This is a genomic window from Shewanella aquimarina, assembly GCF_023349185.1.
GTDB classification, from domain to species: domain Bacteria; phylum Pseudomonadota; class Gammaproteobacteria; order Enterobacterales; family Shewanellaceae; genus Shewanella; species Shewanella aquimarina.
The window spans coordinates 1-115343 of sequence record NZ_JAKIKY010000005.1 but is presented as its reverse complement, the minus strand read 5'-3'; the positions used below and the strand labels follow the sequence as shown (position 1 = coordinate 115343).

Genomic DNA, 115343 nt, shown 5'->3' with positions numbered 1-115343 from the left:
TGGGCCTGCCCATGGTGGCACTAAGCAGATGACGATACAGGGCCTCCACCGGCTTGAGAACCGGGCTCTCTCTCAGGGTCACGCCACGCTTAAACAGATAGACAGCCAGGGCCGGCACGCCGATCAGGGCAACAAACAGCGCCGCCACCATGGCCAGAATGATGCTCACCGCCATCGGCTGAAACAGCTTGCCCTCTACCCCTTCCAGGGCAAACAGTGGCGCAAACACCACTATGATGATGGCGGTGGCGAAGAAGATGGGGCTGCACACCTCCTTGGCGGCCAGCATCACCCTCAGGGCGATGCCGCTGCGCTCTCCTTCCTCCCGACCATCTTCCTCGCCATGGTAGGGGTCACACTCACCCGAAGCGCGGGCCTTGGCCTGATCGAAATGGCGTCTGTCCGGCTGGGTCAGATGCTTAAAGATGTTCTCCACCATCACCACTGAGCCATCCACCAGCATGCCGATAGCCACCGCCAGCCCGCCGAGGGACATCAGGTTGGCCGACATGCCAAAGTAGGCCATCACCATCAAGGCCAGGCCGATGGAGACTGGGATAGAGAGCAGCACCAACAAAGTCGCGCGCAGATTCACCAGAAACAGCGCCAGGATAACCACGATAAACAGGAAGGCCATCAAGAGGGCATCGCGCACCGTCTCTACCGCCTTGTTCACCAGATCCGCCTGATCGTAGAACACCTCGAAGGAGACCCCCTTGGGCAGGGCCTGTTCTATCATGGCGGTGCGGGCCGAGATATCGTCAATGGTCGCCTTGGTGTTGGCCCCCATACGCTTAAGCACCACGCCGGCGACGACTTCGCCCAGCGCCTGCGGCGTTCCGGCATCGTCGCGGCGGGTCATGGTCACCGCACCCACACGGATCTCGGCGCCAAAGTCCACCTTGGCGATGTCGGCCACCCGCACAGGCGTGCCGCCTGTCTCTGTGAGTGGGATCTGGGCGATGGCCGCCAGGCCAGCCTCACCCGCAGGCAGCAAGCCGTAGCCGCGCACCACCAGCTGCTCCTGTCCCTGGTCCATAAACCAGCCACCGGCGTTGCGGTTGTTGCTCTCCAGCGCCTGGGTCACCTGGGCCATAGAGAGGCCATAGCTGCGCAGCTTGTTGGGCTCTATCTGCACCTGATATTGACGCACCTCGCCCCCGAAGGAGAGCACGTCGGTCACCCCTCCTACCGGCATCATGATGAGTTTCACCAGATAGTCGTTGAGGCTCCGCAGCTCGGCGGCGTCTATGCCGGACTCGGGTGTCGCCCGTAGGATGTACTGATAGATCTGTCCCAAACCCGAGGTGTTGGGGCCTATCTCGGGCACCCCCACCCCATCAGGGATCATCTCCCTGGCGGCCTGCAACTGCTCGAATACCTGCTGACGGGCAAAGTAGATATCTGTGCCCTCGGCAAACACCACAGTCACTATAGAGAGACCGGTGCGCGATAAGGAGCGCACCTCGGTCACCGATGGCAGGGCATACATGGCCGATTCCACCGGGTAGCTGATCAGCTTTTCCACCTCCTCGGCCGCCAGCCCCTCGGCGGCGGTGTTGACCGTCACCTGTACATTGGTGACATCGGGAAAGGCATCGAGATTGAGCTTAGGTAACATGGCGACGCTGGCTACCACACCACACAGCAGCGCCAGGGCCACCAGAAGCCGATTGCGTATCGCGCTATCGATAAGTTTCTGAAGCATAGGGGCTACCTCTTAGTGGTTGTGAATGTCGAAGCCTGACTTGGCCTGCTCTGACGCCAGGAAGAAGGCGCCCGAGACAACTACACGCATCTTGGGGCTCAGCCCCTGCACCAGGTTCATGCCGCGTTGGCGCTCACTCACCTCGACCTCGACGGCCTCGAAGCCATCCCCCTCTTCGACAAACACCTGCCAGTCGCCATCACCGCCGCGGGTCAGCGCCGCATCGGGCAAGATCACTCCATCCTGGTTGTTGTCGGCCAGATAGATCTCGGCAAACTGACCGGCGTGCAGCACGTGGCCCGGATTGGCGAAGGCCACCAAGATCTGCTCGGTGCGGGTGACGCTGTCGATCTCATGGGAGCGGCCGATCACCTCGGCCTCCAGGCTAAAGTCGCCCACCTTCACCAGCGCCTTACTGCCTACCTTGATCTGTTGAGACTGAGTCGGCGTCACCTGCGCCTCGACCCAGAGGTGAGACTCGTCGGTGAGCTGCATCAGGGCGGTGCCACCGGCAAATACCTGTCCGCGCATGGCCACATCCTGCTGCACCCTACCAGCAAGCGGTGCCAGCAGCCGATAGCTGCCTATGATTTCGGGATCCGATTCCAGCGCCTCGATCTGCGCCGGCGTCATCTTGAGGGCCTCGAGTATGGCGCGTTTGAGCTCTGCATCCACCTGGGCCTGCAGACGGCGGCTGGCACTCACCGCGCTCTGGCTCATGCGTTTAACCCGGCCCCACTCGGCCGCGGCATTGATGTAATCCGCCTGGGCTTGAGCCACGGCGGCCCCTCCCAAGGTCAACAGGGGCTGGCCCTTGGCGACCTCCTGTCCCGGCACCACATGACGCGCCAGCACCCGCACATCCAGCTGAGGTGCCAGGGTCACGGTACGCTCCCTGTCCACCACCAGGGTGGCCGTCGCGACCGCGGCCAGACTGAAGCCCTGACTGCTTACCTGCCCTACACGGATCCCCGCCAGCTGACGCTGCTCCTCGCTGAGCACTAGCTCGCCACCATGGGCCTCTTGGTCGCCATGATCCTCGCTCTGATTCCTAGCCTGCGCTAGTGTCGACTCTTGTGTCAGCGGCTTATTGTCCGGCTCGGCACTATGATCATGTCCCTCCGCGCCGAGGGCGACCCCGCCCATGGCCGTCATCGTCATCAGGGCGCCAAAGCCCATGGCCCGCATCAATGGGCTTAACTGTAGGAAACGTTTGTTATTTGATTGATTCTTCATACTTTTCACCTAAATTCTTTATCCGTTTTGCTAAAATCCGCTCGCTAGCTTTAGCGCCTTAGCGCGACTAAACGCCTTCGCGGCCGAGCTGACGCTGCAGGTATTCCTCCAGCTGACCGCTCTGCCCCATCCAGTCGAGCCAGCTGCGGTAGAGGGCGCTCTCGAGGGAGAGGCCCGCCAGATAGCTGTTTGCCAGCTGCCGCTGCCCCTGCAGATAGTCGCTGGTGCTGATGTCGCCCGCACGCCATTGCTGTGACAGGGCATCCTGCACACCGGCGCCAGAGGTAAGCACCAACTCACGCCACTCGCGGTAACGCTGCTGCAGCCTGGGCAGGCTTAGGTGAAAGAGTTTGGCGGCCTGAGTGAGGCTACGCTCACGGGCCAGATAATCTTGCTCGGCGATGGCGACCTGAGTTCCGGCCGCGGCCTTTGCCTGGCGATAATCGTTGCGGATCTGAATCGGGATCGACAGCCCCACTCCCAGCTTGTTCTCCTCGCCTTCACGCTCGGCGCTCAAAGTGATACTGGGATCGGCGCTGGTATCTGCCGCCACCTGCTGGCTGGCAAGTTTGGCCATCATCACCTGCTGGTAGGCGCCGGCCAATGCGGGCAGCTCGGGGCCAACCTCGCCACTCGCCGCTGTGCCGAGGGCGCCGATAAACTCGGCGAAGGGCAACTCCAGCTCACCAAAGCGGCTGAGCACGCTGGCATCGGCGGCCAGCGAGGCCTGCTCTGCACTCGCGTGATCCGCGGCCTTACTGGCCAGATCCAGCTGCATCAGCTGCAGCTCGGCCCGTGACAGGGCCCCCGCCTCCAACTGCTGCTTGGCGATGGCGACCTGCTGTTTGGCGCTCTCTAGCAAACCTCCCTGAAAGGCGAGTAATTTCGCCTGCTGCGCCTGCTCCACCAGCGCCATCAAGAGTTCTCCATAGAGCTGGCTGCGGGCCAGACGATTATCGGCCAGCAAGATCTCGGCCTCGAGCTGGGCAACACGTGTCGCCACCCCACGCTTGTCGCCCCAGTCTAGGGTCTGACTCACCTCCAGGGTATAGGTATCTTCGCTGGCATTTTGGTAGCTCACCCCCAGCTCGGGGTTATAGACGGGCCTGTCTGCGGCCTCAACCAAGAGCCTAGCCTGACGAACCTTGGCCTGCTGCGCCTGGATCTCAGGCAGTTGATTCACCTTGCTCATCAAGGGAGCGAGCCAGCCCTGAAAACCTGTTTTATCTATCTGCGCCAGCAAGGGGGCCGGCGCAATTTCTCCCGCTTCTGAGTAAAGGGTTTCGGCGAACAGTGGCGCGCCCCATATGGCGCCCAATAATGCGGTGGCGATTAAGCTCTTTCTCATCGCAATTCCTAATCTTAAGGATCAGGCTTCTCTGCTGCCTGCCAAGGCATGGCTAGCCTTAGCCAGGCAGGCAAACGCACAGCATCGACCCGCGGCAAGATAATTCACCACGGCCCAAGTCTGGCAGTTAACAGAGAACGCCCGATAAAAAACGGTAACCCAACAGTGCCCGCGCCATACACAGGGCCTGAAAAGGCATTATTTTCAGAAGATTAAGAAAGTAAGATGGGTGGGCGATAAGCCGCTTGTTGCTCTGGTGGCAGGTAGTGCAATCTGGCGCTCGCGGGCTCATCGCTCACGGGCACAGAAGGGGTCAGGGCCAGCTGAGACACTAAGGTCACGTGACCGCCATGACACTGGCAGTCGAGGCAGAGATCGAAGGTCTGAGTCTCTGTCTTGCTGATCTGGTGTTGATGTGGCGTCTCTAGCTCGGGCTCATCGAAGGCGCACTGGCAATCGACACACTGAGCCAGGCTCACCACTTCGGCAGTAAACTGCAGATGGGGATGGGTTTCGCTCTCCTCTTCATGGCTGCCAAGATGCAACTGATGCGCGCCAAGATTCGCCCCTGCAAACTGCAGTGCGACTACGGCGATCATCATCAAGGCAATCTTGTGAACCAGTTGTCGAAAGAAGCGACTCAAGCAAACTCCAAAGGGGAAAAAGCGTAAAAAGGTCGAGTAATCAGACTCAAGGGGTGGCAAATAGTTCCACGGCTATCGCTAAATTAACAGGAGATTCCTCCCGTCATGCCAGCCAGATCACACTTGCCACCCGCAAAGTCATTACTTGAATACGCAATGCTTGGTGTAGTCGGCGGCTTCGTTAGCCGTCCAGTCACCCTTAGGCTTATCTTCCATCTGCTTACACCACTTTTCGCTACCTACCTCGGGAGCACAACCAGAAAGTGACGCCATCAGAGCCAGGGCCAGTGCAGCAGATGTCAGAGAGAGTGAAGATTTTAACATGAAGATATTCCTTTAGGAGGTCAGATAATGTTGTTCCCAGTCACCGAGCCTAAGACTCGCGCACCAGTGGACAACTCAGCTTAGCGGTGATCCACTCGATAGCCTGGGGCTTATCCTCGAGAGCATACCACGCCACCTCCCCCTGCATAAAGGGGCCCATGAGGCGCACGGCGTTACCAAACCAATCGGGCCCGCCCACCAGCACCAAGGCATCGAACCTGGGCAGTTGCAGCTCACCCACGCCAGAGAGTGACTGGCTCTCCCAGCCTTCCAGCAGCACATCGGCCTCGATATAGAGACACACCTTGCCCGAGGCCTGCTGATATTCCTCAATGATGGGGACTATCTTGCTGCAATAGTCCTGGGTCGACAATCGCCCGCTGGCAAATAAACTGATCACCCCATTGGTGATATCGGCGATTTGACATAACATACTCACACTCCGATAAGGCGCCTAATTTGGCGACCATTTTGCATCATTTTGACTAGCCAATGATACAGGTCTAGATCAAATAAGCCGAACATGCCGACAAGCGAGCCCTCAGTTGATAAAGATCTCTCAGCGCGTCCAAATAGCCGATAACGAACTGGAATGGCAATTCATCCGCTCCAGCGGCGCCGGTGGCCAGCACCTCAACAAGGTCTCCACCGCGGCTCAGCTGATCTTCGACATTCGCCAATCCTCGCTGCCGGAGTTTTACCAGCAACGCCTGCTCGCCAAGGCCGACCACCGCATCACCAAGAGCGGCAAGATCATCATCAAGTGTCAGGCCAGCCGCAGCCAGGACGCCAACCGTCAGACGGCGCTGGAACAGTTTATCGCCCTGGTGGCCAGCGTCGGCCACACCGCCAAGAAACGTGTCGCCACCAAGCCTACCAAGGCCAGCCAGCGCAGGCGGGTCGATACCAAGAAACAGCGCGGCGCCACCAAGGCCCTCAGGCAGAAGCAGTTCTAATCCGTCCTCACTCTTTGCCTCATCTTGATTTTTACTAACGAGACGCCAAAATCGCCGATAAGTGTGCTAAGTTGCAGGTATCTGACTTAAAAGACTGAATCCATAAGGTGTTGTGCATGAGTAAAGCGGTGAAAATTCTCCTGGTGAACGGCCCCAACCTCAACCTGCTGGGTCGACGCGAGCCCGGCCACTATGGTCATCACACCCTGGCGCAGATCGTCGAGCAGCTTAAGCTGCTAGCTGGTGAGCAAGGCGCCAGCCTGGATCATATTCAGTCCAACGCCGAACATGAGCTGATCGACGCCATCCATCAGAGCGACGCCGACTTCATCATCATCAATCCGGCGGCCTTTACCCACACCAGCGTGGCCCTAAGAGACGCCCTGCTCGGCGTCGCCATCCCCTTCATCGAGGTGCACCTCTCTAACGTGCACGCCAGAGAGGCCTTCAGGCATCACTCCTACTTCTCCGACAAGGCGGTCGGCGTCATCTGCGGCCTGGGAGAACAAGGCTATCGCTATGCCCTGGACTCGGCCATCGCCCGCGTCAGAGCCGCTCAGGAGAAGTAGCCTGCCATGGATATTCGCAAGATAAAAAAACTGATCGAGCTGGTGCAGGCATCGGATATCACAGAGCTGGAGATCAAAGAAGGCGAGGAGTCGATTCGCCTCTGCCGCCAGGTGTCCTGCTCGCCGAAAACTCAAACCCCAGGCGTCACCCTCGCGAGCGAGACAGAGACTGAGACTGAGACGCAAGCCAGTCAAACCGAATTTGAGGAGGAAACCCTGCTGCGCTCCCCCATGGTAGGCACCTTCTATCTCTCCCCTGCGGTCGATGCCGCGCCGCTGGTCAAGTTGGGTCAGCGGGTCGAACAGGGCGAACCCGTCTGCATCATAGAGGCGATGAAGATGATGAACCAAATTCAGGCGCCTCACGCTGGAGTGGTAACCGCACTTCTCTGCCAGAGCGGCGATGGCGTCGAGTTCGATCAACCTCTTATGGTGATTGAATAGAGGCAGATTCCAGGAGGCCATGGTGACAGCTTTGATGCGTCGATTCGACAAGGTCCTGGTCGCCAATCGCGGCGAAATAGCCCTGCGCATCATACGCGCCTGTCGCCAGCTGGGCATCAAGACGGTCGCCGTCTACTCCACTGCCGACAAGGATAGCGGCCACCTGAGGCTCGCCGACCAGCAGATCTGCATCGGCCCCGCCCCCGCCAAAGAGAGCTATCTCAACATCGCCGCCATCCTCGGCGCCGCCGATCTCGCCAGGGTCGATGCTATCCATCCGGGTTACGGCTTCCTGGCCGAAAACGCCGACTTCGCCCAGCAAGTCACCGACAGCGGCTTTCACTTCATCGGCCCTAAGGCCGACACCATACGCCTAATGGGCGACAAGGTGAGCGCCATCGCCGCCATGAAGGCCGCGGACGTGCCGACCGTGCCTGGCTCAGACGGCCTACTGGGCGATGATGAGGCCCAGAGCCTAAAGATCGCGGCCCAAATCGGATACCCGCTGATCATCAAGGCCACAGCCGGGGGCGGCGGTAAGGGAATGCGGGTCGTCGAGGATGAGGCTCAGCTGCTTGGGGCCATCGCACTCACCCGCCAGGAGGCCGAGGCCGCCTTCGGCAACGGCGGCGTCTATCTGGAGAAATACCTCACCCGGCCACGTCATATCGAGGTGCAGGTGCTCTGCGACCATCAGGGCCATTGCATCTCACTCGGCGAGCGTGACTGCTCGCTGCAAAGAGCCCAGCAAAAGGTGATCGAATCCGCTCCGGCGCCTGGGTTAACGCCCGAGCAGCGCCAGCAGATAAGTGAGAGCTGCATCAAGGCCTGTCAGGCCATCGGCTATCGCGGCGCCGGTACCCTGGAGTTTCTCTATCAGGATGGCGAGTTCTACTTCATGGAGATGAATACCCGCATTCAGGTGGAACACACCATCACAGAGATGGTCACCGGGGTCGACCTGGTAGTGCAACAGCTGCGAGTTGCCCAAGGCGAGTTCCTCGCATTGAAGGAGTCATTAATTCAGCCTCAGGGCCACGCCATCGAGTGTCGCATCAACGCCGAAGACCCCGCCAGCTTCGCCCCCTCCCCCGGGAGAATAGACAGGCTCGTGGTGCCCGGCGGCCTGGGGGTGCGCTGGGAGTCTCACCTGTCCCCCGGCGCCAGTGTGCCGCCCCAATATGATGCCATGATCGCCAAGCTGATCACCTGGGGTGACGACAGAGCTCAGGCGATCGCCCGCATGTGCACCGCCCTGGATGAATTGACTATCACAGGCATTAAGACCAATGTGCCCCTGCTCAGGGCGCTGCTGGCCGATCCAAAGGTGCAGCTGGGAGAGACCTCGATTCATTATCTGGAAGAGACCTTCTTGCCTAGACGATAAATGCCTGGAAGCTAAGTGCTTGGAAGCTAAGTGCTTGGAAGATGAGTGCCCAGGCTTCAATGCCGACGCTAATGCCAACAACCTAAGCCGCCAGATACTTGTCGATATCCACCACGTCTATCTGCTCCGGCGCCAGGTAACGCTCGGCGTACTCAAGATAGATGCCGCTGGAGAGAAACAGCTTAAACACCTCACCATCCACATGCTGGTCCAGAACCATCTTATGCAGGATATCGATGGCGACGCTCAGCGGCTTGGCCTTCTTGTAGGGTCTGTCGGCGGCGGTGAGCGCCTCGAAGATATCGGCCAGCACCAGGATGCGCTCGGGGATCGACAGCTCATCGCCGGTAAGCTTTCTCGGGTAGCCGGTCCCCTTCAGCGTCTCGTGATGGGTAGAGGCATAACGGGGCACACGGGCCAACTCTGGCGGGAAGGGCAGGTTCTCCAGCATCTTGATGGTGCTGGTAATGTGCTGATTGATCTTGAACCTGTCCTCGTCGGTCAGGGTACCGCGGGAGATACTCAGGTTATAGATCTCCCCCTGATTATAGAGCGCCTCGGGCACAGTCATCTTGATGCCAAACTTAGGGTCGAACACCTCGGGGCGATGGCGAGGAACCACATGCTCTGGCTTGTCGGCCAGCAGCTGCTCTGTCACCGGCAGGCTGATCTCCTTGGTAGACTCGGGATAGTTGAGCTCCTCCACCGGCGAGAGGCCGAGACGATCGTCAAAGTGACGCTGCCAGGTGATTTGCGACAGCGCCTTTAGCCTATCGATATCGGCTTGATCCATGAACTCGCCGCCCACGTTGGCCCCAGCGATGAAGGCAAAGTCTTCCCTCAGTTGCTCGCGGCGTTGGTTCAGCTCCTCTTTATGCACGGCAGCTAACTCGGGGCGCTCCAAGCACTGCTTGAGGTAGTGAATCTCGGCGTCGCGCCACAACACCTCGAAGCGCATGCGCACCTCGTGAATGCGGTTATAGATCAGCTCCAGCTTGCTGCCTTTGTCCACGATATGCTCTGGCGTGGTGATCTTGCCGCAGTCATGGAGCCAGGCCGCGATACGAAACTCCCTGTGTTCGTCGGCGTTATGGAAGCGAAACGCCTCAAAGGCAGGCAGATCCGATTTGGCTGCGTACTCGGCCAGCATGAGCCCCAACTCGGGCACCCGGTTACAGTGCCCTGCGGTATAGGGGGACTTGTCATCGATCGCCTGGGCGATCAACTTGATGAAGGCGTCCATCAGCGCCTTGTGGTCTTGCTCGTGCTGGCGAATCGACTCGGCCATATCCACCAGGGAAACCGCCAGCTCGTCGATCTCCTTGATATAGGAGTCTACCTTAGTCACCTCGTCATAACGGCGAAACTTCACCTTGAGGTTCTCCAGCGCCAGCTGCTTGATCGGCGAGATGATGGGGGAGGCAAACACCCAGGAAAATGGCAGCGCCAGCAGCAGGCAGAGCCCAGTGATGGCTATCGACTGCTTCACCTTATCCAGGCTAGAAGCCAGCAACATCTCTTGGGGCACCAAGATGGCAAAAAACTCCTGTTCGGCGGCGCTACTACCAAGGGGAGAGACATAGACAAAGCAGGGCTCGCCGTTGAGCGAGATGGCGACTAGCTGTTTCTGCCGACCGGGATCGGCGGCGATATCGATCAACGCCTTGTAGGGCACTGTACCCTGCACGTTCGCAGGGGCCACCTGCTGGCCCTCGGCAAACCACTTGTTGCGTAGCGCCTGCACCTGTGCTGGGCTGATATGGGCAATGGCCTTGTCGATCAGCGCGACAAGGTCGGCGTTTTCCGGATGCATCACTATGCTCAACCCCGCCCGAATGTCGATGGGGGCGTAATCCAGATCCTCGTGAAACTGTAGGTCATTGATAAAATATTGCCGCGCCGTATAGTGCAGCACTATGCTGTTATCGATGGCCGCAAACACCCGCCCCTCTTTCACCGCCTGCAGTATTCCTCGGGTCGACGACACCTCGACCACCTCTATCTCGGGAAAATACTGGCGTATGATAGGGATGATCGACCAGCCCTTGGGAATGGCCACCCGCCTGCCCGCCAGCTGAGCCACATGCTTAATCGGCGCCTGGCCCGGCCCTGTCACGGCGGCGAAGGGCATGCTCAGAAACGGCTGACTAAAGACCCCAAGCGATTGATTGGCCTCGCTGCTCAGCACAGAGTGCAGCAGGTTGATCTCCCGCGCCTTGAACTTGTCGACAAATTCGGGCCAGGTGAAGCCATTGTTGTAGTTGATGGTTAGCCCCGTCATCTCGGCCACCAGATTAAGCACGTCTATGCTGTAGCCCATGGGGCGCCCGGCGACGGCAAAATCGATCGGCGGCCAGTCTGTCTCGTTGGAGGCGATGAGCGGTGGCATATTGGCGACCAAGGCCTGCTCCTCAGGGGTCAGGGCTAGCGGCACAGGCGCGGGAAGCTCCGCCTGATTGACCTGCTGGTGATTAGAGGCCACCAGGGCGCCACTCTCTCGGTAGACATAGACCTCACGCCCCGCTTTGGCATCCCCCCTACCCAATTGTGCCAGATAGTCATCCAGGCTCGACAGGGCAACATCTACCGCCAGCACGGCCTCGCTGCCTGGCAAACGGATCGAATAGGTGATGCCAGGGGCCTGTAGGTTCTGAAACAGATAGGGCTCTGTCTTAAACACCCTGTCCGGGCGGGCGTCGATAAACCAGGGGCGGATGCTGGCGTCGTAATCTGTCGGCTCCATCCGGCTCGCGCGCTGATTGAAGTCGGCATCTAAGTAATGAAAGGCGCGAATACGCCCCTCGCCCTTACCCTGAATACTGATGATCACCCAGCGATCTTCCAGTGAGGCCTTGAGCTGGCGTCTCACTATGGGGTGGGCATCGAGGTTTACCAACTCGAACAGGTCCCCGTCTGGACTGCCGAGATAGATGGCGTAGATAAACCTGGCTGAGCGCATCGCCTGGCTGAACACCTGCTTGGCCTCTTCGCTCAGTCCCATGGGGGTATAGAGCCCCTCGAAGTTAGCCACCAACTTAGTGGTGTTAATCGCCTGATTATCGAGTTGGTTCAGGTAGCTGCCCGTGCTGTCGGCGCTCTGATTGTAGAGCTGGAGACTGGCCTCCGTGGCCAAGCGCTGACCAAAATAGTATTGCAGGCCGATCGCCACCGAGGCCGTAAACAGAGTCGCAATAATGAAGATGCCCACCACGGTAAAACGTATGGTGAGGCGTTTGGGTTTCGCCAAGTGGAGGCCCAGCATGCGGTATCCTTATCCCATGAATGTCCTACTCACAGAGTATAGTAAGAGATCCGTATGCTCCACCTTATTGTTGGGTTAACATCCTAAAAATGCAGACATTAAGGACTTTTATTGCGCCAGGACTCGGGTAACTCCACCTGCTGCCACAGCTCCTGACACAGGCGTTCTCCCTCATGCCAGTTACCCTGCTTTAGCCAGGTGACCAGGGCATCCCCCACCTGAGGATAGGCGATAGGTTCGGGCTTAGGCGCCCGCAACCAGCGCTTAACCGCGGCGGGGTCGAGCCACTTCATGCTCTCGGCGGCGCCGAGCAGCTCAAGCGCCGCCACGTTGGAGAGCTGTTCGAACTGGCCATGAAGCGGCTTCACCAGCAGCTTCTTACCCAGGGTCAACGCCTCACTGGCCAGCTCGAAGCCGGCGCTGGCGATCACCCCACCACACTGGGCCAGCTTGGCCTTGAAGCCGTCACGATTAAAGCCAGACCAGATAACATGCTCGGCGCAGCCCTGGGGCGCTGCCGATCCATGAAACACATGAAAGCGATACTCGTCAAAGTCCCTGAGCAATGCGTTGATATCCTCGGGCGACTCGAACGGCAGATAGACCAAAATGTCGTGGGAGTTATAGCTCACCAGCTCGCTCACCTCCACGAAAGGCGGCAGCAGCGGGAAGCCAAAATGATGCCAGTGGCAGCCCAGCGCCCGATCGACCGGCGCAAAGTAGTTGAGCAACATCTGGTTAAACCAACCGTTGCCCACCTTAGGCACATCGTATTGCAGCGCCGCCTGATGGCTCACCCCGATAGAGGGCACCCCCTGAAGCCGTGCCGCCCAGGCAGAGACGGGTTCGAAGTCGTTAAGCACCAGGTCATAGCCGCTGAGATCTAAGCTGCGCACATCTTTGACCAGGGCGCTCAGGGAGTTCTGCAGCGCCGTCTTGGCGATGCTGACACAGCCATTCTGAGTCGCAAAGGTTAACCCGGCCTGGGTGCGATACTCGCCGAAACACTGCATGTCGAAGTAGCGCTGACTGTCGCGTCCCGAGAAGAAGAAATCGACATCGACCTGCTGATTTTTAAGGGCCGTCGCCATGACTCTGGCACGACTGAGATGGCCATTCCCTGTGCCTTGCACGCCGTAAAGAATACGCATGTTTGTGCTGACTCCTGCTAGTGATTTATTGCCCGACGAGTGGTAAAGCCAGGTAGCAACTCGCCACGCCCAGAAGGGCCCCCGCCAGAATGTCCAGCGGGTAATGCACGCCCAAGATGATACGCGAAACACCTATGATCGTCGCCCAGCCGAAGACCAGCCAGGCAAAAGCCGGATAACACCAAGCGATGGCACTGGCCATCACAAAGGCTGCCGCCGTGTGGCCCGAAGGCAGGCTGAATTTATCCGATGGCTCGAAGGTGAGCATCAGGCTATCGCCGCCGGGCAGAGGCTGATGACAGGGACGCGTACGCCGAATACTGTTCTTGAGCGCCAGATAGAGGGGCAGCTCTATGATGAAGGCGGCGAGCGCCAGGTTGAACAGTGTCTCCCCCCGCTCATCGAGCAGCAGTAGGAGCACACACAGATAGAGATAGTAAGGCCCATCGCCCGTGGCCGAGATAAGCCTGGCCTTAGGGTTTAGACGATAAGCCACGCCATAGGCGTTGATCGCGGCAAAGGCCTGACGATCTAGCTTAGCTAAGGTCTGAAACATAAAAGGCTCCGGATCATTAAGGTATGATCAGGAGCCTAAAAACTCGCTATGACGCCTAGGTGACATCTAGCCTAAATATTTATGACAGGGATAACCCTTATGCCTCGGCGGTATTGCCCACCTGAGACTTAGCGCGGAATAACTTCACTAAGTGATAGATATTGATACAGGCGACAAAGGCGTTCATGCCGGCCACAGGCCAGGCCGAGATATAGATCCCGTAGATCACAAACAGTGTACAGCCGGTAAAGTTAAGACATCTTAGCCAAACTATATCTTTCATCATCAAAGAGATAGCCACCATCACCGAGGCGGAATAGCCGATTAGTTCAATTGTGTTTGAAGCTTCCATAAGGCACCTTCTTAAGGCCCTCTGCCGTCCATAAGCTAACTGGGGGATCCGTGCCCCTAAAGCAAGTTAAAGTTAAGTTAATCGTTGACTACCTACATGCTAACAAATTTAGCCCCAGCTTGTAATTAAAATACGTTATTTAATGACCTTGGTCATGTTTTTTGCACAATAAGAAAGCAATGAAAGAAAGATTACAACAACTTAGCCAAACGGCGCTATTATCACCAATAGCGTGAGTTATAACGCTTTTCTTTTTAAGAATCCCTTATATACTGGCTGGTAACAATATATTGCTGATTTATCCCAGTAAAATGCCTCTCTACAGGAGTATGACTTATGGAATACAACACCTCAGAACTTTGTGACACTTACATTGATGTGGTCGATGTTGTTGAACCCATGTTCAGTAATTACGGTGGTTGTAGCTCTTTCGGCGGTTCAATTAGCACCATTAAATGCTTCGAAGACAATGGATTAATCGCTGAAGTACTGCAACAAGATGGCGAAGGCAAGGTGTTGCTGGTCGACGGCGGCGGATCCCTGCGTCGTGCATTGATCGACGCCAACATCGCCGAGATCGCCGTGGCAAATAACTGGGAAGGCATTATCGTTTATGGTTCGGTGCGCGACGTCGACGCACTGGAAGATCTGGACATAGGTATCCAGGCGCTAGCCTCCATTCCCGTCGGCGCAGACGGCCACGGCGTGGGCGAACTGGAGATCCCAGTTAACTTCGGCGGCGTCACCTTCCTACCAGCCGACCATATCTACGCCGACAACACAGGAATCATCCTGTCACCCGAGCCTCTAGATATCGATTAAGCTGAAGCCCGAAATGGCATGATGATTTTGGCTAGGCTGTTTAGGCTAGGCATTTAGCCATAGTCAGGAAGCAAAAAGGACGACCATAAGTCGTCCTTTTTTGTGGCCTATCGATGGCCCCTTGTCTCTACAGTCACTTCTGCTAGTTATTGTTTCAACCGGGCTAGCTGCTTAAGGGCATGTTGATTGTTCGGCAAAAACTCGAGTACTTTTTCGTAATGAGCTATCGCTTCAGGTTTATTGCCAAGCGCTGCATAGGTTTCAGCTAGGCTATCATAGGCATTGGCATTGTCGGGAAACAGATGAACATTGAGCTTAAATATCTCTAATGCCTTTGCTAGTTCATTTTTAGCCACATAGCGATAGCCCAAAAGGTTAACTTCTTGCACATCAAACTGTGCACTTGCTTTCATTTTATCCGCTAAAGCAATGGCTTGGTTAAAGCCCTGTGTTTTCATTTCTTGGAAAAGTGTGAATAAGTCTTTTGACAATCCCCAACCATTTTCAGCTTTCATCTCAGGGTAATAAAAACCAGCAATTTCATCGATGAAGAATATCGGTAAGCTACCTAACTTATTGGTTAATACAATGATGGTTAAGTTATCTTCTGGATAAATCACCATTGAAGTGGCATCGCCACCACTGGCACTCACTGCCGGATGCTGTTCTCGTCCAATCGTTTGCCAGCCAAGGGCATAGCCATTTTCTAAATTACTAAAGCCTGCGGTTTTACCATCATTTAAACGAGTAGGTGTCCACAGCTCTTTAAGGTGTTCCTTATCGAGCAGTTTTTGCTGTTGCAGCGCTATCGCGTAATTAGCAAGCTCGGTCGCAGTTGCGCTCATACCCGCCGCGGTTCTAAAGAAGGGATCATAAGTAATTTGTACCGTCTGAAACTTTCCCTGATTGCCGGCAAAATAGGGACGAGCCTGATTGGGAACTATGGATTCAGTATGGGCAAAACCTGCCGCCAAGGTGATAGGCATATCTAGTTTAGCCAGCTGATTTTGCTGAATATAGTTGGCAAACGGCTGGCCCGATAACTTATCAATAATTTTACCGAGCAAGATGTAACCTGTTTGGTTGTATTCGAAACGGGTATTGGTTTCAGAACGCATGGGTAAGGTAAGTACTTCCTGCCACGCAGGTTCGGGTTGACCATTGGCAATTAAATCAACCCAATGACCATTTAATATTTTGGGTAGACCAGAGGTATGGCTTAGCACCTGGCGGATAGTTAGTGGTTGCCACGCTTTAGGCAAATCATCTAAATGCTTTGAAAGCGGATCGTTGACCGATAACTTGTTCTCTGCGGCAAGTTGCATAATAGCAACGCCGGTAAAGGCTTTCGTCATCGAATAAATGGGAAAAGGGGTATGGTTTTTTACCGTGACTTGATCTTGCAAGTTTGACAGACCATAGCTGGCTTTTTTTATCAGCTTATTGTCTTTGACGACTGCCAGCTGTAATCCGGGAATATTGGCTGTGCGCATTTTCTCCAGCAGAAAATCGTCTATTTCATCGGCTTTTACCTGTGAAAGTCCACCGATCAGTAATAGTGTGCTTAATGAGACAACATGTAAACGTAGACGAATGTTTTTCCTAAACATCAGAACAGGATTTCCTTAATTGTAATCGTTGAGATAAAACACCCTTTATAGCGCTTGATAAGTAGCAAAAGTATAAGGTGCAGGGTATGACACCCGAAGTGTGTTATCTAAATTAGCTTCGAGTGATAGTGCGCATAGTCTACCGATATTTACCCTAATGACAATTACTTAGGTATTGCACTGTCACCCTTGCCGTTAGACATAGATCAAGCTGACGCCGAAATCGGCTGAGAGATTTAAGCTTGGAAATTTCGCTCGACATACTGCTTCGCCGCGAAACTCTTGGGTATAGGCCTTGGTTCTTTTCTTTGTCGTCATGAGACACCTCTTTCTGACTATAGAAGGTGTCTACTTTTTTTGGGTAAGTCCTTACAGATAACGCCCGCAAAGTTTTCGAACAATTTAAGGCAATTCTTATCCGCCAGGTTTTACAGGCTGTTAACCATTCCTACCGCCCAATCTCCCCAAGCCTGTGTTTTAAAAACAGTATTCATTGCTACGGCGAGAACCAAAAATAACCCAAATGATAGTAGTGTACTAATGTAAATACGACTTTTAATCTTCCAGTCATATGCCATAAGGGTCACGTAGATTAAAAACATCAACACAAACATTGAATAACCCGGTAATGCCAATAAATGGGTAAATCGATTAAGACCCTCTGGCATCAGTTGGATAGCTGCGGCAACCATAAATCGTTTATGGTGGGCCGGATTACTAATATTTAGAATACCCAAAATATAGAGAGCTAAGAAAATTAGCCATTGGAGCAAAGTTCCACCTAAAAAGCCTCCCGCTCGAATTCTAGCTTGAGCATCTTCAGGATTAAATATGCCAAAATCTGTTAGGCGTTGATAGAATTCAAGCGCCATCATTGGGCCAGTAATCAATATTGCAATTACTAGAAGAAGACTGAGTTTTCCTAAGTTTTTGTGAGCGGAATAACGACCTGCACCAGATAATTGTATCTGATTTAATAGTAATAAATACCATGCCACACTGAATGCACCATGTAACCCGGTCACTAGAGAAATTCGACCTAGGACGTCAGGGTTGGAAATCCAATTAGACGCGAAGCCACCGAATAGTAAGAAAGTGATGAAAAGTGAGAAAAACCAAAAAAATCTCGTCTCACGACGATAAGCGTTAGGTATAACAACGTTCACTATGTTTAATGCCTTGTCCATGGTATTCCAATTTTTCCTAATCTAGAACATTCTCAATCGGCGTAATAAGTCCTTAGCCCCAATTAACTAAGCAGGAGCGCAAGCCAAGCTTTTTTCGTCCTATTGAGTAAATTGTTATGTGCTTACCACTCGAACACCTTCGGATTCTAGACGCACGGTTAATAGCCTTTTTGCTAAAGGGTGCAACTTAGCTTGATCTATAGATTTTAATCTGCGTTTTCCCAAGCGTTTATCAAGCATTGCAAGGGACTGAATTAAAGGGTCTTCAGAAGATATTGACTCATCAATAGTAAGATCGTGCACGAAACTCCAGCAGGCCTCATAAGCATCTTGCCTTGATAGTTCACCGTATTCCATTTCTCCGTAAGACTTTTTCTGGTTCGCAGAGACATGCTCTGGAATTGGTGAGTCCGTAACCCACCGTCCATCCTTAAGATAGTAATTACCAGCGGCACGATTCCAGAATGCTCTTGTACAGAAATTAGCGATAATTTCCTTATCAAGGGTTAGCCAAGCGTGACCACAAGTACAATTACCATATCTTGTGCTGAAAATAGCAACTCTCCCGCTAAGGGATTGAGAAAACTTGTCTTCTACCAGCGATTTCAACTTACTCCATTTCACTGATAACCCCCTTTAAGCACATAACTCTGCGAACACACACGTGTCGCATGCTCTGCCTTGTTAAGTATTGGCATTCCAGATGTCCAGCATGGCTGCATAATGTGATGCCTTTGGTGTTGTTTCGCCTAATAAGGAGATACTTGAGGCCTCCAAGTCACCGAAAGTGTCAACAATTAGTTCTTTTTCAAACTGCTCCAGTTTCACCCGAAAGAAATCAGTTTCGGGGCCACCGCAATGTTTCTCAGGTTTATCAATAGGGCCGTAATTGATTATTCCCTGGAGCTTATCAGCGATCTTTGGGTGAGTAGATCGCATGACACAGATAGTCTCTTCTAGAACGCCCCTTCGGAAGACGATTTCCTGTTTAGTTATTTTCTTGTACTCGCACTCATTCATATCGCTACTTAACATTTTATTAGTGCACCTGCCCGTTTACCCCATCTGACCAGTAAAAACACTCTTAACTAACCAGCTGTATTCCAAAGAACTTATCAGCTTTCCATTCAATACACCATACTGAAAAACGCCGATGAATACGGACTTTAAATCACCCAAAACTCACATAATTTAAATACGACTGAATGCTTGTCTACTATGCCGCCTAATCGAAGAGATGAAATGCCCCGGTGTAGATGCATCTGCGGACGTCGATGTCAGGGCCAAAAAATATTCCCTACACTTTTTTGGCATTCCCTACATCCATGTAGGTCAGATGCCATCGTCGAACCTACAGGTAGCGTACTTGCAGCGTCTCACAAGGGTATCTGCACTTAAGGTCGCTCTTTCACATCCATGTGATCACGACATTGGTACTTCCATGTACTGCACCCGCCGGGCAGGCGCTAAGTAACAATGAAGGTGCGACCTTCAAACCCCCTCCCAACAAACATTCGGCTAAACGCTACAGTTGACAAAAAAAGCTGGCACATCCAATAAAGCCCAACCGATGAAGGATAAACCTAGGAGTAAGCAGAGGCGGTGAGTATCAAGCCCAAATCAAATATAGATTGCCTATTTACTGATACGCCCAATTGCCACTACAGCCCTGTTACTCGCAGGTTGCAAACAAGGCGTCTTCATCGAAACCTTGTTCGCGGGCCCGGGTGAGCCAGGCCGACAGGGTTTCATCCACCACCAGGGGCTGCGGTGCCTGCGGCAACAGGCGATTGATGAGTCCAAAGGCCGGATGCTCAAACTCAGGATTGGCCAAACCACGGTTCTGCCGCAGCTTAAGCAGCAGCAAGGCACAATAGGGGATGAACTGCCAATTCATGTTTCCCATCTCAACGAAAAACTTGCTGGGAGGCGACACCACCTGCAGCATCTGGTCGTCGCACAGTTGCTGCAGGAAAGCGTGCACTTGGTCCAAATCCTGGGTATCCCAGTGGGCCACAATCTCGGCATAGGCGAACTTGTCCACTGTGGGCACCACGGGAGCGCTCACATAGGCTGAGTGCAGCAGCACCACAAAATCGCTCAGGTGGCTCTTGGAGCGCAGCAACCAGTTCCTCGGATAGCCGATGCGATAGAAGCGGCCCAGGTTTTGCGCATGAGCTGTCAAGCCGAGGAGCTCGGCGATACAGAGATTGAAGACGGACTCAGGCCTTACCCCATTTTCAAACTCCCGGCCAAAACGGCTCGGGTACAGGGACTGGCGCTTGAAGGCGATGGCGCTCTGGCAGCAGCCGTAGCCTAATGCCTGCGCCAGCAGGGCGGTATTTAGCCTGTCCTCCAGGATCAGTTCCCGCTCCGCCCGCATCTCCCAGTATTTTTGATTTATCACCAGTTCGCTATCGAACCATTCCCAAGGCAGGAAGTTTAGCGCCGGATCCGGCGTCACTGGGCTCTGAGTATTACCATGGTCGATATAAAACTCTAATGCAGTTTGGTTGTCATCGAACACCGCTTGGTACTTGTCGGGATTGTTCCTGGCAAGCTTGCGCTTGCGTAAAAATTTTACCAGTATCTGGCTCATGGGTTAGCACCGCGTCCTTAGCTAGCTGTCAAATCACTCATGATACTAGAGTAGTTTTGAGCCTTAAAACGTGATCGAATCAAAGTGCAGTCAAAACTATCAATGAAGGATAACACTAGGAGTAAGCAGAGGCGGTGAGTATCAAGCCCAAATCAAATATAGATTGCCTATTTACTGATACGCCCAATTGCCACTAAAGCCCTGCTACTCGCAGGATGCAAACAAGGCGTCTTCATCGAAACCCTGTTCGCGGGCCCGGGTGAGCCAGGCCGACAGGGTTTCATCCACCACCAGGGGCTGTGGCGCCTGCGGCAACAGGCGATTGATGAGTCCAAAGGCCGGATGCTCAAACTCAGGATTGGCCAAGCCGCGATTTTGCCGCAGCTTAAGCAGCAGCAAGGCGGGATAGGGGATGAACTGCCAATTTAATTCACCCATTTCGACGAAAAACTTACTGGGAGGCGACACCACCTGCAGCATCTGATCGTCGCACAGTTGCTGCAGGAATCCGCACACTTGGTCCAAATCCCGGGTATCCCAGTGGGCCACAATATCTGCATAGGCAAACTTGTCCACTGTGGGCACCACGGGAGCGCCCACATAGGCTGAGTGCAGCAGCACCACAAAATCGCTTAAGTGACTCTTGGAGCGCAGCAACCAGTTCCTCGGATAGCCGATGCGATAGAAGCGGCCTAGGTTTTGCGCATGAGCCGACAACCCCAGAAGCTCGGCGATGCAGAGATTGAAGACGGACTCAGGCATTACCCCATTTTCAAACTCCCGGCCAAAACGGCTTGGGTAAAGCGACTGGCGCTTGAAGGCGATGGCGCTCTGGCAGTAGCCGTAGCCTAAAGCCTGCGCCAGCAGGGCGGTATCCAGCCTGTCCCCCAGGATCAGTTCCCGCTCCGCCTGCATCTCGCAGTACTTTTGATTTATTACCAGTTCGCTATCGAACCACTCCCAAGGCAAGAAGTTCAGCGCCGGCTCCGGCCTCACTTCGCTCAGGATAACGCCATTGTCGATGTAAAACCTTAAACGTGCTTGGTTACGATCGAACACCGCTTGGTACTTGTTCGGGTTATTCCTGGCAAGCTTGCGCTTGCGAAAAAATTTTACCAGTATCTGGCTCATGAGTTAGCACCGCGTCCTTAGCTAGCTGTCAAATGACTCATGATACTAGAGTAGTTTTGAGCCTTAAAACGTGATCGAATCAAAGTGCAGTCAAAACTATCCATGAACTTTCAGCAAATTAGGGCTTGGCGCACAGTACGCCCAGATGATGACCTTTCGGACGAGGTCTTCTTAAATCGGTTGCTATGGTGTTTAAGGTCGATCGCGCAACATCCTAAAACTAAACCAATCTCCAAGTAACGCAGATGAAACTCTGGGCATTCGTCTAAATCGAGGTGAACAGGGTGCATATCAGCAGTGGCTAAATCTGACAGTTCTCTATTTAGGTCACATTTATACTTAGTCCTTCGCGTACAATAGCGTCATTTCGTTGAATTTCAGAAAGTTAAAAACATGGCGAAAATTTGTCATCAAACCGGGATAGAAACTCTGTTGCGACGTCTTGGGGGGGACACCCAATGGGCGTTCAACAATGTGCGTAATGCAACCGGCAACCGCAACGACAGTCTGGTATTTCTTCGTGGATACTATATGGCCAAGTCACTGCACGCCTGGTTTGTCGAGCGGGATCTGGATGCCCTTCGCCGGCACGCTTATCTCTCTGCCAAGTTGGATCGCATGTCATTCCAACTCCATCCGGGATTGTGGCAGGGAGCCTTCTGTCATTTCATGCCGCTGGTCAGTGGCGATGAGAGGATGATCGACTGGTACGGTCAGTTTATCTCGCCGCTGTACCGGGTTACGGGCGGCAAGGCGGTGCGTAACCGAGTTGGTTGCCCCGAGTATCATGCCTTTCAGGCCATACTGGCACTGCAGGGTAAATGGCAGCTGTTAGGGGAGCGGGCGGAATACATTCTGGCCAATCCCCCCGGTAAGAAGATGGCGCGCTATCAGATAGACCAGGAGTTCTATCTGGCGCTGGCCAAGGGGGACATGGTAGGAATGGAGCAGGCGCTGCACACTCTAACTGTGCCTTTGGCCAAGTTTCGTAACTTCGATGGCGCCTTGGTGTTGACCCAGCATCTGATGTCTATGTTTGGTTATATCTATGCCAAGATCGCATGGCGGGCAGGCTATCAGGTGCAGGTTGACAGTCCCTACTTGCCGATGGAGTGGTTGGCGCTTGAAGGCTTGCAACACTATGAGGAACTGGACATAACCCAAGGGTTTGATCTCTTTCAACCCTTTGCCGAGGAATATGCTGCATTGTCACCTGTTGCAGACCCCATCCAGCGCTTTGATGTGACACTGGGCTCCAGGCCAACAGATATGCAACTTAAAAAGAAATAAGGGAACAAGGGAACAAGGGAACAAGAATGATGGGATTTTGGCGTAAAAAACAGGCTAAGCCAGAGATTGAACAGAATCATATGATGGTGCCTTATCAAATGAATGAGTTTTCTCACGACGCTAGACAACTAGCTGGAATATTCAGTGATTTTGTTAACGGCAAGAAGATGACTCTATTGCCTGGGCGCTATGGTGGTGAATATAACAACGACATGCTTGCTTTTGGTGAAATGGACGATCGGCAAACTTTACTGCTGGGACTCAAAGTTACCGGCACAGATGGCGGTATTCAATTAGATCGAATGTCTATGGGGGCCTTTACTCAATGCACCTTGCCTTGGTTAAAGATGGTGCTGCATAGCCTTGTGTCTTTAGGCCACCAAGAGTCATTAATTTCAAATATTGAGCAAGCATTGGCCAGTGGAGAATTATTCGTGGCTGTTATTTTCATTGATAGAGATACGCGAAAGCTCAACATGCTCCCCGTCGTATTGGAGTGATCTGCTTAAGGATTTAGATCTATTTTTAATAGCAATTTTCAGATAGAGACAAACGCTGCAATGAAAAACCAACCAGGTTTCCTATCCTGTTCAATGAAGCCAAATCGAAGCGACGTTAGATACCCAGTGTAGATACGGCTGTGACCTTCGTCGTCAGGGCCAAAAATGTTCCCTACATTTTTTGGCATTCCCTACATCCATGTAGGTCAGATGCCATCGTCGAACTTACAGGGAACGTACTTGCGGCGTCTCACAAGGGTATCTGCACATACCTCGTTCCTTCACATCCATGTGATCACGACATTAGTACTTCCATGTACTGCACCCGCCTAGCAGGCGTTAAGTCACGATGAAGGTGCGACCTTCAAACTCCCTTCCGACAAGCATTCAGCTAAACGCTACAGTTGGAAAAAACGAGAAAGCGAGCCCATCCAATTAAAGCCAAATCGAAGAGACGTTAGATACCCAGTGTAAACACGATTTTGGCCCTCGGCGGCAGGGAAGCCGCCGTGGAGCGTATAGGGATGATGAGATGGACACCTCTTGTGAAGTCGGCGTCAAAAGCGCCATATTGAGTTTACGAAGTTCAATATCAACAAAAGGTGTCCACTATGAAAGTTACTCTAATTGGTATCGATTTGGCAAAAAATGTTCTTCAGATTTGCGGTGTCAATCAAGCTGGTAAAACACTCTTTAATCGCACCGTTAAACGCACTCAACTGTTGAAAACGCTCGTTCAATATCCTGATGCTGTCATTGCTATGGAAGCCTGTTGTGGGTCAAATTATTGGGGCCGAGAGCTGATGTCGCGCGGATTTGAGGTAAAACTCATCCCACCACAGCACGTGAAGCCCTTCGTGAAAGGCAATAAAAATGACCGCAATGATGCCTTTGCAATTTGTGAGGCAGCGATGCGCCCCAACATCATCTGTGTTAAACCAAGAACCTTAGCGCAGGTCGATATTATCATTTCCCATCGCATTCGCGAGCGTCGTATTCGTGTCAGAACCGCGTTGATCAATCAAATACGTAGATTATTGAGTGAATACGGCATTGTTATTCCTAAGGGCCGCGACCCGCTCAATCTTGCTCTACCTGAGTTACTCGAAGATGGCGATAACTCGTTAACCACCACCGCCCGTAGGTACATCAGAGAGTTACTCGATGAGTTATATGCCATCAATGCTTCGATTAAATCACTGGAAAAAGAGATTCGACTACAGGCAAGAAATCATGAAGATACCAAGCGATTAACCGCTATACGAGGTGTCGCTGAAATTATTGCTACGGCGGCGGTATCGTTCGCTGGTGATGGTTCAGGTTATCAAAATGGGCGACATTTCTCGGCAAACTTGGGGCTGGTGCCGAAAGAGTTCTCAAGTGGTGGAAAACAGAAGCTGGGGGCAATTACCAAGCGGGGGAACAGCTATCTAAGGCGACAACTGATTCAAGGTGCTTGGTCTGTCATACGCTACGCCAATAATAACGACGACAGGCTATCTGTCTGGGCAAGAAAGGTCATTGAACGAAGAGGCAAACAGAAAGCGGCGGTAGCTGTGGCCAACAAACTCGCCAGAATCATTTGGGCGATGCTTTACTACAAAACTGAGTACAGACCTGGCTAAACAACAAGAGCAATTACATACCCGAAAAACCGAACACAATTAATGAAGTAACAGGTAATACCGGCCTTCGAAAATGCTGAGAGAATATAAGGTGTTGTAACACCGAAGGGACGATAAGCAGCGAAGGCGCGGTTCTCATTAAGGCCAGAGCACGAAGATGCTCACAAACAGGTCGGATATACGTACGCAGTATTACTTTCTGTTACTCACAAAATGTTTGATCTATCCGAGGTGTCCATATACATATTCACAGCGTGCCAAAATAGTGTTTGCACATAAGCCCACCGCAGGTGATAGGTTGCCATGAAGGTGAGACCTTCAAACATTTCCCCAGCAAACATTCGGGTAGAGGCTACTCAGAAAAACCTGTATTTTGTGCAGCCCACAAAAAAATCAAACTTTTCTAAATATTATCCATTAAAATTACCCCACCTTTGCATCAACAACAAAAAACAGAACCCATAATGCAAACCCTAATTCCATTTACCGCCGAGCGTTGCCAGGGCTTTGTCGCCAAGCGCGAAGGTGAGACCAAGATAGGCCAGACCCTGCACTGTTATGAAGGCAAGGCGCCGCTCGGCGAGCAGCTGGCAAAGGCCAAGGCCGACGGGGTGCGCTTCGTCATCTTAGGCATAGGCGAAGATATCGGCCCCAGGGCCAACCTGGGGCGCGGCGGCGCCGTAGACGGATTCGAGGCCGCCATGGCGCAGTTTTGTAACTTCCAGTCGAATCAGTTTCTCGACGGCAGCCACAGCATGGTGCTGGGCCAGATAGCCACAGACGATCTACAACTGCCAGAGGGCAGCAGCGCGCAGGCCCTGAGGGACAAGGTCGAACGACTCGATGACAGAGTGATCGACATCGTCAGCCAGATCATGACGGCAGGCCTGGAGCCGATAGTGATCGGCGGTGGGCATAACAACGCCTATGGCCTCTTGATGGCCACCAAGCAGGCGACAGGTAAAATGGTAGCGGCAGTTAACCTGGATCCCCACTCAGACTTTCGCCCCAGAGAGGGCCGTCACAGCGGCAATGGTTTCAGCTACGCCGCGGCCAGTGGCGCCCTGGGGCACTACCATGTGCTGGGGCTGCATGAGCTGAAAAACAGTCAACAGACCCTGGAGCAGCTGAGTGCCTTCGGCGGCAAGTGGCACACGCTGCAGGCCATCTGGGTGAGACGAGAAATCAGCCTGGAGCAGGCCCTGAAGACGATAGTCGATGATCTTAACGGTAGCGATCTGCCGGTGGCGCTGGAGCTGGATCTCGACGCCATCATCAATATGCCCAGCAGCGCCTCGACGGCCGCTGGCATCCCCCTGCTCGATGCCCTCTATTATGTGAATCAGGTGGCCAGCAAGACCCCAGCCGCCTACCTGCATCTGGCCGAGGCGGCCCCCAGCTGTCACGTGGCCGGTGTCGAGGCGGGACGACGGGAAACGGGCCAGAGCATCGGCGAGCTTATCTACGCCTATATTCAGGGACGACTGGCACAACACCCCCTGGGGTAAGTCATTCGGCGCATTTGGCATATTGCTAATATTATGCTGTAATGCGCTCCACATTTTTAAACTCTGCGCTATCACGCATTTTTCGATTAATTGTGCGCGGATTATTTACATCGATCACAGAGTGATAGACCAATGATTCAGCAAATTGTGTCAATCACTTACACTCGCGGTTAACAGCAGCAATAAATAGGAAGCCAGTAATGTCAGAGGGCAGCTCAAACAGTACCCACTTTGGATATAAGACGGTCGAAGCAGAGAAGAAGGCAGATCTGGTTGCCGACGTATTTCACTCGGTCGCCGCCAAATACGACATCATGAACGATGTTATGTCCTTTGGTATTCACCGTCTCTGGAAGCGTTTTACCATTGAGAGTGCGGGGGCGCGTCCAGGCATGAAGGTATTGGATCTCGCCGGTGGCACAGGCGATCTTACCGCTAAGTTCTCTCATATCGTGGGCAACACAGGCCAGGTGACCCTAGCCGATATCAACGACTCTATGTTGAAGGTGGGCCGCGAAAAGCTGCGCAACCGTGGTGTGGTGGGTAACGTCAACTATGTGCAGGCAAATGCCGAGGCGCTGCCTTTCCCTGACAACCATTTCGACATCATCACCATCGCCTTCGGCCTGCGTAACGTGACCGACAAAGATGCGGCCATTCGCTCTATGCTGCGCGTGCTTAAGCCAGGCGGCAAGCTGCTGATCCTGGAGTTTTCTAAGCCACAGCATGATCTGATGCGTAAAATTTACGACATCTACAGCTTCAAGGTGCTGCCTAAGATGGGCGATATCATCACCCAGGATGCCGGCAGCTATGAGTATCTGGCCGAATCTATCCGTATGCATCCGGACCAGGAGACCCTGAAACAGATGATGGTCGATGCCGGCTTCGAGCAGGTGGAATACACCAACATGACCGACGGTATCGTCGCCCTGCACAAGGGTTACAAGTTCTAATACAGGCGCTGATACCTATACTGATACCGCAAGAGGCCCCACACATTCGGGGCCTTTTTATTTGCTAGCTCTTCCTTGCCCACACACCCCAAATCCTACTGAATAAATTAGCTTTATCCTTAGCCCTTTTACCGCCAGTTTAGTGTAGAATAGCGACACATTTGCGCCGTCATATTTAATGGCGAGCCCAGCAGCCAACGATTCACAGGTCTTAGGTAACGCATGAAACGTGAAATTGCATTGCTGATCTGTGCGGCCCTCGAAACCGCACTCAAAAAAGTGACTCAGCAGTCCCCCGGCGCCTACGCCAAGCTCCACAACCTGCAGGGGCGGGTACTCTGCCTCGAACTCAGCCAACTGGGCTGGCCCATCTATCTACTCTTTGCCAAAGAGATTCAGGTCTTTAGCCATTATGATGGCGAAGTAACCACTAAGGTGAATGCCGACCTGACCACCCTTTACCGGCTGACCGAAGGCGCCAACCTTACCGAGCTGATCAAGCAAGACAAGCTGACCCTTGAAGGGGATCTCAACCTGCTACAGAGCTTTAGCCACTTCATGCAGCAGGTGGAGTTCGATTTCGCCGAGCCTCTGTCGCGTTACATAGGCGACGCACCGACTCACCTGCTCACCCAAGGCGCCAAGCAGCTGAAACAACAGCTGGGGCAGGTGCTGAGCAAGAGCTGGGATCATATGGGCCAGCTGGCAACAGAAGAATATCGCCTGAGCCCCCACAAGATAGAACTTGTGCATTTTAGTGATAGAATCGAGCAACTTGAGGCCGATACCAACGCCTTAAGCCAACGGATTGAGCGACTCATAAACAAGGCAAACAGCAACAGATGACAATCAAAAGCATGCGGCGCGCATACCAAGTCGTAAAGACGGTGCTTCAATATGGTCTGGATGATCTTATCCCCGCTAAGCTCAAACCCTGGTATTTCAGGCTGCTACGCTGGAGTTTCTTCTGGTTAACAAACCAACATAAAGACAAGGTGGGCGGCGAGCGTCTCAAGCTGGCGATGCAGGAGCTGGGCCCCGTCTACATCAAGTTTGGTCAGATGCTGTCGACCCGCCGCGATCTGCTGAGTGACGAATGGGCCGAAGAGCTGGCCATGCTGCAAGACAGGGTGCCCCCCTTCGACTCCGCCATCGCCCGCGCCCAGATAGAGGCCGAACTCGGCGCCCCCATAGAGACCTACTTCGACAATTTCGACGACACGCCACTGGCCTCGGCATCGATCTCTCAGGTCCATACCGCGACCCTCAAGTCTAACGGCGAAGAGGTGGTGCTCAAGGTGCTCAGACCCAATGTGGAGGAGAAGGTCCATGCCGACCTGCTGCTGATGAGCCAGAGCGCCCAGGTGTTAGAGACCCTGTTAGGCCATGGCAACCGCCTGCGCCCCGCCGAGGTGGTGGAAGACTATCGCACCACCATAGAGGGTGAGCTTAACCTTAAGCTCGAGGCTCTGAACGCCATCAAGCTGAGAAACAACTTCATCGACTCGGGTGCCCTCTACATCCCTAAGATGTATGAAGAATTTTGCTTTACCCGCCTCATCGTCATGGAACGCATCTATGGCGTGCCCGTGTCAGACAGGGCGGCGCTAGAGGCCCAGGGCACTAACCTCAAGCTGCTGGCAGAGCGCGGCGTCGAGCTGTTCTTTACCCAGGTGTTTCGCGACAACTTCTTCCATGCCGACATGCATCCGGGCAACATCTTTGTCAGCACAGAGCATCCGGAAGATCCCTTCTACATAGGGCTGGACTGCGGCATCATGGGCACCCTGTCGGAGCAGGATAAGCGCTACCTAGCGGAGAACTTCCTGGCCTTCTTCAACCGCGACTATACCCGCATCGCCCAGCTCTATATCGAGTCAGGCTGGGTAGCCGCCGACACCGACTTAGTGGCCTTCGAGCAGGCGATAAAGGTTGTGTGCGAGCCCATGTTTAACAAGCCGCTGGATGAGATCTCCTTCGGCCATGTACTGCTGGAGCTGTTTCGCACCGCGCGCCGCTTCGACATGGTGGTACAGCCTCAGTTGGTGTTGCTGGAGAAGACCCTGCTCTATATCGAGGGCCTGGGACGTCAGCTCTACCCTCAGCTGGATCTCTGGAAGACCGCCAAGCCTTTCCTCGAAGGCTGGATGGCCGAGCAGATGGGCCCTGTTGGCATGGCGAAGAAGATCAAGAAGCAGTTCCCCTACTGGACAGATAAGCTGCCAGAGCTGCCTGAACTGGTGTATGACAACCTGAAAATGGGCAAAAATTTCGTCAATAGCCAGAATCAACTGCTTGATCGCTACCTAAAGCAGCAACAAAAAGCCCATAAAAGCAACTACCTTTTGATCACATCAGCAGTTTTAGTGATCTGTGGCAGTATTTTGTTTTCTCAAGACGCTACACTATGGGCCTCTTATGCTTGTATCGGCATCGGTGCAACCTTCTGGTTACTCGGATGGCGATCTAGACCAAAGAATCGCAAATTTTAGCTAGCACTAAATAACCAAAGGTTCATAATAGAACCAGTATTACATCAAGAGGAAAGTTACATGGGTGGCATCAGTATTTGGCAACTTCTTATCATTGCTTTAATTGTTGTTTTGCTTTTCGGAACTAAGAAATTGCGCTCTTTAGGTGGTGACCTCGGCGGTGCTGTTAAGGGCTTCAAGAATGCCATGTCTTCTGAAGAAGAGAAGAAGGCAATCGAAGACACTAGCGCAGAAAAAACTGCTCAGACTGAAGAAAAAAAGACTGAGTCCAAGGATAAAGAACAGGCGTAATTCCTTATGTTCGACGGTATCGGCTTTATGGAGCTGCTGTTGATTGGTATTTTGGGGCTGGTTGTACTCGGCCCCGAAAGACTACCGGTCGCAGTGCGCTCAATTACAGGCTGGATTCGTGCCATGAAACGCATGGCTAACTCGGTAAAAGATGAGTTGGAGCAAGAGCTTAAGATTGAGCAGCTACATGCCGATCTCAAGAAGGCAGAAAACCAGGGCCTGAAAAACCTCTCCCCCGAGTTACAGGATTCAATCGATCAATTAAAAGAAGCAGCCCAATCTGTTAATCGTCCCTATAAGGTAGAAGATATTGCCACTGGCAGCGACAATGCCAGCAGCGAGGCGAAACCTGCAGCGACCACGACAGCCAAGGCCAGCAATTCAACCGAAAAATCTGACGGGTAGTTCATGTCGCAACAGCAGCCGTTAATCAGCCACTTGCTTGAGTTACGCAACAAGTTGCTCAAGGCCATTGGCAGTGTCCTTCTGGTCTTTATCTGCCTGGTCTACTGGGCAAACGATATCTATCACTACATGGCCACGCCGCTTATGCAGGCGCTACCCGAGTCCAGTAGTATGATTGCGACGGATGTGGCCGCGCCCTTCTTCGCCCCCTTTAAGCTCACGCTGATCCTGGCGTTTTTTATCGCCATTCCCTATGTCTTGTACCAGATCTGGTCGTTTATCGCGCCAGGCCTCTATAAGCATGAGAAGCGTTTGATGCTGCCGCTACTGGCGAGCAGTACCTTACTCTTCTATCTGGGTATCGCCTTCACCTACTACATAGTGTTTCCCGTGGTGTTCGGCTTCTTTACCAGCGTGGCGCCCGAAGGGGTACAGGTAGCGACCGATATCAGTAGCTACCTAAGCTTCGTGCTCAAGCTGTTCTTCGCCTTCGGTCTGGCATTCGAAATCCCGATCGCCGTTATCCTTCTCTGTTGGGCGGGAGTCACCACGGTTGAAGATCTCAGGGCGAAACGTCCCTATATTGTTGTCGGCGCCTTCGTCGTCGGCATGCTGTTAACGCCGCCGGATATCATCTCGCAAACCATGTTGGCCGTCCCTATGCTGATATTGTTTGAGGGGGGATTGATTGCCGCGCGTTTCTACAGTAAAAAGGACTCTGACGAAGACGAGCTCTCCGAGCAAGACAGCCCAGAGTAATAACGCAGAATCTTGCTTCAAGCTATCCGGTAACGGATAGCTTGTTGTTATTTTTTACCCCGTCACCTGCCTGTCTCGCCGCGAGCCCTCCATAATAAAAAGGAACTCTCTATGCGCTTAAGTTTTGCGGCACCAACCAGCTGGATAGCACTCTCCACTCTACTCTTCTCACTCAATGCCTCTGCCGGTATCGAGCAGCAACTCAGCCAATGTGCGGCCAAACAGGACAAGCTAGACAGGCTGATCTGCTACGACAAGCTGGCGGCCAAGGTTGGCAACAAGGTGCAAAGCAGCAAACATGTCGCCCCCGTCTCTAAGTCCGCACCGACGCCACAACCTAAGCCTGCACCACAGGCGGCCACCGTCGTAGCCAGCACACCCGCTTCGGCAGAAGCCAGTTTCGGTAAGGTGTATAAGGAAGAAGTCACCGAAGTCGAAAAGATTGTCATGACGGTCGAGTCGGTGAAGAAGAATCCCCGTGGCATCCTGACCATCAGCTTCGACAATGGCCAGGTCTGGAAACAGAATGACACCAATCGCTTCAAGGTTAAGGCGGGTGAGAGCGTATATATCGAGAAGGGCGCCCTAGGTTCTTTCCTCTTGGGCAAAGAAGACACTAACGCCACTATCAGGGTTAAGCGCATCGACTAATGCCCAGCTACATAGACATAGCTGTCAACCTGGTTGGCAGCCCGTTAGAACAAGAGTGTGACACGCTAATCAGTGATGCGGCGGCCCAAGGGGTATCGCCGCTCATTGTTATTGGCTCCAGCCTAGATGAGAGTCAGCAGGCGATCGACTGCGCCGCCCGTTATCCAAACGCCCTCTACACAACGGCGGGAGTGCATCCGCACCACGCTAGCGAGTGGGATGCCAGCAGCAGCGCTCGGCTCACCCAGCTAGCGAAGCAGGCCGGCGTCGTGGCCGTCGGCGAGTGTGGCCTAGACTATAACCGCGACTTCTCACCCAGGCCGAAACAGCGTGAGGCCTTCGAGGCACAGCTAGCCCTAGCCGTCGAACTCGATATGCCCGTACTGATGCATGAGCGCGATGCCCACGAGGACTTTGCCGCCATCTTGCAGGCCTATCGCCCACGGCTAAAGGGCGCCCTGCTGCACTGTTTTACCGGCAATCGTGCCAGCCTGGAACGCTATATCGAGCTGGATCTGCACCTGGGGATCACCGGCTGGGTGTGTGATGAGCGCCGTGGCCAGGAACTTGCCAAACTAGTGGCCGATATTCCAAGTCATCGCATCATGATAGAGACCGACAGTCCCTATCTGCTGCCCCGCAGCATGCGTCCCAAGCCAAAATCGAGCAAAAACAAACCTCAGTACCTGCCTTACATCGCCAGGGTCATCGCCGATCTCAGGGGCGAGTCTGAACAGGCCTTTGCCCGTCAGGCCTATCACAACAGCTGCGCCTTCTTCGGCATAGAAGAGGACTATGAGCCCATTTAAGCTATTGCTCCTGCTGATCACCCTGAGTTTCCCCGGCTTTAGCCAGGGGGAGTCGCTGCTGGCAGTTAACAGAGACCAGTCGATCCAGCTCACCTCCTGGCTCTATTATATTCAGGATGACAGCCTTACGACGCTGGAGCAGGTCAGCAAGCAGAGCAGTCATCGCTGGCAGCGGCTGACTCCTGAGTTTAATCAGCACCTTGGGGTCAAACCTTTCTGGGTCAAGTTCAGCCTCTATAACGCGACCCAGAGTCATATACGGCGCTATCTAAAGCTGGGTAACCCGCACCTGGATAAGATAGACCTGTATCACCTACAGACGGGTCAACCCACGGTGCATCTTGAGATGGGCGACAGCCTGCCTTTCCGTCAACGCCCCATCATCAACAATGACTTTCTCTACCGTTTCGAGCTGACGCCGGAGCGGGTGCACACCTTCTACATACGGATAGAGAGTAAGGGCAGTGCCAACCTGCCTATCTCGCTGCTGTCGCCTGACCATATCGTCAAGGCCACCGAGACGCAGTCCCTCTACCAGGGATTCCAGCTGGGCGCCCTGATGGCGATTGGCCTGTTTAGCCTGTTTATCGCACTCACCTCGCGCTCCTACAGTTACAGCTACTATTCCGGCTATGTGCTGTCAGCGACCCTGTTGGTCGCCAGCCTGCATGGCCTCTCCTTCAGGTATCTCTGGCCCAACTGGCCTGTCTTACAGGCGATCATGGTGCCTATCCTGATCCCTATCGCCCTCACCTTCGTGCTGATGTTTTCCGAGAAGGTGTTGCAGCTCAAGTACCATAACCTCAAGATGCTGAGAGTGTGTCGCTACGGCGCCGCCACCGGCTTGTTGCTCACGCTAATCACGCCCTTTTTAAGTTACTCGGTGGCGCTCAAGGTCAATATCATCGCCGTATTGATCACCACCAGCATACTGATGCTCATCGCCCTGCTGCTGAGCCTGCGAGGCCATAAGTTGGCCAGACTCTACACCCTGGCCTGGTCTGGGATGCTGATAGGCTCCTTCGTCACCGCCATGATGTACCTGGGGGTCATCTACCTGCCCATCATGCACCAGACGCCTATCATGGTTGGCCTGAGTTTCGAAATCGTCTTTATGGCGGCCGTGCTGGCGATCCGCTATAACGATGAGCGCAAGGCCAAGCTCAAGATCCAGCAGGAGGCCCTGCTACAGGCCCAGCGAATACGCCAGGCCCGCGAAGAGGCCCTCAAGGCCGAGGCCGACACCAACGAACGCCTGGAACAGATGGTGCAGGAGCGCACCCTAGAGCTCGAGATCGCACTTCGAGAATTAAATGAGGCCAACCAGAAACTTACCGAGCAAAACACGGTCGATAGTCTCACAGGCGTGAAAAATCGCGCCGCCTTCGAGAAACGCCTGCAGGCCGAGGGCCGCCTGAGTCGCCGCCAGCAGACACCGCTGGCGATCCTGATGATAGATATCGACCACTTCAAGGCGATCAATGATACCTATGGCCACCTGGCAGGGGATCAGACACTCAAGAGCATCGCCCAGGCGTTAAAGGCAAAATTAAGGCGCCCAAGTGATCTAGTGTCACGTTTCGGTGGCGAAGAGTTTGCTATGATACTGCCCAACACCTCCTCAGACGGGGCTCAGCAGGTGGCAGAGCTGATGCGCAGCACTGTCAGTCAGTTACCCCTGGCATGGGGAGAGCAGGCTATTCCGCTCACCATCAGTATCGGGATCTGTGCCGAAGTGATCGTCGATGATCAGCACACTCAGCTGCTGGTCGACCAGGCAGACAAGGCACTCTATCGTGCCAAGCATGAGGGCCGAAATCGCGTTTGCGTCTATTCGCCCGAACTCGAAGAATAAAATTAACCGACTTAGCGGCTATGCGCCATCTAGCCATGTGCAGAGAAGTGTGTAGCCCAATAAAGCAAGCAACCCTAAATTAGGAGTCGAATGTGAACATCATTACCAGTGCTTTCCCTCAGCGCAGAATGCGCCGCATGCGTAAACACGATTTTAGTCGCCGTCTGATGGCCGAAAACCAGCTATCGGTCAACGACTTAATCTACCCAATGTTCGTGCTCGAAGGTAATAACCGTACTGAGCAGGTCGCTTCAATGCCTGGCATCGAGCGCTACTCAATCGATCTATTGCTCAAGGAAGCGGAAGAATTAGTCAAGCTGGGGATCCCATTAGTGGCGCTGTTCCCTGTGACCCCAGCCGAGAAGAAGACCCTGATGGCCGAAGAGGCCTACAATGCCGATGCCCTAGCGCAGCGCGCGGTGCGCGCCCTGAAAGAAGCCTTCCCCGAGCTTGGGGTCATGACTGACGTGGCGCTGGATCCCTTCACCACCCATGGTCAAGATGGCATCATCGATGAAGATGGCTATATCCTGAATGACATCACCACAGAGATCCTGGTGAAGCAGGCGCTGTCTCATGCCGAGGCCGGTGCCGATATCGTCGCGCCATCTGACATGATGGATGGCCGCATTGGCGCCATTCGTCAGGCGCTGGAAGAAGCTGGCCATGTGAATACCCAGATCATGGCGTATTCGGCCAAGTACTCCTCAAACTACTATGGTCCCTTCCGTGATGCGGTTGGCTCTGCCGGCAACCTCAAGGGCGGCAACAAGCACAGCTACCAGATGGATCCGGCCAACAGCGACGAGGCGCTGCACGAAGTCGCCCTGGATATCCAGGAAGGCGCCGACATGGTGATGGTCAAGCCAGGCATGCCATACCTGGATATCGTTAATCGCGTGAAGACAGAGCTGGCGGTACCAACTTTTGCCTATCAGGTGAGCGGTGAGTACGCCATGCACATGGCGGCCATCGAGAATGGTTGGTTGGCCGAGAAGGCGATCGTGATGGAGTCACTCCTGTGCTTCAAGCGCGCAGGTGCCGACGGTATCCTGACCTACTTCGCCAAGCGTGCGGCCCAGTGGCTGAAAGAAGCTGAAAATAAATAAGCTCAATCGCCGTTGATAATAGAAAGCCAGTTGCAAACAACTGGCTTTTTTTATGATGCTATTCTAGCGGCTATTATAATGGCTATAAAGCATAAAGCCCAACAGCCCTACGAAGAGCACAATGGGGAACCAGGTATTAATACTGAGCACAAACTCCACTTGGGAATCTTTATGTATCCCAGTGGTATACATAAACTGCCTTACTTTTGAGAGAGATAGATAGTCGTTCCAGATACTCACCAGTCCCATCAGTTGAATACAGGAGATCACAAACAAAATCTTACTCTGCTTGGTGTTGGTGCTTTCCATACGACGCTGATAGGAACGCTCAAGGTAATCTTTAAATGACGCCACATAAGATTGCGCATTATCGAGCGCGTTACATATATTCCATTTACTCTCCATCGGTACATATATCTTGTCATTATCAGACTCAAACAGAGACTTCATGTCCTGATTCTGGATCCTGAGCAGTTCAAACTTATTGATATATTCGTCGATAACCACACGATTCTTTTCAATACTCTTGTTGCGATCATCGATTAGGATACGACGATTGAGCTCATCCATGAGATTGATGAAGTAAGCCGTGGAGAACCACATATATTGAATGTGGTATTGAATCGGGAAAAATCTATGGTAGTAACTTCTATCATTAGAAATAATCGAATGAAAGCGGCTGTAAAAGCGGTAACTGACCTTGTCATTATCCAGAATAGTGGTCTGATTATAGGAAACACGTTCGGCCTGGGTATTACAATCAAATATGGCCTCTTTCAACCCTTGGTTAGCCGCGTCGGTTCGATAGAAAAAGGTGATATTCCCTGTATTATTGAGCAGCTTCACCTCATGATTACGCTTGTTATCAATCAACTTAAGGCATTCAATTGTCTTCATCTTCGCCAGTTCAATCACCTGAGATGCCCAAACGCTGATCTGACTGTCATTATGCTCTTTAACCAATAGGTTACGCACAGTGTTATAGAGATTATTCTTATCTTGATCCTTATAATCAGTAGCTAATAATTGCATCAATCTGGCTTCTTCAAACTCGAATACCAGCTCGTAAACCAAAATAAAGCTGTAGAGACGATAATCGAAAATCAGATCGAACTTACACTCCTTGGGAAGCAAGTTGTCAGAAATATCATACTCATCGTTAACCCAGAACATTGACTGAGCGAGATCAGCCTTCAGTAACTGTCCCGATACCGGCGTCCTAGTCGAAGAGAGTATCGACTTAAAATTTTTACTTCTCGTATGGATTTTTAAGAAGGAGTTAATCCAATCGATGCTTGGCTTAACATCCATATTTGCGCTGAAGAATTTCTTGATATTACGATTATTAGTCAGTGCCGCATCAAAGGTATCAACGCCGAGTTCTAGCGGCTGAACACACATCACCGAAGTTTTAACCATTTACAAAAAATCCTTTACTGGGTTATTTACATAGGCTTCTGGCAGCGGCTCTTTGCGGTAATCAATCGTTAGTTCCTCTCCTGCCACAATCTTTCTCAAAGTCACGACACGCAGCGGATCGCGCTTGAGCTCGAGATTAGGCGTGCGACTGTGATTGATGTAACTGTATTTGCTTCTAAAGGGCCTGACCAACAGTTTATCTGCCCCTAAGTAATTACATTCCATAAAGATATAATTTTTATAAGCTAGGATATTTGGCGCAACCAACGCCTCTATCTTCTCATAATGCTCAATGGTGACAACCTGACCATCGAGCACACATAGCTCCTGTCCAGCTTCAAAGCCAAACTCTTGGCAAAATAATCCGAACCCATGTAATTCACTAACATCAATTTGGGTGTCGCCAATATTATCTACAACCACACTGCGAACAAACTGCAGATCTTGAGTCACATCCATATTTAGTTCCTCTGACAACAACTGACCGCTGCCCTGATGAGATGAATTGATCATCCCGCCTCAGTCTTAAAGTGATTTTTATACAATAACTTATCTATTATTCAATCACATTTCCACTGCAATAGCCCAATCTTAAGTCAACAAAATTACACTCAATGGATAGAGCTTGAGTAACCTTTCACTTGCGGCCCAGAACCTCTATAGCCTCAAACCCATTGATGTAAGCCTTAAGAAGCAAAATAAGGTTAGAAAGAGGATCCAAAAAGGAGCAGAAAGGGAGCGATTTTCAGCGTGGTAAAAACAAAAAAGCCACCGTCATTGGTGGCTTAATTGGCGATATAGGCACTACAGCAAATAATCAATACCCAGGGCCAGAAACAGCGTCATGCCGGCCCAGTTGTTGTTCAAAAAAGCCTGTAAGCAGGGAGCGCGCTCGCGGTCAAAGATCAACTTCTGCTGGTAGAGGGCGAAACCGATGAAGGTGAGGATCCCCAGAGCGAAGACCAGGCCACGATCGGCGCTGAGCCCGGCCATGATGAAACAGCCGAGGGCGGCCAGCTGAAACAGGCCGATGATCTGACGATCGAAACGGCCAAAGAGAATCGCCGTCGACTTGATGCCCACCTTGAGGTCATCGTCTCTGTCCACCATGGCATACATGGTGTCGTAGGCCACTGTCCAGCACCAGTTAGCGGCAAACAGCCACCAGGCTTCTACCGGCACTGTGCCTAGCTGCGCCGCATAGGCCATAGGGATCGACCAGCTCCACACCACGCCGAGGAACATCTGCGGCATGTTGGTGAAACGTTTGGTAAAGGGGTAGATGATGGTCAATAGGATGCCGACGAAAGAAAGCTGCACCACCAGCGGGTTGAGCATCAGCACTAAGGCGAAGGCCAGCAGGCCAAGCACCACAAACAGGATAAGCGCCTCTTTGACCGTCACCTCACCACTGGCCAGGGGGCGGCTCTTGGTACGCTCCACATGGGAGTCCAACTTGCGGTCGGCATAGTCGTTGATGATGCAACCGCAGGCACGCATCACCACCACACCGATAACGAAGATGATCAACACCTTAAGATCCGGCATACCACCGGCGGCCAGCACCAGCGCCATCAGGCATGGCCATAACAACAAAAAGGTTCCTATAGGCCTGTCCATCCGTGCCAGACGCAAATAGGCGTCCAATTTATCCCTTAAGCTCATTTTCTAGGCTCTCCTAACGACTGCTTTGGCCTTTATCATTACTTGGCATTATGACTGACGCCCTACGAGTTTCAAGCGCTTTATCACCCTAGGGCCTGTTGACCTTTTGAGAACAATTTTTGTTCTAATTGAGCACGTTCAAATCGCGGCATGAGGCTTGAAGTATAGTTATTCTATATAAAAGCCGAGTAACGAAGAGTTGAACATGCTCAAGACGAACCCTACGGGCAACGTCTGTATCATTTTTCTACTGGGTTATCGCTCATTGATGTAGCACACCACATTACAATCGCTCTGCCTTGTATAAAAGCGATACAGAATGCTGCAAAAATGAACGCGAAAGATAAACAGGCCCTAGGATTACAGCGTCTCCAAACGCGCATAGGCCACCACCAGCCACTTGCTGCCCACGTCGAGAAAATCGACCTGGACTCTGGCCTGGGCACCACTACCCTCGAAGTTTGTCACCTTCCCCTCACCAAACTTAGGGTGGTTCACCCGCTGGCCGATATTGAAGCCTGAATCGTTGAAGGCTGAACCGTTAAAGGAAGCCTGCGCCTGACTAAACCTATTAGTGCTGGCTGGCGCGGTAACGCTGGTCCTCATGCGGATCTCCTGCACATAGTCGTCAGGGATCTCCTTGATGAAGCGCGACGGGCGAGCATAGTTTTCCCGGCCATAGATGCGGCGCGACTCGGCGTAGGTGATATAGAGCTGCTTCATGGCACGGGTCATACCCACGTAACAGAGGCGGCGCTCCTCATCCAGTCTGTCGCCCTCATCCATCGCCATCTGGCTGGGGAATATCCCCTCTTCGACCCCCGCCATGAAGACCATGGGGAACTCCAGGCCCTTGGCCGAGTGCAGTGTCATCAGCTGCACGGCGTCGGTGAAGGCATCGGCCTGCCCCTCGCCTGCCTCGAGGGCTGCATGGGAGAGGAAGGCGTTCAGCTCGCCCATGTCTTCGAGATCTTCCGGCATCACGAAGGTGCGCGCCGCGGTGACCAGCTCTTCTAAGTTTTCTACCCTGGCACGGGCCTTCTCGCCCTTCTCCGCCTCGTACATGGCCTTGAGGCCAGAGGCTTGGATCACATGATCTGTCATGCGATGTAGCGACTGCTCCGCCGTCTCCTGCTGCAAGTTGACGATAAGATCCATGAAGCCACGTACCGCGTTGGCGGCCCGGCCCGAGAGCACCTTCTCATCGAGCAGGCGCAGACAGGTCTGCCACAGGGTCAGCTCCTGCTGACGCGCCGTGCTGCGCAAGATCTCCAGGGTACGGTCGCCTATGCCACGGGTCGGCGTGTTGATGATACGCTCGAAGGCAGCGTCGTCGTTCTTATTGCTGATCAGGCGCAGATACCCCATGGCATCTTTGATCTCCTGACGCTCGAAGAAGCGCAGGCCGCCATAGATGCGATAAGCCATTCCCTTATGCAGCAAGGCCTCTTCCAACACCCGCGACTGGGCATTGGAACGATAGAGGATGGCGCAATCGCTGAGGTTACCGCCCATATCCTGCCAGTCCGTGATGCGACCCACGATGAAGCGGGCCTCGTCCATCTCGTTGAAGGCGCAGTACAGGCCGATCTTCTCCCCATCCTTGTCTTCGGTCCACAGCTTCTTGCCCAGTCGGTCCGGGTTGTTAGCGATCAGCTCGTTGGAGGCGTTAAGAATGTTGCCGCTGGAGCGGTAATTCTGCTCCAGGCGTATGGTCTGGGCCGCCGGGAAGTCCTGCAGAAACTTATGCAGGTTCTCCACCTGGGCACCGCGCCAGCCATAGATGGACTGGTCATCATCGCCGACGATCATCACGTTGGCCGTGCTGCCCGCGAGCACACGGATCCAGGCGTACTGGATGGCGTTGGTATCCTGAAACTCGTCCACCAGTATGTTCTTGAAGCGCTCCTGATAGTGCTCGAGAATATGGGGCTTGTTAAGCCAGAGCTCATGGGCCCTTAGCAAGATCTCGGCAAAGTCCACCAGGCCTGCGCGATCGCAAGACTCCTGGTACACCTGATAGATCTTCAACAAGTTCTGCTCAATGGGGAAACCGCCGGCGTCGATATGCTTAGGCCTCAGCCCCTGATCTTTCTTGCCGTTGATATAACCCTGGGCCTGGCGCGGCGGATACTGTTTCTCATCCAGATTCAGGCTCTTGAGGATCCGCTTGATCAGCCTGAGCTGATCGTCCGAGTCGAGAATTTGAAAACTCTGGGGCAAGTTGGCATCTTGATAATGGGTGCGCAGCAGGCGATGGGCCAGGCCATGGAAGGTGCCGATCCACATGCGGCCCATGTTGCTGCCGCTGACCTTCTCCACACGCTCGCGCATCTCGGCCGCGGCCTTGTTAGTAAAGGTCACCGCCAGAATAGAATAGGGACTCTGCTGCTCTACCTGCATCAGCCAGGCGATACGGTGGGTCAGTACCCGGGTCTTACCGCTGCCCGCGCCCGCCAGCACCAGCATGCTAGATTGTGGTGCGCCGACGGCCTCGCGCTGTTTGTCGTTTAAGCCGTCGAGTAAAGAAGATACGTCCATTCTTGCCTCCAAAAAATCAGGCGGCAAGTATAACAGGAGGTGTAGCCCGATCCTACCGTCGCCCGTATCCCTAAGCGGTCGTCACACTAAACTGCGAGTAAAAAAAAGCCCAGGCTAAGGCTTGGGCTTTTAGGGAAAGGGCGGGGGTTAGGCGAGGCTTAGTCCTTGCTCTCTTCCAGCCCAATGCTGTCCATCCAGTGATCGAAGTCCATCATGTTGCCCGGCAGGACAATCTTGTTGGCGCTGTTGGTCAGGCCGTCGAACTGCTTGAGGTACTGGGCGCCAAGCTGCATACGCACCACGTTTTTACCGCCGGGTGCCGACACCACCTGGGCCATGCGCTCTATAGACTCGGCCGTCGCCTTGGCGATGGTGAGGATCTCCTCGGCCTTACCCTCGGCCTCGTTGATCCGTTTTTGCATCTCACCCTCGGAGCGGTTGATCATCTCGGCCTTGACCCCTTCTGAGCGGTTGATCTTGCTCTGCTTGTCACCCTCGCTCTTGGCCAGTAAGGCGCGGCGTTCACGCTCGGCGTTCACCTGCATCTCCATGGCGTTCTTCACCGTCTCAGGCGGGGCGATATTCTTGATCTCATATCTGTGTACCCGGATCCCCCAGGTAGCACCGGCCTGATCCAGCACCTCTACTACCTTGGCGCTGATCACGTCACGCTCCTCGAAGGTGCGGTCGAGATCTAGGGTGCCAATGACAGATCGGGTCGTGGTCTGCGCCAGCTGAATGGCGGCGAAACGGTAGTCGGTCACGCCATAGCTGGCCTTTACCGGATCCACCACGGAGATATAGATAACCCCATCTACCTCGACGTTAACCTCGTCGCTGGAGAAACACTCCTGAGGCGGCACGTCTATGGTTTCCTCTTTAAGGTCATGCATATATGCCACCTTATCGATGAAAGGCACCAAGGCGTGGAAGCCGGCATCTAGGGTGGTGTGATACTTACCCAGACGCTCGACGATATAGGCCGACTTGGTAGGCACCAAACGAATCGACTGGAACAGCTTGATAATGAAGATGGCGAAGATCAGTCCCCAGATCCCCAATACGATTAAATCTGTGTTGATACCTGCGATCATGCGCGACCTCCTTTTACTTGACCCACACTCTGAGTCACCTGCTCCATGCCCTCAAAGAAACCTTCCAGCTTGGCCATCTCGGCCGGCACCACAGAGATATCGGCTTCGTTGAGTATCTTACCAACCTGATTGATGAACTGCTCCTTAAGCTGCATATTCATCGCCTCGTTACCGCCTTCGAGCGCCAATGCCTCGGAGACCAGCGTCATGGCTTCCGCCTTGGCGCGGGCAACGATGGCAATCTCCTGGGCCGTACCCTTGGCCTCGTTGATCCGTTTCTGCTTCTCACCCTCCGACAGATTGATCGCCTCCTGACGCTCACCCTCTGAGAGGTTAATCATCGCCGCCTTCTCGGCATTGGCCAGGGTGATCTCGGCGCGCTTGCTGCGTTCGGCCTCCATCTGCTTCTCTAGGGTGTGGATCACCTTGAAAGATGGCGTAATATTTTTGATCTCGTACCTGAGTACCTTGATCCCCCAGGGATCGGACGCCTTATCGATCTCCCGCACGATAGATTCGTTGAGGCTGTCTCGCTCGGAGAAGGTCTCACTCAGGCTCAGCTTACCTATCTCGGAACGCATGGTGGTCTGCGCCAGGTTCACCGCCGCGCGACGATAATCTTCGATACCATAGCTGGCCAGCTTACCGTCCATCACCTTGAGATAGACTAGGCCGTCGACCTCCAGCTGAGTATTGTCTTTCGAGATACAGCTCTGTGGCGGCACATCCAGCACCTGCTCACGTGTGTCGTGCCGATAGGCGACACGGTCGAAGAAGGGGATCAGAAAGTGAAAACCTGGCTGTAACACCACCCGGAATTTGCCCAGACGCTCGATAACGTGTACCTCACGCATGGGCACGATCAACAATAAGTTATAAAGAATAAAGAAAACGAAGAGTATTAATAAGGTAAATTCGAACATAGATTCCATCCTGTAAATAAGCAGCCAGGCTAAGCCTGCTCTGTCAAAGGTTCAACGACCAGGGCAATATTTTCGCGACAGATCACTCTGACGCGCGCGCCGACCGGGATCTCGCTGCCATCACCCAGTGCTGGCCATTCGCTTCCCTGAAACTCGACGCGCCCCTGCTGCTGTGCCGGGCCGATCGCCGTCTTGACGACGGCAACTTGATTATAAAGGTCAAACTCCTCATCGGTATTATCCACATGGGAATCACCACCCACCAGACGCTGTGTTACCTGGCGAAATGCCAGCAACAAGACGATGGCAGAGATGAACCAGAGCGTCAGGGCCTGCACAAAGCCTTCGACCCAGCCTAGGGTCAATGCGCCCGCGACCACCAAACAGGCGGCGCCCAGGAAAATAACGATACCGCCGGGCAGAATGATCTCGGCTAACATCAAGACTATACCAACGGCAATCCAGATAAAGATAGGATTAGAAAACTCCATATTTCCCCCCCTGAAATGAGAGTATCCCTGCCAAGACTATATCAGCTCTTTTCTCGCAATGCGACATATTATGTCATGATACAAATGTGACACAGGCAACAAACATTTAATTTACCAGGGTAAAAGACATTGTTTTGGAATTGGGCACAATAGCGAAATCCCGTATACTTGCGGCGCATAAAACATACGGCGTGAAAACAGTCCGAAAAGGCAGCTAAGAGTGCCGAGATTGTTTTCAAATTAACCACAAATAGCAGTACCGCAAAATAACTCAAAAAACGACGATAAAGGTAAACAGATGATGAACAGGAAATGGCTTCTCCTCGCGCTAGTCGCCGCCCAGCCCGCGCTAGCCGATGATATGATCCAATGGTGGGACTTCAGTGCCACCGCCCTCTACGGCGACAACTATGATCTGGCTCCTTCGGAGCGACAAACCACTATTACCCTAGAAACCGCCGGCGGCTGGAAGTATGGCGACTGGTTCGCCTTTCAAGACTTCATCTACTTCAATGGCAATAACGGCGGCAAAGACAGTACCACCTATGGTGAGATCTCACCCCGCTTCAGCGCCAGCAAGATCTTAGGCAAGCCTGTGGGCGTAGGCGCCATCACAGACGTATCACTGGCACTCACCTACGAAGAGGGCGAAGGCCCGGTGAAGAGCTTCCTCTATGGTGTGGGTCTCGACTTCAAGATCCCTTATTTCAGCTACTTCCAGCTAAACACCTATCGTCGCGACGCTATCAGCACCGGCAACCTGAGCGACGGCTGGCAGTTGACCCCAGTCTTTCGTATGGACTTCCCGGTAGGTCACTCGAACATCGTCTTCGACGGCTTTATCGATTGGGTATTCTCGGCCGACAACACTGGCTATGAAGAGAACTTCCACTTCAACCCTCAGGTTAAGTACGATTTGGGCGCGGCCATCTTCGGTGCCCACAAGAAAGATAAGCTGTTCGTCGGTATCGAATACGATTACTGGAAGAACAAGTATGGTGTTAAGGGCATAGATCAGAACACCTACTCGGTGATCGCCAAGTATCACTTCTAATCCGACAGTGCAAAAGCCTGCTCAGATGCAAGCAAACAAAAAAGGCGCCATCAGGCGCCTTTTTTAATATCGTTTAGCGAGACTTAAGCCAGCAGTTTCTTCGCCGCCGCAACCACGATAGACACGGCACTGGTCTCGGTCTGCTTCATGGTCACCTCATCAGGGATCTCCTGCTGAGTACGGTTAACGATCACACCGGCCACACAAGCCGCGCGCCAGCCTTGCGTCGCACACATGGTGAACAGGGTAGACGACTCCATCTCATAGTTGAGTACGCCCATGTCCTGCCACTCTTTCATCGAACCGGCGAAACGACGAGTCACGCGACCCGTCACGGTATCGTAGCGCTCCTGACCTGGGTAGAAGGTATCTGACGAAGCTGTGATACCGATATGTGGCTCTAAACCCGCTTCACGGCTCGCCGCCACCATGGCAGTGGTACATTCGAAGTTCGCCACGGCTGGGAACTCCATAGGTGCAAAGTGCAGACTCGCACCGTCTAGACGCACTGACGCCTGAGTCACGATCACATCACCCACGTTAACCTGTGGCTGAATAGCACCAGTAGTACCTACACGCAGGAAGGTGTCGATACCCAGCTGAGCCAGCTCTTCTACGGCGATAGAGGTCGATGGACCACCGATACCGGTAGAGCAGACCACCAGCGGCTTACCGTCGATATAGGCAAGGTAGCTGGTGTATTCGCGGTGACTGGCCAAAAATGTTGGATTGTCCATCAACTCGGCAATACGCTTCACGCGCTCTGGATCACCCGGAACGATCGCAAGTGTTGCACCATCTAACATATCTTTCGTCAGGCCTAAATGAAATACATCTGACATTATGAAAACCCCTTTCAATTTTGATTATAAAATTCTTATTAAATGGACTTTAACCTAGTATGAAAGCCATTAAGGTTAACCTGATCACACTTTCCCCGCCAGTAGTTAGATAATTTGTTGTAATGAATTTACCAAAGCAATTCCGCTAGCAGCACTGAAAATATAGCAACTCCCACCTAGGCTGCCAGCCAGCCGACAAAATTTATTGCTTCCCCTGAGTCTTCGCCGAAATTCAGGTCTTAGTCCTAAATAAAAAGCAGAAAATAGTCTTACACGACAACAGGTTGAAATCGCTGTTGCAAAGTGACAGAAGCGAAACCCCAGGCGGTGAATTTGATCACAAAACAGACAGCAAGATCGCGCTAGGCTGAAACCATAGCAAAGGAAAATTAACTACTTTTGCTATGACCTCTCACCCATTTTGACCAAGAAGGACGGCCAATATGTTTCCAGAATACAGAGACCTAATCAGCGAACTAAAATCAAAAGACGCGCATTTTCTCAAGATGTTTAACAAACACAACGAACTCGATGACGAGATTAAAGAGCTAGAGCAACATGCGGCCAGCGATTTCACCCCAGAGGTCAAGATGCTTAAACAGCAGAAACTGCATATCAAGGAGGAGCTACATCAGATCCTTCAGGCACACGACAAATAGCCAAACGGCAGACATAGTAAAGGGCGCCCAGGCGCCCTTTGTTGTCATCTCTTTAGAAGATACTTAGAGATAGTAATCTTTCAGCGGCGGGAAGCCATTGAAGCAGACCGCCGAGTAGGTGGTGGTATAGGCCCCGGCCGTTAGCCAGTACATACGATCCCCTATCGCAAGATCCACAGGCAGGCCGTAGCTGTAGTGCTCATACATGATGTCGGCACTGTCACAGGTAGGACCGGCGATCACGCAGCGATCCAGCTCACCCTGACGTTCGGTATAGATGGGAAATTTGATCGCCTCATCCATGGTCTCGATAAGCCCCGAAAACTTACCCACATCGGTAAATACCCAGCGCTCCAACGCCGTCTGCGACTTCTTGCTGATCAACACCACCTCTGACACCAGCACCCCGGCGTTAGAGAGCAGCGAGCGGCCGGGCTCGAGGATGATCTGCGGCAGCTGATCGCCAAAGTCCTCTTTGAGGAAGTGGGTGATCTGCTCGGCATAGGTGCCCAGCTCGTTGGTCTTATCCAGATAGTTCGCCGGGAAACCGCCGCCCAGGTTGATCATCTTCAGCTCTATACCATGCTCTTCACGCAGGCGCTCGAAGATGCTCTTCACCTTGGCGATGGCCGAGTCCCAGGCACCAATGTCGCGCTGCTGTGAGCCCACATGAAACGAGATGCCATAGGGCTCGAGCCCCAATTGCTTGGCCAGCACCAACAACTCGAAGGCCATCTCATTCTGGCAGCCGAACTTACGTGACAGGGGCCAGTCAGCCGTGTGAGTGCCTTCGGTAAGGATGCGCACGTAGACGCGCGAACCCGGCGCCTCCTCGGCGATCATACGCAGATCTGCCTCGGAATCAGAGGCGTACATGCGCACGCCGCGCTCATAGAAGGCGCGCACATCTTTGCGCTTCTTGATGGTATTGCCATAGCTGACTCTGTCGGGCGTCACGCCGATGTCGCTCACCATATCCAGCTCATAGATAGAGGCGATATCGAAATTGGCGCCACGGTCACGCAGCAAGGTCAATACTTCCCTGGCAGGGTTAGCCTTGACGGCATAATAGATACTGGCATAGGGGAAGTTATGCACCATGTCATCATATTGTTTTGCAATGATTTTAGTGTCAATCACCACGAAAGGTGTCGGTTTATCCTGAGCAAATGCCTTGATACGCTCAAAGGTAGCCTGGTCATAATACTCATTAACATCAATCGCTTGAAATTGGCTCATCTCGCCAGTATCTCCGTAGCAGAATAAAAATAGTTTAGCGTGATTCGATTAAAAATCGCTGCGAAGTAAACGCTATTTTTTCGCCGAGATCAACGAATTTTTATGCTTAATAAATAAATTTTTATTCCAAAAGAGATAATGCCTTTTACCCCTGGACGGAAACCAGGCTATCCTTTTGATTAATAAGATAAATTGTCATCACCAACAGACGACATTGCTTGGCCTATTTCACCGCCTCGAGCAGGGCCTTGGCCGAATCGACCCGAATCACCTTGCTGATCTCGAGTCCCTCCAGGATGATCACCGTCGCCGTCTCCTTATCACCCGGCAATAGATGAGTCGCCTTGCCCTCCTGATCCAAGCCGATGGCGAAGTCGAGATCTTGCATCTTGGGGATCGCCGCAAACTTGGCGATCAAGGAAGGCATACCGCTGATATCGGCGACATAGCGCCAATTGTCCGGCATGGGCGTATCAAGCGACTCCAGCGCCTCCTGAATGATCTGCCCTCCTTTCATGCCACGACTAAAGAGTAAAACCTGAGTATTGGTGTTGAGCTCCCACAAGGCTTGATGTTGATCCACCAAGGTGATCGCCTCGATACGGTCACCCGTGGTCAGGCTGCTGGCTAGGCTCGCAGCCGAAAACAGCACGCCCACAGCCAAAATTAGCGCTTTCATAATGCCTCTTTCACGATAAAGGTTAGGTTACTTAGGGGTGAAATAGACTATATCTTATACTGGTCGTCATGCCCTCGGATGCATGCCAATAGCTTGATATGCTTCACGCTAATTATTGTCATGGGACATGGGTGAGATATTGGTTATCAAGCCATTGAATATTAAGTAACATACCCAGGTTAGAATCCACGGCCGGGCGGGCGACGTTCGGGGAAAATTTTAGGATGAGTGTTATGAATGAGAATGGTCTGGAGCAGGAGCTGGCGCAACTGCAAAATGTCTACAACCTGTTGACCGAGTTTCTGGTGAAATACAGCTTCCAGCTGGTCGGCGCCCTACTGATCTTCCTGTTGGGCCTCTGGGTCGCCAATAAGATCTCCAACTTGGTGGCTAGCCAGTTTGAGAAGCATGAGATCGACATCACCCTGAGCAACTTTGTCTCCAACCTGGTACGCATTCTCATCATAGTTATGGTGGGGGTTATCGCCCTGGGCAAGCTTGGGATTAGCATCACGCCTATGGTGGCGGCTATCGGTGCGGCCTCACTGGGTGCCGGCCTGGCACTGCAGGGCATGCTCTCTAACTACGCGGCGGGCGTCACCATAATCGTCACCCGCCCCTTCGTGGTGGGCAACACCATAGAGATCCAGGGGGTCAGCGGCGTGGTCAAGAGCATTCACCTGGGGCTGACCCTACTCACCAACGAGGAAGGCGAGGTGATCAGCATCCCCAACAAGCACATCGTCGGCGAGATCCTGCACAACTCCTTTAGCGAAAAGCTGGTCGAGATACGTTTCAACATCAGCTACGCCGCAGATGCCAATCAGGTGCTGGCCATCGCCCAGCGAGTCCTGGATGCCAACCAAGAGGTGAATCAGGAGCGCGCCCCCCAGATAGGGATCAACGGCTTCAACAGCATAGGCTTAGAGATAGGCCTGCGTTACTGGGTGCCCACCAATCGCTACTATCAGAATAAGTACCAGGTCAACCTGGATCTTATCAACGCGTTGCGTCAGGCCGGCATAGAGATCCCCTGCCCGGTGCGCGAGATCCATATCGAGCGATAAAGTCATATCGAGCGCTAGCGCCAAAAACACCAGGCGCAGGCCTAGAGGCCGCGCTGCCACTCCTGGCGCAGGGGCACCAGCCCCTGAATCGCCTGCTCGACCTGGGCCAGCAGGCTTTGCTTGTCACGGCCCAGTATCCCCTTGAGCACCAGATAGTTAGAGGCGTGATCTGACCTGAATATGGTCTTCTCCAGCTCGAGTTCAGCCAGCAGCAACTGCATCTCGGTCAGCAGGCCATGTTGGTCCGGCAGTTTGAAATCACCATCGAATCCGGCGTCCATGCGCGCCTTGCCAAGGGGCAGCGTCACCACCAGGGTCGACAGATAGTCTGGCTGCGCCTCATTCATCAGGCGCGCCGAGTTGAGCGCGTGTTGCGCTGATAGCTCAACGCCCCCCAAGCCATTGAGTATCATCACGGAAGACTTCATGCCGGCGGCGCGTATCCGCTTAAGTGCCATCAAGGAGGAGTCGAAGGTCTCCCCCTTCTCAATACGGGCCAGCACCTCATCGTCCCCACTCTCGCAGCCCACATACAGCAGGCTAAGCCCAAGCTCTCTGAGCCGGGTGAGCTGCGCATCCGTCTTATTGTTGAGATTGCGCGGCAGGCAGTAGCTGCTGATGCGGGTCACCTGCGGCAGATGCTCACGGATCAACAGACAGATGGCCTCCAGGCGATTAAAGGGCAGGCTCATGGCATCGCCATCGGCGAGGAATACCCGTGAGATCGGCAGGTTTCGCTGTGCGACCCGTTGAATATCCTCTGCAATTTTATCTATTTTTTGTGCACGAAATTGCTTCTGCGGCGCGGTATACATGTCGCAGAAGTGGCAGCGATTCCAGCTACAACCATTGGTGACTTGGAGTATGAGGGACTTCCACTCGGAAGGCGGTCGAAATAACGGCTCGATATAATTAATCATTTTATGCCTGTCTCAAAATGTGACCAAGATGTGAGCATTTTCATAATTTTTCGCTTTCGGGCCCACTTCTCGCCCCAGAAATTGATCTCGTTCAATTAATGTTCAATTAAAGTCAGTAAAATGACTGACGTTAATCTAATTAAGATTAATCTTTTAAAACTGGCTGGCGGTGCCAGCACAGAAAGAAATATTGGCTACATCGGCCGACAAACGTGTAGATAATAACATGCAAATAGCACAGCAACTGCAAGACAGGCGAGGGAACGTCCTGCATCATGATGAGCATTGGAGCTCGATGAGTGCGGAACAAAAGATGGCCCTCTATAGCCTGCATCGATACGGGTATCGGCTGTTGTTTGTTCGCCATTTGCCTTCGGGTCCGCTGGCGATCATCGCCCAACAGAGCCAGCTGTCTACCATAGACAGATATGGCGAGGTTGAACATGATCCTAAGATCCAACTCAGGGAACAGTCGCTGACGCTGTGACTGACAAGCCTGACGGCTTAATTACCCAACCATAGAGGAGCACACCCTGTGCTCCTCTATTTGTCCCCGCCAGATTTCCTCACCTATCGAGCAGCATGTCGAGATGGGGAATACCATCCTCCAGATAGACCTCAGACACGGGCCTAAACCCCACCCCTTGATAGAATCCCTTGAGGTATTCCTGAGCGCCAATCTGAATCCCCTGCTCTGGCCACGCCTGCCTGGCAATAGCGATCGCCTCCAGCATCAATGGCTTAGCAACGCCCGCGCCCCGGGCCGACGGCGCGACGATGACCCGGCCGATACTGGCCTGGGGGTAACTCACCCCTGGTGCCAAGATTCTGGCATAGGCGGCAATCTCTCCCTGCTCGTCCAGCCCCAGCAGATGTCGAGTCTCGGCCAGGGTGTCTTTGCCATCCAGCTCGGGATAGGCACAGGCCTGTTCCACCACAAACACATCGACGCGCAATTTGAGCAGCTCGTAGAGCCGCTCGCGGCTCAACTCGGCAAACGCCAGATTCTCCCAACGCACTACAATCCCCTTATCGTTAATCCTGAGTCACTCGCTTGTTATATTTAGATTATTCCTGCGTCTGCAACGAGTTGACAAGATGTGATACCCGCCCCAAATTTCGGCTAGACTTGACCTTGGTCAAATACATACATTATAAATACACCTAAGATTCACATGCCCAATTTAACCCAGTCTAAACTAGGAAGCATTCGATTGACGCCGCCTATTTTTAGATGACCTAAGTCGTCTGTCATCAGATATTGCGACAACAATTGTTCTTAAAAATAAAGAACTTATTTAAATGGAGTTCATATGAAAAAGATTGCCCTCATCGCTTTTGCAAGCCTATTCACGCTGTCGGCACACGCAGGCGATATCGAAGCCGGTAAAGCAAAATCTATGCTTTGTGCCGCCTGCCACGGTGCGGACGGTATCTCGCTAGCGCCCATCTACCCTAACCTCAAAGGTCAGAAGGCTCAATACATTGAGAAGCAACTGAAAGCCTTTAAAGAAGGCACACGTCAAGACCCAGTCATGGCACCTATGGCTATGCCGCTGACAGACGAAGATATCGCCAACCTGGCGGCCTATTACGAGAGCCTGAAATAAATCGGTCCTAGTTCATCGAGAGCTACTATACTCTCTCAGCAGGTCGCGGCCATAGCTCGGGTGACGCGACCTGTCATTTAGCACTAACCATTCAGTTAATAAAAAAGTAATTAATAACAAGGCGGCCAACTCAATTTCAATGCCACTTGTTAACCGCCCGCCAGGGTGATCCAGCCCCCGCACCGCTCTCGCAAAAAGCCTGTCAAATTAACAAATTTGCAATTTATTTGATCTCAATCACGTCACAAACATAAAGATGCATTTAGGATGCACTATAGATAACGCTAGGTTGACACACCTTGAGACTGACTGTAGGAGCGTTCGAGTGGCAAGATTGATACACCATACGACACAGGCAAAATGGATTTTACTCACCCTACTGGCACTTATGCTTGCCACGCCCAGCTACGCCCTGTTCGTCAGCCCGCCAAAAGATCCCCTGCCTATCCTGCATGAGCTATTTCCAAATGCGACCCGTATCTCAGACAAGCAGGGCGAGCCTGCCCTAAGGACCATCTACCAAGACGAGCAGATCTTAGGCTATGGCTTTGAAACCAATGATATTGCTCGCATTCCTGCCTACTCGGGCGAGCCGGTCAACATACTCGTCGCCATAGATCCAGCGGGTAAATACCTGGGCGCTAAGGTGCTGGAGCACCATGAACCCATCATCCTGGCGGGGATCCCCGAGAGTAAGCTGTGGAAGTTTGCCGAGCAATATACCGGGCTGTCGGTCAAGGACAGGCTCAAGGTGGGCGGCAACGAGAAGGAGGGCATAGTCGCCATCGACGGCCTCTCCGGCGCGACGGTAACCGTCATGGTGATGAACGTCGCCATCACCAAGGCCGCCACCCAGGCCGCCATCGCGCTCGGGATTATCGACCAGCAGGCCGACCAGATCCAGCCTATCTCGACCATCAAGCAGGAACTCTTCTCTCCGGCCAACTGGACCAAGCTGACCGGCGATGGCTCGATTCGCAAACTCCACCTGAACCGCGGCGCCGTCGACGAAGCCTTCATGGGCACCGCCGCCGAGGACGTAGACAAGGCCAGTGCGGATGAAAAACAGGAGATGTTTGCCGAGATCTATTACACCCTGGCCGACATCCCCACCATAGGCAAGAACCTCTTCGGCGAGGCCGACTATCAGTGGATGATGCAGAATCTACAACCCGGCGAACACCTGGTGGCCGTCATGGGCAACGGCTACTCGTTCAAGGGCTCAGGCTATGTGCGCGGTGGTATCTTCGATCGCATCCAGGTCCATCAGAAAGATAACGCCATCTCCTTCAGGGACCTGGACCACAACCGCATCAGCGACCTCTACATTCAGGGGGCCCCCAAGTTCAAAGAGATGTCAGTGTTTCGCATCGCCGAGCATCACGAGTTCGATCCGGGTGCAAGCTGGCAATTCGAACTCTTGGTCAGACGTCAGAAGGGCCCTATCGACAGCCTGTTCACCAGCTTTAAGGGTCAGTACGATCCGCTCGATAAGTATGTGGACACCCCGGCGGCCATAGTCCCAGAACCCGAACTCACCATGGTGCAGCAGATCTGGCATGACAGACAGGTAGAAGTCGTGTTGCTGCTGATCCTCATGGGCGTCTTGCTGCTTATCCTCTTCTTCCAGGATATTCTGGTCAAACACCCTACCTTCATGCACCGCCTGCGCCATGGCTTCCTGGTAGTGACAGTGCTCGTGATCGGCTGGAGCTGGGGCGGGCAACTCTCTGTGGTCAACGTGTTCACCTTCCTGCACGCCCTGATGAAAGATTTCTCCTGGGATCTCTTCCTGCTCGATCCCATCATCTTCGTTCTTTGGTGCGCCGCCGCGGTCACCATGTTGCTGTGGGGACGCGCCGTCTACTGCGGCTGGCTCTGTCCCTTCGGCGCCCTGCAGGAGTTGGTCAATGTCATGGGCCGCTACCTCAAGCTGCCACAAATAGAGCTGCCCTTCGCCGTGCACGAGCGCCTATGGGCCATCAAATATCTGATTTTACTGGCGCTGTTTGGCCTGTCGCTGGATTCACTGGCCATGGCCGAGCAGTTTGCCGAAATAGAACCCTTCAAGACCACCTTCTTGCTCAAGTTTGATCGCGAATGGCCCTTCATTCTCTGGGCGCTCTTGATGATCTTCTCCAGCCTGTTTAATCGCAAGACCTTCTGCCGCTATCTCTGCCCGCTGGGCGCCGCACTGTCGGTAAGCAACAGCGTGCGACTGTTCGACTGGCTCAAGCGTCGCCCCGAGTGCGGCACGCCTTGTAAGACCTGTGCCAAAGAGTGCGAGATCCAGGCGATTCATCCCAACGGGGTGATCAACATGCGCGAGTGCCACTACTGCCTCGACTGTCAGGTGACCTATTTCAACGAAGAGAAGTGTCCACCGCTGAAGAAGATGGCCCGTAAGCGCAGGCAATATAAGGAACAAGAGATCCCAACGGTCACTGCCGTATAGGACCAAGCAACACACATTTAAGTGCAGGTAATTAAAGTCAATACAACTATGATGGAGATGGACTATGCAAGATAACAATAACAAACCGGCAAACCAGTTGGAAAACGCCGGACGACGCGAGTTTATGGGCAAGACGGCCCTGCTCGGCGCCGGCGCTGTCGCCGCGCCCATGAGCGCCGCCATGTTCGCCTCGATGGCCAAGGCCCAGGCGGCCGAGGCTGGCAACAGCCCTGTGGTGCATCCGGGTGAGCTGGACGAATATTATGGTTTCTGGAGCGGTGGACACTCGGGCGAAGTGCGAATCATGGGCCTGCCCTCGATGCGCGAGCTGATGCGTATCCCGGTATTCAACATCGACAGTGCCACCGGCTGGGGCATCACCAACGAGAGTAAGGCGGTCAAGGGTGACAGCGCTCACCTGCTGGCGGGCGATGCCCACCATCCTCACATGAGTATGCAAGACGGTCGTTACGATGGTAAGTATCTGTTTATCAATGATAAGGCCAACACACGCGTGGCGCGTATCCGCTGTGACGTCATGAAGACAGATAAGATGATCAGTGTGCCTAACGCCCAGGCCATCCACGGCCTGCGGGTACAGAAGGTTCCCTATACCAAGTATGTCATCTGTAACGGCGAGTTCGAGGTCCCACTGGACAACAATGGTAAGGAGACATTGGAAGATGTCAGCACCTACCGCTCACTGTTCAACGTGATCGACGCCGAGAAGATGGAGGTCGCCTTCCAGGTGATGGTCGATGGTAACCTGGACAACACTGACGCCGACTACGACGGTAAGTACTTCGCCTCCACCTGTTACAACTCAGAGATGGGCATGAACCTCAGCGAGATGATCACCGCCGAGCGTGACCATGTGGTGATCTTCAACCTCGCCCGCTGTGAAGCCGCGGTCAAGGCCGGTAAGTTCAAGACCTACAACGGCAACAAGGTACCTGTACTGGATGGCCGTAAGGGCTCAGATCTGACCCGCTACATTCCCGTGCCTAAGTCGCCTCACGGATTGAACACCTCGCCAAGCGGCAAATACTTTGTCGCCAACGGTAAGCTGTCACCTACCGTCTCTATCATCTCCATCGAGAAGCTGGACGACCTGTTCGAAGACAAGATCAAGCCAAGAGACGCCATCGTCGGTGAACCTGAGCTAGGCCTCGGCCCGCTACACACGGCATTCGACAACAAGGGCTACGCCTACACCACCCTCTTCCTCGATAGCCAGATCGCCAAATGGAACGTAGAGGAAGCGATTCAGGCCTACCAGGGCAAGAAGGTGAATTACCTGCGCCAGAAGCTGGACGTACACTATCAGCCGGGCCATAACCATACCTCTCAGGGCGAAACCCGCGACGCCGACGGAAAGTGGTTGGTATCTCTGTGTAAGTTCTCCAAGGACAGATTCCTGCCCGTGGGTCCGCTACGCCCAGAGAACGATCAGCTGATCGATATCTCAGGCGATGAGATGAAGCTGGTGCACGACGGTCCGACCTTCGCCGAGCCCCATGACTGCATCATAGTGCACCGCAGCAAGCTCAAGCCGAAGAAACTGTGGACTCGTGACGATCCGTTGTTTGCCGACACAGTGGCCATGGCAAAAAAAGATGGCGTGCGCCTCATGATGGACAACAAGGTGATCCGCGACGGCAACAAGGTTCGCGTCTACATGACCTCGGTCGCGCCAAACTACGGCATGAGTGAGTTTAAGGTTAAGTTGGGCGACGAAGTTACCGTGGTGGTCACCAACCTGGATCAGGTGGAAGACGTGACCCACGGTTTCTGTATGACCAACCATGGGGTGCAGATGGAGATTGGCCCGCAGGCCACGGCATCTGTTACCTTCATCGCCGATAAGCCAGGCGTGCAGTGGTACTACTGCAACTGGTTCTGTCACGCCCTCCACATGGAGATGCGTGGCCGCATGTTGGTAGAAGCCTAAGCGTGATGCAAGGGCCTGACGCACCGCGTTAGGCCCTTGCCTTCTATAAGTAAAAACCGGTAAAAAAATAAAAGCGGTAAGCGCAAGAGGTGTAATACGCTTTGAACCACAGCCATGAAACACCCAAGACTATATCCGGCCTGCTTAGCGCCTTAAGGTGCCTTTGCCTGCTATGCATCATGCTGGGTCTGGCCCTGCCGACTCTGGCGGCCGAAATCCAGGTGACGCCCGAGCAAGATCTCCAACTGGTGCTAGAGAGTGCCAAAGCAGGCGATACCATCCAGCTACAACCGGGCCGCTATCTGGGCAACTTCATCGTCAACAAAGGGATAACCCTGTCTGGCGCCGATGGCTACACCAGCATCATAGACGCCCAGGGCAAGGGCAATGCACTGCTTCTGCAAAGCTCCAACGTCACCATAGAGAGACTCAAGATAGTCAACTGGGGCGATGATCTCACCGCGCAAAACGCCGGCATCTACTCGGACCAAACCGCCAACCAGCTCATCATCAGAGAGAATCGGCTAAATGGTGATGGCTTCGGTATATGGCTGCAGAAGGGCAAGGAGATCAAGGTTCACCATAACCGCATCCAGGGCAATCCGGCGCTACGCTCCGCCGACAGAGGCAACGGCATTCAGCTCTCCATAGTGCAGAATGTCGAGGTCAGCGACAACGAGGTCAGCCAGACCCGCGACGGCATCTACATCATCTCAAGCCAACACAACACCATTAAAAACAATACTATGCATGACCTGCGTTACGGAATTCATTATATGTATTCCCACAGCAATCGCGTGCTGGACAACCTGGCCTACGACACCCGCGCCGGTTATGCCCTGATGAGCTCACGCCATCTCACAGTCAGCGGCAATGAGAGCCGCGACAGCCAGGACTATGGTTTCCTGATGAATTTCATCACCTACTCAGAGATCAGCCATAACCGCATCTACCGTGTCTGGACCAAACCGGAAAACAAGGTGCTGGGCCGCGAGGGCAAGGGGCTGTTTGTCTACAACTCGGCCTACAACAGCATCAATCACAACCTGATCGACACCGCAGAGATCGGCATTCACCTCACCGCCGGCTCGGAGCACACCAAAGTATTTGGCAACAGCTTCATCAACAATCCGGTGCAGGTGAAATATGTGGCCAACCGTCAGGCAGAATGGAGCCTGGAAGGCGCCGGTAACTTCTGGAGCAACTACCTGGGCTGGGATCTCGACAACGACGGCTATGGCGACAGACCCTTCGAGCCCAACGACGGCATCGACAAGCTGATCTGGCAATATCCAGAGGCCAAGATGCTGCTGGATAGCCCGGCCGTGCTTATCCTGCGCTGGATACAGACCCAGTTTCCCGTACTCAAACCCGTAGGCGTCAAAGACAGTTTTCCACTCATGCAGGCCCCCTCTCTGGGTGCCCGGCAGGCAGTAATCAATGAGGCAGAGTGACACTATGCAAGCATCTTATCCTTCGAGCCCCATAGTCTCCCTGAGCGGTGTCGCCAAGCATTATGGCAAGGTCGCGGCGCTCCAGCAGGTCGACTTTGAACTCTTTCCCGGCGAAGTCATGGGGCTGTTTGGCCACAACGGCGCCGGCAAGACCACCATAATGAAACTGATCCTGGGGATCATCCCGGCCTCGGACGGCATGGTTAAGGTATTCAGCCAAGACCCTCTCTCCAAACAGGCCTTCGAGGCGCGCAAGCAGGTCGGCTATCTGCCGGAGAATGTCAGCTTCTACGATCAGCTCACCGGCCGCGAGGTGCTGCGCTACTTCGCCCGCCTCAAGTCTGTGCCTAAGCAGGCGATCGAACAACTGCTGGAGCAGGTGGGGCTGACCCACGCCATGGATCGCCAGGTAAAGACCTACTCCAAGGGGATGCGCCAGCGTCTGGGCTTGGCCCAAGCTTTCCTCGGCAGCCCTAAGCTGCTGCTACTAGACGAACCCACAGTAGGGCTAGATCCCATCGCCACCCAGGAGTTTTACGCCAGCGTCGATAAGCTCAAGAGCGAGGGCGCCAGCATCATACTCTGCTCCCATGTGCTACCCGGCGTCGAGCAGCATATCGACCGCGCCCTGATCATCTCAGGTGGCCGCCTGCTGGCCAAGGGCAGCCTGAGCGAGCTCAGACAGCAGGCGAAACTCCCCGTGGCCATCAAGACCCAGGGGCTCAACGGCGCCCTGAAACAGGATGCTCGCTTCACCCCCTATCTTATCGCCCCGGATCAGCTACTGGTACCCGAGCAGGAGAAGCTCGCCATCATACGTCAGCTGGTCGAGCTGGATCAGCTGGGAGATATTCGCGTCGAGCCCGCCGATCTGGAACGTGTCTACCAGCACTATCTCGGCCAGGGCACCGGCGCAAGCAGCCCGAATGCCAGCCACCAAGGAGGGCCAACACAATGAATGCCATTCTCGCCGTCGCCATCAAGGAGTTTCAGGACGGGCTGCGCAATCGCTGGCTGATCTCCATTACCCTCATCTTCGCCGTGCTCTCCCTAGGGCTCAGCTACTATGGCTCGGTCGCCTCTGGGCAGCTGGGCACCGCCTCGCTGTCGTCCACCATCGCCAGCCTGTCGAGCCTGGCGGTGTTTCTGATCCCGCTTATCGCCCTGCTGCTGGCCTACGACAGCTTCGTCGGCGAACAAGAGGCCGGCACCCTGCTCTTGCTGCTCACCTACCCCATCAGCCATACCCAGCTCTTGCTCGGCAAGTTTGTCGGCCAGGGGGCCATCATGGCACTGGCCACCAGCCTGGGCTTCGGTAGCGCCGCTGTGCTACTGGCCAGCCAATCCGATGCCAGTGCTGTGCTGCAGAGCTTCGGTCTGTTTATCGCCACCGCGATCCTGCTCGGCCTCTGTTTTATCAGCATCGCCTATGTGATCAGCCTGTCGGTGAGTGAGAAATCCAAGGCCGCCGGGCTGGCGCTGATGCTCTGGTTCTTCTTCGTGCTGGTGTTCGACCTCGCCCTGCTGGCGGTATTGGTCGGCATAGAGGAGGGACTGAGTCAGCAGCAGCTGGTGCAGCTGATGATGCTCAATCCGGCGGATCTCTTCCGCTTGGTGAATCTGGCCAGCCTGGATACCAAGGATATCAACGGTGTGCTGGCGGTGGCCATCAACAGCAGCATATCGGCCGGCGGCCTATTCTCATTACTACTCGCCTGGGTATTCGCCCCGCTCTCTTTAGCCGCCCTCATCTTTAACAGGAAGACACTCTAATGCGCCAAACCAGAATGCACCAAACCAAGCTTACCAATTCGCCACTTTTCATGGGTCTCGTCAGCCTACTCCTGCTGGGGCTGAGCGCCTGCGGGCAAGAGAGTGAGCATAACGCGATTCGTGAGGCGGTCGCCATGGAACACGGCGACGAGTGTCACCTTTGCGGCATGTTGATCGGTAACTTCCCCGGCCCCAAGGGCGAGCTCTATCTCAAGACAGAAGAGACGGTGAAGAAGTTCTGCTCCACCCGGGATCTGTTCAGCTTCCTTTTGGACCCCGAGTATCGCAAGCAGGTCAAGGAGATCTATGTGCACGACATGGCTAAAAGCCCCTGGCAGGCGCCGCTGGACAGTCACTTCATCGACGCCAGACAGGCCTGGTATGTGGTGGGTTCGAGCCAGACAGGTGCCATGGGCAAGACCCTGGCCAGCTTTGGCAAGCGGGAGGATGCCGAGGCCTTTGCCGCCGAATTTGGCGGCCAGGTTTACCCCTTCGGGCAGATCAGTCTCGCCATGCTCTAGGCTCTCTATGCTCTAGCTCAGGCTGGCTAATTGCTAACCACTAGGCGGCGTCGGGCTTAGGCTTGCGGATCATCAGTACGGCCACCACGGCCAGCATCAGCAGCACAGAGATGCTCAGAAACACATCGTTGTAGGCCTGAATATAGGCCTGCTGGGTCATGGTCTTGACCAGCATGGCCTTAGCCTGCGCCTGAGCGGTCACGGGATCCGAGCCTGCCTGCACAAACAGCTGACTGGTCTGCTGCAGATATTGATAGGCCTGGCCACTCACCGCCGCCACCGTCTGTTTCATCTCCGCCAAATGAGTGCGCGACTGATTGTCGATCAGGGTGGCCACCAGGGCGATACCGAAGGCGCCGCCGAGATTACGGATCACATTGAGCACGGTCGAGGCCGACGGCGTCTGCTGCGCGCTGATATGCATGGTCGCAATGATGCCGATGGGCACCAAGATGAAGGGCTGACCAAGGGCCCTGACGATCTGCGCCGCTATCATCTGATCGCCGGCAAAATCCAGCGTCATATGGCTGTTCATGTAGTAGCTGAGGGCAAACATGCTAAAGCCGAAGGCGGCCAGGTACCGCCCGTCGAATCTCTGCAGCAATCTCGGCACCAGCGGCAATACCAACAGCTGAGGAAAGCCCATCCACATGATCACCTCGCCGATCTCCAGCGGACTATAGTCATGGATCTGCGACAGATAGAGGGGGATCATATAGATGGCTGAGAACAGCGCCATCCCCAGCAGAAAATAGGCCAGGGTCGACAGGGCAAAGTCACGCTGTCCCAGTAGCCTGAGGTTCACCAGCGGCGATGACTTTCGCAGCTGAATAAAGACAAACAGGGCGATATTGATGACCGCGATGATGGTCAGATGCTGGATCAGCTCAGAGCCAAACCAATCCTTACGATTGCCCTCCTCCAGCACCACCTCGAGACAGCCCATGCCCAGTGCCATGGTGACTATGCCGGAATAATCGGCGTTCTTCAGCTTGTCCCAGTCGATGGGGCGAGATCTCAGGCCATAGGCCAACATGGCCATCACCAAGAGCCCGGGCGGAATATTGATATAGAAGAGATAGTGCCAGCTAAACTGCTCGGTGAGCCAGCCACCCAGGGTGGGGCCGATAGATGGCGCGAAGGTGGCAGTCACGCCAAACAGCGCCATGCCAGTGGCACGCTTCTCCTCGGGGAGCAGTTCCAGGATTAACCGAAAAGCCAGGGGGATCAGCGCGCCGCCGAAGAAGCCCTGCAGGGCGCGAAAGGCGATCATCGCCTCCAGGTTCCAGGCGAGCGAACAGAGAAACGAGGCTAAGATGAAGGCCGCCGTGGTCCACAGCAGATAACGCCTGACCGACAGCCCATGACTCAACCAGCCCGATAGCGGGATGGCGATCATCTCGGCCACCAGGTAGGCGGTGGCGATCCAGGAGCCCTCTTCCAGGGTCGCCCCCAGGCTGCCCTGGATCTCCTTCATCGAGGCGTTAGTGATCTGAATATCTAAAATCGCCATGAAGGCGCCCAGCAGGCCGGCAAACACGGCGACCCAGGAGCGAAAGCTGCCGCGCTCATAGCCCTGGGGCTTTGTCGCCTGGGGAGGAACGACTTGCTCTGCTATCTCGGCAGGACTCTCTTGGGCGACACTCACGCTGCTCATTGGGTGGCCTTAACCGAAACCTGCTTACGATTGCTGGCGATCACTGTATCTTGCGGTGCGCCCCGGGTATCCACCTTCACCACGGCACTAAGACCGGGCACTATGTTGGTGCTCTCATCCAGCGCCAAACGGATCCGCACAGGAATGCGCTGCACTATCTTGGTGAAGTTACCGGTGGCGTTTTCCGCCGGCAACAGACTGAATTTGGCGCCAGAGGCGGGTGCCAGGCTATCGATCACACCAGTAAAGCTCTGGTCGGGAAACGCGTCGAGATGAACCTGAACCAACTGCCCAGGCTGCATATGCTGGATCTGGGTTTCCTTGAAGTTGGCGGTGATCCACACCGCGCCATCCGGCACCAAACTGTAGAGCGACTGCCCCGGCTGCACATATTGGCCGGTCAGGGCACCGCGTTTGCCAATCACCCCAGAGAAGGGGGCTCGAATCTGGGTATCGGCAAGCTGGATCTCGGCCAGCTCCAGACCCGCCTTGGCCTGCGCCACCTGGGACTGACTCTGGTTCAGCTGGGCGTTAAGCACCGCCAGCTCAGCCTGTTTGGCCACCAGGGCCGCCTTGGCCTCGTCTAAATGACCTACGGCCGAATCGAAGGCCGCCGTCGCCTGATCCACCTCATCTTGTGAGCTGTAGTCTCTGTGTCTTAACTTGGTGGTACGCTTTAGCTGCTGCTCGGCGCGGATCTTCTCCGCCTCGGCGCTAGCCACACCGGCGGCCGCCTGACGTATGATCGCCTGTTGCAGCGTCACCTTGGCCGACAGGGTCTGCAGCTCTGCCTGACGACTCTGCAGGCTCGCCTGACTCTGGCTCACCTTGGCACGGTATTGGTTCGACTCCAGCTCGGCCAGCAACTGCCCCTGCTCCACATGCTGGTTATCTGTCACCTTAGCGGTCACCACATAACCCGGCACCTTAACACTGATATTAGAGATATCGGCCTCGACATAGGCGTTGTCGGTCGATTCGATGAACCTCACCTGACTCCACCAGTAGTAGCCGGCAACCACCGCTGCAAGCAACAGCAGCGGCAGCACGATAAATAGGCGACGTTTTGACATCCAACCCCCACGAATAAACACCTTGATTAGAATTTGATAGTTTACTACTGTCTTATAATGTTTATTAGACAGTTAAAAAATTACCAACTGTTTCACAGGTGTAACAATAGATGGATTTGAATCGTATTCAGATGTTCGCCCAGGTGGTGGACAAAGGCAGCTTCACCGCCGCAGCCAAGGCGATGGGACTCACCAAGGCGACGGTGAGCCGTAAGATCGCCGAGCTGGAGACTGATACCGGGGTGCAGCTCTTGTACCGCACCACCCGCGCCCTCAAGCTCACCGAGGCGGGAAGCATCTATTACAACAAGATACAGAGAATCCTGATGGATCTGCAGAGCGCGGAAGATCAACTCAGCGCCAGCCAAGAGACCATCAAGGGCAACCTGAAGATAGTCTGCCCCATAGAGCTGGGACAGCTGTTCTTCGGCCGTATCTTCGCCCGCTTCCTCGAGGCCAACCCAGGGATGACTCTGGAAGCCGAACTGACCAACCGTAAGGTCGATATGATAGAGGAAGGAATAGATATACTGTTTCAGATCTCAGATGTACACGACTCTCGGCTGCAATCCTACCGGATACTCAACACGGACAAATCTTTGGTAGCCAGTCCCTATTATCTGGCTCGTCATGGAATCCCCGCCACGCCGCAGGATCTAATCGACCACAAAGCGATTCGCCTAAAGTCGACTCACATTGACGGTGGCTGGACCCTGTTTGATGGCCAGCAATGGATCACCATAGAACCCGAGGCTCAGCTGACGGTCAACAATGTCACCCTGGCGCGGGAAGCCGCCATCGAAGGATTGGGAATCGCTACGGCGCCGACCCTTGTGGCTCAAGCCGCTATCGAAGAGGGGCAGCTGATAGCGCTGCTGACCGACTTTCCCATGGCGCAGACCGCCATTACCCTGAGTTTTCCCCGACGCGCCTACCTGCCGCGCAAATATCGCGCCTTTATCGAGTATATCTATCAGTCGCTATTCGACCGCAGGCCTGGCGAGATACTGGAGATCCCAGATTTCATCACCCCGCCTGAGCACTAGGGAGTTGTCGAGCCACAGTTTTGACAAAATAAGCAGCGGAGTCTGCAAAATCGTCGACAAAGCTGCTAACATTGGGCCAATTTTTTTCGCTTAAAGAGATATCGCAAGATGGGAAGAGCATACCAGAACCGCAAAGAATCTATGGCCAAAACGGCTGGGCAAAAGACGAGACTCTACTCTCGCTACGGCAAAGAACTCTATGTTTGCGCAAAGAACGGTGGCTTCGATCCTGACGGCAACCTGGCACTGCGCCATATGATCACCAAGGCTAAGAAAGATCAGGTTCCTGCTCATGTCATCGAACGCGCCCTGGAGAAAGCCAAGGGTGGCGGCGGTGAAGACTATGAAACTGCACGTTACGAAGGCTTTGGTCCCGGCGGCACCATGGTAATCGTCGACTGTCTGACCGACAACGGTAAGCGTACCTTTACCGAGGTGCGTCAGGCGTTCGTGAAAAACGATGCCAAGCTGGGCAGCCCTGGCACCGTTGGCCATATGTTCGATCATCAAGCGGTATTTGCCTTCAAGGGCGAAGATGAAGAGGCCGTACTTGAGGCCCTGATGATGGCCGACGTCGATGTCGCCGACATCGAAGTAGAAGATGGCATCATCAGCGTGTTCGCGCCAAACACAGAGTTTTACAAAGCGAAGACGGCCCTCAACGAAGCCTTCCCTGAGACAGAGCTGGAAGTAGAAGAGATCGCCTTCGTTCCTCAGACCATGACAGAGATCAGCGACCCTGAAGTGATCGCCCAGTTCGAGAAATTCCAGGCCGCCCTGGAAGACTGTGACGACGTACAAAACGTCTACCACAACGCCGATATCAAGGCATAAATTAAAGTTTAACAGGCTAACGCTATTAGCTTGTTCTGTTATAAAAGCGATTCGTAGCACTTGCGCACGAATCGCTTTTTTATTCCTATCCATTGTTATTTTTTTGACTTGTGCCAAGGGCTTGGCGCAAAGAGTGAGTACTCACTGCCCGGCCTATTAAACTTTATTAATACTTGCCTCTTTTGTATAACTTTCGGTGGACTTAGGCGTCTGTTCACCTATCCTTATAGCTGCACTGATTAAAATAAATAACCCCATCAAGCTGCCTGGCTCACCATCTACTCTCCTGGATGGCGGGCCGGGCATACTTGATAAACCAACATGACGAACGGGTAACCTATGAAGTATTCAAAATCGATTATCGCCATCACACTCACCAGCCTGCTTGCCGCCTGTGGTGGCAGCGATGATGCGCCAGAAACACCAGAGACAGGTGTCTTCAGCCTAGGTGTTTCGGATAACCCAGCCGATGCCAAAGTGGTGAATATCGCCTTCAAACAAGTAGTGCTTAAGGGTAACGGCGAGTCTCTGTCATTCGACGTATCCGAAGACGGTGAGCTGAAACACGTTGATCTACTGACGGTACAGGGTCAAGAAGTCGAAACTTTGGTTAGCGGCCAGTCTATCCCGGTCGGTGAATACCAGATGTGTATCTATATGCAGAACAGCGAAGTGGCTGACACCAACAGCTCTTATGTTAAGACCATAGATGACATGGATGCAGGCCTAGTCACCAACAGCAATGGTAGCTGCGGCGGCGTTGGCGCCGAAGAACCTGGTACGGGTCGCCTCTTCTTCAACAAGGCCTTCACCATCGCGGCAGGCGTGAACAACTTCGTCGCCGAGTTTAACCTCTCTCAGGGGCTACAGGCGCCTCACGGCAACAAGGACTACTGGACCCTTAAGCCTACAGCGGTACAGTTGGTCAACAACGCCGAAGTCGGTGCCATTCACGGCATGATCGACGCCAGTGTGATGGCAGACTGTGAAGCCGCCGCCGGTGGCTCTGAGTTCAGCCCGGCCGTCTATCTCTACCCAACGACAACCACACTGGAAAACATGCTGGATTTCCGCCTGGAAGCCGACATTGTCGACCCTCAGGTAGCACCTATCGCCTCGGCACGTGTTAACCCTGTTACCGACGAAACCGAGACGGTGACTGGCTATGAGTATGAGTTTGGCTTCGTTGCCGCGGCTAACTACAGCCTAGGTTACACCTGCCTGGCACAGAACGATGATCCAGAAGTGGCCAACGGCGCAGATGATGTTGAGGCACCTTTCTTCATCCATGTGGATGAGCAAGACGTCACCGTCACCCAAGGTGCAACGACTGAGCGTGACTTCGAGGCCGCCGCAGTGACTCCTGCACCTTAAGTTAGACTTAAACAGACAGCAAAAAGGCACTCATTAGAGTGCCTTTTTTATTAACTAGAATGTGCTAACTCGATGTTATGAGCAGCAATCTCGGCGCCACCAATTTTTCGGCAGCTTGGCCAGCAATACCTTAAGCATCAAAATTGCCAGTATGATCCCCGAGGCATTTACCACCAGGGAAGGCAACAGGTTATGCTGCTCACCCACCTGCGGCATCACCTCAAAACCGAAGGTCGCCACCAGGTAATTCACCAGGACTCCCGCGATCAGGGCCACACCCAAGACACCACCGAGATAACCATAGAGGGCGCGCTTACCCAATTCCTTGGTCACCACCCCCAGGGTTGCGATATTCGTCGCAGGGCCCGCCAGCATGAAAACCAGCACGGCACCTGGCGATACCCCGGCCAGCAACAGGCCCGCAGCAATCGGTGTCGATGCCGTGGCGCAAATATACATGGGCACAGAAATAAGCACCATCACCAGCATGGCCAAGATGCCATCGCCCCACTTGGCCATGAAGTCCCCCGGCACATAGGTCTGCACCAGTGCCGCAAAGAAGAGGCCGATCAGCAGCCAGACTGTAGTGTCACGCACCAGATCAGTCGCCGCATAGTGCAGGCCCTTACCCATGCGCGCTAGCACCGAGGTGCCCTTAAGCTCGCTGGCGACATCTTTGGTGGACTCGCAGCAGCTCTCACCCGAAGACTGGCTGGTGTTCTGCTTGTCTGTGCTAGTACTCGAGCAGCATGAGCTAGCCGCCTTCACCTCTTGCTTACTGCTACAACATGAGCTGACTGGCTTTGGCTCGGGGGCCGCCTTGCTGGCGCAGCATGAACCGCTCGTGGACTTAACCGCCTCAGTTTTAACCAATGCTACAGGCTTAACCACCGAATCTGAGCTCACGGGGCGCATCATCATGGGCGAGGCATCCGCCGTCATGCGCACAGGCGCACTCGGCTTGTCGCCACAGCAACCGGATGTCACTTGTTTTACAACTGGCTTCTCGGCAGGCTTGCTACCGCTGCAGCAGCTTGCCGTTGCTTTGGTTGCCTTCTCTGTCATGCGCTGATTCGAACTCGCCTGAGCCATCTCCTCGATCTGACCTTTATCATCGTCACGTCCCACCAGCAGGCCGGCGACAATGGCGCTGGTGACCGCGGCTATGGGTCTGACAACCGCCATGAAGGGCCCGAGCAGCACGTAGGAGACGCTCACAGAATCGATGCCCGTCTCAGGGGTCGACACCAAGAATGAGGTGGTGGCGGCCTTAGAGGCGCCCGAGCGGCGCAGGCCGACGGCGGCGGGGATCACGCCGCAGGAGCACAGTGGTAGAGGCGCGCCTAACACGGCCGCCTTGATGGTGGTCTTCACCCCATGACCGCCCAGCTGCTTCTGCATCCAGGTCATGGGCACAAACATCTTCAACATACCGGCAAGCACCAACCCCAGCAGCAGCCAGGGCGCGGAATCGAGAAAGAGATCGATAAAATTAGATAACAACATAGGTTAACCCTTTAGCTTACAACTGGTTTTATATTCGGTTTCGCCGTGATCATGGCTGTGGTTCTCACACTTCACCTCGACGTTAGACTCGAGCGCCTCAAGGATGGAGCAGTGTTCGGCGCTCTCCGGCCCTCCGCAACAGGCATCGGATAACCGCTGTAGGGAGACGCGAAAATGGTTCAGCTCGGCAATCTTCTCTTCCACATTGGCCAGCTTGATATCCACCATTCCCTTCACGTCGGCGCAGGCCCAATTGGATTTGTCCAGATCGATAGATAACAGCTCGGTGATCTCCGACAGGGTGAAGCCCACCGCCTTGGCCCGCAGAATGAAGCGCAGACGCTCGGCGTCCTGTTCTGTGTAGAGTCGATAACCCGACTCGCTGCGCATCGACGGCGACAACAAGCCATGTTTCTCATAGAAACGCAGGGTATCGGCCTTGACCTCACACTCTTTGGCTAACTCTCCAATACGAAACATCTTGCCTCCACGGCGCCTTTTTCATTGCGATAGTGCCAGTATAAACCTTAGAGTTAAATCTAAGGTCAAGGGTTATTCTGCCGTAAATTGCAATCTGTTGCTTGTTCGCCATGGCGTATTGTGAAATCGCACAGAAAAAAACAGCATGGCACACAGTTTTACGGTAAAATACGCGCGCCGCGATGGGGAGTTAAAAAATTGAGGGGCTTTTGGAAAGCAATACGCCCGGGTTAGTTGGCACTAACTGTTCTGTTTTCCGAAAGATCCTTAAAATAACCACTGGACCCTGTACCTAAAATGAATAATGCCAGACCTATTCGTCGCGCGCTGTTAAGCGTTTCTGATAAAACCGGAATCCTGGAGTTTGCACAAGCCCTGCACGCTCAAGGTGTTGAACTGCTATCTACCGGCGGCACAGCCCGTCTGTTAGCAGACAACGGTGTGCCTGTCATTGAAGTCTCTGACTACACAGGCCATCCTGAGATCATGGACGGCCGTGTAAAGACCCTGCACCCTAAAGTGCACGGCGGCATCCTCGGCCGTCGCGGTATCGATGAGATCGTGATGGAACAGAACGCCATTAAGCCTATCGATCTGGTTGCCGTTAACCTCTACCCCTTTGCCGAAACTGTGGCCAAAGAAGGCTGTACCCTGGCCGACGCCGTAGAAAACATCGACATTGGCGGCCCGACTATGGTGCGCTCTACCGCTAAGAACCACAAAGACACCACCATTATCGTTAACGCCAAAGACTATGATCGCGTGATCCAAGAGATGCAGGCCAACCAGGGCAGCACCTCGCTGGAGACGCGTTTCGATCTGGCTATCGCCGCCTTCGAACACACGGCCGCCTACGATGGCATGATCGCCAACTACTTCGGCACCCAAGTGCCACCGCACGCGGTGAATAGGGTACCGGCGCACAGCCAAGACGAATGCCACCAGGACTCTAAGTTCCCGCGCACCTACAACACTCAGTTGGTGAAGAAGCAAGATCTGCGTTACGGCGAAAACAGCCACCAGAGCGCCGCCTTCTATGTGGATCTCAACATAGACGAAGCCTCGGTTGCCAGCGCGACTCAGCTACAGGGTAAGGCACTGTCTTACAACAACATCGCCGATACCGATGCGGCGCTGGAATGCGTTAAAGAGTTCAGCGAGCCAGCCTGTGTTATCGTCAAGCATGCCAACCCTTGTGGCGTCGCCATCGGCAAGGATCTGCTCGAGGCATACAACCGCGCCTACCAGACCGACCCAACCTCAGCCTTCGGCGGTATCATCGCCTTCAACGGTGAGTTGGATGCCGAGACCGCCAGCGCCATCGTCGAGCGTCAGTTTGTCGAGGTGATCATCGCACCAGTCGTTAGCCAGGCGGCACGCGACGTGGTGGCAGCCAAGGCCAATGTTCGTCTGCTGGAGTGCGGTCATTGGACTAGCAAGACCCGCAGCCTGGACTACAAGCGCGTCAACGGCGGCCTGCTGATCCAAGACAGAGACCAGGGCATGGTCGAGATGAGCGATATCAAGGTAGTGACCAAGCGTCAGCCTACCGAAGCCGAGATGAAAGATCTCATGTTCTGCTGGAAGGTGGCCAAGTTCGTTAAGTCTAACGCCATCGTCTACGCCAAAGACAGCATGACAATCGGTGTGGGCGCCGGCCAGATGAGCCGCGTCTACAGCGCCAAGGTGGCCGGTATCAAGGCTGCCGATGAGAACCTGGAAGTCGTAGGTTCTGTCATGGCATCCGATGCCTTCTTCCCGTTCCGCGATGGCATAGATGCCGCGGCGGCCGCCGGTATCAGCTGCATCATCCAGCCGGGCGGTTCGATTCGCGATGAAGAGATCATCGCAGCCGCCGACGAGCATGGTATGGCCATGGTATTCACTGGCATGCGTCACTTCCGTCATTAATTTGCTTTCGCGCCTGGGTCACAAGCCCGGGCGCCGTTTTAAGGATATAGCATGAACGTATTAGTAATAGGTAGCGGCGGACGCGAACACGCCCTGGCCTGGAAGGCCGCCAAGTCACCGCTAGTCGAGAAAGTCTTCGTGGCGCCGGGCAACGCCGGTACAGAAATGGAGCCTAAGCTTGAAAACGTTTCGATTGCCGTCGAAGCCGTCTCTGAGCTGGTAAGCTTCGCCAAGGAGCAGGCGATCGAGCTGACTATCGTCGGCCCTGAAGTACCGCTGTCATTAGGCGTGGTCGATGCCTTCAACGAAGCTAAGCTACCTATCTTCGGTCCAACCCAAGGTGCGGCGCAGCTAGAGTCTTCTAAGGCGTTCACCAAGGACTTCCTGGCCCGTCACAACATTCCGACAGCGGCCTACTCGAACTTCACCGAGATCGAGCCTGCCAAGGTTTACGTTACCGAAGTCACCGCCAACACTGGCTTCCCCATCGTCATCAAGGCCGACGGCCTAGCGGCGGGTAAAGGGGTGATCATCGCCCAGGATCAGGCCGAAGCCGATGCGGCTATCGAAGATATGCTGGCCGGCAACAAGTTTGGCGAGGCCGGTTCTCGCGTGGTGATCGAGGAGTTCCTGAAAGGCGAAGAAGCCAGCTTCATCGTCATGGTCGATGGCAAGAATATTCTGGCCATGGCCAGCAGCCAGGATCATAAGGCCAGAGACAATGGTGACAACGGTCCGAACACGGGCGGCATGGGCGCCTACTCTCCGGCGCCAGTGGTGACACAAGCGGTTCACGACTGGACTGTTGAAAACGTCATTCGTCCAACCGTAGATGGCATGGCTGCTGAAGGAAATGTCTACACAGGTTTCCTCTACGCCGGTCTGATGATCGCACCAGATGGCAGCGCCAAGGTACTGGAATACAACTGCCGCTTCGGCGACCCTGAGACCCAGCCTATCATGATGCGTCTTCAGTCAGATCTGGTCGAACTCTGCCTGGCCGCCACCCGTGGCGAGCTGGACAAGGTGACCGCCGAGTTCGACAGCCGCGCCGCCGTAGGTGTGGTGATGGCCGCCGGTGGCTACCCAGATGCCTATCGCAAACACGATGTGATCGAGGGACTAAGCCTGGGCGGTGATGATGCCAAGGTATTCCACGCGGGCACCAGCATGAAGGATGGCCATGTGGTCACCAACGGTGGGCGCGTGTTATGCGCAACAGCATTAGGTAACACTGTTACTGAAGCACAAAAATCCGCCTACGCCTTAGTTGATGCAATTCACTGGGATGATGTCTATTTCCGTACCGATATCGCCTATCGAGCTATCGCCCGGGAAAACGAGCAGACCTAATACCCACAAAGGGATATTCATGGAAAGTTGAGATCTACATCACGCTCAGTTTTCATGCAATAAAATCGCATAAAAGCACCTATATTCCTTAAGGGTATTAGGTGCTTTTTATACGACTCAATAAGTTAACAGCGAATCCCGAATCATGTATTAAAAATAGCCTGAATACATTATTTCCATACAGCAAAAGCCACAACATTAGCATAATTCAATATTTTACCCTCATATTGCAGCAGAATATTCACATCTGTATACTCGCCGCCTCTGTTTTTTAAGCTGGAGGCTTAATGAGATACTTCATCCTGTTGTCCACCCTTTTACTCACCGCTTGTGGCGGAGGCGACTCGGACAGTCCTGTACCGCAAGCCGAAAAACTAGCGCACCCTGGCATTCAAATTCAGGAACTGGTGCAAACCTATGCGCCAGATCAGCGCCTCACCCCAGCCATCACGGGCAAGTTAGGCAGCATCAGCTATCAATTGGTTAACGGCGCCCCAGCCGATGTGGTCAAGATCTCTGCCGACAAGCAACATCTCGCTATCCTCAATGCCGGCACCACAGAACTGATCGCCACAGATAGCGGCAACAGCCAGACCAAGCCTGTCAGCCAACGTTTTAGCATCAGCATCAATAAGGCTCCTCGCTCGCCGCTACTGACTAACGACATCAGTCAGGGCTATGTCGCCGGCGCCCAGCTCTCACCTAGCATCGGCGGTGTCAAAGGCACCCTCAGTCTCTCTCTAGCGGAGAATCAGTCTACTGACGTGGTATCTATCGATGCCCAGGGCAAACTCACCGTTATCGGCAGTGGCAGCGTTAACCTGCTCGCTAAGGACGATGGCGGGCGTAACTACCAGGCTGATACCCGTGAGTTTAAGGTCAGCATCTCGCTAGCCGAGACAGCCTTTGCGACTTATCAGGCGATCACCAACAAGCCGCTGATCTTTGGCGGCCAGCTAGTGCCCGTCTACAGCGGCACACCCACCACAGAGGCCCACTACCAGCTGGTTGCTGGTGCCGATACTCAAGTCGTTCAGGTACACCCCACCACAGGGGCGATGAACATTCTGGGCGCCGGTGAGACCCAGGTTGAGGTGCAACAAGTTGCGCCGGCCAACCATACACAGGTACCGGTTCAGCGCTTTAGCGTGCAAATCGACAAGGCGCAGAATCTGGCCTTCAAGGCGAGCGATGTGACCACACGTTTCGATGCCGAGAAGACGGCTAGCTTCGATGTCACCGGTGTCCAGGGTAAGCTGCACTACGCCATCAAGGCGGGCGCGGCCGAGGATGTCATCAGCATCACAGATGCCGAGCAAGGTGAGTTTAGCTTCCAGGGCGTCGGCGAAACTGAGGTTGAGGTAACCGACGCCGGTAACCACAACTACCTGAGTGCGACTCGCACCTTCAAGGTCAAGGTCGAGGCGATGATCGCCAGCTCGCTGCAGGCGCTCAATGTCGACAGCCAATATCAGGCCAATCAGACGCTGTCGCCACAAGTTACCGGTGCCAAGGGCACCCTAAGTTACCGCCTAACCGCCACCAGTGCCACAGATGTAGTCACACTAGACAGCAAAACCGGCCATATGCAGGTATTGAAGCCAGGCACTGTAGAGGTGATTGTTACCGACGATGGCGGCGAGCTGTGGACGAGTCAAACGCAGCAATTTACCGTCTCCATAGACAAACAAGACAATGACCTGTTCGTCGTGGAAAATAGCCGTGTGGACTTTGCCGCTAACGCGCCCTTCGTCCCTCAACCTAGCCATAGTCAGGGCCAGGTAAGCTACCAGGTAGACAATGGTGGCGACGGCGTTTTCAGCCAGGATGCCAATACCAAGGCTATCACTATTGTGGGTGCCGGCCGCGGCTGGATCACAGCAACCGATGCGGGCAATGAGTTTTATCATCCGGCCAGCAGCCGATTCTTCGTCGACGTGGCGCCGCTAAACGGTAGCCTGCAGATCTCCTCTGTGCGCAGCCAATATGCACCGAATAAGACGCTAACCATTCCACTAACGGGCGCCATCGGCAGCCTGAGTCTGAAGCTACATAGCGGTCAGAGTGATGTGGTCAGTGTCGACCTAGCCAACAAGACACTGACGGTTAAGAACGCGGGCAGCGTAACCTACATAGTGACAGACAGCGGCGACGCCGGTCATGTGCCACAAAGCGCCGAGCTGAATGTGGTGATCGACAAGGGCAGCGAAAACCCTGAGCTAAAACTTGGCTCACAGTTGCTCAGCACAGTCTACGATCCGAGTACTCGCCTCAATGCTCCGGCCATCAGCGGCCGCGGCGTCGACAGCCAGATTAGCTACTATGCCGATATTGCCTCGAGCAAGGTGGTGAGTCTCGACCAGACCAGCGGTGAGATGACGGTGCTGGCGGCCGGCATGGCTAAGGTCACGGTTATAGAGCAGAGCCGTAACTATGAAAGAACCCGGCGCGACTTTAACGTCAGCGTGGCCAAGGCGGTTCACCCAGGCCTCAGCCTGGATGAGATCACTCAATCAGTGGTCTACTACCCGGACCGCAAGGTGTTACCGCCAGAGTTTACCAACGCCTTTGGTAACCTCACCTATGCCTTCGGCCTACAGGTATCTCCCGAGTATGCCGAGCTCACCTCGACGGGCGAACTCACCCTGCATGCCTATCCACGTTCTGGCGATAACGACTACTTCGACATCATAGTCACCGACGATGGCGGCAACAATTATCAGAGCACCAGCCTGAACTACAAGCTGTTCCTCAAGGATATCGAGCCAGGCCTTGGCGAAGAAGCCAGCCTGACCTTCGATGGCAGCGAGCTGCAGCTAGTCTCTCCGGCAGAGGTTGCCGCAGGCGATGTCACCTACTTCACCGCCATCGGCGGGCGCAGCGATGCCGTAAGTAAGGATGGCGACGATGAACTGAGTGGCGGCTATACCACTATGCTGACTCAGGTGTGTACCGACCCTGACAATTACAAGGGCTGCACCTTTATCACCCTGAGGCTGCAAAACACCAGCCTGTGCAGTGATGGCAGTCGAGTCGCCTATCCGCTGGCTTCCAGCAGTCGCTACACCTGCCCAGGCCTGAGCCAGCCGGTCAGTTCAGAGGTCAGCGTCAGTATGCATAGCGAGGATCCTTACAACGCCTGGTTCGTTAATCCAGGACGTTTTAAGACCCTCAAGCCTATCGTAGTGACTCATTTTGCCAAGCCATATCGCAGCGGCGACATGGTAGAGGCAGGCGACGTTCAGGCCAGAGCCTGGTGGCTGATCAACCTGGATATCACCAAAGAATAAGCTCGACTTTACTCCTTACACAAAAAAGCCCAGTTTAGACTGGGCTTTTTTTATTGCTCTTCTGCTTTTACCTGAGATATTAGGAGCTAAGACAGTCCTTAGCGAATCTAATCAATGTCCTGAGGCGATCGCCTTGCGGGCGATCTTATCGATAAGCCCAGGTGCGACTATCTTAAACCAACGACCTAATCGTCCCCGCAGCGAGGTGATTAGCAGCCGCTTGCGCCCGGCAATCGCAGGCAACATCATCTGGGCACACTGCTCGGCGGTGATGATCTTAGCCTCCTGCATAGGGCTCTTGCCCAGCGGCTTCCCCTTACCGTCCAGCGCCCGTTTATGGATCTCAGACACCACGAAATCGGGGCAGATATGGGTCACGGCCACATCATGCTCGGCCAGCTCGATACGCAGCGAGTCGAAGAAGCCCATCACCGCATGTTTAGAGGCGCTGTAACCACTGCGAGTCGGCACGCCGGTTAATCCCGCCACCGAGGCCACCACCACGATTTGGCCACGACTGGCCTTGAGATGTGGCAAGGCATAATGGGTCAGCATCGCGGGGGCCAGGTAGTTGACTCGCATCACCCGCTCTAAGATGGCGAGATCTTCGAGGTCTTCGAAACGCGACCACATGGTCATGCCGGCATTGTTGACCAGGATATCCAAGCGGCCGAAATGAGCCACACAGGTATCGATGAGGGTGCGACAGGCAAAGGCATCTGTCACATCGGCGGGAACGACCAGGGGCGGCACGCTGGCGATGGACGAGAGCTCCTGCTGCAGGGAGTGCAGTCGCCCCTGACTGCGGGCGGTGAGCACCAGGCGACATCCCAGGGGCGCCATCGCCTTGGCCAAGGCTCTGCCAATTCCCTCTGAGGCCCCCGTGATGATAACGACCTTGTTGGCTAAAGTTTGCATCTAAGACCTAAGGTATGAATAAATGGATAGGCTCCAAATTCACACACTTAGCCCGAAAGCACAAGCCTTAAGGCCAGGTGGCTAGGCTCGGTGGCTAAAGGACTAGGCCATCAGCCGATGCACATTGTCCAGCGGTGCTGTGAGGTATTGATCTAGGCTCTTGGGGCGACCGATGGCATAGCCTTGGGCATAGTTGATGCCGATCGACTCTAGCCTGTCGATGATCTCCTGATTCTCCACAAACTCGGCCACCGTCTCTATGCCCATCACGCGGCAGACATCGTGTATCGATTTGACGATGGCATAGTCCTTGGCATTGCTGGCAAGCGACTTGATGAAGCAGCCGTCGATCTTCACATAGTTCACCGGCAGCTCCCGCAGATAGCCGTATGACGCAAAGCCGGTACCGAAATCGTCCAGGGCGAAGGAGAAGCCCTGTTTCTTCAGCTGATTGAGCATCTCCATCGCCCGGTTACGATTCTGAATCGCACTGGTCTCGGTGATCTCGAAACAGATACACTGGCTGGGGATGGCGAAACGCTCCAGTTGGGCGATGATATAGTCCACCATGCCCTCGGCCCCCAGGCTGTTGGCCGAGAGGTTGATCGACAGACAGTGATCTCCCCACAGCTCCTCGTGCAAGGATAGCCAGAGGAAGGTCTTACGTATCACCTCTTTATCGACATCTGTCATCAGCTTGAAGCGCTCGGCCGCGGCAATAAACTGTGCCGGGGCTAGGATACGCCCACAGGGCTCCTGGATACGCAGCAACACCTCCATACGCTTCTTACCCTGAGGCCCGAGGGCCTTGATGGGCTGATAGTAGAGCAGTAGCTCGTTGTGTTCGATCGCCTGGGCGATACGCACCGCCCATTTGGGGGCATTACGCTGATAGGTGAGCTCCTTGTCCTTGTCATCATAGAAATGCACCTGATTGCTGCCCTTGCGCTTGGCGGCGATACAGGCGATATCGGCATCTTTGAGTAGCTCAAGCGGATTGATATAGGGCGCCCTGGCCAGTGCCACTCCGGCACTGATCCCCACATGATAATGGCAGCCGTGATGCTCCATCACCTGTTTGCCGACGGCGTCGATGATCTGTTTCACCTGCTGTGCCAGTGCCACCACCCCCAGATCTTTCAGCGCCAGACCAAATTCGTCGCCCCCCAATCGGGCCAACAGACCCTGTCCACTCAGGCTGGCCTGAATCGCCTTGGATACCATCTTCAACATGGCATCGCCGGCGTTGTGGCCGCAGGAGTCGTTGATAAGCTTAAACTGCTCCAGGTCGAAATAGCAGATCGCCAGAGTCTGGGCATCCTCGGCAAACGCCTGTAGGCGCTCCTCGAAGGCGCAGCGGTTGAGCAGTCCGGTGACATTATCATAGTTGGCCCTGCGTCTGAGCTGATGCTTGAGCAGCTCCTCCTGGGTGATATCCCGCAGCACGATCACAGTGCCGATGATCTTGTTATTCGGCCCCTTGAGGTTACTGATGCTACGCTCCATCAGCCTGGGGGTATGACTGGTAAACTTGACCTTGCTCAGCAGGGGCGTCGCCGTGCCACTCGCCATGAAGGCAAACAGCGACTGATTTAGCTCGGGTTCGCTGCGAAACACCTTATCCAGGTTCATCCCCACCGCAGACTCGGCCTTCACCTTGAGCAGACGCTCCGCCTGGGGATTGAGGTAGATCACCTTGGCCCAGCTATCGGTCAAGATCACCGCCTCGGCAATCGCCTCCAGGGTGATCTTGGAGCGCTCCTTCTGCTGGAAGATACGCGCCAGCAAACTGTTGACCTGTTCGGAGATCACCATAAATTCCGAGGTGCCTTTAGCCCGGATCGGTTGATAGGTCTTCGCCGTCGGATCTACCCGCGAGAGCTGACGCAATAGCAGCTTGAGGGGATCGACCACCCCATGACGCAGCCAGAGGTAGCCCATCAAAAGAAGCAGCAGGCTGATGCCGCCGATAAGGTACACCAGAGTTGCCGGAGCACTATCTAACTGACTGACAGGCAGTTTAAGCTCGATATCCAGCAGCAAGGAGTGCTGACCAAGCAGGCTTGGCACCTCCAGGGTCACACGCTGCGGCGAGGGCTGCCCCAGCAGCGTCGGCGCAACGCTCGCCAGTCTCAGCCCCGCCATCGAGGAGTCGGCCTCATAATATTCGAACAGTTGATTATCAACCCGACGGACCATCAACAGGCGTCGACTATCGGATAGCGGGAGCACGCAGGCCAGAAAGCCTTGCTTCCCCTGAAGCAGAAAACCGGTACGAACGCCATCGAGCATCAGGAGCTCGCGGCGCAGTGAGGCGAGGTCCAATGCCTGGGTTTCCGGGCTGAGATCACCAAAGGGCGTGATACCCGTCTCTTGCACTGTGTAGAGGCTGACATGGGCAGATAAGGACATGGCTTGCCAGGTCGCCGACAGGCTCTGGCGCTGCTCGGCGGGCAAGAGTGCCATAGGGACGCCGTAGAGCTGGGCCAACATCTCAAACTGCGCGAGATCTTCCTCGAGATGGTGGGCGATATTCTGCTGCGCACGCTGACTCACGTCCTGGTGCAGTTCGCTCAGGCGAAGCTCATACCAGGCATTTAACCCATAGGAGATGGCCATGATGGCGGGCAGGCAGAAGCCGGCCACAAAAACCACAATTTTCTTGCTAATGCGCATCTTGTTTCTGAGCCATCCTATCGGGGTCGCTTATAGGGCTATGTTCGAATCGGCGAGGAAAATACCCTATTTGTCCTAGGGTTTAAACCGCCTGGCGACTGCCCGTTGCAAAACTAGCCAATAGCCTGCCTGCGGCGAACGGCCGCCGCATTGACTTAGCGCAGGAATTGACGATTGAGACGTAAATCAAAGCGTAAATTGAGAGCCAGTTCACCGCCCGAGAGCAGTTGTGAAACTTTTGTGATAATTTGGCGATACTTAAGTGATCTCCTGAGGCCATGCTTGAGATACAAGTCTTAATGTCCATCAGGAGAAACCTCATGACCCTACGCAAAGTCACCGCCGGCCTACTATTAGCTGGCTTAGTCGCCACACCTGTCGGCGCCGCCGAACTCACCATCAGCATCAGCAACCTCACCCATGGCAACCACTTCACTCCGGTCCTAATTGCCGCCCACGATGCGCAGATGCACCTGTTCCAGGCGGGCGAGCCTGCCACGAGTGCGCTACAGAAGATGGCGGAAGGAGGCGACATCGCCGATCTCGCCGCCATGGTCGATGCAGCCAATGGTGTCACCCTGTCTAATCCGGCGGCCGGCCTGATGGCGCCTGGACAAAAGGTCGAAAGCATCACCTTAGACAGCCAGGCCATGACCCATCTGTCGCTGGTTGCCATGATACTCCCCACCAACGACGCCTTCGTCGGCTTAGATGGCTGGGAAATTCCAACCACTCCCGGCACCTATAGCCTGACTCTCAACGCCTATGACGCCGGCACAGAGGCAAACGATGAGATCATCAATGGCGGCGGCATGCCAGGCACTCCAGGGATCCCTGCGGCGCCGGGTGGCGATGGCGGCAGCAATGGTAGCGGTGTGGCCGACACCAGCGCCAACGACAAGGTTCATATCCATCCCGGCGTCTTAGGCGATACAGATCCGGCAGGCGGCATGAGCGATCTCGACAGCCGGGTCCACCGCTGGCTCAACCCGGTCGCCCACGTCAGCATCACAGTGAAATAGGAGGCCAAGATGAAACTGCAAGAGTTCAAGAGCAGCCTACCGCTGTCGATAGTGGCATTGAGTGTGGGACTGCTGCTCAGTGCCTGCTCAGACAATGACCATGACAACAATATGCCAGAGCCGCCGGCACCGCCCGTAGAGCGTAGCTTTACCCTGACGGTGACAAACCTCACCGCCAACCAGCCTATGTCTCCCCTGGCACTGCTGGCCACCTCAAACGGCTATCACGCCTGGCAAAGTGGTGAGCCCGCTAGCTTGGCACTTGAGCAACTCGCCGAAGGCGGCGATCAGTCAGGTTATAGCGCTGAGATGGACGGCATCGATATGGTCGTTAGCGGCGCCGGCATACTCCCTCCCGGCGCGAGTGAGAGCCTGACCCTGACCCAGGTCGAGACGGCTGTCTCATCGCTTTCCTTGCTTACCATGCTGGTCAACACCAACGACGCCTTCAGCGGCCTGGATGCCATAGATCTGAGTCAGATGGCGGTGGCACAGACCCAGAGTTTCTACACGCCCGCCTATGATGCCGGCACCGAGGCCAATAGCGAGATCAAGGGATCAATACCCGGGCCGGCCGATGGCGGCGAAGGCTTTAATGCCGGCCGTGACGATGTAGATCGTGTGCATCTGCATCCTGGGGTGATCAGCCAGGACGATGACCTGAACGATTCGGTGCTACATGCCAGTCACAGGTTTGACAATCCGGTACTGAGAGTGACGATTCAGCGCACCCGCTAATAAGCCAGGTTAACCGACCAGCATTATTTAGCATCGACGAAATAAATTCCCTCCGGACTGGGTCTACTGGATGTAGGCCAACCTGAGGGAATTTGCTATGTCTGTGATAAACAGCGACAGGAGTGTGTGTGAACGCCGGCGCATCTTACTGGTCGAGGATGAGCCCGATCTCGCCCGTCTGATCCGCCTCAACCTGGAATCCCTGCAACATGAGGTGACACAGGTAAGCAGCCTGACTCAGGCAAGACAGGTGCTGCAGAGCAAAAGCTTCGATCTCTTGCTGCTGGATCGCATGCTGAGTGACGGCGACGGCCTGACCCTATGCCAACAGCTGCGCCAGGAGGGCAAGCGCCTGCCCTGCATGATGATCACCGCCCGGGATAGCGAGTCAGATATCGTCCTCGGCCTTGAATCCGGCGCCGACGACTACATGGTGAAACCCTTCAGCGTGCTGGAACTCAGGGCCAGGGTAAAGGCGCTCCTCAGACGCGCCGACCAGCAGGCCGCCGACCAGTACGCCCTGACGTTCGACGAGTTAGTGATCGACAGCAAGACGAGGGAGGTCACCGCCGCCAACCAACCGCTGACCCTCACCGCCAGAGAGTTCGACTTGCTCTACTACCTGGCCCAACATCCGCGCCAAGTATTCAGCCGCATGCAACTGCTGGAAGCCGTGTGGGGCTACTCCTATGCGGGCTATGAACACACGGTCAACAGTCACATCAATCGCCTCAGGGCCAAGCTGGCCTGCTGCCCCAACAGCAACGAGCTGGTACAGACGGTGTGGGGTGTGGGCTATAAATTTGCGCCACCGGCGGCGCACTAGACATGGTCAATAGCCTGTTTGGCCGCATCCTGCTGCTTGCCAGCACCTGTGTCCTGCTGCTGTTTATCGGTTTCTGGCAGTGGTTTAGCCTGAACCAGCAACACAGCCAACGTCTGGTGCAGCAATCCCTGCATCGAGAGCTGGCGACCCACATGGCCGAGATCAATCCCCTGCTGTCCCAGGGGATCACCTCCAACGCCGCCCTCAAGGAGGCCCTTCACGATCTCATGCTGCTGGGCCCCAGCTTCGAGATCTACACCTTAGACCCCCAGGGCAAGGTGATCGCCTTCGATGCCAAGGAGGAGCAGATCAAGACCCACGGCGTCGATATCACCAAGGTGCAGGCCTTTCTGCAGGGTGAGTCCTTACCTATCCAGGGCACAGATCCCAGGAGTGATGGCCAGCAGAAGATCTTCTCGGTCAGCCCACTTCATAGCCCAGACGGGGCCCTCAGTGGCTACCTGTATGTGATCATCGGCGGCGAAGCCTTCGACAACTGGCAATCGCTTATCCAGGCAAAAGACCTGCCCCAGCGCTGGGGCGTCGCCTTGGGCGGCTGGGCGCTGTTTACCCTGATCCTGTTTTCACTGCTGCTGCGCTACCTGACGCGGCCGCTCAAGCGTCTCACCCAGGCACTTGGGGAACTAGAGCAGAAACCGATCAGCCAGCCTCTCGCCCTTCCCCTGGCGCCGAGCCGCAGCCAGGAGATGGCCCAACTTAACGCCCAGATCAACCGCCTGCTGCAGGAGGTTGCCCAGAAGCAGCGCCAGGTGACCCAGCAACAGGCGGCTAAACAGGAGTTTCTGCTGCACCTGTCACACGATCTCAAGACACCGCTCACCACGCTGCTAGGCTATCTAGACACCTGGCTAATCAGCCCGGTCGATGAGCGCGACGACAGCCTGCTCGAATATGCCAGTGCTTCTGGGCAGAGGCTGCAACAGCTGCTGGCGCAGATGCTGGAGTTGGCGGCGCTGGAGAATGGTCAGATAAAGGCGAACCTGCGTAAAACGCCGCTGCAGGCGCTCCTCGATGAGGTCAACCAGACCTTCGCCCCCAAGGCCAAACAGGCCGGAATTAGCCTGAACATCTGTCGGGACGAGGGGCTGCTCCTTTACACAGATCCCCAGCTGATGGGGCGAGTGCTCAACAACCTGCTGGACAACGCCCTGCGCCACACGCCAGCCGGCGGCGAGATAAACGTCTATGCTCAGACCCTGCCTTCGGGATCTTATCTCGTCATACAAGACACGGGCAGCGGCATGCAGGCGCAAGCCATCGCCACCCTGGAGCAGCCCCCCAGCCAAACCCAGCCCGAGCTCTACTATTGCCAAGGCGACGCGCTGCCACAGCTAGGTGTCGGCCTAGCGATCGTCAGACAATTACTGGCCAGACTGGGTTGTCGTATCGAGGTGCAAAGCACAGTCGACCGGGGTAGCCGGTTCATGATCGCGTTGAGTCACTATCAATAAGACGAGCAAGTGCTTAAGCATTGAGACAAAAAAATAGCCAGTCGAGTTGCCCCGACTGGCTAGCTTTAACATGTTATTGCCACTTACTTGTGGTATTGCGCCGACAGTTCGTGTACTGACTTGATGAAGGCGCCCGCATGCTCTGGATCCACATGCTGGTGAATACCATGGCCCAGGTTGAATACGTGACCAGAACCTTCGCCGTAACCGGCCAGGATCTGACGCACCTCTTCGTGAATGCGCTCTGGTGAGGCGTAAAGCATAGAAGGATCCATGTTACCCTGCAGGGCAACCTTGTGACCCACGCGGCGACGCGCATCGGCAATATCCACGGTCCAGTCCAGACCCAATGCATCACAGCCAGTCTCGGCCATCGCCTCTAGCCATAGTCCGCCGCCCTTAGTGAACAGGGTGACAGGCACCTGACGACCGTCGGCATGACGCGTCAAACCATCGACGATCTTCTGCATGTAACGCAGCGAGAACTCACGATAAGCGGTATGAGACAGCGCACCACCCCATGAATCGAAAATCATCAGCGACTGAGCACCGTTTGCCACCTGAGCGTTCAGGTACAGGGTTACCGAATCGGCCAGCTTGTCTAGCAGCATGTGCAGCGCCGTAGGTTCGGCGTAGGCCATCTTCTTGATCTTTTCGAAGGTCTTGCTCGAACCGCCCTCGACCATGTAGGTCGCCAGTGTCCAAGGTGAACCAGAGAAACCGATCAGCGGCACTTCGCCTTTCAGCTCGCGGCGAATGGTGCTAACCGCATTCATCACATAACCGAGCTCATCTTCTGGATCCGGTACGGCCAGCTTCTTGATGGCATCAAGGGTATCGGTTGGACGCTCGAAACGAGGACCCTCACCGGTTTCGAAATAGAGACCCAGGCCCATGGCATCTGGCACGGTCAAAATATCAGAGAATAAGATCGCAGCATCGAGATCGTAACGACGAAGCGGTTGCAACGTCACCTCACACGCCAACTCGGCATTGCGGCACAGAGACATGAAGTCACCGGCTTGTGCACGGGTTGCTTTGTATTCAGGAAGGTAACGACCCGCCTGACGCATCATCCACACAGGAGTCACATCAACAGGCTGTTTTAGTAAGGCACGTAAATAACGATCATTTTTTAGTTCTGCCATAAGGCTCTATTCCTACGCTTATTGATTTTCGCTGGGACAGTAGTTTAGCATTTACGCGAGTAAAGTAACCTCCATCAGCACATTTATGTGACAAACGCCGCTTGATTATTTTTTTACCCCCGCGTCCCTTCTCTCAGGGTTTGGCTTGGGCCGCAAATTGCCCGCCTCACCCCGCAATTCGTTAGAAAAAAGTTGCACCCCCTCTTTGCCTTTGGTATAAAAAGTCTGCGCTAGCAAGAACAATCAAGAAGCTCGTCGCATCGAGCCCGCAAAACTTTACTCGCCCAGCGATAGATTTCTATCGCTGGGCATTTTATTTCTACCCCTCTCAGCGGCTACTTCCACGTCATTTTGTATACAAAACAAGCAGATTCGACCAGCTGAAAGATCGCCAGGATAGACTAAAAAATGGTTGATCAAAGCGGTGGTTCTCACCTACATTAGAAGTCATAGAAGAACAATGCGATGGGGACCATTATGCTAAAGCAATTGGAACGGGCCGAACAGAAATGGGGTGGCTCCAATACACTGATTGATCAATGGCTGAATCACCGTCGTAAGCTGCTGATTAACTATTGCCAAATTGCCGGGCTGCCGCCCTACGAGGCGATAGACAAATCACTTCCCGCCTTCAAAGCGGTCAAAGAATTCTGTGATCTCCTGGTCGATTATGTGTCCGAGGGGCACTTCGAGGTCTATGATCGCGTGGTCACCGCCTGTGAGAAGAATGGCGAATCCAGTCAGACATTGGCACAGACCATAGTCCCTAAGATCAGCGAGACGACGGATCTCGCCCTGGACTTCAACGACAAATACACCAGCGCCAGCGACGACAAGATCCTCTATCAGCTGGACAAAGATCTCTCCTCTCTCGGCGATGCCATGGAGACACGTTTCCAGCTAGAAGATCAGCTGCTTGAAGTGCTGCACAGCAAGTACTCCTAATTCCCCCTAATACCAGTATCTGTCCGGATGCCTATGTGAATCTCACCGAAGAGCAGACATAAAAAAGGCCAGCTAATCAGCTGGCCTTTTTACATCATCAATCTTGATTACACGGCAGACTGGAAGATCACTTCGCCCGCTTTTTGTGTGTATGAATCGATCTGGTCGAAGTTCAGGTAACGGTAAGTATCGGCTGCTGTCGCATCGATCTCTTTGGCGTACTCCTGATACTCTTCAACACTTGGCAGACGACCCAGCAGTGCGGCAACCGCGGCCAGCTCGGCAGACGCCAGGTAGACGTTAGCGCCAGTACCCAGACGGTTCGGGAAGTTACGGGTAGAGGTCGATACAACCGTCGCGCCCTCGGCAACACGAGCCTGGTTACCCATACACAGAGAACAACCTGGGATCTCGATGCGCGCACCGACACGACCAAAGATGGCGTAGTAACCTTCTTCTGTCAGCTGATCACGATCCATCTTAGTTGGTGGAGCGATCCACAGACGAGTTGGCAGCGTCTTGGCAAACTTGTCCAGCATCTTACCGGTTGCACGGAAGTGGCCGATGTTAGTCATACAAGAACCAACGAAAACCTCGTCGATCTGGGTGTCTTTCACCTGAGACAGGAGAACGGCATCATCTGGATCGTTAGGCGCACACAGGATAGGCTCTTTGATCTCGTTCAGATCGATCTCGATCACTTCGGCGTATTCTGCGTCAGCATCGGCTTCCATCAGCTCTGGATTCGCCAGCCACTCTTCCATCGCAGCGATACGACGCTCGATGGTACGACGGTCACCGTAACCTTCGGCAATCATCCACTTCAACATCACTATGTTAGAGTTGAGGTATTCGATGATAGGCTCTTTGTCCAGCTTGATGGTACAACCGGCGGCACTACGCTCGGCTGATGCATCAGACAGTTCGAATGCCTGCTCAACCTTCAGCTTCTCTAGACCTTCGATCTCCAGGATACGACCAGAGAAGGCGTTGATCTTGCCCTTCTTCTCAACGGTCAGCAGACCCATTTCGATCGCCTTGTGTGGGATAGCATGTACCAGGTCACGCAGTGTGATACCAGGCTGCATCTCGCCCTTGAAGCGAACCAGTACAGATTCAGGCATATCCAGCGGCATAACACCGGTCGCGGCGGCGAAGGCCACTAGCCCTGAACCCGCAGGGAAAGAGATACCGATTGGGAAACGAGTATGCGAGTCACCACCCGTACCGACGGTATCAGGCAGTAGCATACGGTTCAGCCATGAGTGGATAACACCGTCACCTGGACGTAGCGACACACCGCCACGGTTCATGATGAAGTCAGGTAGTGTGTGGTGAGTATTCACGTCCACAGGCTTAGGATAAGCGGCTGTGTGACAGAATGACTGCATGGTCAGGTCGGCACTGAAGCCAAGACATGCCAAGTCTTTCAACTCGTCACGAGTCATAGGACCCGTGGTGTCTTGTGAACCCACAGAGGTCATCTTAGGCTCGCAGTATTGGCCAGGACGCACACCGGTTACGCCGCATGCCTTACCCACCATCTTCTGCGCCAGGGTGTAACCCTTGCCAGAATCGGCCACATCTTGTGGACGTACGAATACGTCAGAGGCTGGCAGACCTAAGGTCTCGCGAGCGCGGTCAGTTAGACCACGACCGATGATCAGCGGAATACGACCGCCGGCACGGACTTCGTCCAGCAGCACGTCTGTCTTAAGCTTGAACTCAGAGATCACTTCGTCGCTGCCGTGCAGCTTAACCACACCTTCGTATGGGTAGATGTCGATCACATCGCCCATGTTCATCTTGCTCACGTCCAGCTCGATTGGCAGGGCACCGGCATCTTCCATGGTGTTGAAGAAGATAGGTGCGATCTTGCCACCCAGGCAGAAACCACCGGCACGCTTGTTAGGCACGTATGGGATGTCGTCGCCCATGAACCACAGCACAGAGTTGGTCGCAGACTTACGTGAAGAACCTGTACCCACAACGTCGCCCACGTAAACCAGTGGATGACCCTTCTCTTTCAGAGATTCGATCTCATTGATTGGGCCTTTTACGCCCGCTTCGTCTGGCACTATGCCATCGCGCGCGTTTTTCAGCATCGCCAGGGCATGCAGTGGGATATCTGGACGAGACCAGGCATCCGGTGCAGGTGACAGATCGTCTGTGTTGGTTTCACCCGTCACCTTGAATACGGTCAGGGTAACCTTGTCGGCCAGCTTAGGACGGCTGAGGAACCACTCGGCATTCGCCCAAGACTCAACCACTTGCTTAGCATGGGCGTTGCCCGCTTGCATCTTCTCAACCACATCGTGGTAGGCATCGAACATCAGCAGGGTGTTTGATAGTGCCTTAACCGCCAATGGGGCCTGGGCATCATCGTCGAGTTGAGCAATCAGCGGCTCGATGTTGTAACCGCCCTGCATGGTACCCAGTAGCTCAACGGCACGTGCCGATGACAGGATAGGAGACGTTGCCTCGCCTTTGGCAACCGCATCGAGGAAGCCGGCTTTCACATAGGCCGCTTCGTCAACACCTGGTGGAATTCTGTTTTCAAGCAGGTCGAGGATAAATGCCTCTTCACCCGCAGGTGGATTCTTCACTAATTCGATTAATTCGGCCACTTGATGGGCATCTAGTGGCTTAGGGACTACGCCCTCTGCAGCACGTTCTGCGACGTGTTTACGATATGCTTCTAGCACGGCAACATTCCTCTTTGTTTGGCGTTCTAACAGCGAAACTGCACGTCTTCAATTCTGAAGCTCACAGTCAAGCAGGCTCAACCCGTATTTCCGGCCGCATTATACTACAGCTTTGCAAAAGTATGAATCAGATCACACTCTTAGAAGTGAGAAATTACCGGGATTTCCTAGGGTGCCCAGCAAATTAGCCTAGCCCTGAAACAAATGAAATTAGACAATAGTTTGAATACCTAGATAACCTATTGTTATAAAAACAATTAAAGAGTTATCCTAAATTCATTCCAAACGATGGAATTGGTGGCTTTCGCGGGAAAAATAATCTTAAAAATTTTCGTATCTCACTCGTAAATACTCGAAGAATTCGCATAATATTCCACTTCCTTCGCCAAAATGAACCAGTAAGGGCCTACATCATGAGCCAAATGCATTTATCGGCCGTCATCTTCGATATGGATGGCGTACTTATCGACTCAGAGCCGAGTTGGCAGGCCGCAGAGTACAAGGTGCTGAGCCAGCTTGGCCTCCCCATCAGCCTCAGCGATACCGAGCAGACCACAGGACTGCGTATCGATCAGGTCGTGGCCTACTGGTATGAGCGCCATCCCTGGGCAGACTATGATAATCAGGTGACATCAGATGCCATAGTGCAGCAGGTCGCAAGCGAGATCCTACGCAGTGGCGAGGCGATGCCAGGCGTCCATAGGGCGCTTGAGGCCTGCCAGCGGCGCGGCGTCAAGATAGGCCTGGCCACCTCATCGCCTCAGGAATTAATCGATGCCGTGATGCAAAAGCTGGCCATCGCTGAGTTATTCGATGCCATCGAAAGCGCCGAGGCACTGCCTCTGGGCAAGCCACACCCAGAGGTGTACCTCAACTGTGCCAAGGCCCTGAATGTCTCACCCTCACAGTGCCTGGCGGTGGAAGACTCCTTCAACGGGCTGATCGCCGCCAGGGCCGCCAACATGCATACTGTGGTGATCCCCGCGCCCCATGAGGCGAGCCAGGCTAGATGGGCCGCCGCCCACCAGCAGCTGGTCAGTCTCGATGAACTGGCGGACTATCTCGCCCGATAATTCATACCAATCACAGTAAACATGTGATCAGAAATAGCGCAGGAAAAACGCTTGAAAACAAAGCAGGATTTTTAGATAAGTAGTTATTCTACAATTAAAAATACTAATACAGTTATCGTGCGTTTTAACAAGCTAGAATGATCAATTGTTTATTACGATTGGTATCACAGGTTTCAGACAGTAAAAAGCCCATCCTAAGATGGGCTTTTGTTGCTTTAAGCTGCTTTGAAAAGCGAACCTAGGCCTACCAGATCTTGACGCGATCTTCTTCGCTCAAATACATCTTGTCGCCCGCCTTCACATCGAACGCCTCGTAGAAGGCTGGAATGTTACGCGGCGTGCCCATGGCGCGGAAGTGGCTTGGTGAGTGTGGGTCGGTCAACAGACGACGTCCCAGCTCTTCGTCGCGATAGTTACGACGCCACACCTGCGACCAGCCGATAAACAGACGCTGCTCGCCGGTCAGGCCATCGATCACTGGTGCCTCTTTTCCGTCAAGGCTCAACTTGTAAGAGCGTGCCGCCACGGTCAGGCCACCCAGGTCGCCAATGTTCTCACCCAAGGTGAGGTCACCATTAACAAACTTACCCGGAAGGGCCTCGAAGCTAGAGTATTGCGCGCTGAGCTTAGCACCACGCTTCTTGAACTCTTCTCTGTCTTTGTCTGACCACCAATCTCTCAGGTTACCGTCACCATCATACTTGGCACCTTGGTCGTCGAAACCATGGCTGATCTCGTGGCCGATCACCGCGCCGATACCGCCATAGTTGATCGCATCATCGGCATCCATGTTGAAGAATGGAGGCTGCAAGATGGCCGCAGGGAAGACGATTTCGTTCATCACAGGGCTATAGTAGGCGTTAACCGTCTGCGGCGTCATGTGCCACTCGGTGCGATCGATTGGCTTGCCCAGCTTGTCCAACATGGTCTTGTATTCGAAATGCGCATAACGCTGGTAGTTACCCACCAGATCATCGGCCTTGATGCTCAGGTCTGTGTAGTCTTTCCACTTGTCAGGGTAGCCGATCTTGTAGTTGAACTTAGACAGCTTCTCTTGCGCCGCAACCTTAGTCTCAGGTGTCATCCACTCTAGCTCGTTGATGCTCACCTCGAAGCCCTTGATCAGGTTCTGGATCATCTTCTCCATACGCGCCTTGGCTTCTGGCTTGAAGTGACGTTTGACGTACTCTTTACCCACCAGCTCGCCGATCACCTGATCCGCGGCATCAACCGCCTTCTTCCAGCGCGGCTTCTGCTCTTCGATGCCCATCAGGGTCTTGCTGTGGAAGACAAAGTGAAGATCGACCATCTCTTTGTTCAGCAGCTCGGCATAGCTGTCCACCAGGTGGAACATCAAGTAGTCTTGCCACTGCTCGACGCTGAACTGGTTAAATTGCTTGCCAAACTTCTCGAAGAAAGAGGGCTGACGCACGATCACCTCGGTGACCTTGTTCATGTCGGCGCCATTGGCAAACTGTGAATAATCAAAGTTGCTGACCGTCTTCTGCAGGCCAGCGATATCCATCTTGTTGTAGCTCTTGTTGGCGTCACGAGACTGGGTGCGCGTCCACTGGCTCTCGGCCAGGAAGTGCTCGATCTCGGCCACGTTTTTCGCGGCGCGCTTGGCGTGGGCATAACCGGCGTTATCTAACAGGTCGGTGACATAGCTTTGCAGTGCGGCGCGGTTGGCAACAAACTTAGCATCATCTTTGAGGTAATAGTCACGATCCGGCAGTGTCAGGCCAGACTGATAGAAGTAGACACCATACTGAGTCGACTTCTTAGCGTCGTTATTCACATAGAAGCCCAATGGCATCTGCACACCCGAAACCAGCAGCTTACCCATCTGGCTGGCGACATCCTGATGGCTCTTAAGCCCCTGGATCTCAGCCATCGGTGCCTTGATTGGGGTCACGCCCAGCTGCTCGGCCAGGTCGGTATTCATGTAGCTGGCGTAGAAGTCGCCCACTTTCTGCTCGCTAGAGCCTTCGGCCTTGTTTGGCTTTGCCGCTACTTCGTCGATGATCTCCTTCAGGGCGTTCTGGCTCTGCTCATAGAGTACGGAGAAGGCACCATAGTTAGACTTGTCGGCTGGGATAGGCGTGGTCGCCAACCAGTGACCGTTGACGCTGTAATAGAAGTCGTCCTGATGACGCACCTGAGGGTCGAAGTTTTCTTTCTCAACGCCCGACACCTTTGTCGTTTGTACACTCTCTACCTGAGTGGTGTCATGGCTACCACAGGCGCCTAGGCCCAAGCCCAACGCCACAGCCAATGCTAAATGACTGACTTTTTTCATCTCGAATTCCCCGGTTCTTACTTTTATCTTGTTTATAGCCTGATTGCACAGACCTTTGCGAATGACACACTAACACCCCAGCCCCAAGGACTGTAGGGTGATTTTGTAACTTTGTATGACGCCTTAGCTGCCCTACCAGTTCTTACCTAGGAAGAGGAAGACGGTATTTTCGCCATCGTCTGTCCAGCCGTAACCTATGGCCGCCGGGCCTATGGCGGTATCCGTGCCCAGATAGAGGCTGCCACCATAGATGAGATCATTCAGGCTCACGCTGTCGCGGATCGACCAGACGTTACCCGCCTCAAGGCTAGCGCCCAGATAGAGAGGGTAGTCTGTCATCCCCAACATATCCCGGCCCAGATCGTATTGATAGACGAAGGCACCGAACAACTTGTGCGGCCCAACCAAGGCGTCCTTATGGTAACCAGACAAGTTGAGGAAGCCGCCTAGTTCGGAGACATTCACGCTGAAGCCCTCCTCCTTGTCCACCGTCGCCAGCGAGGCGATACCCACGAAGGCATGATTCCCCACACTCAGGGCACCACGCCAATCGGCCATGATCTGCAAGGAGTTCTCCGATGGTTCATCGTCAAAGATGTAGGGAGATTGCTCATGGCGGTAGTACATGTTCAGGGTAAAGCGATTACCCGAGGTCGGGAAACTGATGCTGTCCAAGTCATCGAAACCGAACTTGAGATAGGCGCCGTAGGAGCTAAAATCTGCCCGCCCGTCAAAGGCCGCATTATCGAGATAGCCGGTCTCCCCCATCACCCCCAGCTCTACCACGCCTTCCTTGATATAGTTGACGCCAATACCCAACTCGGCGCGATACTTGACCTGCTCGAGATCCAAGAAGCGGTTATTCTCTTCATACAGGGTCCAATCTTTCTTCTCATAGCCCAGTTCCGCGCGAGAGAAATAGCGCTGATCGGAATCCATGGGCAGATAAAACTCTGAGGCGAGCATCTTCTCATACCCCAGGCGCAGCTCGTTGCGCCACTCGCCACCATAGGCGGTCAGATCTGTCATGGTGTAGGCCACATCCAGTGCCACCACAGAATCTAGGGTGAAGTCATCCTCCCAGCTAAAGCCAAGTTGGAAATAATTGGGCCCCCAAGACTTGGCCCGGGTCTGCAGGATCAGTATCCGCCCCTCATCTGTGTCGACAAACTCGGCGTTAACCCGCTCAAATTTGTCGAGCGCATAGACTTTGTTGATCCCCTGCTCCAGCTTGGTCTTATCGACCACTTCACCCGGCTCGATACCTAAGGTCTCCGCCAAGAGTTTCTCGCTCACCTTAGAGTTGTTGTCGAAGCGGATCTCGATCACCGGGCGAGACAGGTTGTAGAGCCAACCCACGCTGGCGGCATCCTTGTGAGCCTGATAGGCAGCATACTGCTCATTGGTCACGGCTAACTGTTTTAGCCTTGTCAGCTGGGCCTGAACCGCCACCTCACCGAGGCGATAAGCCTCCGGCATGATGGAAAAGTCTGTAGTGCTGAGCTCGCCAACCTCTGGACGGATCAGGATATCTTGTGTCGTCAGTAGCCGCTTTTGCTGTTCGGTACTGGCATTGGTCAGCATGGTGGATAGTTGGTTCAATACCGCGATCGTGCTCTCTAGCTGGTCCCGCTTAACCAGAGAGGAGCCGATATCCACGGCGATGACGATGTCGGCGCCCATGGCCTTCACCACATCCACCGGCATATTGTTGGCAATTCCGCCGTCAACCACTATATGCCCCTTATACTGCGCCGCCTGCAGCGCACCTGGGACTGTGGCCGACGCCTGCATCGCATCCACCAGGCTGCCGCTGTCGATCACCACGGCGCCACTGGTCTCGAGATCTGTGGCCACGGCGCGATAGGGAATAGGCAAGTCGTCGAAGTGTTCAAACTTATGCACCAGATCCGTCGAGTGCTGCAGCAAGAGCGACATAGACTGACCACGCAACACGCCATTAGGAACTTTGACTTGGCTATCGCTGTAGCCGATGTTGAGCGGGATATTGAATCTATCCCGCTGCTGCTTGCCACGATAGCTGAGGGCCGCACGGGGAATGGTATCTGAATAGCCGGCGTTCCAGTTGGAACCCATCATGATATCTTCGATCTCTTCGGCGCTATAGCCCAGGGCATACATGCCGCCCACATAGGCGCCAATACTGGTACCGGCGATGTAATCGACGGGAATATGTTCCGCCTCTAAGGCCTTAAGCACGGCGATATGGGCCGCCCCTTTCGCGCCGCCCCCGCTGAGTGCCAGACCGATCTTGGGGCGTTCCTCGCTCGTGGCAGAAAAGGTGAGGCTTGCCAGCAGCAAAGAGAGTAGAAAAGGCTTGATCATCGGCGATTCATCTTCCTATGAATAGAGGGACAAAATATTCTAGCAAACTTCTAGGGCCTGTTGACCTTTCCTGTTTGTTTTTGCAGCAGTTTGCAGGTGATTTATACAAGGCAGAGCCTGTGTCGTGTAGTGATTCTACACAAACTGGCGATAACGCAGTAGAAATGGCCTACAAACGCAGCCCAAAGGGTTCATCTAAACGCGCCCAGCCCTATGTTGTTCACAACTCACATAGAGCACTATGCTTCAATGCCCACGCGTAGTGCATAACGCGTTTAGATTGAACAAAAATAATACCTGAAAGATAAACAGGCCCTAGCAAACAAGAAAGTTTGCCCTATCGACGCGATGACGAAGCCGTTATTTTGACTTGATGTAGAGGTATTTCTCGAACTCATCGATAGTCATCGGCTTGGCAAAGTAGTAGCCCTGTATAACGTAACAGCCGCGGCTAAAGACCTGTTCTAACTGCTCCTGGGTCTCAACCCCTTCGGCCACCACCTTCAGCTTGAGGTTACGGGCCAGCTCTATGATACTGCTGGCGATCGCCTGATCCGCCTCGTTATTGGCGATATCGATCAGGAAGGAGCGGTCAATCTTAAGCGTGCTGACATCGAAGCTGCGCAGATAGGCGAGCGACGAATAGCCGGTGCCGAAGTCATCGATAGCGACCTCTATGCCGATCTCCCGCAGTGCCTTGAGGTGATCCTTGGCCACATGCAGCTCTTTCATCAAGACACCTTCGGTGATCTCCAGCCCCAGCATCTTGGCCGGCATGCCCGACTCCTTGAGCGCCTGCTGCACATCTTGAATAAAGTCGGGTTGCCTGAAATGCACCGCAGAGACGTTAACCGACAGCTTTAGCTCATCGCCAAAATGTTCGGCCCACTTAGCCCCTTGAATACAGGCCTGCTTGATCACCCAGCGGTCGATGTCGATGATCAGGCCACAGGACTCGGCCACCTTGATGAAGATATCTGGGCGAATGTAGCCCTCCTTGGGATGATGCCAGCGCAGTAGCGCCTCCATCCCAACCACCTTGTCGTCTTTGAGAATATCGATCTGCGGCTGGAAGTAGAGCTCAAACTCCTGCCTGTCCATCGCCTTACGCAGTTCGGCCTCCAGTTTGAGGTGATAGAGCGCCTCGGCATTGCGCTCGGCCGAGAAGTACTGGAAGTTGCCACGCCCCTCTTCCTTGGCGTGATACATGGCCTGATCGGCGTTCTTGATCAACACCTCGGGCTGCTTGGCATCATCCGGCCACAGGCTGACCCCGATACTGGTGGAGATAAAGAACTCGCGGCCGTAGAGCTCGAAGGGTTTCTCTATCTGGCGGATCAAGGCCTCGCACAGATGGTTGACCTCATCGATATCGACCATGTCACGCATCAGGATCACGAACTCGTCGCCACCGAAACGGCAGAGGGTATGGCTTTCACTCACGCAAGATTGCAAGCGACTGGCGGCTTCCACCAGCAAGGCATCGCCCATGCTATGGCCATAGGAGTCGTTGACGTTCTTGAAGCGATCTAGGTCAAGGAAGATCAATGCCAGCTTATCTTCGGTCTGCTCGGCGCGGTGGATACACTTAGCCAGGCGCGAGGCGAACAGGGATCGGTTCGGCAGGCCGGTTAGCACATCGTAGTTAGCCAGACGTCGCAGGTCGGCCTCCGTCTGTTTGCGCTCTGTGATATCGGAGAATACCGCCACATAATGGCTGATGACCCCTCGGTCATCTTTCATGGTGGACAGGTTCAGCCACACGGGACAGATTAGCCCCTCGGAACACTGAAACTCATGCTCGCCGGTCCAGGTGATCCCCTGTTCCAGCAAGATGCTTATCTCATCGCTCCTGTCTTCGCTGCTATGAACCAGTTGGGAAAAGTATCTGTCGATCAGTTCATCGGCGCTCATCCCCAGGATGCTCTGAGCGGCCTTGTTGGAGACCCTCACCCGCTCATCGGCGTCTAAGATAAGTACCCCTTCAGAGGTGTTGGCAAAGGCCTGCGCCAGGAGCTTAACATCATCCTCCAGTCGGCGCTGGGTAGTGATATCGGTGTAGATACCGGCAACCTTCTTCACCCTGCCGCTGATGGGATCGAACTCCAGGGCGCGTCCTCGCACCCGGGTCCAGCCCCAGGACTCGTCGGGGCGACGGTAACGATAATCCACATCCAACCTGTCATCCTGCTTAGAGAGCAGACGCTTCCAGGCCGTAAACACCTTATCCTGGTCGTCGGCATAGATGGGAAACTCATCCATCTTGAGCTCGAAGGCATCGCCCTTGTCAGGGAAGTAGCGTCCGCGGTTTTCCAGCAGGAAGGTTTCGCTCTCGCTGTGCCACTCCCACAACTCGGAATCACTGCCCCGCAGCGATTGACGCAGCCTATCCTCGCTCTCCTTGAGCGCCTTGTTGACCCGCCTGAAGGCACCGATCTGCTTCTGACGCAGCAGCAGGAAGTAGAGCCCCACCAGCAGCAACGAAATTAATAGTAAGCCCCTGAACCAGTCATAGTTCCACCAGTAATCTTCGACCACGAACCGGAAAGAATAGGGGGTCTGCGACCAGACACCGTTTTTCTCACTGAGAATGTCTAAGGTGTAATGGCCTTGCTTGAGACCTGAGACGTTAACCTGCGACTGGCCCATCAGCTGCAGATACTTGCTCTGCTCAGAGCCCTTGCCACGACGCAGGCGGTACTGTAACTGAAACGGGATATCGGTCAGATAATCCAGGCTAGTTAACTGGAAGCTGATCAGGCGCGCACCTGGCTTGATCAACATGCCAGCTTCAGGCACTAGCTTGGTTTCCGTGTTTTCCTCATAGAATACGGAGACAGACTCCATCATGATGCCATCTTCCGCGAGGCGGTTTCGCATCTGGGGCACGTCCACTAGGGCAACCCCGTCCGGACTGCCGACAAACAGGCCTGCACCGGGCTGATAGAAGGCGGCGCCGTCGTTAAGTTCGTGACTGATAAGCCCGTCCTGCTTCTCGATAACCGTGAGTCCCCCCGTGGTGAGATCTTGCCGCACCAGGGAATTGGCGCAGCCCAGCACTCGATAACCGGGAAGCTGCTCGATGAAGTAGACGGAGCTGCATTCCACCTGCCAGTTGTCGGTAAGAAAATAGGTCAGCCCTGTCTTGGGGTGATACTCCACTAACCCCTTGGGCGAGGTGCCGAGCCAGAGCACGCCTGAATCCACCTCTTTGATATAACTAACATCGATAGAGATATTCTCGTCGGCGAACAGGTCGATACGGGAATAGAAGAGCCCCTTGCTATCGATATAGCCAAACAGGTTTTCACCGCCGATCCACAGCTTGCCGTCGGCCGCCCGATAGATGGAGCGCAGCGGGATCTGATGCTGGGTGCCGTCGACCCCTTTGACCTGCATACGAGTCGGCTCCAGACTGCCCTTGTCCCAGTAGAACAAGCCCGTGGCGGTAACGAACCACCAGCGGGAGGCGATCAAAGGATCCTTGTAGCTGAAGTAGATCATCTTATTTTCGAGCGAGGTGCGCCCGCCGGTGATCGCGGCAAATCTCTGTGTCTTGTGCGCCAGGCGGTCGTAGGTGAACAGGCCATTGGTGGTGCCCAGTAGCAGATGCCGTTTATCTAACTCGTTTACCGCATAGACGCTGTCGTTGACCTCCATCTCCTCTGGCTGGTAGGTCTGACTCTTCCTGGCGTCACGATCCACCTCAATGAGCCCCTTGTCTGTGCCCAACCACAGCTTATTTTGATCGGCAAAGATACTCCACACCATCTCATCGCTGAGCCCATAGGGTGCGTTACGGGTGAAGTTATCCAGCACGAAATCGGGGTCGTCGGCGACAATCGCTAGGCCATCGCCCGAACCACCCACCCAGACCAGGTCATTGTCGTCCACCGCCAGGTCGTAGATATAATCGAGATCGGCCGCCAGCTTCAGTTCATTGCTAAAGTGCTTTATCTCCAGGGTGTCGGGGTGCCACTTGATCAGCCCCTCTCGGCCAGACAGCCAGAGAAAGCCCAGCTTATCCTGAGCCATCTGGGTCACATAGAAGGGGATCTGCTCCACCTTCTCGAGGGTTAACGAGTCGGGATAGACGCGATATAAACCATTGCTCGAGCCCAACCACAGACGCCCCGCCCTGTCTTCAAACAGGCTCTTGATCTGGCCCTGCTCCTCTGTCCAGGGGAAGATGCCTCTAAGCATCCCCAGGCTGTCCCTGAGTTGCAGCTCATAAGTCTTACCCACAATCAGCTGAGAGTCGCCAAATTGCGACAACACAAACCAGGGCATATCGGGATCGCTTGGCAGAGCGCTGATGAAGGTGAGCGACATCGCCTGGTAGTCCAGACGGTAGAGCTCGCCGACATAGCTGAGCAGCACATAGCTGCCATCTTTCTGGCGGGTGATTGCCTGTAGCCCACTGGGATTGAACTTGGGAAACAGCTCGCTACTTCCCAGCTGGACAAACTCATCTTGAACTATGTCGTACAGGTAGGTATTGGCATAGCTGCTAACCAGCAGGTGCTGTTTACCCAAGGATTCGACGAGATAGATATACTCATCTGAGAGGCGAATATGGTTGGCGTCTTTGTCGATGCGCCGCGCCTTAGTGTCGCTGACGCGGTACAGGCCCTGCTCAGTGGAGAGCCAGGTGTAACCGTACTCATCGAAGCTGATGTCGTTTACCGTGGCATTGTTGAGGCCGTCGCGAGCGCTAAAGACCCTCTGTACCAGATCACCCGCCAAACTTGGCGTGGTAAAGCCAATCATGAATACCAAAAAGCCTAGTAAGCGAAACGCCTGGGTAAAACTCATAGAAGATCCCATTTCAGACAAACAGCACGGCGGGGTTGGGACATAGCGCGATAAACTTATAATTGTTACAAAAATATAATATATAAGTTAGCCAGCCAAAAAAAAAGCGCTCAGTGAGCGCTTTTTCGGATTTCAGAAGCAATTATTTCTTCTTCTTTGCCTTAGGGTTTGGCAAATCGGTAATTGAACCTTCGTAGATCTCAGCCGCCAGACCGACAGACTCATGCAATGTTGGGTGAGCGTGGATGGTCAGCGCCAGATCTTCGGCATCACAACCCATCTCGATAGCCAGACCAATTTCGCCCAGTAGTTCGCCACCGTTAACACCCACGATAGCACCACCGATCACGCGATGAGTTTCCTTATCGAAGATCAGCTTAGTCATACCGTCTGAACAGTCAGAAGCAATTGCACGACCACTCGCCGCCCAAGGGAAGCTTGCCGTCTCGTAGGCGATGCCTTGCTCTTTGGCTTCTTTCTCGGTCAGACCAACCCAAGCCACTTCAGGATCTGTGTACGCGATTGAAGGGATAACCTTAGGATCGAAGTAGTGCTTCATGCCAGCAATCACCTCGGCAGCGACGTGGCCTTCATGCACACCTTTGTGTGCCAGCATTGGCTGACCCACGATGTCGCCGATAGCATAGATGTGTGGCACGTTGGTGCGCATCTGCTTGTCGACATTGATGAAGCCGCGCTCATCGATATTCACGCCAGCCTTGTCAGCATCGATCAGCTTACCGTTTGGTGTACGACCGATAGCCACCAATACCGCATCGTAGCGTACTGGCTCAGTTGGCGCCTTCTTACCTTCCATAGAAACATAGATACCGTCTTCTTTCGCTTCAACGGCAGTCACTTTGGTCTCGAGGATCAGGTTGAACTTGTTCTTGATCTTCTTGGTGTAGACACGAACGATATCTTTATCGGCTGCAGGGATAACCTGGTCGAACATCTCAACCACGTCGATCTCACTGCCCAGTGAAGAGTACACTGTACCCATCTCAAGACCGATAATACCGCCGCCCATAACCAGCAGCTTGCCAGGCACTTCTTTCAGCTCAAGCGCATCGGTAGAATCCCAGATACGTGGATCTTCATGAGGAATGAAAGGCAGTTGAATTGGGCGAGAACCCGCAGCGATGATTGCTTGCTCGAAGTGCACCACTTTCACGCCATCTTCACCAGCAACTTCGATGGTGTTAGGACCGGTAAACTTACCCAGACCGTTAACCACGTTGACTTTACGCATCTTAGACATGCCGCCCAGACCGCCTGTCAGCTGGCTGATAACACTCTGCTTAAACTCACGTAGCTTATCGAGATCGATCTGTGGCTCGCCAAATACCACACCGTGGCTAGAAATGGCCTTAGCTTCTTCGATCACTTTTGAAACGTGCAGCAGTGCCTTAGATGGGATACAACCCACGTTCAGACACACACCACCTAGGGTGCTGAAACGTTCTACGATAACAGTCTCCAGACCTAAATCGGCAGCACGGAATGCTGCTGAATAACCTGCAGGGCCTGCACCTAAAACCACTACCTGAGTTTTGATTTCGTTACTCATGTTTTCCTCTATTCTTTCTCATTGTGTTGGGAGGAATTCCGGCCCAACCCATTATGACGCCAGCTTTTTGAACGTTAGTTCTTGTAAGGTGGCCGCATTTTAACCTTTCAAGGAGTTAAACAAAAGGCTACTCATGGTGAGTAGCCTTCATCATTACAAAATAAGTGTGCGTATGTCGGACAGCATACTTGACAGGGTCACGCTAAAGCGTGCCGCCATCGCGCCATCGATCACACGGTGGTCGTATGATAAAGAGAGCGGCAACATTAACTTAGGCTCGAAATCTTTACCATTCCACTTAGGTTTAATTTCAGACTTAGAAACCCCTAAGATCGCCACATCAGGATAGTTGACGATAGGCGTAAACGCGGTACCGCCTATGCCACCTAGGCTAGAGATGGTGAAACAGCTGCCCTGCATGTCTGCAGCCTTAAGCTTGCCATCACGGGCCTTCACCGAGATCTCCATCAGCTCGGCTGACAGCTCGATAATGCCTTTCTTGTCGACATCACGTACCACAGGAACGACCAGGCCGTTTGGCGTATCGACCGCCACACCAATGTGGTAGTACTTCTTCTTGATCAGCGACTCACCATCGGCGCTCAGGCTGGCGTTAAACACTGGGAACTGCTGCAGTGTCTTGGCAACCGCCTTCATCATGAAGACCAGCGGGGTGATCTTGACGCCAGTTTTCTGCTTGGCGGCGATCTCGTTTTGCTGCTTACGGAAGGCTTCCATCTCTGTGATGTCGGCTTCGTCAAACTGAGTCACGTGTGGAATAGTGACCCAGTTACGGTGCAAGTTAGGTCCAGAAATCTTCTGGATACGACTCAGCGGCACTTCTTCCACTTCACCGAACTTAGCGAAATCAACCTTAGGCGCTGCAATCACCTGCAGACCGCCTTCACCGGCGCCCACGCTAGTAGCTGCAGAGGCTTTAGGACGAGACAACTCATACTTGATAAAGGCCTGGACGTCTTCCTTCAGAATACGTCCCTTAGGACCAGTACCAGTAACCTTAGTCAGGTCAGCACCAAACTCGCGAGCCAGACGGCGAACCGCCGGCGAGGCGTGCACGGCACCTGTTACCGGCTTGCTACCGGCACTTGGGTGATGCGGCACAGGCGGCTTGCTCGCCGCTGGCGCTGGTGCACTGGCTTGTGCGACTGGCGCAGGTGCAGCAGCTGCCGGAGCAGGAGCCGCCGCAGGGGCACTCGACTGTGTCTCAATAGTTGCGATGACGCTGCCCTGAGAAACCTTGTCACCCACCTTAACGGTCACAGAAACCAGCTTACCGGCGAACGGTGCAGGTACTTCCATGGTGGCCTTGTCTGTTTCCAGAGTGATCAGGCCTTGGTCGGCCTCAATCACATCACCGGCCGCAACCAATACCTCGATAACATCGACGTCAGACGCGTCGCCGATATCGGGTACGGCGATCTCTTTCACTTCGATGCTGGCAACTGCCGCTGGTGCTGCTTCTGCGCTTGGTGCTGGAGCCGCGCTTGCCGCAGGAGCCGCAGCTTCACCACCGCTCACCTCAAGCATCAGAACCAGAGAGCCTTGAGAGACCTTGTCGCCAACGGCCACTTTCATCTCTTTCACCACACCGGCTGCAGGCGCTGGTACTTCCATGGTCGCCTTGTCAGTTTCCAGCGTGATAAGCCCAGTGTCGACATCTATGCTGTCGCCCACGGCCACCAGCACTTCAATCACGTCGACATCTGAAGCATCGCCGATATCCGGCACTGTCACTTCAATCACTTGTGCAGAGGCTGGCGCCGCAGCAACAGGCGCTGCCGGAGCAGGCGTAGCCGGTGCTGCTGCAGGAGCCACTTCGGCTGCCGCTGGTGCAGGCTCGGCGGCCTGCGCCTCACCCGCTTCCATCATAGCGATAAGTGTGCCTTCAGAGACTGTATCGCCCACGGCGACCTTGATCTCGGCAAGTTTACCGGCGAAAGGCGCAGGAATATCCATGGTCGCCTTGTCGCTTTCAACGGTAATGATCGATTCTTCGGCGGCGAGGGTATCGCCCACCGCAGCACAGATCTCAATAACCTGTACTTCATCCCCACCGATATCGGGGACTAAAACTTCTTTTAATTCAGCCATACTCTATCCCCTTACGCGAACTGTGGGTTGATCTTGTCAACATCGATGCCGTACTCGGCAATTGCTTGCGAGAGTACTTCAACTGGCAATTCGTTGCGGTCAACCAGCGACTTCAGTGCGGCGATCACGATGAACTTAGCGTCCACTTCGAAGTGGTGACGCAGGTTCTCGCGGCTGTCACTGCGACCGAAACCATCGGTACCCAGCACCTTGTAGTCGGTAGGAACATAGGCACGTAGCTGCTCGCCATATATCTTCATATAGTCGGTGGCAACAACGGCAGGTGAATCGCTAGACAGCACCTGGCTGATATAAGCCTGCTTAGGCGTCTCGGTTGGGTGCAGCATGTTGTAACGCTCTGCCGCCTGACCATCGCGAGTCAGCTCGTTAAAGCTGGTGACGCTAAATACGTCTGACGAGATACCGAAGTCTTTCGCCAATGCCTGCGCCGCCTTACGAACCTGCTCAAGGATGGTGCCACAGCCCATTAGCTGTACCTTACCCTTGCCGCTGCCAGACACTGATTCCAGCTTGTAGATACCCTTGACGATACCTTCCTCGGCCCCTTCTGGCATTTCAGGCTGAACATAGTTTTCGTTCATCGTGGTCAGGTAGTAGAAGATATCTTCCTGGTTCTCACCATACATGCGACGGATACCGTCTTGAACGATAACCGCAATCTCATAACCATAAGTTGGATCGTAAGAGATACAGTTCGGAATCGTGTTAGCCAGTACGTGGCTGTGACCGTCCTGGTGCTGCAGACCCTCGCCGTTCAGGGTAGTACGGCCCGATGTGCCGCCGACCATGAAGCCGCGAGCGCGCATATCACCTGCCGCCCATGCCATGTCGCCAATACGTTGGAAACCAAACATTGAGTAGTAGATGTAGAACGGAATCATTGGCGTATCGTTGACCGAGTAGCTGGTCGCCGCAGACACCCAAGAAGACATGGCACCAAGCTCGTTGATACCTTCTTGCAGTACCTGGCCTGACTTATCTTCGCGGTAGTAAGCCACCTGATCCGAGTCTTGTGGTACGTACTTCTGCCCTTCGTGAGCATAGATACCTACCTGACGGAACAGACCTTCCATACCGAATGTACGTGCCTCATCCGGAATGATAGGCACTATGTTCTTACCTATCTTCTTATCTTTCAGCAGCGCGGTCAGAATACGTACGAACGCCATGGTGCTTGAGATCTCACGGCCGTTAGAGCCTTTCAAGATAGAATCGAAGATCTTCAGCGAAGGCACTTCGAGATCTTCAGAGAACTTCTGACGGCGAGCCGGCATAGAACCGTGCAGCGCGGCGCGGCGTTCCTGAAGGTACTTCACCTCTTCCGAATCTGGACCTGGGTGATAGAAAGGGATCTCTTCTAGCTTGTCGTCAGGGATCGGGATATTGAAGCGATCGCGGAAGTAACGTACGGCGCTGATGTCCATCTTCTTAACGTTGTGCGCGATGTTCTTACCTTCACCGGCATCACCAAGACCATAACCTTTAACGGTTTTCGCCAGGATAACGGTTGGGCGACCCTTAGTGTTCTTCGCGTGTTGCAGCGCGGCATAGATCTTCACAGGATCGTGACCACCACGGTTGAGGCGCCAGATGTCGTCGTCAGACATGTTGGCGACCATCTCGGCAGTTTCAGGGTACTTACCGAAGAAATGCTCACGGGTATAAGCGCCACCTTTGGCCTTACAGTTTTGGTATTCGCCGTCGACGGTTTCTTCCATCAGCTGCAGCAGCTTACCGCTGGTGTCGCGAGCCAATAGCGGATCCCAGTAACGCCCCCAGATCACCTTAGCCACTTCCCAACCAGCGCCGCGGAATTCGCCTTCAAGCTCTTGAATGATCTTGCCGTTACCACGTACAGGACCATCTAGACGTTGCAGGTTACAGTTAACGATGAAGACCAGGTTGTCCAGCTCTTCACGCGCCGCCAGACCGATAGCACCTAAGGTTTCTGGCTCGTCACACTCACCGTCACCCAGGAAGCAGTATACGGTTTGCTCTGAGCAATCTTTCAGACCACGGTCGGTCAGGTACTTCAGGAAACGAGCCTGATAAATCGCCTGAATTGGACCCAGACCCATAGAAACCGTTGGGAACTGCCAGTAGTCAGGCATCAACTTAGGGTGTGGGTAAGATGATAGACCCTTGCCGTCCACTTCCTGACGGAAGTTAGCCAGTTGATCTTCGGTCAGGCGACCTTCGAGGAAAGAGCGCGCATAGATACCTGGTGCGATGTGTCCTTGGAAGTAAACCAGGTCACCGCCATCCTTCTCGTTTGGTGCACGGAAGAAGTGGTTAAAGCAGACATCGTAAATGGTTGCACTAGAGGCGAAACTAGAAATGTGGCCACCCAGCTCAAGATCTTTCTTTGAACCGCGCAATACCATGGCCAGGGCGTTCCAACGAATGATGGCGCGAATGCGACGTTCCATCTCCTGGTTACCAGGCATATGAGGTTCCTGACCCGCTGGAATCGTGTTCAGATAGGCGGTAGTTGCCTTATAAGGCAGATGAGTACCGTTGCGACGAGCCTTGTCGATTAGCTTCTCAAGAAGAAAATGAGCACGTTCCGGACCTTCTTGCTCTAATACGGCTTGTAATGAATCGACCCACTCTTGAGTCTCTAACGGATCTAAATCTTGCAGCATATGTTCAGACATTTCGCAGTCCTTCCCTATATACATTAATTGTATGAATTGAATAATAAAAAGTGGCGGTTAGACAGACTGCCTACGCGCCACTCTTCAAACGGCGCAGACTACGCTGCAACCGGCTATCTTCTTCCCTCACAGACAACATCACTTCCTCAATGTAGCTTAGATGCTCGTTTGAGGCTTCTCTTGCTGCTTCAGGGTCACGACGCACGATGGCGGCAAGAAGATCTTGCCTATGCTCGTTCGCCATTTTAGAGGCATCAGCTCTGCGCTTTAGCAACTCTAGGTTTTGCGCCACATTCTTATGCAGCACGGGAGATAAACTCAGTACCAAGTGCAGCATAGCCACGTTGTGTGAGGCCTCGGCAATGGCGCGATAAAAACACACGATCGCCTCTGCCTTCGCCTCGATGTCAGACGCAGCTTCTACCGCTTGGATTTTTTCTTTGATGTTTTGCATGTCGGCATCGGTACCCCGAAGTGCCGCAAAGTAAGCCATCATGCCTTCAGTGGCGTGACGAAACTCGAGAAGATCGTACTGACTCTCGGAATCGCTGTGCATCAGCTCCACAATAGGATCAGCAAGACTCTGCCAAAGTTGCTCTTTGACATAGGTACCACCGCCTTGACGACGCAGCAGCAAGCCTTTTGCTTCTAACTTTTGAATTGCTTCACGAAGAGATGGTCGAGAGACTTCGAATTGCAGTGCCAATTCACGCTCTGGTGGTAATTTCTGACCCGGTTGCAGACTCCCCTCTAGGATCATCTGCTCCAGCTGATTCATGATCACATCAGAAATTTTTGGCTGGTTGATTTTGCTATAAGCCATATGGCCCTCAGCTCCTATTGTAAATTGGTCTTACCAATTTAATTGACTGAGCGCACTTTATCAAATCACATTTCAGATGTCCAGTTCGTGATCTGCTTCATGTAAACTCACGATTTGTGAGAATAGCTTATATTTAAGATAAAGGGGTCTGACCATTGCCCCAAGAGCTTAGGGCTCGCCTTGAACAGCAATAACGAGGCGAACAAGCCGCAATACAAGCGTCCGCCTCGCCCGGCAGCTACACTACCACCCCAAAGATCGTCAGCAAAGAGAGGCCGATCACGAGTAAGATAAAGTTACGCTTACTCAACTGTAGCAAAGAGATGGTCGATTGGACGCAAATTGGTGTCGGTGAATTAAATTCAATGGTCTCTGCCGCCAGGGCGACCTCAGATATGACATCGCGCGCCGGGCAACGCCAGCACAGCGCCTGTTGTCGCCAGCGAGCAAATGCCAGCGAAAAGTGTCCACTGAGCACATAGCCTAGCGCGATCAATCGGCTCGGCAGCCAATCCAGCAACAATAAGGCAGTGTCCACTAAAGGAAGATCGATTCCCCGGCTCTTGGCATCGTCCGAGAAATAACGCACGGTACAGTAGAGTACGGCCCCGGCAGGTCCGAAGAAGATAAGATATAACGCCACGGCGCCATAGAAACGATAATTGAGCCAGGCAACCGTCTGACCGACTTTCTCACCGAGATCTTGCTCTGATACGGCATCGAGCGACACATAAGGGTCAAGCTCATCGGCAAAATGGTAACAAGCCTGTGCGTCGCCACGACAAGCCGCCTGTATATACTGTTTGAAGACCTGACGCTGTTTGAGATGACTGAAACAGAGAATCGACACCCCGACCCAGAGCCCGAGGCTCAACAGCCCCCAAAACATGCCGGCCACGAACCAAGCCAGCACCTGCACGGCTATCGCAGGGAGAATCAGCGCGATCGCCATCATAAGATCGTTGGTGAGCTGCTTACGGCCAAAGAAACTCTTGGCATATAAGGCTAATAGGGTTTCTAGCTGCCATGCCTGGGGTAATAGCTTGAGACGTTCTATCATGATCGCCAGCAATAAAGAAAACAGTGCCATCTTACTCCCCTCTCCCTTCCATCTAATTGTTGTGTTTAATGGTAAACCAAGCTTTTAGGTAAGTTACGCTTCATCCAAACTCGCGCGATATCTGTCCCAGTCGAAACTCTCACCGGGATCAGTCTTCCGTCCTGGTGCTATGTCGCTATGCCCGACGATAAGATTTCTATTGAGCATAGGATATGCGTCAAACAAGACCAAGGTTAATTGCGTGAGCCGATCATACTGAGCATCGGTATAGGCCTGGCTATCAGTGCCTTCAAGCTCTATACCTATGGCAAAGTCATTACAACCGGTACGCCCGGCAAACTCAGAGACGCCAGCATGCCAGGCGCGATCATCACAGCTGACATACTGCACCAACTCGCCGTCTCGCCGGATCAAAAAATGCGCCGACACCTCTAAGCCTTCGAGCTCACAAAAACTCTCATCGGCTTGAGTATCCAAACAACCTTGAAAAAGCTGGTCAATATAGGGCAAGCCAAACCGGCCAGCAGGCAGGCTGATATTATGGATCACCAAGAGGCTCACCTCTCCATCTGGACGGGCATTAAAATGTGGCGAGACACACTGTCGACACTCTTGAATCCACCCTTTTTGCAACGTCATGTTAGCCACAGGCCAATCTACCTCCAAACAATATCAAGCCGTTAGCACTTTAACCCAATTCGGATGATAGCCGCCAGTCACACGAGACCAACGATTACAAATCGGCACAAATTGCGTCTATCTTCACCGCGTAGCGCTAAATATCCCTGCTTTTTCAATCTGGGATTTGTTACTATTAACGGCATATAGCTAAGTGCTCGCAGCCATTGAATCAACAGAGATAACCCATTCGAGCCACAAGTGATGCGCTCAGGGAGTGCGGCGAGCCGCCATGAGGATAGAAAGATGCTGGAAAATGACATTAGATTAGCCGTCAAAGTCGCACTAGAAGAAGATTTAGGTTTTCAGGCTGACTCGAATCTAACTCCACAAGAAAAATTGAGTCTGGACATCACTGCTCAGCTTATTCCTGGCGACAAGTATGCGCAGGCCACACTGATCACCCGCGAAGAAGGCGTCTTTTGCGGTAAAGCATGGGCTGAACAGGTCTTCAACCAGTTAGGCGGTGAAGTCGCTCTGCATTGGCATGTGGACGATGGTGACCTTGTGTTGCCGAATCAGGTTTTATGCGAAATGTCGGGTTCTGCTCGCGCCATTCTGACCGGTGAGCGCACCGCGATGAACTTTATCCAGACACTCTCCGGCGTGGCGACCTTGACGAAACTCTATGTCGATAGACTGGCAGGCACTCACTGCAAACTGTTAGACACCCGTAAGACCATACCGGGTCTGCGCACAGCACAAAAATATGCAGTTACCTGTGGCGGCGGAAAAAACCATCGTATTGGTCTTTTTGATGCCTTCCTTATTAAGGAAAATCACATCATGGCCAGTGGCTCGATCGCATCAGCCATCAAAGCCGCCCGTAGGCTTGCCAGCGACAAGTTAGTGGAAGTCGAAGTAGAAAGTATTGATGAGCTCAAACAGGCGCTCGATGCCGGTGCCGATATTGTCATGCTCGACAACTTTGACGTCACCATGATGATAGAAGCGGTAGAGCTTAATAATAGCTATAGCGAAAACCAGCGGGTAAAACTCGAGGTGTCGGGCAACGTGACCCTAGATACCATCTCAGACTTCGCCAAAACCGGCATAGACTACATCTCGGTCGGTGCCCTGACCAAACACGTCAAGGCGTTGGACTTGTCGCTTAGGCTGAAAGATTGATTTCCTGTAATAAGAAGCCTGCAGTCACAAGAATGCTCAACTTGATACTTTTACCCCGTCAGGTTGGGCAACATTTACGCAACAAGTCAAATTACCATTAAAGATTGTACGTAAATTAATCAGGGCTAAAACGGCTTTCTAGCCGCTATAAAATTGACACTCCTGGTATGATCGCCAATTTTTCAGCCAAAGTCATAATTACGCTATAACTTTTTTTTACAAAAAAAAATTTTATTAGACAAATTCACCATCAAATTAGTACTTTGATGCGATTTACGGTTCCCTTTTTGTTAACTTTGTACTAACTTTGGCTGTAGGCGAGATGGCCCTTTCGGCCAGCTTACCATGAAGGTAAACCGACTTAGTAAGTCGAAAGCATTAATTATCGTTAATTGAAGATTTTCTAGACTAGCGACAAGTTTAGTGAAACATACCGTTAACAATCTCTGTGTTTGCGAGAGCGCGATACGGGCAAGCATTAAACGAGTCACAGCTTAAAAGCCTGCTGGAAAAAGTTAAGATGCTGACGATAAAGATATGATTTCTACTGACTAAATTGCCAAATGGTGCAGTTTGCCGAATGAAGATTAATCAAACTTAGAGTGAAAGCCAAGAATGTAGAGGTAAAGCATGGTAAAAATTGCCAGCTTACTGAACTCATTTTAGGAATTCATAAAATACTAGTTGATAGCAATAACGATTTGACCAGGGACGACGTCTTAAGTTACGCAGGAGCAAGCTGAACAAGAAATTTTGGCGCCTTAGTTCTAAGCAAGTAACCCAAGTTATAGTGTTTTACGACAATTTTGACTATAACGAGAAAGTTGATATTAGAATCATTGTGCAACCATACCATCTGTTCAACATCGAGATGAGTCGAGTCAGAGTTCTGTCAAACGGAGAGAGTAAAAATGAAAGGTTTCAAAAAGAATAACGCTAAGGGTTTCACCCTGATTGAATTAATGATCGTTGTTGCAATCATCGGTATTCTCGCCGCAATTGCACTACCTGCGTATCAAGACTACACCAAAAAGTCTCGTTTTGCGGAAGTGAACACGACTTCAGATAGCTACAAAACTGCTATGACAGTATGCTTACACACCCAAGGTGACGGCACTCAGTGTGGAGCAGGTAGCAACGGCGTACCAGCAGATATCGCCTCTGGTTCAGGAACGAAAAATCTAGATTCAATAGCGTCAACCGCTGCAGCTGATAAATTTGTAATCACGGCAACAGGAACGACTGCAGCAGGTGCTTATACAAATATCTGGACTGGTACAATCGCCAATGGCCAGGTAACTTGGGCCCAAAGCGGTACCTGTGAAGGTGTAGGCTACTGCCAGAAAGACTAAGTAAAAGTACATAGAAATAAATGCCAACTACCGGCCTCCATCTCGGGTTATCGACGCTTTTCATCCGCAAAGGGCTGCTCTCTGAAGAGCAGCTATCGGAGGCCGTATCGCTTTCGCGAAAGAGTAGGCAATCACTGGTCACCACCCTGGTGACCAGCAAACTCCTATCTGCAAGAGAAATAGCTGAGCTCTGCTATGAGGAATATGGCACTCCCCTACTCGATCTTAATGAATTCGATATCAGTAGTATTCCGGAAGACTTCCTTAACAAAAAGCTGATCGAAAAACATAAGTGCTTGCCCCTGTTTAAGCGCGGCAACCGCCTCTATATTGGCACTTCAGATCCGACCAATATCGCTGCATTAGAAGACTTCCAATTCAGCGCAGGCCTGCACGCCGAAGCCATTCTAGTTGAAGACGACAAGCTAACAACTGCGCTTGAAAAAGTGCTTGAAGAAGATATCTCAGCACTCGATTTAGACGGTATAGACGAAGACTCGCTTTCCGGTATAGAGATCACCGACACCGATAAGCGTCAGGAAGAACAAGCCGGTGATGCCAGTGACGATGCGCCTATCGTCATCTATATAAATAAAATTCTCACCGATGCGATACGCAAGGGCGCATCCGACTTACATTTCGAGCCTTACGAGAAACGCTATCGTATCCGTTTTCGTATCGATGGCATCTTACATGAAGTCTCTGAGCCTCCGGTTAACTTAGCGGGCCGCATATCCGCACGTCTTAAAGTGATGTCTAAGCTGGATATCGCCGAGCGCCGCGTCCCTCAAGATGGCCGCATCAAGATGAAGCTATCGCGCACTAAATCTATCGATTTTCGTGTCAGCACCCTGCCGACAATTTGGGGCGAAAAGATAGTGATGCGTATCTTGGATTCATCCTCGGCACAGCTAGGTATCGAAAAGCTAGGTTATGAGGATGACCAAAGAGCATTGTATGAAGAAATGCTCGCCAAACCCCAAGGCATGATCTTGGTCACAGGCCCTACAGGTTCGGGTAAAACTGTCTCCCTCTATACTGGCCTGAATATCCTCAACACCGAGGAACGTAACATATCAACCGCAGAAGACCCTGTTGAAATTAACCTAGAAGGCGTCAATCAGGTTCATATTAACTTAAAAGCAGGCTTGACCTTTGCTTCGGCGTTACGTTCATTCCTGCGCCAAGACCCCGATGTGGTTATGGTAGGTGAAATCCGTGACCTAGAAACAGCTGAAATTGCCATCAAGGCCGCACAGACAGGTCACCTTGTATTATCAACCCTGCATACCAACTCTGCCGCTGAAACCCTTACTCGTCTTATCAACATGGGGGTTCCTGGTTATAACATTGCCAGTTCAGTAAACCTGATCATTGCCCAGCGTCTTGCAAGAAGACTGTGCACAGAATGCCGTCAACCAGAAGATGTTCCCGAACACGAACTGTTAAAACTCGGCTTTACCCAAGCCCAAATCAATGAAGGATTTACTGTCTACAAACCTATAGGTTGCGATCTCTGCTCTGGAGGCTACAAAGGACGTGTCGGTATCTATGAGGTGATGAAGATGTCAGATGAGATTGCCCGTACTATTATGGAAGGAGGCAACTCATTACAAATAGCCAATCAAGCTAAAGAGCAGGGCATGCGCGATCTTCGAGATTCAGGCCTACGCAAAGTCATAGCAGGGGTGACCAGTATCGCCGAAATAAACCGCGTCACCAGTTTTTAAATAGTCATAAAGGGTAAACCGTAAGCGTTAAGCTTGCTTTTTTCTGGTACTTACCCCCTATTACTTAAAGCTTTTTAACAAAGGATTTTCCATGGCTAGCGCATCACTCGCAAAAACAACCAATAAAAAGCAAAAAGCTGCAAAAGCACAACCCAAAGTTGTCACTTTTGAGTGGAAGGGTACCAACCGTGATGGCAAGAAAACCAGTGGTGAATTGCGCGGTACTTCTTCTGCGGAAATTAAGGCGCAGCTAAAATCTCAAGGGGTTAACCCTAAGGTCGTTAAGAAAAAAGCTGAAGCTCTTTTTAGGAGCGACCCTAAGATCAAGGCGATGGATATTGCCATGATCACTCGCCAGATAGCCACCATGCTGGCGGCGGGCGTCCCCATTGTAACCACATTAGAAATGTTGGGGCGTGGCCATGAAAAACCCAAAATGCGTGAACTACTAGGAGCCATAGTCACAGATGTGCAAGCAGGTATCCCTCTATCTGACTCCCTAAAGCCCCATAGGCAATATTTCGACGATCTTTATGTCGATCTAGTGGCGGCGGGTGAACATTCAGGTTCTTTGGATGCGGTATTCGACCGTATCGCAACTTACCGTGAAAAAGCAGAGGCTCTAAAATCAAAAATCAAGAAGGCAATGTTTTATCCTGCTGCTGTAGTTGTTGTTGCAGTTTTAGTTACGACCTTATTACTTCTCTTTGTTGTTCCCCAATTCGAAGAAATATTTAGCAGTTTCGGTGCGGAACTTCCAGCCTTCACTCAAATGATTATCGGTATATCAAGATGGCTACAATCATCCTGGTACTTCTTTGTCATTGCTATTATTTTAGGGGTCTGGTCTTTTAAACGTGCCCACCTTAAATCTCAAAACTTTCGAAATAGGGTAGATGAAGCGGTATTAAAAATTCCTGCTATAGGCCCGATACTTCATAAGGCTGCTATGGCAAGATTCTCAAGAACTTTAGCCACAACCTTTGCGGCCGGCGTCCCCCTTATCGATGGATTAGAATCTGCTGCCGGAGCTTCTGGTAACTATGTTTACCGTAGTGCTCTTACTAAAGTGCGTACCGAAGTCATGTCAGGCATGCAGATGAATGTGGCCATGCGAACTACAGGCTTGTTCCCTGACATGCTGATACAAATGGTGATGATCGGTGAAGAATCCGGCGGTCTCGATGAAATGCTCAATAAGGTTGCCAATATCTATGAGATGCAGGTCGATGATGCCGTTGACGGCCTATCTAGCCTAATTGAACCTATGATGATGGTGGTGATAGGTACGCTAGTGGGTGGTTTGATTGTCGGTATGTATCTTCCTATTTTCCAGTTAGGTAACGTCGTCGGCTAGCCATCCACTTTTACTTTTTAAATAATAAGAATTAGCTTTTACAATGATTGAATTTATCCAAATATTGGCTCAGCATCCTTTGCTGTTTGCCGCAATTTCTTTCGTCTTTGCTGCCGTAATTGGCAGCTTTTTAAATGTAGTCATTCATCGCCTTCCCGTGATGATGAAAAGAGAATGGCAAGAGGAATGCAACCAATATCTCGACGAATACCACAAGGCTACTGTTACAGGAATTAAAGATAAGCTAGTCCAACCAATCGATGATTTTCCGGAAAAATACAATCTTATCGTTCCTGGCTCATCTTGCCCTAAGTGTAAAACCGATATAAAACCTTGGCACAACCTCCCAATAGTTGGGTGGTTAATGTTAGGAGGTAAGTGCGATCATTGTAAGACAAGTATTTCTGTAAGGTACCCCATCATAGAAGCCTTAACAGGATTTGCAGTGGCCTACCTCGCTTACCAGTTTGGCCCAACCTGGCAATTTGTCTTTGCCACCTTGCTAACCTTCGGCCTTGTAGCCTTAACAGGGATAGATCTCGATGAAATGCTATTACCTGACCAGATCACACTGCCACTGCTATGGCTAGGCCTGTTGATCAACTTAGACAATACCTTCGTTTCAATTACCGATGCTGTCATTGGCGCTTCAGCGGGTTATATGAGCCTTTGGAGCGTCTTCTGGGGGTTCAAACTACTAACCGGCAAGGAAGGCATGGGCTATGGCGACTTTAAGCTGCTCGCGGTTTTTGGTGCCTGGTTCGGTTGGCAATTACTACCTCTTATCATTCTACTCTCTTCGATTGTTGGCGCTCTCGTCGGCCTAATGCTCATCGTCAATAAGAAGATCAATTCGGGTAACCCAATACCATTTGGCCCTTATATCGCCCTCGCGGGCTGGATCGCCATGATTTGGGGAGAAAAAATAGTAAACTGGTATTTATCCACCTTATAGCCATCTATTCATAAAACATCATGTCAAAATTTGTTGTAGGCCTCACAGGCGGCATAGGAAGCGGCAAGACGACTGTCGCCAACTTGTTTGCTGAACTAGGAGTTGATCTTGTTGATGCAGATGTTGTCAGCAGAGAAGTTGTTGCCAAAGGAACCAAAGGACTAACAGAAATCGCTAAGCATTTTGGCCCAAGCGTCCTCCTTAAAAATGGTGAACTTAATCGATCCTTTTTAAGGGATAAGATTTTTAGAGACCCTGTAGAAAGACAATGGTTGAATAGTCTTCTTCACCCGTTGATTAGGACCGAAATGTTAACACAATTGCAAAATGCGACCTCGGCCTACGCAATTTTAGTTGTCCCCTTGCTATTTGAGAACGGTTTAGATAGGTTAGTCAATTGCACTTTAGTGGTTGATATTTCGCCAGAGTTACAAATAAAGCGAACCACGGAGAGGGACGCAGTCGATGCACAGCAAGTAAGAAACATAATAGCTAGCCAGGCAAGCAGAGACGAAAAGCTATCTAAAGCCGATGATGTTATCGACAATCAAGGTGACATATCGGCATTAAGAGACAAGGTCGCTGCTTTACATAATAAATATATAAAATTAGCCGCCCAGACTTAACAATCGTCATGAATGAATTGATCTACGAACAACCGTTAAACGAGAAGACTCGAAGCTACCTTAGGCTCGAGTACCTCGCTAATCAAGTTCAAAATAATTTAGATCAAGATCATCAACACCGCTGTTTTTATCCATTATTTTCCCTGTGTGAACTCACCGAGCGTTGTGATTATCGCAGTGAAATTATAAAAGACATCGACAAGCAGCTTATAAATCTCAAAAAATGGCAGCACCTACCCCACATAGATGAGCAGCAAGTAGAAAGTTATATTGAGCAGATGCAAGAGGCGAGAGTTAAGCTCGTTCGCTGTGAAAGGCCAGGTCAAAAACTTAAGCAAGACAGGTTTCTCTCTGCCCTGCGTCAACGATTCGGCATGCCAGGTGCTTGCTGCAACTTCGATCTTCCGCAGCTACATTACTGGTTAGCTAAACCCTGGGATACGAGGCAACAAGAATATAAGGCTTGGACGGAACATTTTGAATGTCTGTTAACGCCGATCAAATTGTTACTTGAGCTTACCCGTAAGACGACAGTGTACAAGCCAGCAACCGCCGTTGCTGGCTTTTATCAAGGTTCTAGCGCCCAAGCCCTCTCGCTTATCCGAGTCAAAATCGATCCTTCCCAGGGATGCTATCCGACCATCAGCGGTAACCGGAATCGCTACGCCATCCACTTCGTATTATTTGATCAGCAGAAACACTCTGACAAATCGATAGACTTTATGTTGGCAACCTGTACCTAAAGTGGTTTACCATAGCCGACTGTCACAAATCGGCCTATGGGAATGATTATGCCAACCACAGTTAAGTGCCCAACCTGCCAGAAAGAGGTGCTTTGGTCCAAAGAGTCTCAATTTAAACCTTTCTGCAGTGAAAGATGCAAACTCATCGACCTGGGTGATTGGGCGTCGGAGAAACATGCTATCCCTGTAAAGCCTGAGTTTGATCCAGAGCTCCTAGATTCACTAGGCTATGAAGAAACAGACTTTTTTAAGGATCACTAAATGAAGCGTGTACACGTCGCGGTAGGCATAGTATTCAATGAAGATAATCAGATCTTACTCGCCAAACGCCCAGTGCATCTGCACCAAGGTGGAAAATGGGAATTTCCAGGCGGAAAAGTCGAGTCCAGTGAAACGACATCTGAAGCATTAATAAGAGAGTTAAAAGAAGAAGTCGCCATAGAAGTTACCTCCACGAGCCCTCTAATGGTGATTTCACACGATTATCCGGATAAGCAAGTATATCTTGATATACACACAGTAAACGCTTTCTCAGGAGAAGCTCAGGGGCTTGAAGGGCAAGAGATCAAATGGGCTAGACTCGACGAGCTCAAGAGCTATGACTTCCCAGCCGCAAACGCCCCCATAGTAGAAAAGTTACTTTCTTTATAAGCCAGTTTAAAAGCCCGAAAATCAATACGGGCTTTCCCTCCCTCTGATAACTATCGCTTTCATAATCCCAATTCCCAAACTTAAATCTTATCGACTAGATATGTTTGGTAACGATATGAACGACCTATCACTGCCTTAGGACTTAGGACTTAGGACTTGGGACTTAGGACTTAGGACTTAAGTATTTACATTATTGACTGATAAAAATCTTACTATTCGGGTTGCTTAAATTGAGTTCAGCAATCAATCAGATCTTACTTGGGGGCGTAAGACATCCACTTATCAAGCGAAGCTTGATGGATGACTGTAGCGCGAAGCGGCTAGGCTGCGAGCTGGGGAGCCCGCTCAGCGGTGGGACGAAGTAGGGAGTGTAGTGGTCAACTAAAATTGGCCACGGTTTTGTATTCAAGCCAGTATCTTCGCTCTGACTCATTGGGTGTCAGCCCACCGTTATATTGATGTGGTCTCAGCTGACTGTAA

At 53.3% G+C, this 115343-nt stretch carries 96 protein-coding genes (1 of these 96 running past the window's edge); 51 read left to right on the top strand and 45 right to left on the bottom strand.

Annotation, left to right across the window (positions count from 1 at the left end; genetic code table 11):
* The 6 genes from L2731_RS07890 to L2731_RS07865 form a co-directional block, all read right to left on the bottom strand.
* A protein-coding gene (locus L2731_RS07890) for an efflux RND transporter permease subunit (protein ID WP_249252583.1) crosses the window boundary here: on the bottom strand, positions 1-1708 show its 5' portion. 1523 nt of this gene lie to the left of the window's left edge; 1708 of the gene's 3231 nt are visible here — the first part of the coding sequence; the start codon lies at positions 1706-1708; the stop codon falls past the left edge of the window.
* Positions 1709-1720: 12 nt separating this feature from the next.
* Entirely contained in the window at positions 1721-2944 is a 1224-nt protein-coding gene (locus L2731_RS07885) for an efflux RND transporter periplasmic adaptor subunit (protein WP_239849459.1), read from the bottom strand.
* A gap of 67 nt (positions 2945-3011) precedes the next feature.
* Positions 3012-4292 carry a TolC family protein gene (locus L2731_RS07880; protein ID WP_249252582.1) on the bottom strand — a complete coding sequence of 427 codons (1281 nt, stop codon included), beginning with the start codon at positions 4290-4292 and terminating at the stop codon, positions 3012-3014.
* Between the two features lie 212 nt (positions 4293-4504).
* Complete coding sequence (locus L2731_RS07875; protein WP_011867155.1) at positions 4505-4936, bottom strand: hypothetical protein; 432 nt, start codon at positions 4934-4936, stop codon at positions 4505-4507.
* 141 nt (positions 4937-5077) lie between these two features.
* Complete coding sequence (locus tag L2731_RS07870; protein WP_011867156.1) at positions 5078-5260, bottom strand: DUF3012 domain-containing protein; 183 nt, start codon at positions 5258-5260, stop codon at positions 5078-5080.
* Positions 5261-5309: 49 nt separating this feature from the next.
* Positions 5310-5693 carry a SpoIIAA family protein gene (locus L2731_RS07865; protein ID WP_249252581.1) on the bottom strand — a complete coding sequence of 128 codons (384 nt, stop codon included), beginning with the start codon at positions 5691-5693 and terminating at the stop codon, positions 5310-5312.
* A gap of 112 nt (positions 5694-5805) precedes the next feature.
* Here L2731_RS07865 and arfB point away from each other — a divergent pair, with 112 nt between their 5' ends.
* From arfB to accC, 4 genes are all read left to right on the top strand, one after another.
* Entirely contained in the window at positions 5806-6216 is a 411-nt protein-coding gene (gene arfB, locus L2731_RS07860) for an alternative ribosome rescue aminoacyl-tRNA hydrolase ArfB (RefSeq protein ID WP_220081846.1), read from the top strand.
* A gap of 116 nt (positions 6217-6332) precedes the next feature.
* The gene (gene aroQ / locus L2731_RS07855; protein WP_011867159.1) at positions 6333-6785 is read left to right on the top strand and encodes a type II 3-dehydroquinate dehydratase; all 453 of its coding nucleotides are present in this window, start codon (positions 6333-6335) and stop codon (positions 6783-6785) included.
* A gap of 6 nt (positions 6786-6791) precedes the next feature.
* Complete coding sequence (gene accB, locus L2731_RS07850; RefSeq protein ID WP_249252580.1) at positions 6792-7229, top strand: acetyl-CoA carboxylase biotin carboxyl carrier protein; 438 nt, start codon at positions 6792-6794, stop codon at positions 7227-7229.
* A gap of 34 nt (positions 7230-7263) precedes the next feature.
* Positions 7264-8616, top strand: coding sequence for an acetyl-CoA carboxylase biotin carboxylase subunit (gene accC, locus L2731_RS07845; protein ID WP_249252706.1), 1353 nt, complete (start codon positions 7264-7266; stop codon positions 8614-8616).
* A gap of 82 nt (positions 8617-8698) precedes the next feature.
* Here the strand turns inward: accC and L2731_RS07840 are convergent, their stop codons facing one another.
* The 4 genes from L2731_RS07840 to L2731_RS07825 all read right to left on the bottom strand — a co-directional run bounded on the left by L2731_RS07840 (position 8699) and on the right by L2731_RS07825 (position 13937).
* Positions 8699-11878: an HD domain-containing phosphohydrolase gene (locus L2731_RS07840; protein WP_249252579.1), complete on the bottom strand. Its 3180-nt coding sequence runs from the start codon at positions 11876-11878 to the stop codon at positions 8699-8701.
* A gap of 98 nt (positions 11879-11976) precedes the next feature.
* A complete protein-coding gene (locus L2731_RS07835) occupies positions 11977-13029 on the bottom strand; it encodes an MJ1255/VC2487 family glycosyltransferase (RefSeq protein ID WP_249252578.1) in 1053 nt (350 codons plus the stop codon).
* Between the two features lie 25 nt (positions 13030-13054).
* The gene (locus tag L2731_RS07830; protein WP_249252576.1) at positions 13055-13585 is read right to left on the bottom strand and encodes a phosphatase PAP2 family protein; all 531 of its coding nucleotides are present in this window, start codon (positions 13583-13585) and stop codon (positions 13055-13057) included.
* Between the two features lie 97 nt (positions 13586-13682).
* Positions 13683-13937 carry a YgjV family protein gene (locus L2731_RS07825; RefSeq protein ID WP_033539479.1) on the bottom strand — a complete coding sequence of 85 codons (255 nt, stop codon included), beginning with the start codon at positions 13935-13937 and terminating at the stop codon, positions 13683-13685.
* A 336-nt stretch (positions 13938-14273) separates the two neighbouring features.
* Between L2731_RS07825 and rraA the strand changes: the two genes are divergently transcribed.
* Positions 14274-14759: a ribonuclease E activity regulator RraA gene (gene rraA, locus L2731_RS07820; protein WP_249252574.1), complete on the top strand. Its 486-nt coding sequence runs from the start codon at positions 14274-14276 to the stop codon at positions 14757-14759.
* Positions 14760-14905: 146 nt separating this feature from the next.
* On the opposite strand, the gene L2731_RS07815 is transcribed toward rraA, so the two are convergent.
* From L2731_RS07815 to L2731_RS07790, 6 genes are all read right to left on the bottom strand, one after another.
* A complete protein-coding gene (locus L2731_RS07815; RefSeq protein ID WP_249252571.1) occupies positions 14906-16369 on the bottom strand; it encodes a serine hydrolase domain-containing protein in 1464 nt (487 codons plus the stop codon).
* Between the two features lie 428 nt (positions 16370-16797).
* Positions 16798-17556, bottom strand: a complete 759-nt coding sequence (locus L2731_RS07810; protein WP_249252570.1) for a hypothetical protein — start codon at positions 17554-17556, stop codon at positions 16798-16800.
* A gap of 114 nt (positions 17557-17670) precedes the next feature.
* Positions 17671-18180, bottom strand: coding sequence for an SF0329 family protein (locus L2731_RS07805; RefSeq protein WP_144202601.1), 510 nt, complete (start codon positions 18178-18180; stop codon positions 17671-17673).
* A 60-nt stretch (positions 18181-18240) separates the two neighbouring features.
* Positions 18241-18591 (bottom strand): hypothetical protein, encoded by a 351-nt coding sequence (locus L2731_RS07800; RefSeq protein ID WP_249252568.1) that lies wholly within the window; start codon positions 18589-18591, stop codon positions 18241-18243.
* A gap of 637 nt (positions 18592-19228) precedes the next feature.
* Positions 19229-20155 (bottom strand): hypothetical protein, encoded by a 927-nt coding sequence (locus L2731_RS07795; RefSeq protein ID WP_249252567.1) that lies wholly within the window; start codon positions 20153-20155, stop codon positions 19229-19231.
* Positions 20156-20359: 204 nt separating this feature from the next.
* The gene (locus L2731_RS07790) at positions 20360-21286 is read right to left on the bottom strand and encodes a hypothetical protein (protein ID WP_249252566.1); all 927 of its coding nucleotides are present in this window, start codon (positions 21284-21286) and stop codon (positions 20360-20362) included.
* A 393-nt stretch (positions 21287-21679) separates the two neighbouring features.
* Here L2731_RS07790 and L2731_RS07785 point away from each other — a divergent pair, with 393 nt between their 5' ends.
* From L2731_RS07785 to hemB, 14 genes are all read left to right on the top strand, one after another.
* Positions 21680-22576 carry an Imm49 family immunity protein gene (locus L2731_RS07785; protein WP_249252565.1) on the top strand — a complete coding sequence of 299 codons (897 nt, stop codon included), beginning with the start codon at positions 21680-21682 and terminating at the stop codon, positions 22574-22576.
* Positions 22577-22602: 26 nt separating this feature from the next.
* Positions 22603-23076 carry a hypothetical protein gene (locus L2731_RS07780; RefSeq protein ID WP_249252564.1) on the top strand — a complete coding sequence of 158 codons (474 nt, stop codon included), beginning with the start codon at positions 22603-22605 and terminating at the stop codon, positions 23074-23076.
* Positions 23077-23687: 611 nt separating this feature from the next.
* Positions 23688-24701: an IS110 family RNA-guided transposase gene (locus tag L2731_RS07775; RefSeq protein WP_249252562.1), complete on the top strand. Its 1014-nt coding sequence runs from the start codon at positions 23688-23690 to the stop codon at positions 24699-24701.
* Between the two features lie 464 nt (positions 24702-25165).
* Positions 25166-26209 (top strand): formimidoylglutamase, encoded by a 1044-nt coding sequence (locus L2731_RS07770; RefSeq protein ID WP_249252561.1) that lies wholly within the window; start codon positions 25166-25168, stop codon positions 26207-26209.
* Between the two features lie 200 nt (positions 26210-26409).
* Positions 26410-27165, top strand: coding sequence for a bifunctional demethylmenaquinone methyltransferase/2-methoxy-6-polyprenyl-1,4-benzoquinol methylase UbiE (ubiE, locus tag L2731_RS07765; protein WP_041509874.1), 756 nt, complete (start codon positions 26410-26412; stop codon positions 27163-27165).
* A 222-nt stretch (positions 27166-27387) separates the two neighbouring features.
* Entirely contained in the window at positions 27388-28011 is a 624-nt protein-coding gene (locus L2731_RS07760) for a ubiquinone biosynthesis accessory factor UbiJ (RefSeq protein ID WP_249252560.1), read from the top strand.
* A complete protein-coding gene (gene ubiB / locus L2731_RS07755; RefSeq protein ID WP_239884928.1) occupies positions 28008-29657 on the top strand; it encodes a ubiquinone biosynthesis regulatory protein kinase UbiB in 1650 nt (549 codons plus the stop codon). Before L2731_RS07760 ends, ubiB begins: the two co-directional genes overlap by 4 nt.
* 60 nt (positions 29658-29717) lie before the next feature.
* Positions 29718-29948, top strand: a complete 231-nt coding sequence (gene tatA, locus L2731_RS07750; protein WP_041509871.1) for a Sec-independent protein translocase subunit TatA — start codon at positions 29718-29720, stop codon at positions 29946-29948.
* A gap of 6 nt (positions 29949-29954) precedes the next feature.
* Positions 29955-30353 (top strand): Sec-independent protein translocase protein TatB, encoded by a 399-nt coding sequence (gene tatB / locus L2731_RS07745; protein WP_239854044.1) that lies wholly within the window; start codon positions 29955-29957, stop codon positions 30351-30353.
* Between the two features lie 3 nt (positions 30354-30356).
* Positions 30357-31112 carry a twin-arginine translocase subunit TatC gene (gene tatC / locus L2731_RS07740; protein ID WP_041509869.1) on the top strand — a complete coding sequence of 252 codons (756 nt, stop codon included), beginning with the start codon at positions 30357-30359 and terminating at the stop codon, positions 31110-31112.
* A gap of 111 nt (positions 31113-31223) precedes the next feature.
* Positions 31224-31763 (top strand): type VI secretion protein, encoded by a 540-nt coding sequence (locus L2731_RS07735; RefSeq protein WP_249252559.1) that lies wholly within the window; start codon positions 31224-31226, stop codon positions 31761-31763.
* Positions 31763-32572: a TatD family hydrolase gene (locus tag L2731_RS07730; protein ID WP_239854041.1), complete on the top strand. Its 810-nt coding sequence runs from the start codon at positions 31763-31765 to the stop codon at positions 32570-32572. The genes L2731_RS07735 and L2731_RS07730 overlap by 1 nt, the downstream gene beginning before the upstream one ends.
* Positions 32559-34427: a sensor domain-containing diguanylate cyclase gene (locus tag L2731_RS07725; protein WP_239854040.1), complete on the top strand. Its 1869-nt coding sequence runs from the start codon at positions 32559-32561 to the stop codon at positions 34425-34427. Before L2731_RS07730 ends, L2731_RS07725 begins: the two co-directional genes overlap by 14 nt.
* Before the next feature lie 92 nt (positions 34428-34519).
* Entirely contained in the window at positions 34520-35536 is a 1017-nt protein-coding gene (gene hemB, locus L2731_RS07720) for a porphobilinogen synthase (RefSeq protein WP_239854039.1), read from the top strand.
* A gap of 63 nt (positions 35537-35599) precedes the next feature.
* Here hemB and L2731_RS07715 read toward each other — a convergent pair whose 3' ends face one another.
* The 7 genes from L2731_RS07715 to L2731_RS07685 form a co-directional block, all read right to left on the bottom strand.
* Positions 35600-36955 carry a hypothetical protein gene (locus tag L2731_RS07715; RefSeq protein ID WP_249252558.1) on the bottom strand — a complete coding sequence of 452 codons (1356 nt, stop codon included), beginning with the start codon at positions 36953-36955 and terminating at the stop codon, positions 35600-35602.
* Complete coding sequence (locus L2731_RS07710) at positions 36956-37468, bottom strand: SET domain-containing protein (RefSeq protein ID WP_249252557.1); 513 nt, start codon at positions 37466-37468, stop codon at positions 36956-36958.
* Between the two features lie 291 nt (positions 37469-37759).
* Positions 37760-38620, bottom strand: a complete 861-nt coding sequence (gene ubiA, locus L2731_RS07705; RefSeq protein ID WP_249252556.1) for a 4-hydroxybenzoate octaprenyltransferase — start codon at positions 38618-38620, stop codon at positions 37760-37762.
* Positions 38621-38980: 360 nt separating this feature from the next.
* Positions 38981-41161, bottom strand: a complete 2181-nt coding sequence (uvrD, locus tag L2731_RS07700; RefSeq protein ID WP_249252555.1) for a DNA helicase II — start codon at positions 41159-41161, stop codon at positions 38981-38983.
* A gap of 158 nt (positions 41162-41319) precedes the next feature.
* On the bottom strand, positions 41320-42255 hold the full coding sequence (locus L2731_RS07695) for an SPFH domain-containing protein (protein WP_041509862.1): 936 nt from the start codon (positions 42253-42255) through the stop codon (positions 41320-41322).
* Positions 42252-43178, bottom strand: coding sequence for an SPFH domain-containing protein (locus tag L2731_RS07690; protein WP_041509861.1), 927 nt, complete (start codon positions 43176-43178; stop codon positions 42252-42254). The genes L2731_RS07695 and L2731_RS07690 overlap by 4 nt, the downstream gene beginning before the upstream one ends.
* A gap of 29 nt (positions 43179-43207) precedes the next feature.
* Positions 43208-43669 carry an NfeD family protein gene (locus L2731_RS07685; RefSeq protein ID WP_239854029.1) on the bottom strand — a complete coding sequence of 154 codons (462 nt, stop codon included), beginning with the start codon at positions 43667-43669 and terminating at the stop codon, positions 43208-43210.
* 301 nt (positions 43670-43970) lie between these two features.
* Here L2731_RS07685 and L2731_RS07680 point away from each other — a divergent pair, with 301 nt between their 5' ends.
* Complete coding sequence (locus L2731_RS07680; protein ID WP_041407482.1) at positions 43971-44723, top strand: outer membrane protein OmpK; 753 nt, start codon at positions 43971-43973, stop codon at positions 44721-44723.
* Between the two features lie 83 nt (positions 44724-44806).
* Here L2731_RS07680 and udp read toward each other — a convergent pair whose 3' ends face one another.
* Entirely contained in the window at positions 44807-45565 is a 759-nt protein-coding gene (gene udp / locus L2731_RS07675; RefSeq protein WP_239854028.1) for a uridine phosphorylase, read from the bottom strand.
* 443 nt (positions 45566-46008) lie between these two features.
* Here udp and L2731_RS07670 point away from each other — a divergent pair, with 443 nt between their 5' ends.
* The gene (locus L2731_RS07670; RefSeq protein ID WP_249252553.1) at positions 46009-46224 is read left to right on the top strand and encodes an HP1242/YdcH family protein; all 216 of its coding nucleotides are present in this window, start codon (positions 46009-46011) and stop codon (positions 46222-46224) included.
* A 63-nt stretch (positions 46225-46287) separates the two neighbouring features.
* Here the strand turns inward: L2731_RS07670 and L2731_RS07665 are convergent, their stop codons facing one another.
* On the bottom strand, positions 46288-47463 hold the full coding sequence (locus L2731_RS07665; RefSeq protein WP_249252551.1) for a type III PLP-dependent enzyme: 1176 nt from the start codon (positions 47461-47463) through the stop codon (positions 46288-46290).
* Positions 47464-47686: 223 nt separating this feature from the next.
* Positions 47687-48142, bottom strand: a complete 456-nt coding sequence (locus L2731_RS07660) for a hypothetical protein (RefSeq protein WP_249252549.1) — start codon at positions 48140-48142, stop codon at positions 47687-47689.
* A 233-nt stretch (positions 48143-48375) separates the two neighbouring features.
* Here L2731_RS07660 and L2731_RS07655 point away from each other — a divergent pair, with 233 nt between their 5' ends.
* Entirely contained in the window at positions 48376-49209 is an 834-nt protein-coding gene (locus L2731_RS07655) for a mechanosensitive ion channel family protein (protein WP_249252548.1), read from the top strand.
* 41 nt (positions 49210-49250) lie between these two features.
* On the opposite strand, the gene L2731_RS07650 is transcribed toward L2731_RS07655, so the two are convergent.
* Positions 49251-50129, bottom strand: a complete 879-nt coding sequence (locus L2731_RS07650) for a radical SAM protein (protein ID WP_249252547.1) — start codon at positions 50127-50129, stop codon at positions 49251-49253.
* A gap of 295 nt (positions 50130-50424) precedes the next feature.
* Here L2731_RS07650 and L2731_RS07645 point away from each other — a divergent pair, with 295 nt between their 5' ends.
* A complete protein-coding gene (locus L2731_RS07645) occupies positions 50425-50616 on the top strand; it encodes a hypothetical protein (protein WP_235375369.1) in 192 nt (63 codons plus the stop codon).
* Positions 50617-50695: 79 nt separating this feature from the next.
* Here L2731_RS07645 and L2731_RS07640 read toward each other — a convergent pair whose 3' ends face one another.
* Positions 50696-51148: a GNAT family N-acetyltransferase gene (locus L2731_RS07640; protein ID WP_249252546.1), complete on the bottom strand. Its 453-nt coding sequence runs from the start codon at positions 51146-51148 to the stop codon at positions 50696-50698.
* Between the two features lie 294 nt (positions 51149-51442).
* On the opposite strand from L2731_RS07640, the gene L2731_RS07635 reads away from it, so the two are divergent.
* The 7 genes from L2731_RS07635 to L2731_RS07605 all read left to right on the top strand — a co-directional run bounded on the left by L2731_RS07635 (position 51443) and on the right by L2731_RS07605 (position 59893).
* The gene (locus L2731_RS07635) at positions 51443-51739 is read left to right on the top strand and encodes a c-type cytochrome (RefSeq protein WP_239854023.1); all 297 of its coding nucleotides are present in this window, start codon (positions 51443-51445) and stop codon (positions 51737-51739) included.
* A gap of 388 nt (positions 51740-52127) precedes the next feature.
* Positions 52128-54194, top strand: coding sequence for a transcriptional regulator NosR (gene nosR, locus L2731_RS07630; RefSeq protein ID WP_249252704.1), 2067 nt, complete (start codon positions 52128-52130; stop codon positions 54192-54194).
* A gap of 64 nt (positions 54195-54258) precedes the next feature.
* Positions 54259-56145 (top strand): TAT-dependent nitrous-oxide reductase, encoded by a 1887-nt coding sequence (nosZ, locus tag L2731_RS07625; RefSeq protein ID WP_249252545.1) that lies wholly within the window; start codon positions 54259-54261, stop codon positions 56143-56145.
* Between the two features lie 179 nt (positions 56146-56324).
* The gene (locus L2731_RS07620) at positions 56325-57599 is read left to right on the top strand and encodes a nitrous oxide reductase family maturation protein NosD (RefSeq protein ID WP_249252544.1); all 1275 of its coding nucleotides are present in this window, start codon (positions 56325-56327) and stop codon (positions 57597-57599) included.
* A gap of 4 nt (positions 57600-57603) precedes the next feature.
* Positions 57604-58557 carry an ABC transporter ATP-binding protein gene (locus tag L2731_RS07615; RefSeq protein ID WP_249252543.1) on the top strand — a complete coding sequence of 318 codons (954 nt, stop codon included), beginning with the start codon at positions 57604-57606 and terminating at the stop codon, positions 58555-58557.
* Positions 58554-59372, top strand: coding sequence for an ABC transporter permease (locus L2731_RS07610; RefSeq protein WP_249252542.1), 819 nt, complete (start codon positions 58554-58556; stop codon positions 59370-59372). The genes L2731_RS07615 and L2731_RS07610 overlap by 4 nt, the downstream gene beginning before the upstream one ends.
* Entirely contained in the window at positions 59372-59893 is a 522-nt protein-coding gene (locus L2731_RS07605; protein ID WP_249252541.1) for a nitrous oxide reductase accessory protein NosL, read from the top strand. The genes L2731_RS07610 and L2731_RS07605 overlap by 1 nt, the downstream gene beginning before the upstream one ends.
* 40 nt (positions 59894-59933) lie before the next feature.
* On the opposite strand, the gene L2731_RS07600 is transcribed toward L2731_RS07605, so the two are convergent.
* Positions 59934-61550, bottom strand: coding sequence for a DHA2 family efflux MFS transporter permease subunit (locus L2731_RS07600; protein WP_249252540.1), 1617 nt, complete (start codon positions 61548-61550; stop codon positions 59934-59936).
* Entirely contained in the window at positions 61547-62623 is a 1077-nt protein-coding gene (locus L2731_RS07595) for an HlyD family secretion protein (protein WP_249252537.1), read from the bottom strand. Before L2731_RS07595 ends, L2731_RS07600 begins: the two co-directional genes overlap by 4 nt.
* Before the next feature lie 110 nt (positions 62624-62733).
* Between L2731_RS07595 and L2731_RS07590 the strand changes: the two genes are divergently transcribed.
* The 3 genes from L2731_RS07590 to L2731_RS07580 all read left to right on the top strand — a co-directional run bounded on the left by L2731_RS07590 (position 62734) and on the right by L2731_RS07580 (position 65877).
* Positions 62734-63669: a LysR family transcriptional regulator gene (locus L2731_RS07590; protein WP_249252535.1), complete on the top strand. Its 936-nt coding sequence runs from the start codon at positions 62734-62736 to the stop codon at positions 63667-63669.
* A 108-nt stretch (positions 63670-63777) separates the two neighbouring features.
* Positions 63778-64503 carry a YebC/PmpR family DNA-binding transcriptional regulator gene (locus L2731_RS07585; protein ID WP_239854012.1) on the top strand — a complete coding sequence of 242 codons (726 nt, stop codon included), beginning with the start codon at positions 63778-63780 and terminating at the stop codon, positions 64501-64503.
* 339 nt (positions 64504-64842) lie between these two features.
* A complete protein-coding gene (locus L2731_RS07580) occupies positions 64843-65877 on the top strand; it encodes a DUF4382 domain-containing protein (RefSeq protein ID WP_249252534.1) in 1035 nt (344 codons plus the stop codon).
* A gap of 75 nt (positions 65878-65952) precedes the next feature.
* Here L2731_RS07580 and L2731_RS07575 read toward each other — a convergent pair whose 3' ends face one another.
* The gene (locus tag L2731_RS07575; protein WP_249252533.1) at positions 65953-67383 is read right to left on the bottom strand and encodes an SO_0444 family Cu/Zn efflux transporter; all 1431 of its coding nucleotides are present in this window, start codon (positions 67381-67383) and stop codon (positions 65953-65955) included.
* A gap of 3 nt (positions 67384-67386) precedes the next feature.
* Positions 67387-67863, bottom strand: coding sequence for a Zn(2+)-responsive transcriptional regulator (zntR, locus tag L2731_RS07570; RefSeq protein ID WP_249252532.1), 477 nt, complete (start codon positions 67861-67863; stop codon positions 67387-67389).
* A gap of 297 nt (positions 67864-68160) precedes the next feature.
* Here zntR and purH point away from each other — a divergent pair, with 297 nt between their 5' ends.
* From purH to L2731_RS07555, 3 genes are all read left to right on the top strand, one after another.
* Positions 68161-69774 (top strand): bifunctional phosphoribosylaminoimidazolecarboxamide formyltransferase/IMP cyclohydrolase, encoded by a 1614-nt coding sequence (purH, locus tag L2731_RS07565; protein WP_249252531.1) that lies wholly within the window; start codon positions 68161-68163, stop codon positions 69772-69774.
* A gap of 51 nt (positions 69775-69825) precedes the next feature.
* A complete protein-coding gene (purD, locus tag L2731_RS07560) occupies positions 69826-71127 on the top strand; it encodes a phosphoribosylamine--glycine ligase (protein ID WP_249252530.1) in 1302 nt (433 codons plus the stop codon).
* Between the two features lie 287 nt (positions 71128-71414).
* Entirely contained in the window at positions 71415-74417 is a 3003-nt protein-coding gene (locus tag L2731_RS07555) for a hypothetical protein (protein ID WP_249252529.1), read from the top strand.
* A gap of 111 nt (positions 74418-74528) precedes the next feature.
* On the opposite strand, the gene L2731_RS07550 is transcribed toward L2731_RS07555, so the two are convergent.
* Both L2731_RS07550 and L2731_RS07545 read right to left on the bottom strand, forming a co-directional pair.
* Positions 74529-75335: an SDR family oxidoreductase gene (locus L2731_RS07550; RefSeq protein WP_249252528.1), complete on the bottom strand. Its 807-nt coding sequence runs from the start codon at positions 75333-75335 to the stop codon at positions 74529-74531.
* A 102-nt stretch (positions 75336-75437) separates the two neighbouring features.
* Positions 75438-78011, bottom strand: a complete 2574-nt coding sequence (locus tag L2731_RS07545; protein ID WP_249252526.1) for a sensor domain-containing protein — start codon at positions 78009-78011, stop codon at positions 75438-75440.
* 320 nt (positions 78012-78331) lie between these two features.
* Here L2731_RS07545 and L2731_RS07540 point away from each other — a divergent pair, with 320 nt between their 5' ends.
* From L2731_RS07540 to L2731_RS07525, 4 genes are all read left to right on the top strand, one after another.
* Positions 78332-79033 (top strand): spondin domain-containing protein, encoded by a 702-nt coding sequence (locus L2731_RS07540; protein ID WP_249252524.1) that lies wholly within the window; start codon positions 78332-78334, stop codon positions 79031-79033.
* 9 nt (positions 79034-79042) lie between these two features.
* Positions 79043-79771, top strand: coding sequence for a spondin domain-containing protein (locus L2731_RS07535; RefSeq protein ID WP_249252522.1), 729 nt, complete (start codon positions 79043-79045; stop codon positions 79769-79771).
* A 97-nt stretch (positions 79772-79868) separates the two neighbouring features.
* On the top strand, positions 79869-80597 hold the full coding sequence (locus tag L2731_RS07530; protein ID WP_249252520.1) for a response regulator transcription factor: 729 nt from the start codon (positions 79869-79871) through the stop codon (positions 80595-80597).
* Positions 80598-80599: 2 nt separating this feature from the next.
* The gene (locus L2731_RS07525; protein WP_249252519.1) at positions 80600-82069 is read left to right on the top strand and encodes a sensor histidine kinase; all 1470 of its coding nucleotides are present in this window, start codon (positions 80600-80602) and stop codon (positions 82067-82069) included.
* 83 nt (positions 82070-82152) lie between these two features.
* Here L2731_RS07525 and hemE read toward each other — a convergent pair whose 3' ends face one another.
* Entirely contained in the window at positions 82153-83217 is a 1065-nt protein-coding gene (hemE, locus tag L2731_RS07520; RefSeq protein WP_249252518.1) for a uroporphyrinogen decarboxylase, read from the bottom strand.
* A 477-nt stretch (positions 83218-83694) separates the two neighbouring features.
* Here hemE and rsd point away from each other — a divergent pair, with 477 nt between their 5' ends.
* Positions 83695-84162 carry a sigma D regulator gene (gene rsd / locus L2731_RS07515; RefSeq protein ID WP_239853992.1) on the top strand — a complete coding sequence of 156 codons (468 nt, stop codon included), beginning with the start codon at positions 83695-83697 and terminating at the stop codon, positions 84160-84162.
* Positions 84163-84269: 107 nt separating this feature from the next.
* Here the strand turns inward: rsd and acnB are convergent, their stop codons facing one another.
* Positions 84270-86867 carry a bifunctional aconitate hydratase 2/2-methylisocitrate dehydratase gene (gene acnB / locus L2731_RS07510; protein ID WP_249252517.1) on the bottom strand — a complete coding sequence of 866 codons (2598 nt, stop codon included), beginning with the start codon at positions 86865-86867 and terminating at the stop codon, positions 84270-84272.
* Positions 86868-87280: 413 nt separating this feature from the next.
* On the opposite strand from acnB, the gene hxpB reads away from it, so the two are divergent.
* Positions 87281-87940 (top strand): hexitol phosphatase HxpB, encoded by a 660-nt coding sequence (gene hxpB, locus L2731_RS07505; RefSeq protein WP_249252516.1) that lies wholly within the window; start codon positions 87281-87283, stop codon positions 87938-87940.
* A 244-nt stretch (positions 87941-88184) separates the two neighbouring features.
* Here hxpB and L2731_RS07500 read toward each other — a convergent pair whose 3' ends face one another.
* The 9 genes from L2731_RS07500 to ampD form a co-directional block, all read right to left on the bottom strand.
* Positions 88185-90239 carry a M13 family metallopeptidase gene (locus tag L2731_RS07500; RefSeq protein ID WP_249252515.1) on the bottom strand — a complete coding sequence of 685 codons (2055 nt, stop codon included), beginning with the start codon at positions 90237-90239 and terminating at the stop codon, positions 88185-88187.
* 132 nt (positions 90240-90371) lie between these two features.
* Positions 90372-92585 carry a patatin-like phospholipase family protein gene (locus tag L2731_RS07495; RefSeq protein ID WP_249252514.1) on the bottom strand — a complete coding sequence of 738 codons (2214 nt, stop codon included), beginning with the start codon at positions 92583-92585 and terminating at the stop codon, positions 90372-90374.
* Positions 92586-92945: 360 nt separating this feature from the next.
* On the bottom strand, positions 92946-97400 hold the full coding sequence (locus tag L2731_RS07485; RefSeq protein WP_249252513.1) for an EAL domain-containing protein: 4455 nt from the start codon (positions 97398-97400) through the stop codon (positions 92946-92948).
* A gap of 142 nt (positions 97401-97542) precedes the next feature.
* Complete coding sequence (gene lpdA, locus L2731_RS07480) at positions 97543-98970, bottom strand: dihydrolipoyl dehydrogenase (protein ID WP_249252511.1); 1428 nt, start codon at positions 98968-98970, stop codon at positions 97543-97545.
* A 153-nt stretch (positions 98971-99123) separates the two neighbouring features.
* On the bottom strand, positions 99124-101082 hold the full coding sequence (gene aceF, locus L2731_RS07475; protein WP_249252509.1) for a pyruvate dehydrogenase complex dihydrolipoyllysine-residue acetyltransferase: 1959 nt from the start codon (positions 101080-101082) through the stop codon (positions 99124-99126).
* 11 nt (positions 101083-101093) lie between these two features.
* Positions 101094-103760, bottom strand: coding sequence for a pyruvate dehydrogenase (acetyl-transferring), homodimeric type (aceE, locus tag L2731_RS07470; RefSeq protein ID WP_011867227.1), 2667 nt, complete (start codon positions 103758-103760; stop codon positions 101094-101096).
* A gap of 70 nt (positions 103761-103830) precedes the next feature.
* Positions 103831-104583: a pyruvate dehydrogenase complex transcriptional repressor PdhR gene (gene pdhR, locus L2731_RS07465; RefSeq protein ID WP_011867228.1), complete on the bottom strand. Its 753-nt coding sequence runs from the start codon at positions 104581-104583 to the stop codon at positions 103831-103833.
* Positions 104584-104821: 238 nt separating this feature from the next.
* Positions 104822-105673, bottom strand: coding sequence for a beta-lactamase regulator AmpE (gene ampE, locus L2731_RS07460; RefSeq protein WP_239853984.1), 852 nt, complete (start codon positions 105671-105673; stop codon positions 104822-104824).
* 63 nt (positions 105674-105736) lie between these two features.
* Positions 105737-106282: a 1,6-anhydro-N-acetylmuramyl-L-alanine amidase AmpD gene (gene ampD / locus L2731_RS07455; RefSeq protein ID WP_239854048.1), complete on the bottom strand. Its 546-nt coding sequence runs from the start codon at positions 106280-106282 to the stop codon at positions 105737-105739.
* Between the two features lie 285 nt (positions 106283-106567).
* Here ampD and nadC point away from each other — a divergent pair, with 285 nt between their 5' ends.
* The 9 genes from nadC (at position 106568) to mutT (ending at position 114863) form a co-directional block, all read left to right on the top strand.
* A complete protein-coding gene (gene nadC / locus L2731_RS07450) occupies positions 106568-107449 on the top strand; it encodes a carboxylating nicotinate-nucleotide diphosphorylase (protein ID WP_249252507.1) in 882 nt (293 codons plus the stop codon).
* A 911-nt stretch (positions 107450-108360) separates the two neighbouring features.
* Positions 108361-108801, top strand: coding sequence for a pilin (locus tag L2731_RS19580; RefSeq protein ID WP_249252506.1), 441 nt, complete (start codon positions 108361-108363; stop codon positions 108799-108801).
* Between the two features lie 20 nt (positions 108802-108821).
* A complete protein-coding gene (gene pilB, locus L2731_RS07440; RefSeq protein ID WP_249252505.1) occupies positions 108822-110531 on the top strand; it encodes a type IV-A pilus assembly ATPase PilB in 1710 nt (569 codons plus the stop codon).
* A 91-nt stretch (positions 110532-110622) separates the two neighbouring features.
* On the top strand, positions 110623-111888 hold the full coding sequence (locus L2731_RS07435) for a type II secretion system F family protein (protein ID WP_249252504.1): 1266 nt from the start codon (positions 110623-110625) through the stop codon (positions 111886-111888).
* A gap of 43 nt (positions 111889-111931) precedes the next feature.
* On the top strand, positions 111932-112843 hold the full coding sequence (locus L2731_RS07430) for a prepilin peptidase (protein ID WP_249252503.1): 912 nt from the start codon (positions 111932-111934) through the stop codon (positions 112841-112843).
* Between the two features lie 20 nt (positions 112844-112863).
* Positions 112864-113469 (top strand): dephospho-CoA kinase, encoded by a 606-nt coding sequence (gene coaE, locus L2731_RS07425; RefSeq protein ID WP_249252502.1) that lies wholly within the window; start codon positions 112864-112866, stop codon positions 113467-113469.
* Positions 113470-113477: 8 nt separating this feature from the next.
* On the top strand, positions 113478-114212 hold the full coding sequence (gene zapD, locus L2731_RS07420; RefSeq protein ID WP_249252501.1) for a cell division protein ZapD: 735 nt from the start codon (positions 113478-113480) through the stop codon (positions 114210-114212).
* A gap of 48 nt (positions 114213-114260) precedes the next feature.
* Entirely contained in the window at positions 114261-114473 is a 213-nt protein-coding gene (gene yacG / locus L2731_RS07415; RefSeq protein WP_239853968.1) for a DNA gyrase inhibitor YacG, read from the top strand.
* A complete protein-coding gene (gene mutT, locus L2731_RS07410) occupies positions 114474-114863 on the top strand; it encodes an 8-oxo-dGTP diphosphatase MutT (RefSeq protein WP_249252500.1) in 390 nt (129 codons plus the stop codon).
* Positions 114864-115343 lie beyond the last annotated feature (480 nt).

Coding starts and splice junctions, on each gene's coding strand:
- L2731_RS07715 (WP_249252558.1), bottom strand. CDS start 36,955: ATGGTTAAAACTTCGGTGATGTGTGTTCAGCCGCTAGAACTCGGCGTT.
- L2731_RS07760 (WP_249252560.1), top strand. CDS start 27,388: ATGAAACGTGAAATTGCATTGCTGATCTGTGCGGCCCTCGAAACCGCA.
- udp (WP_239854028.1), bottom strand. CDS start 45,565: ATGTCAGATGTATTTCATTTAGGCCTGACGAAAGATATGTTAGATGGT.
- L2731_RS07885 (WP_239849459.1), bottom strand. CDS start 2,944: ATGAAGAATCAATCAAATAACAAACGTTTCCTACAGTTAAGCCCATTG.
- L2731_RS07835 (WP_249252578.1), bottom strand. CDS start 13,029: ATGCGTATTCTTTACGGCGTGCAAGGCACAGGGAATGGCCATCTCAGT.
- zntR (WP_249252532.1), bottom strand. CDS start 67,863: ATGTTTCGTATTGGAGAGTTAGCCAAAGAGTGTGAGGTCAAGGCCGAT.
- L2731_RS07610 (WP_249252542.1), top strand. CDS start 58,554: ATGAATGCCATTCTCGCCGTCGCCATCAAGGAGTTTCAGGACGGGCTG.
- hemE (WP_249252518.1), bottom strand. CDS start 83,217: ATGGCAGAACTAAAAAATGATCGTTATTTACGTGCCTTACTAAAACAG.
- L2731_RS07730 (WP_239854041.1), top strand. CDS start 31,763: ATGCCCAGCTACATAGACATAGCTGTCAACCTGGTTGGCAGCCCGTTA.
- L2731_RS07870 (WP_011867156.1), bottom strand. CDS start 5,260: ATGTTAAAATCTTCACTCTCTCTGACATCTGCTGCACTGGCCCTGGCT.
- nosR (WP_249252704.1), top strand. CDS start 52,128: ATGCTTGCCACGCCCAGCTACGCCCTGTTCGTCAGCCCGCCAAAAGAT.
- L2731_RS07550 (WP_249252528.1), bottom strand. CDS start 75,335: ATGCAAACTTTAGCCAACAAGGTCGTTATCATCACGGGGGCCTCAGAG.
- L2731_RS07540 (WP_249252524.1), top strand. CDS start 78,332: ATGACCCTACGCAAAGTCACCGCCGGCCTACTATTAGCTGGCTTAGTC.
- L2731_RS07865 (WP_249252581.1), bottom strand. CDS start 5,693: ATGTTATGTCAAATCGCCGATATCACCAATGGGGTGATCAGTTTATTT.
- L2731_RS07485 (WP_249252513.1), bottom strand. CDS start 97,400: ATGAGTTTTACCCAGGCGTTTCGCTTACTAGGCTTTTTGGTATTCATG.
- L2731_RS07580 (WP_249252534.1), top strand. CDS start 64,843: ATGAAGTATTCAAAATCGATTATCGCCATCACACTCACCAGCCTGCTT.
- L2731_RS07725 (WP_239854040.1), top strand. CDS start 32,559: ATGAGCCCATTTAAGCTATTGCTCCTGCTGATCACCCTGAGTTTCCCC.
- L2731_RS07790 (WP_249252566.1), bottom strand. CDS start 21,286: ATGAGCCAGATACTGGTAAAATTTTTTCGCAAGCGCAAGCTTGCCAGG.
- L2731_RS07600 (WP_249252540.1), bottom strand. CDS start 61,550: ATGAGCAGCGTGAGTGTCGCCCAAGAGAGTCCTGCCGAGATAGCAGAG.
- L2731_RS07665 (WP_249252551.1), bottom strand. CDS start 47,463: ATGAGCCAATTTCAAGCGATTGATGTTAATGAGTATTATGACCAGGCT.
- L2731_RS07660 (WP_249252549.1), bottom strand. CDS start 48,142: ATGAAAGCGCTAATTTTGGCTGTGGGCGTGCTGTTTTCGGCTGCGAGC.
- L2731_RS07530 (WP_249252520.1), top strand. CDS start 79,869: ATGTCTGTGATAAACAGCGACAGGAGTGTGTGTGAACGCCGGCGCATC.
- L2731_RS07605 (WP_249252541.1), top strand. CDS start 59,372: ATGCGCCAAACCAGAATGCACCAAACCAAGCTTACCAATTCGCCACTT.
- L2731_RS07710 (WP_249252557.1), bottom strand. CDS start 37,468: ATGATCAATTCATCTCATCAGGGCAGCGGTCAGTTGTTGTCAGAGGAA.
- lpdA (WP_249252511.1), bottom strand. CDS start 98,970: ATGAGTAACGAAATCAAAACTCAGGTAGTGGTTTTAGGTGCAGGCCCT.
- L2731_RS07635 (WP_239854023.1), top strand. CDS start 51,443: ATGAAAAAGATTGCCCTCATCGCTTTTGCAAGCCTATTCACGCTGTCG.
- ubiB (WP_239884928.1), top strand. CDS start 28,008: ATGACAATCAAAAGCATGCGGCGCGCATACCAAGTCGTAAAGACGGTG.
- L2731_RS07770 (WP_249252561.1), top strand. CDS start 25,166: ATGCAAACCCTAATTCCATTTACCGCCGAGCGTTGCCAGGGCTTTGTC.
- L2731_RS07785 (WP_249252565.1), top strand. CDS start 21,680: ATGGCGAAAATTTGTCATCAAACCGGGATAGAAACTCTGTTGCGACGT.
- zapD (WP_249252501.1), top strand. CDS start 113,478: ATGAATGAATTGATCTACGAACAACCGTTAAACGAGAAGACTCGAAGC.
- L2731_RS07800 (WP_249252568.1), bottom strand. CDS start 18,591: ATGTTAAGTAGCGATATGAATGAGTGCGAGTACAAGAAAATAACTAAA.
- L2731_RS07525 (WP_249252519.1), top strand. CDS start 80,600: ATGGTCAATAGCCTGTTTGGCCGCATCCTGCTGCTTGCCAGCACCTGT.
- L2731_RS07680 (WP_041407482.1), top strand. CDS start 43,971: ATGAACAGGAAATGGCTTCTCCTCGCGCTAGTCGCCGCCCAGCCCGCG.
- L2731_RS07575 (WP_249252533.1), bottom strand. CDS start 67,383: ATGTTGTTATCTAATTTTATCGATCTCTTTCTCGATTCCGCGCCCTGG.
- ubiA (WP_249252556.1), bottom strand. CDS start 38,620: ATGAGCTTAAGGGATAAATTGGACGCCTATTTGCGTCTGGCACGGATG.
- L2731_RS07645 (WP_235375369.1), top strand. CDS start 50,425: ATGAGTGCGGAACAAAAGATGGCCCTCTATAGCCTGCATCGATACGGG.
- purD (WP_249252530.1), top strand. CDS start 69,826: ATGAACGTATTAGTAATAGGTAGCGGCGGACGCGAACACGCCCTGGCC.
- pdhR (WP_011867228.1), bottom strand. CDS start 104,583: ATGGCTTATAGCAAAATCAACCAGCCAAAAATTTCTGATGTGATCATG.
- L2731_RS07595 (WP_249252537.1), bottom strand. CDS start 62,623: ATGTCAAAACGTCGCCTATTTATCGTGCTGCCGCTGCTGTTGCTTGCA.
- ubiE (WP_041509874.1), top strand. CDS start 26,410: ATGTCAGAGGGCAGCTCAAACAGTACCCACTTTGGATATAAGACGGTC.
- hxpB (WP_249252516.1), top strand. CDS start 87,281: ATGAGCCAAATGCATTTATCGGCCGTCATCTTCGATATGGATGGCGTA.
- mutT (WP_249252500.1), top strand. CDS start 114,474: ATGAAGCGTGTACACGTCGCGGTAGGCATAGTATTCAATGAAGATAAT.
- L2731_RS07825 (WP_033539479.1), bottom strand. CDS start 13,937: ATGGAAGCTTCAAACACAATTGAACTAATCGGCTATTCCGCCTCGGTG.
- purH (WP_249252531.1), top strand. CDS start 68,161: ATGAATAATGCCAGACCTATTCGTCGCGCGCTGTTAAGCGTTTCTGAT.
- L2731_RS07555 (WP_249252529.1), top strand. CDS start 71,415: ATGAGATACTTCATCCTGTTGTCCACCCTTTTACTCACCGCTTGTGGC.
- ampE (WP_239853984.1), bottom strand. CDS start 105,673: ATGGCACTGTTTTCTTTATTGCTGGCGATCATGATAGAACGTCTCAAG.
- nosZ (WP_249252545.1), top strand. CDS start 54,259: ATGCAAGATAACAATAACAAACCGGCAAACCAGTTGGAAAACGCCGGA.
- rsd (WP_239853992.1), top strand. CDS start 83,695: ATGCTAAAGCAATTGGAACGGGCCGAACAGAAATGGGGTGGCTCCAAT.
- L2731_RS07435 (WP_249252504.1), top strand. CDS start 110,623: ATGGCTAGCGCATCACTCGCAAAAACAACCAATAAAAAGCAAAAAGCT.
- L2731_RS07585 (WP_239854012.1), top strand. CDS start 63,778: ATGGGAAGAGCATACCAGAACCGCAAAGAATCTATGGCCAAAACGGCT.
- tatA (WP_041509871.1), top strand. CDS start 29,718: ATGGGTGGCATCAGTATTTGGCAACTTCTTATCATTGCTTTAATTGTT.
- L2731_RS07670 (WP_249252553.1), top strand. CDS start 46,009: ATGTTTCCAGAATACAGAGACCTAATCAGCGAACTAAAATCAAAAGAC.
- L2731_RS07615 (WP_249252543.1), top strand. CDS start 57,604: ATGCAAGCATCTTATCCTTCGAGCCCCATAGTCTCCCTGAGCGGTGTC.
- coaE (WP_249252502.1), top strand. CDS start 112,864: ATGTCAAAATTTGTTGTAGGCCTCACAGGCGGCATAGGAAGCGGCAAG.
- L2731_RS07500 (WP_249252515.1), bottom strand. CDS start 90,239: ATGAAAAAAGTCAGTCATTTAGCATTGGCTGTGGCGTTGGGCTTGGGC.
- aceF (WP_249252509.1), bottom strand. CDS start 101,082: ATGGCTGAATTAAAAGAAGTTTTAGTCCCCGATATCGGTGGGGATGAA.
- L2731_RS07430 (WP_249252503.1), top strand. CDS start 111,932: ATGATTGAATTTATCCAAATATTGGCTCAGCATCCTTTGCTGTTTGCC.
- L2731_RS07690 (WP_041509861.1), bottom strand. CDS start 43,178: ATGTTCGAATTTACCTTATTAATACTCTTCGTTTTCTTTATTCTTTAT.
- L2731_RS07535 (WP_249252522.1), top strand. CDS start 79,043: ATGAAACTGCAAGAGTTCAAGAGCAGCCTACCGCTGTCGATAGTGGCA.
- L2731_RS07620 (WP_249252544.1), top strand. CDS start 56,325: ATGCTGGGTCTGGCCCTGCCGACTCTGGCGGCCGAAATCCAGGTGACG.
- aceE (WP_011867227.1), bottom strand. CDS start 103,760: ATGTCTGAACATATGCTGCAAGATTTAGATCCGTTAGAGACTCAAGAG.
- L2731_RS07655 (WP_249252548.1), top strand. CDS start 48,376: ATGAATGAGAATGGTCTGGAGCAGGAGCTGGCGCAACTGCAAAATGTC.
- ampD (WP_239854048.1), bottom strand. CDS start 106,282: ATGACGTTGCAAAAAGGGTGGATTCAAGAGTGTCGACAGTGTGTCTCG.
- L2731_RS07695 (WP_041509862.1), bottom strand. CDS start 42,255: ATGATCGCAGGTATCAACACAGATTTAATCGTATTGGGGATCTGGGGA.
- L2731_RS07735 (WP_249252559.1), top strand. CDS start 31,224: ATGCGCTTAAGTTTTGCGGCACCAACCAGCTGGATAGCACTCTCCACT.
- L2731_RS07810 (WP_249252570.1), bottom strand. CDS start 17,556: ATGGACAAGGCATTAAACATAGTGAACGTTGTTATACCTAACGCTTAT.
- L2731_RS07775 (WP_249252562.1), top strand. CDS start 23,688: ATGAAAGTTACTCTAATTGGTATCGATTTGGCAAAAAATGTTCTTCAG.
- tatB (WP_239854044.1), top strand. CDS start 29,955: ATGTTCGACGGTATCGGCTTTATGGAGCTGCTGTTGATTGGTATTTTG.
- L2731_RS07815 (WP_249252571.1), bottom strand. CDS start 16,369: ATGTTTAGGAAAAACATTCGTCTACGTTTACATGTTGTCTCATTAAGC.
- accB (WP_249252580.1), top strand. CDS start 6,792: ATGGATATTCGCAAGATAAAAAAACTGATCGAGCTGGTGCAGGCATCG.
- L2731_RS07590 (WP_249252535.1), top strand. CDS start 62,734: ATGGATTTGAATCGTATTCAGATGTTCGCCCAGGTGGTGGACAAAGGC.
- L2731_RS07545 (WP_249252526.1), bottom strand. CDS start 78,011: ATGCGCATTAGCAAGAAAATTGTGGTTTTTGTGGCCGGCTTCTGCCTG.
- rraA (WP_249252574.1), top strand. CDS start 14,274: ATGGAATACAACACCTCAGAACTTTGTGACACTTACATTGATGTGGTC.
- yacG (WP_239853968.1), top strand. CDS start 114,261: ATGCCAACCACAGTTAAGTGCCCAACCTGCCAGAAAGAGGTGCTTTGG.
- pilB (WP_249252505.1), top strand. CDS start 108,822: ATGCCAACTACCGGCCTCCATCTCGGGTTATCGACGCTTTTCATCCGC.
- L2731_RS07495 (WP_249252514.1), bottom strand. CDS start 92,585: ATGATCAAGCCTTTTCTACTCTCTTTGCTGCTGGCAAGCCTCACCTTT.
- L2731_RS07830 (WP_249252576.1), bottom strand. CDS start 13,585: ATGTTTCAGACCTTAGCTAAGCTAGATCGTCAGGCCTTTGCCGCGATC.
- L2731_RS07650 (WP_249252547.1), bottom strand. CDS start 50,129: ATGATTAATTATATCGAGCCGTTATTTCGACCGCCTTCCGAGTGGAAG.
- nadC (WP_249252507.1), top strand. CDS start 106,568: ATGCTGGAAAATGACATTAGATTAGCCGTCAAAGTCGCACTAGAAGAA.
- L2731_RS07685 (WP_239854029.1), bottom strand. CDS start 43,669: ATGGAGTTTTCTAATCCTATCTTTATCTGGATTGCCGTTGGTATAGTC.
- L2731_RS19580 (WP_249252506.1), top strand. CDS start 108,361: ATGAAAGGTTTCAAAAAGAATAACGCTAAGGGTTTCACCCTGATTGAA.
- accC (WP_249252706.1), top strand. CDS start 7,264: ATGCGTCGATTCGACAAGGTCCTGGTCGCCAATCGCGGCGAAATAGCC.
- L2731_RS07780 (WP_249252564.1), top strand. CDS start 22,603: ATGATGGGATTTTGGCGTAAAAAACAGGCTAAGCCAGAGATTGAACAG.
- L2731_RS07840 (WP_249252579.1), bottom strand. CDS start 11,878: ATGCTGGGCCTCCACTTGGCGAAACCCAAACGCCTCACCATACGTTTT.
- tatC (WP_041509869.1), top strand. CDS start 30,357: ATGTCGCAACAGCAGCCGTTAATCAGCCACTTGCTTGAGTTACGCAAC.
- L2731_RS07795 (WP_249252567.1), bottom strand. CDS start 20,155: ATGAGCCAGATACTGGTAAAATTTTTACGCAAGCGCAAGCTTGCCAGG.
- aroQ (WP_011867159.1), top strand. CDS start 6,333: ATGAGTAAAGCGGTGAAAATTCTCCTGGTGAACGGCCCCAACCTCAAC.
- uvrD (WP_249252555.1), bottom strand. CDS start 41,161: ATGGACGTATCTTCTTTACTCGACGGCTTAAACGACAAACAGCGCGAG.
- L2731_RS07880 (WP_249252582.1), bottom strand. CDS start 4,292: ATGAGAAAGAGCTTAATCGCCACCGCATTATTGGGCGCCATATGGGGC.